Source organism: Actinacidiphila sp. bgisy144, from assembly GCF_057708105.1.
The window spans coordinates 55618-170960 of the sequence record NZ_JBYIRM010000004.1; the positions used below are offsets into that span (position 1 = coordinate 55618).

A 115343-nucleotide genomic window follows, 5' to 3' on the forward strand; every position below is an offset into this window, starting at 1 on the left:
CCATGACGTCGGCGCTGCCCTCGCGGATCAGCTCGACCGCGTGGCCGACGGAGTCGATGCCGGAGGTGCAGCCGGTGGAGACCACCGCCGACGGCCCCTCGGCGCCCGCGGCCCAGGCGACCTCCGCGGCGAACGAGCTGGGCACCAGGTAGTCGTACAGGTGCGGTACGGCGTAGCGGTGGTCGACCTCCGCCAGCCGCCCGCCGTCGCTGACCACGCGGTACTCCGTGTCGAGACCGGTGGTCGCGCCGACCGCGCTGCCGACGGTGACGCCGACCCGGTGCGGGTCGAGGGCGCCGAGGTCCAGCCCGCTGTCGTCCAGCGCCTCGCGGGTGGCGGCCACCGCCAGTTGGGCCGCGCGGTCCATCCGCCGGATCTCCTGCGGGCCCAGGCCGTGCGCCTCGGGGCAGAAGTCGATCTCGGCGGCGACCCGGGACCGGAACGGCGCCGGGTCGAAGAAGGTGATGCCGCGGGTCGCGGTGCGGCCCTCGGCGAGCAGGCCCCAGAAGTCCTTGACGCCCACCCCGCCCGGGGCCAGGACGCCGATGCCGGTGATGACCACGCGCCGCCCGCTCATGCCGAGCCGTCCCAGGAGTAGAAGCGGGTGGCCATCGCGTCGGCCGGGGAGCGCCAGGTGGCCGGGTCGTAGGCGCCGATGAAGGGCTTGAGGTCGGCGCTGATCCGCACGAAGCGCGGGTCGGTCTTCGCGTCCTCGATCCGGCTGCCGCCGTCGTTCTCGTCGAAGTCCTGGAGGTGGAAGTACAGGCCGCGGTAGAAGAACAGCTGGCGGCGCCGGGTGCCCATCCGGTGCGGCAGGTCGGTGCGGTCGAAGTCGGCGAAGAGCGCGCCGACGTCGGCGGCGTGGCCGGGTTCCATCCGCGCCACGATCAGGGTGCTGTGCATCGGTCCTTCTCTCGGTCGTTCCGGGGGGTGGTGACAAGAGAGCGGGGCACGCCGTCGGGCCCTGGGGTACAGCAGTGCGGGGATGTGAGCAGGTGCGGGGTGTACGGGGGTGCTCCGGGGGAGCTCGGCGGTCAGGCCGCGGCGGCCGGCGCGGGGCGGCGGGCCGGGCCGAACCAGCGGGCCAGGCTCTCCTCGACGCCCAGGCCGCTGCCCGGAGAGGTCCACGCGACGTGGCCGTCCGGGCGGACCAGGACGGCTCCGGTGCCGGCCGGCACCCCGCCCCCGCCGGTACGGTGCGCGCCGCCGCTGCCGGCCGCGTCGTCCGCCGGTTGCGGGGCGCCGGTGACGACGGTCAGCCGGTCGCTCCAGGCCGCGGCCCGGCGGCGCAGCCCGGCGTCGTCGGCGAGGTCCAGCAGCAGGCCCCGGCCGGTGCGCAGCAGCGCGGTGGTGTCCACGGGCCCGGCGGCGGTCGCCAGCCGCGCTTGAGGAAGCCGCCGCCCGAGCAGCGGGTGGGTGCCGGGCCCGACGTCGTAGCGGATGTCGAGGCCGCTGACCATCCCCGCCAGGTGGCGGCCCACCGCGTCGTGGACCACCAGCCCGGCGAGCACGTCCCGCAGCGGCTGCACCTCGGCGCCGCTGAGGTAGAGCAGGCCCTGCGCCCGGGTGTTGACCAGCAACCGCCGCCCGACCGCGTGCCGTTCGTCGTGATAGGTGTCCAGCAGGCTTTCCGGCGCGTCGCCGCGCACCACCGCGCCCAGCTTCCAGCCGAGGTTGACGGCGTCCTGCACGCCGGTGTTCATGCCCTGGCCGCCCGCGGGCAGGTGGATGTGCGCCGCGTCGCCCGCCAGCAGCACCCGCCCGCGCCGGTACTGCGTCGCCTGCCGCGCCGCGTCGCCGAACGCGCTGATCCACAGCGGGGTGGCCGCGCTGATGTCCTGGCCGGTCAACCGCTGCCAGGCGGCGGCCACTTCGCCGTACGCCAGGCCCTGCGGCCGGCGGCGCGGCCGGGCGCCGCGCTCGCAGACGATGATGCGGTGCGCGCCCGCGCCGATCGGCACCGACATCGCCATGCCGCCCGGCAGCGCCTCGCCGATCGGGCGCGGCGCGATCGCGCAGTCCGCGATGTCGGCGAGGAACATCTCCATGGTGGACTCGGTGCCCTCGAAGGCGAATCCGCCGAGCTTGCGCACGGTGCTGCGGCCGCCGTCGCACCCGACCAGCCACGACGCGCGCAGCGTACGGCGGCCGGCGGGCCCGTCCACGGTGACGGTGACCTCCTCGCCGTCGGCGGCGAGCCCCACCACCTCGGTGCCGCGCAGCACGCGGACGCCCAACTCCTCGATCCAGCCGCCGAGTACGGCCTCGGTGCGGTGCTGCGGCACGCCCCGCACGCTGAAGTGCGCGCCGTCGAGCACGCCGAAGTCCACCGGTACGCCGCCGAAGTGGCCCAGCGGGCTGGTGTCCAGCGGTCCGTACCGCGGCAGCAGGCCGCGCTGGTCCAGGACCTCCATGGTGCGCGGGGTGAAGCCGAGCCCGCGGGACTCGCCGCTGGGCTCGGCGAGCCGGTCCAGCAGCAGGACGTCGGCGCCGGCCAGCCGCAGTTCGCCCGCGGTCATCAGCCCGGTGGGGCCGGCGCCGACCACGATCACGGCAGCGTCCATGAGGGTGCCTCCTCTCATTGGTTCCACACGGTGGGACGGGGGAGCGGCGATGCCACGGATGGCGCCGGTGCCGCGGATGCCACAGCTGCCATGGGCGTCATGGGCGTCATGGGCCGCGGCAGGGGCGGAGAAGGGGAGGGAGAGGGAACGACGGGGCGCCTGGAACACCATCGGTCAGGGCCCGGGTCCCGGGAGGGGGAACGGCATGTCGGTGCGGGACCGCCAGGGGTCTCCCGCACGTGCCGGTAACGCGGCGCGAAGTGGGCACAGCTGCGCCGTGAAATGAGTGTGACAGCCCGCTTCGGACGCTGTCAATAGCAGATCTGAATCGCGATCAGGGGCCTCGGGAAACCTGCTGCGGCGTGATCGCGGCGCGCTTCCGCCGCCCCGCCGCCGGGCGTCCTCACATGTGCTTCACGCCCACGTAATTGGGCGCAACATTTGCGCCCGGAGATCGCCCGGCACCGGGCTCTGCTTTCCTTGACGCCGTGCCTCGGCGCTGCTTACTGTGCTGCCGACCCAGCTGCGAACGGCCATTCGATCCCATCTCTGCGACCGGACAGAATTCGGATGGACCGGCCGCCGACGGAAAGGGTGTCACCATGCGCCGGCCCCTACGCGTCCCCGAGGCCCACGCACCGCTTCTTCGAACCGTCCAGGCCGGCGACCGAGGCGCCGCCGGCCGTGCCACCGCCGAGTGCGCGCGCTGCCGTCGCGGGGTCGGCAGCGCCGGACACGGCTCGCCGTCCCGGCCCGCGCTGTGCGGGCCGTGCGTGGAGCGGCTGCGCGCCGACCTGTGCCATGTGCTCACCCTGCACGAGGAGACCGAGCGCGCCCTCGTCCGCACCCCGGCGTCACTGCGCCAACGCGTCAGCGGCAGCCGGTCGTTCGGGATCGTCCTGGACGACGACGCGGTGGCGGTGCGCTCGGCGATCCGCGCCCTGCTGCTGTCCTGGACCCGCCTGGTCGCCGACGAACGAGGGGTGCCCGCCGTCACGGACACCGAGGTCAGAGGGCTGCTGCGGTACCTGGTGGTCCATCTGGAGTGGCTGGCGGGCCATCCGGCCGGGCCCGACTTCGCCGACGAGGTGGCCGAGTTGCTGGCCTCGGCCGGGCGGGGTGCGGCCGCGGAGCAGGCGGCGCCGCTCGGCCCCTGCCCGCAGCCCGGCTGCGGTGGGACGCTGCGGGCGCCCGCCGCGGCCACCGCGCCCGCCGCGGGCCAGGCGCCCGTCGCCCGGCAGGTGCGCTGCGAGTATGGCCACGGGGTGCCGCCCCGCCAGTGGTTCCTGCTCGCCGAGCGCAGCCGGCGCGGCGCGGACGGACGGCGCCCCGCGCCGGCCGGCGCCGGCCGGCCGGGGTCCGCGGGGGCGGGGGTGCCGGCCGGTGAGCGGTGACCGGCGCCCGGCGCGCACCGTGCCCACCGAACTCGCCGCACTCGCCATGGGCGTGTCCCCGGCGACCATCAGGAAATGGGCGAGCCGCGGGAAGATCACCCGCTACGGAAGCCCGCAGCGCGCCGAATACGACCTCGACGAACTCTTCGAAATGGCCGCGTCGGGAAATCAGGAGATCCCGCAGGAATGTCCGGGAGAAGCCTCCTGCGGGGCGTCGGGATGAGCATGCGAAAGGAGGTCCGAACATGACGGAATTCGACGGCGGGCAGGAATTCCGGGCGCGCCGGAAGATCCGGCGGCCCGCGGCGGAATACGCGGCCGCGCCCGCCCGCGCGGCACCCCGCAAACCGCCGGGGCCGACCCCCCGGAAACCGCCGGAGCCGGCGGTCTCGAAAAGGCCCGGGAGGCGATTGCGTTCCGCCCGGCGGCTATGGCGCGGCCACCCCGGGCGGGCCCGCGGGCGGCGGCATTTCCAGCACCACCTTCCCCAGCGTGTGGCCGCCCTCCACCGCGCGCACCGCCTCCGCCGCCCGCGCGAACGGCACCACCCGCGTCACCATCGGGTCGAGCACGCCGGTGCGCACCAACTCCACGACGGCGCCCAGCAGTCGGGGGTCGCGCACCGGGCCCACCGGCGCGCCGCCCAGGGCGCCGACCGCCGCCCGGTCCGCGCCGCTGACCAGCCGCTCCCGGTCCGCGAGCAGCCCGGCCGCCTCATGGAGCACCTGACCGCCGACCAGGTCCAGCACCCCGTCGATCCCCGCGGGCGCCGCCGCCCGCACCCGCGCGGCGAGCCCCGGGCCGGAGGCGACGTGCACCACTCCCAGCGCCTCGACCGCCGCCCGCTTGCCTTCGGCGGCCGAGCCCACCACCGACAGCCCGAGGTGCCGCGCGACCTGCGCGGCGGCCACCCCGACCCCGCCCCCGACCCCGGTGATCAGCAGCGTCGCCCCCCGCGGCAGCGCCAGCCGGCGCACCGCGCCGTAGCCGGTCGCCGCCGCGATCGGCAGCACCGCGGCGTCGGTCCAGGACACCTCCGCGGGCTTGCGCACCGCCGCGTCGGCCGCCAGCAGGGTGTACTGGGCGTACCCGCCGGTCGACGGCCCGCCCAGGACCGCGTCGCCGACCGCGAAACCGGTCACGCCCGGCCCGAGGGCGGCGACCTCGCCCGCCGCCTCCCCGCCCATCACGGCCGGCAGCAGCACCTCGGGCGCACCGGCCGGCCGGCGGCCCGAACGGCGCTTCCAGTCCACCGGGTTGACCCCGGCCGCGCGCACCGCGAGCAGCAACTGCCCCGGCCCCGGCGCCGGTATCGGCAGATCGGCGAAGTGCTCGGCCTCCGGGCCGCCGAAGTAGCTGTGGACATAAGCCTTCTGCACGTGTTTCCCCGGTGTTCTCAAGCGGTTCCGCTCGGGCGGAATCCGGTGGGCGGACTTCGGGAGCAGGGCGTTTCGGCGGGCGGATCGGCGCGGGCTTGCGCACCGGTCCGGCCCACTCCGCGAAAATGCCATGCAGATTGCACTTTACCTAAGGCGCTGGCTAGGCTCGACCCGAGTCCGACGGATCGTCTGTTTTCCGTCGGTGGTTCGGCATTCGGCCCGCACCGCGCGCCTGCACCGCCCCTCGGGCGCACCGGCGCACCCCCTGGCGGAGCGCGGCACAGACAAGGAGCACATCGCATGGGAAACACGGTTGTCGTCGTCGGCGGCGGATACGGCGGGGCGGCATTGGCCAACCTGCTCGACGCGGACTTCGACGTGGTGCTGGTCGACCCCAAGGACGCCTTCGTCCACACCGTGGCCGCGTTGCGCGGCCTGGTGGACGAGGACTGGTCGCAGCGCATCTACTTCGGCTTCGACGGGCTGCTGCGCCGCGGCCGGCACGTACGCGACCGCGCCGTCGAGGTCGACGAGCGCGGCGTCACCACCGCCGGCGGCCTGCGCCTGGACGCGGACTACGTGGTGCTCGCCACCGGCTCCGCCTACCCCTACCCCGCCAAGCAGGAGGCCGACGACGCCGCGGCCGCCCGCGAGCGGCACGCCGCGACCCGGGCCGCGCTGGCCGCCGCCGAGCGGGTCCTGCTGCTGGGCGCCGGCCCGGTCGGGCTGGAGCTCGCCGGGGAGATCACCGACCGCTGGCCGCGGCTGCGCGTGGTGCTCGTCGACCCCGCCGACGACGTGCTCGGCGGCCGCTACCTGCCCGAGCTGCGCGCCACCCTGCGCGAGCAACTGGCCGCGCGCGGCGTGGAGTTCGTCCTCGGCAGCGCGCTGGCCGCCGAACCCGAGGTGCCGTCCGGCGTCCGCGAGCCGTTCACCGTCCACACCGCCGCGGGCGTCGCCGTCGAGGCCGACCTGTGGTTCCGCTGCTACGGCGTCTCCCCGCTCAGCGACATGCTCGGCGGGAGCCTGGCCGCCGCGCGCCGCGACGACGGCTTCGTGGAGGTCGACGCGCACCTGCGGGTGGCCGGCGCCGCGAACGTCTTCGCGATCGGCGACGTCACCGCGGTGCCGGAGCCCAAGCGGTCCAAGGCCGCCTCCGAGCACGCGGCCGTCGTCGCCGCCAACATCACCGCGCTGGCGGCCGGGCGGCCGCCGCAGCGCGCGTACGAGCCGGGCGGCGACGCCGTGCTGGTGCCGCTGGGCGCCACCGGCGGCGCCTCCCAGGTACCCGGCCCCGACGGCCCCTTGGTGCTCGGCCCGGAGGAGACCGTCCGCTACAAGGGCGGCGACCTGCTCGTCGGCCGCTACGCGGAGCTGTTCGGGGTGTCGGCGCCCGTCGCCGGCTGAGCCGTACGGGCGCCGGCTGAGCCGGACCGCGGGACCGAGCAGCCCCACCGTCAGAAGCACGCACCTACCGAGGCGTTGAGATTCCGACCGGGGGCCGCCGGCCGCCCGGGCTCGCACGCGACATGAGAGGTGGTCCACCCATGGGCAACGAAGCGCGGTCCCTGGCCGGGAAGGTCGCCGTGGTCACCGGCGGCGCGGGCGGCATCGGCGCCGCCACCGTGGAGGCGCTGGCCGCGGCGGGCGCCGACGTGGTGCTCGCCGACGTCGAGGAGGAGGCCGTGGCGAAGGCCGCCGCGGAACTGGCCGCCAAGGGCCTGTCCGTGGTCGGCCGCGCCGTGGACGTCGCCGCCGAGGACAGCGTCCGCGACCTGGTGGACTTCACCGTGGACACCTTCGGCGGCATCGACGTGCTGGACAACAACGCCGCCCTGACCTCGGCGATCCGCGCCGACCGCGACGTGGTGACGATGCCGGTCGAGCTGTGGGACCAGGTGATGGCGGTCAACCTGCGCGGGCCGATGCTGCTGTGCAAGCACACGGTCCCGGTGATGATCCGGCGCGGCGGCGGCTCGATCGTCAACATCACCAGCGGGCAGGGGCTGTCGGGCGACCGGGTGATGGTCGCCTACGGCAGCTCCAAGGGCGGGCTGGTCGCCCTGACCCGGTTCGTGGCCGCCGCGTACGGCGCGCACGGCGTGCGGTGCAACGCCGTCGCGCCCGGGCTGATCCGCACCCCGGCGCTGGAGGCCGACATGCCGCTGCCGGTCCAGGAGATGTTCCAGAGCGCCAACCTCATCCCGCGGCTGGGCACCCCGCAGGACGTCGCCGAGCTGGTGGCCTACCTCGCCTCCCCGGCGGCGTCCTTCATCACCGGCCAGGTGCTGCCCGTCGACGGCGGCTTCCTCGCGCACCTGCCGACGCTCTCCCCGCTGCCGCACTGAGGCCGCACGAAGGCCCGGGCCCGCCCTCCAGCGGCGGACCCGGGCCTTCGCCTTGCTGCCGCACGTCCCCCGCGCGGCCCGGGACCCTCACCCCACCCAGGGTGAGATCCCCGCCTCGATCGCGCCCGGGCCGGCCGGCCCCGCCCACGCGAAGTAGCCGTCCGGCCGCACCAGGGCTGCCTCGCCCGGCGCGAGGTCGCCGCCGGCCGACCGCGCCACCACCAGCCGGTCCTTGCGGCGGGCGGCCCCCGGCAGTTCCCCGCCGTCGGAACCGGCCGCGTCCGCCGCCGGGAGCACCAGCACGAACCGCCCCCCGCGCAGGACTTCGTACAGCCGTCCCCGCTCCAGCGCCAGGTCCGGGGCGCGCCGGCCCACCAGGCGGTGCGCGCCGCGCGGCGCCGGGTAGGCGTAGCCGACCCCGGTGATCTCGCCGACCGCCTGCCGCGTCACCGGCCGCACATGGGTGACGACCAGCTTCCGCACGGTGCGCAGCGCCACCTCGAACGGGTTGTGCGCCATCGCCAGCCGCAGGTTCAGCCCGCTGGTGCGCAGCACCGCCCGGCCGACCGGGTGCCGCTCGTCGTGGTAGCTGTCCAGCAGCGCGTCGCCGGCCCAGCCGCCGAGCACCGCCGCCAGCTTCCAGCCGAGGTTGGCGGCGTCCTGGAGACCGGTGTTCATGCCCTGCCCGCCGGCCGGCGAGTGCTGGTGCGCGGCGTCCCCGGCGAGCAGCACCCGGCCGACCCGGTAGCGCGGCACCTGCCGCTCGTCGCTGTGGAACCGGGACAGCCAGCGCGGGTCGTGCATGCCGAAGTCGCTGCCGAAGGCCCGCTCGATGATCGACCGCAGCTCCTCGAACTCCAGCGGCGCGTCCTCCGGCGCCCCGCGGCCGGACCGCTCCCAGCCGCCCACCCGCCACCAGCCGTCGCCGAAGGGCGCGATGAAGCCGAACGCGTCCCCCGTGCCGTGCACGCGCACCACCAGCTCGGGCCGCTCGGTGAACTTCACGTCCGCCAGCGCCACCGAGCGGATCACGACCTTCCCCGGGAACGGCAGCCCCAGCGCCTCGCGCACCGCGCTGCGCACCCCGTCCGCCCCCACCAGGTACGACGCCCGCACGGTGCGCACCTCGCCCGCCCCGCCGGCGGCCTCGCGGACCGAGACGGTCACCCCGTCGGCGTCCTGCGCCAGGCCGGTGACCTCGGCGCCGTAGCGGATCACCGCGCCGTGCTCCAGCGCCCGGCGCAGCAGCAGCTTCTCCACCTCGTACTGCGGGGTGACCAGCAGGAAGGGGTAGCGGGAGGCCAGCGTGCCGAGGTCGAAGGGGATCGCGCCGAACAGCCGCAGCTCCCGGATGACCTGTCCGGTGGGCACCAGCTCGTCGGTCAGGCCGCGCGCGTCGAGGAGTTCGAGGGTGCGGGCGTGCACCCCGAAGGCGCGGGTGAGGTTGCTGACGCCCTCCGGGCGCCGTTCGAGGACCTCCACCGGCACCCCCGCCGCCGCGAGGTCGCCGGCCAGCAGCAGCCCGGTCGGCCCGGCGCCGGCCACCACCACCGGGAAGGGCGCCGGGTGCGGGGACTTCGGGGCGGTGGGCACGCCGTCGCCGGAGCGCGGCGGATCTTCCTGGGACATGCGCGTCTCGCTTCCTGGGGAATCCCGGAGCAGGGCTCGACGGGGGACGGCGGGAGCCGGGAACCATCCTGCTCCGCGTCTGTGAACCCTGTGCTGCGGCGGCATGTCGGCACCCGCGCGCCCGCCGTGCCCGCCCGCGCGCGTGCCCGCCGCGCCCGGGAACGCGTACGCCGCCACGACGGTGCCGTGGCGGCGTACCCGGACGAGCGGCGGTGCGCCCGCTGCGGAAAGGTCCCTACGGCGCTACGCGGTGGTCTCCGGTTCGAAGGCGCTCAGGGTCGGGTCGTAGTCGGACGTACCGATGTCGTACATCGGGGTCATCCAGTGGTAGAAGTTGTCGCCGCGCTCGCGCAGCAGACCGTACAGCCGGCGCATCAGGCGGCGCCGGACATCGGCGAGTTCGGGGTGCGGGTAGCGGTTGGCCAGCTCGTGCGGGTCGGCCGCCAGGTCGTACAGCTCGTTGACCGACTCGGGGTTGACCACGAGCTTGTAGCGGTCGTCGCGGATCATCCGCTGCGGGTAGGGGAAGTGGTGGCCGTGGAACTCCGCCAGCAACTCCTGCCGCCACGGCGGCGCTTCGCCCCGCACCAGCGGCAGCAGGCTGCGACTGTCCACCGCGGGCGACGGATCGCAGCCCGCCAGCTCCAGGATGGTCGCGGTGCAGTCGGTGAGCGTCGCGAACTCCTGCCGCACCTGCGGAGGCCCGCCCGGCACCCGGACGATCCCCGGGATGCGGTAGATGTCCTCGTACATCGCCGGGCCCTTGTCGTGCAGCCGGTGCGCGCCGGTGAACTCGCCGTGGTCCGCGGTGAACAGCACCGAGGTGTCGTCGGCCAGGCCCAACTCCTCGATCCGGGTGAGGATACGGCCGATCTGCTCGTCGATGAGCGTCACATAGCCCCAGTACACCGCGATGAGCTTGCGGGTCACCTCGATGGGCATCGTGTCGAACGTCCAGTGCGCGCTGTAGTTGCGCTGCACCGGCGGCTTGCCCTCGAACGTCTCGGCGATCGAGGGCGGCAGCTCCACCAGCTCCGGGTCGTACCGGTCGAAGTAGGCGTCCGGCAGCAGATAGGGCAGGTGCGGGCCGAAGAAGTGCGTGGCCTGGAAGAACGGCCGCCCGGTGGCCGCGTAGCGCTCCAACTGCTCGATGGTCCGGGTGGCGAGGTAGTACTCGAAGGTGGCCTCCACCGGCTGGTGCAGCCGCGCCGCCAGCAGGTTGCCGGGGTTGCCGTTGGGCATGGTGCCGCGCACCAGGTCCGAGATCCGGTACGGCGGCAGGTCGCGCTCGGCGAGGTAGGCCAGGTAGTCCGGGTGGTCGACCGGGTTGTGCCAGCCGGCCAGGTCCGGGCCCTCGAAGCCGTACGACGCGGCGTTGCGCTCGGTGCCGCCGTGCCACTTGCCGACCAGGCCCAGCTGGTAGCCGCGCTCGGCCAGCGCCGCGGGGAAGGTGAAGACGTCCTCGCGCAGGTCCTCCAGGTAGCCGACGTTGCGCTCGTGGTTGGCGAGCAGCCGGTGCCGGAAGGGCGCCTGGCCGGTGAGCAGGCTCGCCCGGGCCGGGGTGCAGATCGCGGTGGGGGTGTAGAAGCGGTCGAAGCGGGTGCCGCCGGCCGCCAGCCGGTCCAGGTGCGGGGTGGCCACGTGCGGGTTGCCGTACGCGCCCAGGGTGTCCACCCGGTGCTGGTCGGTCATCAGGAACAGGATGTTCACTTGCCGGACGCCTTCGTGAACGCGGCACCGTCGTAGTACGACGACGGGTCCGGGGCCTTCTTCAGCTGGCCGGTGCTCACGAAGAAGTCGGCCAGGCCGTTCAGCCACTTGTCCACGGTGCCGTCCTTCGTCTTCGCCACCAGCTGCGCGGTGGTGAGCAGTTCGACGTTGGCCGCGTCCGCGCGGGTCTGCGCCTCGGTGACCTGGAGCATCTTCGCGGACAGCTTGATCGCCTCGTCCTTGTGGGCGGACCGCCAGTCGTTCGCCTCCTGGAGCACCTTGACCACCTTCGCGGTACGGGCGGCGTCCGCCTTCGGGCCGGAGACGAAGGCGGTGGGGAAGGCGTGGTCGGGGAAGTCCCGGTCGGCGGCCAGCTCCACCAGCTTCGGCTTGCGCTTCTTGATCGTGTCGATCAGCGGGTAGTAGAAGCCCGCGCCGTCGATCTGCCCGGAGGAGAACGCCGACACGATGGTGGCCGGGTCCATCGCCACCTTCTTGACGTCGGAGATCTTCATCCCGGCCTTCGCCAGCGCCAGATCGAGGATCATCTCGCCCGAGGTGCCCTCGGTCACCGCGACCTTCTTGCCCCTCAGCTGCTCGATCGAGGTGATGCCGGGCTGCGCGATGACCCGGTCGGCGTAGGTGAGCGTGTCGATGGCGATCAGCTTCGCCTTGCCGCTGGCGGGCAGCCACAGCGCGCCCGGGCCGATGTAGCCGTAGTCGAGGTCGCCGGAGCCCAGCGCCTGGATCTGGATCGGGCCGTTGGTGAAGACCTTCACGTCGGCGCTGAGGCCGTGCTTCTTCCACAGGCCCTGGTCGTCGGCTATCGCCAGCAGGCTGGAGCCGTTGAAGTCGCCGATGTAGCCGAAGCGGACCTTGGAGCCGCCACCGGAACCGCCCGAACTGCTGGAAGAGCAGGCGGCAGCGGTGAGTGACAGAGCGGATGCGGACAGTGCGGTGACGAAGCCGCGCCGGCTCAACGGGGCCATGGCGGGGGTCCTTTCGGGAAAGTGGTACGGGAAACGGGGTACGGGGTTACGGGTACGGCGTGCGGTGCGCGGTGTGCGGAAAAGGAAGCGGGGGTCCGGCTCAGGCGGCCGGGGCGTCCGGTGCGGGATGCGCCGCCGGGGGCGGGTCGGCCGGACCCTGGTGGTACACCGACTGCCAGACCTGGTTGCGCAGCGCGGCGAACTCGGGGGAGAGCCGGATCTCCTCCGTGCGGGGATAGGGCAGGTCCACCTCGACCACCGTGTGCACCCGTCCGGGCTTCGCCGCCATCACCACCACCCGCTGGGCGAGGTAGACGGCCTCCTCCACGTCATGGGTGACGAACATGACGGTGCGCCGCTCCTTGCTCCAGGTCTCCAGCAGCTGGTCCTGGAGCTGCACCCGGGTCAGCGCGTCCAGCGCCCCGAACGGCTCGTCCATCAGCAGCACCTCGGGGTCCACCGCGTACGCCCGGGCGATCGCGCAGCGCTGCTTCATGCCGCCCGACAGCGTCTTCGGCAGCGCGTCCGCGAAGTCCGTCAGCCCGACCAGCTCGATCGCGTGGTCCGCCCGCGCCCGGCGCTCCCGGGCCGGCATCGAGGACAGCTTCAGCCCGAACTCCACGTTGCGGCGCACCGTCAGCCACGGGAAGAGCGCGTACTGCTGGAAGATCACCCCGCGGTCGGGGCCCGGCCCGGTGACCGGCCGGCCGTCCACGGACACCTCGCCCGACGTCGGCTCGACCAGCCCGGCGGCCATCCCCAGCAACGTGCTCTTGCCGCAGCCGGACGGCCCCACCACCGTGACGAACTCCCGCTCGCCGATGTCCAGCGACACCCCGCCCAGCGCGGTGAAGGTGCCGCCCTTGACCGGGTACGTCCTGACGGCGTCCCGGAAGGAGATCTTGGGTGTCATCGTCGCTCCTGCCAACCGGTGAGACGGCGCTCGGCGAGCAGCAGCAGCCGGTCCATGACCAGGCCCAGCACGCCGATGGTGATCAGTCCCACGAAGATCGTGTCGAGGTCGTAGTAGGTCTCGGCGTGCTGCATCCGGAAGCCCAGGCCCTCCTGCGCGGCGATCAGCTCCGCGGCCACCAGGGTCGACCAGGCCGCGCCCAGCCCGATCCGCATGCCGACCAGGATGAACGGCGCCGACGCCGGGATGACCACCTTCAGGAAGATGGTCCGGTCGCGCGCGCCCAGCACCCGGGCGGCGTCGATGAGGGTGCGGTCCACGTCCAGCACGCCCTGGAAGGTCGCCACCACGCTGGACAGGAACGCCGCCAGGAAGATCACGAAGATCTTCGGGGTCTCGCCGATGCCCATGAGCACCACGGCCAGCGGGATCAGCGCCAGCGGCGGCACCGTGCGGAAGAACTGCACATAGGGCTCGAACAGCCCGCGCGCCACCGGGTACCAGCCCATCAGGAAGCCGATGACGACCGCCAGCACGGTGCCGAGCAGGAAGCCGGTCAGCACCCGCCGCAGACTCGCGGCGATGTCGCCCTCCAAGGTGCCGTCGCCCAGCAGCTGCCCGGCCCTGCGGGCGACCGCCACCGGGCCGGGCACGTCGTGCACGCCCCGCGCGGCCAGCAGCGCCCACACGCCCACCCCGACCGCCACCGCGACCACGTTGAGCAGCAGCCGCGGCGCGCCGCGCCGCCAGTCCACCGCCCGGCGCGGCCCGGCCGCGTCCTTCCCCGCCGTCGGCGCCCCCGTGGACAGCGCACTGTCCTGCTCGGTCGTCGCCAGGTCCATCGTCGCCTCGCTCCGTTCGTTGCCGCTCATCGGGCTCATCGGGTACCTCCGTGCGCGCCCGCCGCCCGGGCGACCGGGTGGCCGTGCAGTTGCGGCGAGTCCCGCAGCACCAGCGCGATGCCGCCGAGCGCCGCGCCCACCTCGCCGAGCGCCGCCGGGCGCAGGTCGATCCGGTCCCGGGCCACCGGCAGCAGCCCGGCGGCCAGCGCGTCCTCCACCGGGCCGGTCAACGCCTTTCCGGCGGCGGCGAGTTCACCGCCGACCACGATCACACCCGGGCCGATCGCGTTGCACACCGCGGCCAGCACCGTGCCGATCCGCCGCCCCACCTCGGCGAGCACGCCCACCGCGACTGCCTCGCCGTCACGCGCGGCCGCCGTCACCTCGGCGATGTCCCCGGCCCGGCCGCCCGCCGCCCGGTACGCCTCCAGCACCGCGCCCACCGACGCCACCGTCTCCAGGCAGCCGGTGCCGCCGCACTCGCACGCCGCCCCGTCCGGCACGACCGTGATGTGGCCGAACTCCCCGGACATCCCGTACGCGCCCCGGTGCGGCGCCCCGCCCACGATCAGCCCGCCCCCGACACCGTGCGACAGCCGCAGGTACAGCACGTCGCCCGCGCCCGCCGCCGCGCCCCACGTCGACTCCGCGAGCGCGGCCAGCCGGGTGTTGTTGTCCACGAAGACCGGTACGTCGAAGCGTCCGCCCACCAGGCGCGCGACGGCGTCCCACCCGTCCCCGGTGGTGCCGGCTCCGGCGGGGACGGCTGGTGCGGCGGGACCGGCGCCGGACAGGGCGTCGTCCGCCGCCGTGACCGGCGGGCCCACCACCGGGCCGACCACGCCCACGCCGATCGCGCTGAGCGCGTCCAGCCGCAGGGAGTCCCCGGCGAGGCCGCGGATGAGGTGCTCGGCGAGGTCGGCGCGCTCGGCCCAGCCCAGGTCCGGGCCGTGCGGGCGGGTGGCCGAACCGACCACCTCGTGGGCGACGTTGACGGCCGCGACGTGGACGGCGCGGCGGGCGAAGTCGATGCCGATGGCGAGCCCGGCGTCGGGGTTGAGGGCGAGCCGCTCGACCGGCCGGCCGCGCTTGCGGGGGCCGGCCTCGGGCGCGGCGGCCACCACGGCGCCGTTGCCGACCAGCGCGCCGACGATGTCGTACAGCGTGGTGCGGGACAGCCCGCAGCGCGCTCCCAGCTCGCCGCGGCTGAGCGGGCCGTGCGTGCGCAGCAGGTCCAGCACCAGTTGCTCGTGGCCCCGCCGCAACCGGGACAGGAGGCCGTCTTGTTGCTGCATGCCGACAGGATGCGGACCCGGGATTTTTTCGTCAATGCTCCGGAAAAAAGAACCGGACATTGCACAGGTGCGTCGGCGCCATGCAACGGCCCAGCTCAGCGCCGTATATGACGTGACATCAGGGCTCCTGCGACCGGCCGATCCTTATCGCGCGGGTTACACGGGCTTCACGGGGGTTCACAATCGGGAGCCCGGTCCACCCGTCCGGGAGCCCGGTTCACACGTCGCGGACGCAGCGGAAGCCGAGGTTGCCGGTGGTGCTGTCGGGCGTGTTGGAGGTGCGGGCGGCGACCCGGTAGCGGTTGCAGTACGAGTGGTGGCACAGGTACGAACCCCCGCGCATCACCCGGGCGGTGCCGCGCGGCGGGCCGGCGGGGTTGCTGCGCGCACCGGCCGGGTGGTCGGTGGTCCACCAGTCGGCGCACCACTCCCACACGTTGCCCGCCATGTTGTACAGGCCGTACCCGTTGGGCGCGAAGGCGTCCGCGGGCGCGGTGCCGGCGTAGCCGTCCTCGGCGGTGTTCTTCGTGGGGAAGCGGCCCTGCCAGATGTTGCAGCGGTGCGTGCCGCCGGGCGTCAGCTCGTCGCCCCACGGGTAGCGGCGCTGCTCCAGCCCGCCGCGCGCGGCGTACTCCCACTCCGCCTCGGTCGGCAGCCGCCCCCCGGCCCACCGGCAGTACGCGGCCGCGTCCGCCCACGACACGTGGACCACGGGGTGCCCGCCGATGCCGGCAAGGCCGCTGCCCGGCCCGAGCGGCGCCCGCCACCAGGCGCCCGGCACCCCGCACCACCACGGCGTGTGCTGCGGGCGGGCGGCGCCCCGGCGCAGGTGCGCGGGCAGGAAGCCGGCGAAGACGTACGACCAGCCGAACCGTTCCGCCTCGGTGACGTGGCCGGTGGCGGCGACGAACGCCGCGAACTGCTCGTTCGTCACCGCGCAGGCGTCGATCCGGAACGGGCGCAGCGTGACCGGCCGCACCGGGCCCTCCCCGTCGGCGGCGAACCCCTCGGCGTCCTCGGTGCCCATCAGGAAGCGGCCGCCCGGCAGCAGGACGGAGCCGCCGGGGCCGTCGCCGAGTGCGGCGGGTGCGGCGGGCGGCGCGGACACCGTCGGGCCGAGCGACAGGAGCCCGTCGGGTGCGCCCGCGCGGTGGCTACCCGGCCCGGCGGTCGGCCCCTCGCCGCGTCCGGGCGCACAGCAGGACGGCGGATGCTGCACGGCTTCACTCATGGCGCGCTTCCCCACTTCGATCGCTCGACCGCACATGATAGGCGGAAAAACCCGAGGTCCGGGGCCTGCCGCAGCCGCACGGGCGCGGGAACCAGGCCCGTCGGCCCCCGCCCTCGGGGCGGGACGACGCTCGTGATCGGTACGCCTACGCGAGGACCCGGTCGATCTCGGCGAGCTCGTCCGCGGTGAAGGCCGGGCCGGACGCCGCCCGCACGTTGGCCTCCAACTGCGCCACGGTGCTCGCGCCGACCAGCGCCGAGGTGACCTCCTCGTGCCGCAGCACCCACGCCAGGGCCATCTGCGCCAGCGACTGGCCGCGCCCGGCGGCCAGTTCGTTGAGCGCGCGGACCCGCGCCAGCATCTCCGGCGAGATCCCGTCGGCGGTCAGGAAGGGGCTGCTGCCGGCCGCGCGCGAGTCCTGCGGCACCCCCTTGAGGTAGCGGTCGCTGAGCAGCCCCTGGGCGAGCGGCGAGAAGACGACGCTGCCGGTGCCGGTCTCCCGCAGCACGTCCAGCAGTCCGTCCTCGACCCAGCGGTCGACCATGGAGTAGCGCGGCTGGTGGACCAGCAGCGGGGTGCCCAGCCGGGCGAGGATCTCCGCGGCCTGCCGGGTCAGCGCGGCCGGGTAGTTGGAGACCCCGACGTAGCGGGCCTTGCCCTGCCGCACCGCGCTGTGCAGGGCCCCCATCGTCTCCTCCAGCGGGGTCTGCGGGTCCGGGCGGTGGTGGTAGAAGACATCCACGTGCTCCAGGCCCATCCGCCCCAGGCTCTGGTCGAGGCTGGCCAGCAGGTACTTGCGGGAGCCCCAGTCGCCGTACGGGCCCGGCCACATGTCGAAGCCCGCCTTGGTGGACACCACCAGTTCGTCGCGGTGCGCGCGGAAGTCCCGGGCCAGCACCCAGCCGAAGGTCGACTCGGCGGCGCCGGGCTCGGGCCCGTAGTTGTTGGCCAGGTCGAAGTGGGTGATGCCCAGGTCGAACGCGCCGCGCAGCAGCGCCCGGGAGGTGGCCCGCGGGGTGCTGGTGCCGAAGTTGTGCCACAGGCCGAGGGACACGGCCGGCAGCCGCAGCCCGCTGCGCCCCAGCCGCCGGTAGGGCATGGCGGAGTAGCGGGTGCCGGAGAAGACGTCGTTCACGGGTGTCCTTGGGCGGTTCGGGGCGGCCGGCGACGGGGCGCGGCCTGCCAGGGCGTTGGAACATGTTTTCTTTGACGCGGGTCGTGACGCCCAATTCAACACGACTCCACACGGTCGCGCAGCCAGGTTGTCGCCAGCCCCGCCGGCAGCCCCGCTCAAGAATATTGACAAGGTCATTACGTAACTCTAGATTCGCTCCACGCCGACAGCGACATGCTTGCCCCGGTTCCTGCCGGGACCGGCGCGATCCGCCCCCCGCACGCAAGGAGCGAACGACATGTCCGTCAGACGGCAACGACGCCGCTGGCTCACGGCGGGCACCGCCGCGGCGGCCGCCCTGCTGGTCGCGGCCCCCGCCGCCCAGGCCCGCACCGCCACCGCCCGCCCCGGCCCCGCCGCACCCGCCGACCTCGGCCCCCAGGTCGTCCACACCGGCCAGGGCCCGACCGGATACTCCGTCACCTTCCGCGTCTACGACCCCACGGCCACCAGCGAGCGCATCAAGGGGGAGTGGTCCTTCGCCTCCGCCGCGCAGATCGCCGCCGACCCCGCCAACTCCAGCCCCCGCTACGGCGCCGACTGGCAGCCCGGCGACTTCCCGCTGGCCTCACCCAACGCGGGATCGGCCGCCAACTGGCCGGTCGCCCAGATGACCAAGGACGACCGCACCGGCGTCTGGTCGTACACCACCCCGCTGCCCTCCGGCGTCTTCAACTACGCCTTCTACCGCGACTGCACGGCCGCCGCGCCCGCTCTGACCGGCTGCACCCCGGCCGCCGACCCCGCGGCCGCGCCGTGGAGCACCGCCGGTTCGGCCGAGCCGAGCAGCCAGGTCTACGTGCCCTTCGACCGCCGCTTCCAGCAGGCGGACTACTCCTGGCAGGGCCCGGCCGCCCGCGCCGACCAGGGCACGCTCACCCACCTGACCTACCCCGCGCCCGGGCACACCGCCCCCGACGGCGAGAACTACCTGTCGGTCTACACCCCGCCCGGCTACGACGCCCGCCGCCGGCAGGCGTACCCCACCCTGTACCTGGTGCACGGCGGTGGCGGCAACGAGATGGACTGGTCCACCCAGGGCGACCTGAAGAACATCATGGACCAGCTGATCGCCGGCGGCGAGATCCAGCCCATGGTCGTCGTCATGCCGAACAACCCCACCGACGACGAGATGACCGACGACGTCATCCCCTACGTCCAGCAGCACCTCCATGTGCAGACCACCGCCGCCGGGCGGGCGTTCGCCGGGCTGTCGGGCGGCGCCACCGTCGTCGAGGACCTGCTCTACGGCCGGACCCCGACCTTCGGCTCCTACAGCGTCTGGTCCGCGCCGCGCGGCCTGCCCACCGCGCAGCAGGCCGCCGACCCGCAGCTGAAGCAGCTGCTCGGCCTGCACATCGGCGTCGCCCGGCAGGACCTCGGCGGGCTCGCCCAGGGCAACACCACCGCCGAGCAGCAGCTGCTGGCGGCCAACGGCGTGCCCTTCACCTCCTACAACACCGACGGCGGCCACAACTGGGCCTACTGGCGCCAGGCGCTGCGCGACTCCCTCACCCGGGTCGACTTCCGCGCCACCACCGTCGCGGTCCGCACCCACGGCCGCAGCGCCACCGCCACCGTGACCCCGGCGACCGACGAGCCCGCGATCCCGACCGGCACGGTGCGCTTCCTGCTGGACGGCAAGCCGCTCGGCGCGGCGGTGCCCCTGCACGGCGGCACCGCCACCGCGGTCCTCCCGCACGGCGCCACCGGCACCCTCACCGCGGTCTACGGCGGCGACCGCCGCTACAACGGCAGCTCCTCGTAACACCCGCCACCGACCGCCCTCTTCGGGCCGGTGGGCGCCGTACGACCGGCGCCCGCCGCGCCCGCCCCTCGCGTCACCCCAGGAAAGGAACGATGCCGCATGCGCGGAAACGGACGGCGGACGGCGGCGCTGCTCGCCTGCCTGGGCGCCCTGGGCGCCTGGTCGGCCACCGGCGCCACCCCGGACGCCTCGGCGACCGGCCCGGCCGCACCGCACGGCGGGCAGACCGCCACGGCCGCCGGCAGCCCGCTGGCGCCGAAGGTGGTGCACACCGGGACCGGCCCGACCGGCTACCAGGTCACCTTCCACTTCAAGGCGCCCACCGCACACAGCGTGCAGATCAAGGGGGAGTGGTACTTCGCCGACCCCTACCGGCTCTCCGCGCTCGCGGGCACCTCGACCAGCGTCGTGCAGACCCCCGGCACGACCCCCGCGCAGTGGCGGCCCGGTGACATCCCGATCGGCTCGCCCAACTCCTCCGCGGCCAACTGGCCGGTCACCACCATGACCGAGGACCGGCACACCGGCATCTGGTCGTACACCACCCCGCTGCCCTCCGGCGTCTTCAGCTACGGCTTCTACGTGGACTGCGCGAGCAGCACCCAGACCGGCTGCACCGAGGTCCCCGACCCGGCCAACCCGGCGTGGAACGTGCAGGGCGGGCGCACCACCGGCTCACCGGAGTCCGTCAGCCAGGTCTACGTCCCCGCCGACCCGAAGTCCGCCGCCACCGACCTGTCGTGGCAGGGCCCCGCCCGCGTGCACGGCACCCTGCGCGACGTCAGCTACCCCGCGCCCGCCTCCACCGCCCCGGCCGGCCGCAGCTACCTCGCCGTCTACACCCCGCCCGGCTACGACCCGAAGCGCGCGAAGCCCTACCCGACCGTCTACCTCAACAGCGGCGGCAGCAACGAGATGGACTGGAGCACCCAGGGCGCCCTCGGCAACATCCTGGACCACCTGATCAGCACCGGCGAGATCCAGCCGATGGTCGTCGTCATGCCCGACACCCAGGGCTTCGCCGCCGACTCCTACGCCTCCTTCGACGCCGACCTGCTCACCGCCGCGATCCCCTACGTCGAGGCGCACTACCGCGTGTCCACCTCGAGCGCGCAGCGGGCCATCGGCGGCCTGGGCTACGGCGCCTCGATCACCAACTCCTTCCTCTTCGACCACCCGGGCCACTTCGGCTCCTACGGCGTCATGAGCCCCGGCATCAACGGCGACTTCACCCTGCCGGACGCGGGGTCGCTCAGCGCGGCGCAGGTCGCGGCGATGAAGGACGCCAACATCATGGTCGGCGGCGGCTGGCAGGACCCCAGCCACTACTACCACGCGAGCGAGGTGGCCACCCTGGCCGCGGTGGGCGTGCCGGTCACCCCCGACTACGTCAACGGCGGCCACTCCTGGTACGCGTGGCGCCTGCTGGTGCGGGACTTCCTGACCAAGGTCGCCTTCTTCCCGCCCGCCGCCGGGTGACCGCTGCCGGCCGGCGCCGGCCCCGGCCCGGGTCCCGGTCCGGGGCCCGGGCCGGGGTCAGCACACGACGCGCAGCGCCGGCCTGAGGAAGGACGGCAGCAGCTCCGAGGCGACCTGGATCGCGCCCCGCACGGTCGCCTCGGAGGACAGCGGGCGCACCGCGAGCCCGGCGGCGTTGGGCCGGTAGGCCAGCGCGCGCAGCTCCTCGGCGAATCGCTCGAAGAAGCGCGTACCGCCGTCGGTGAAGACGTTCCCGCCGAAGTAGACCACGGCCGGGTTGACGACGTTCACCTGCCAGGACGCCGCCAGCGCCAGCCGGTGCGCGGCCAGGTCGAGCATGCCGAGCACCGCCGCGTCGCCGCACGCCTCCATCCCGGCCAGCGTCGGGGGCGCGGGCCGCCCGGTGATCCGCTCGAACTCGGCCCGCAGGTGCGGCGCGGAGGCCACGCTCTCCACGCAGCCGCGCCGCCCGCACCGGCACAGCGCGTCGACGCCGGGCAGCACGCAGTGCCCGAGTTCCCCGGCGCTGCCGGTCGCGCCGTCGATCAGCCGCCCGCCCACCGTCGCCGCGCTCCCGACGCCGTGGCCGACGTAGACCAGCGCCGCGGAGTCCGCGGCGGCCGGCTCCTGCGCGAGCCGGCCGATGAGCGTGGCGGCCACCACGTTCACCACGGCGACCGGCACACCGAGCATCCCGGCGAGCTCGTCGGCGGCCGGCAGGTCCGACCAGCCCTCCGACCGGACCACCGTCCACCGGCCCCGGGCCCGGTCGATCGAGCCGGGCAGGGTGAGCGCCACCGCGGCCAGCGGCCCCAGGTCCGGGTGCGTGTCGCGCAGCGCGGTGACGCGCTCGGCGAACGATGCGACCAGCTCCCGCCAGTCACCGGGCTCGGGCGCCGCCGGCGCGAGGCTGTGCGCCAGGACATTGCCCGCCATGTCCGCGAGGGTGACCTCCACACGGGCGCTGCGCAGCCGGACGGCCGACACCACCCGCGCCCGGGGCCGGAAGTGCAGCAGGGTGCCCGGCCGCCCGCCGCCGGCGGCGGCCTTGAGCTGCCCCTCCTCCACGACCAGCCCCTCGGCGGCCAGCTGCCGCACCACCGCCATCACCGTCGGCCGGGTCAGGCCGGTCAGCCGCCCCAGCTGCGCGCGGGTGAGCCCGCCGTGGTCGCGCAGCGCCCCGCACACGGCGGCCACGTTGGCCTCCCGGATGTCGGCGGTCGACATGCGCTCGGCGGGTCGCGGCGCCGCGGCGGGAACGTCCATGCCCGAAAGCTTAGGGCGGTCCGGCGCCTGTCCTGCGCCGGTGCGGTGACATCCCGGCGCCAGACCCGCGCAGCGCTCCGCGCCGCCCGGCCGCGCCGCCCGGCCGCGCCGCCCGGGTCCCGGGGACGCCGCCTGCCCCCGGGGTGCCCGGCGTGCCGAGCGGCACGCGGACCGCGCCGGGCGCATAGTCGTATCAGCGCAGCAGCCGTACGACCGAAAGGGAACGCAGCACCGTGCCCGCACCACCGCGGATCGACTACCGGGCGGTCTTCGCCGCCCTGGTGAGCCCCAGCCTGCTGCTCGCCCCCGACTTCGTCGTGGCCGACGCCAACGACGCCTACCTGCGGGCCACCGGCCGCACCCGGCAGGAACTCGTCGGCCGCAACATCTTCCAGGTCCACCCCGACAACCCCGACGACCCGCTGGCCGACGGCGTCAGCAACCTGCGCGCCTCACTCGAGCGGGTGCTGCGCTCCAAGCGGTCCGACACCATGGCCGTCCAGCAGTACGACATCCCCGCGCCCGGCCGGCCGGACATCTTCCGCGCCCGCTGGTGGTCCCCGATCAACACCCCCGTGCTCGGGCCCGACGGCGAGGTGGCGTGGATCATCCACCGCGTGGAGGACCTCACCGACTTCGTGCTCCGCCACGCGCAGACCGTGGACCCCGTGGCCGGCCGCGCGGCCACCGAGTCCGCGACGCAGTCCGAGCTGTTCGACCGGGCCCAGGAGCTCCAGCGGTTCAACGACGAACTGCGCGTGGCCCACGACCGCGAGCGCCGCACCGCGCTGACCCTCCAGCGGGCCATGCTGCACTCCCCGGACCTCGCCGGGCACCGCGAGATCGCGCTGCGCTACATGCCGGCCGTCCGCTCGCTGAACGTCTGCGGCGACTGGTACGACGTGGTGGACCTGACCGAGGACACCTTCACCGTGGCCGTCGGCGACGTCGTCGGCCACGGCCTGGAGGCCGCCGCCGTGATGGGCATGCTGCGCAGCGCGCTGTCCGCGGCGGTGCGGGCCATCCCCGAGCCGGGCCGGGCGATGGACGTCCTCGGGGTGTACGCGCGCACCTTCGAAGGCGCCCTGGCCACGACCGCCGCCAAGGCCGTCATCGACACCCGGGCCCGGCGCATCACGTACACCAGCGCGGGCCACCCGCCCCCGGTGCTGTGCCGCCGCGACGGCACCTCGGAGCTGCTGGACCAGGCCACCGACCCGCCGCTGGGCCTGAGCGTCGACGGCATGCCGCGCCCGCAGGCCAGCGTGGGCTACGCCCCCGGCGACACCCTCGTGCTGTACACCGACGGCCTGATCGAGCGCCGCGGCGAGGACATCGACGTCGGCCTGGGGCGCCTGACCGACATCCTCGCCCGCAGCACCGGCCTGGGCCCCGACGACCTGGCGGACGAGCTGCTGGCGGGCCTGGGCGTCGCGGACGGCGGCCCGGACGACATCGCGCTGATCGTGGTGCGGCTGTGACGCGGGCGCGGCCGTCGCACGCCGCAGCGTTCAACCGCCGTACAGACTGACGCAACGTCGACGCGTCACCATTGCTCCCCGTGTCTACTTCACGCTCGCGGGCCGGCGTCGCTTCGGTGTGCGCCACGGCTCTGACGCTTTCAGGACTGCTCGTCACCGGGGTGCTCGCCGCGCAGTCGGCGGCGGCCGCGGACCCGGCCGGCTACCAGAACGTACGGATCAACGAAGTCACCTCGGCGGGCAGCGACACGGTGGAGCTGTACAACGCCGGCGCGGCCGCGGTGAGCATCAGCGGCTGGCAGGTGGCCGACAACACCTTCTCCGCGCAGAAGTTCACCCCGTCGGCGAGCACGATCCCGGCCGGCGGCTTCGTCACCTTCGACTCGCCCAAGGGCCTCGGCGACGCCGACAGCGTGGTGGTCACCACCTCCGGCGGCACCGTCGTCGACCGCGTCGACTGGGCCACCGGCGGGGCGAAGCCCGCGATGGCGCGGTGCGGCGGCGACGGCAGCGGGACCTGGGTGCCCGAGACCTCCGCGGCCACCTTCGGCAGCGCGAACGCGGCGGGCTGCCCGCCGGCGCTGCCGGCGGCGAGCCAGGTGCGCATCAATGAGGTCACCTCCAGCGGCTCGGACACCGTGGAGCTGTACAACGGCGGGACCAGCGCGGTCGCCGTCGGGTCGTGGACCTACGTCGACAGCGACACCGGCCACACCGCCGCGAAGATCTCCGCCTCCTCGCCGAGCGCCACCAGCATTCCCGCCGGGGGCTACGCCACCTTCGACTCCACCCTGGGTCTGGGCGACAACGACTCGGTCTTCCTGCGCGACGCCGGCGGCACCACCGTGGACTCGGTCACCTGGGCGACGGACGGCGCCAAGCCGTCGGACCAGCGCTGCGCCGATGGCACCGGCCTCTTCCAGACGTCCGCCACCGCCACGCCCGGCGCCGCCAACTCCTGCGCGGGCGGCGGCAGCGGGGGCGGCACCGGCGGCGGCCAACTGCTGGGCGGCGGCGGCTCGCTGACCAGCGGCTGCACCCCCGAGGCGCCCTCCGGCACCGGCTCGACCCCGGCGGGCACCCTGGCGTGGCCCGGCGGCCAGGACGTCACGATCGCCGACAACGTGTGCGCGTTCACCACGTCCACCGGGCCCGAGGGGCGGGACGTGAGCGGGCTGGCGTTCGACCCGTCGAACCCCTCCGTGCTGTGGGCGGCGAAGAACAAGAACTGGCTGTACAAGCTGGTCAAGAGCGGCGGCAAGTGGGTTCCCGACCCGTCGTGGAGCGCGACCGGCAAGGAGATCCGCTTCGCCGGCGGCACCGGCGAGCCGGACTCCGAGGGGCTGACCGTCGGCGCGAACGGCCATGTGTATGTCACCTCCGAGCGGGACAACGCGGACAACAGCGTCCCGAAGGACACCGTCATGGAGTTCGACCCCACCGCGACCGGCTCCACCCTCACCCCCGTCCACCAGTGGGACATGACCGCGCAGTTCCCGCAGCTGGACACCGGCAGCAAGGACGACGCCAACCTCGGCTTCGAGGGCGTCGGCTACGTCCCGGACAGCTGGCTGACCGCGAGCGGCTGGGTCGACCCGCGCACCGGCGCCGCCTACGACCCGGCCGACTACCCGCTGCACGGCTCCGGCCTGTTCTTCGCCGGCCTGGAGTGGGACGGCACCCTGCACGTCTACGGCCTGAACTCCGACGGCACCTTCACCACCTTCGGCACGATCGCCACCGGCGAGCCGTCCGTGATGGACGTGACCTACGACGCGGGCACCCAGCGGATCGTCGCGACCTGCGACAACACCTGCGGGGAGACCCACACCTTCCTGAAGGTCGACGCGTCCGGCGCGATCGTCCCCGACGTGGCCTACACCAACCCGACCGTCATGCCCGTCGACAACCTGGAGGGCTTCGCGCTGGCCCCCACCTCCACCTGCACCGCCGGCTCGCGCGAGGCGGTCTGGAGCGACGACGGCATCTACGGCTTCGGCGCCGGCACCTCCTCCTCCGGCCACGCCCTCTACAGCGGCACCTTCCCCTGCTGAACCCGTGAGGCGGCGGGCACCGGCGTCGGCGCACACCGCGCCGAGGCGGGTGCCCGCGCTCAGGCTCCGTCGCCGAGGTGCGACCGCCCGGACCACGCGGCGGCCTGCGGGCCGGACGGCGCGATCGACGGGGGCAGGCCGACCCGCTCCTGGAGAGCCGAGGGGTGGTACGGCGTCGGGCCGTGCCATTCGAGCAGCATGACGGTGGCGTCGTCGCGCAGCAGGCCGTCGTGGTAGTCGAGGTGGTGCCGGACGAGCCGCCGCAGCGTCTCAGGCACCGGCAGGTCGTCGGCGTGGTGGCGGATGAGGAAGTCGGTCAGCCGGTCGAGGCCGAACTCCTGCCCGTCGCGGTTGCGCGCCTCGGTGACGCCGTCGGTGAAGAACAGCAGCCGGTCGCCCGGTTCGAGCTGGTCCTCGCAGATGGTGGTGGGCAGGCCGAGGCCGGTACCCATCGGCCCGGCCGGCGGGCAGGCGAGGGACACGATGGTGCGGCGGCCGCGGATGACCACCGGCGGGTGGTGGCCGCGGCTGGTCCACGCCAGCCGGCCGGTGTCCATGTCCAGGTCGGCCAGGATGCCGGTGGTGAAGCGGTTGCAGTCGAACTGCTCGCTGAGCGTCTGCTCGATCCGGTCCGCGATCTGCCCCAGGTCGGCGCCCTGGCGGCGGTACTTGCGGCACGTGGCGACCGCGAGGTTCGCGGTCAGGCCGGCGGCGGTGTCGTGGCCCATCGCGTCGAAGACCGACAGGTGCACGGTGTCGCCGGACACGGCGTAGTCGAAGGCGTCCCCGCTGATCTCGTAGGCCGGCTCCATGATCGCGCTGATCAGCACCCGGTCGGCGGCGAAGGTCCGCGGCGGCATGAGGCGCCACTCCATCTCCGCGGCGACCTCCATCCGCCGCCGCCGTACCAGCCGTCCGTACCAGTCGCTGGTGCCGCGCTTGCTGACCAGCAGCAGCGAGATCAGGACGGCGAGCCGGCCGACGTCCGTGCCGATCTCCACCGCCGCCCCGGGCCGGCCGACCCTCAGCACGCCCAGGCGTTCGCTGCCGTCCAGCAGCGGCACCCACCACTGGCCCCGCGACGACGCCGAGGCGGGCAGCACCTGGCCGAGCTGGAAGGCGCGGCCGGCCACCGTGCCCTCGATCTGGACGTCCGCCGGTGCGCTTCCGGCCGCCCCGGCGCCGCTGCCGCTGTCCGCGCCGCCGCCGTCCGCGTCACGGCCCGTGAGCAGGTGCAGCTGCTCCTGCTCCAGGTCGCTCACGTAGATCAGCACGTCGGGCCAGCCGGCCCGCGCCGCGTACGCCGCGACCGCGCCGGGAACCTGCTCCAGCGTCATCAGCTGACTGGCCGCGAGCAGCTCACCCAGCGCCCCCGCGCGCGTCCCGGTGCCCATGAGCCGCACCTCTTCCTCCGTGGCGAACCGCCCGGATGGCCCGAATTGCGCATTCTCCCCTCCACGATATCGGTGCCGGAGCAACGGCGCCGGGAAGGCGAAGCGTAAAATGGCTCTATCCGAACTTATCCGAACATATCCGGTGAAAGGTCACCGCCATGGCTGGTCACGCGTGGGATCTGGCCCTGAGCAGCTCCGTCCAGGACGACATCATCTGGTACGCGATCATCGCCGCCGTCTTCCTCGTGGGCGTCGTCTTCGCGATCCGCAGCAACTGAGCCCCCCGCAGCCCCGTCCGGTGACCGCCCGCGCGGTCACCGGACGCCGTGCGTGTGCAGCCGGTGCCGGAACAGGGCGGCCGCCGCGCCCAGCGCCGGCACCGACACCGCGGAGACCGGCAGCGCGTGCCGGGACAGCCACATCTGCGGGCTCCGGCCGTGCGCGCGGTCGCCGAAGGTGCCGTGCGCGCCGTGGTCCTCGCCCGGACCGGCGTCCAGCGGCTGCCACAGGTTGTCCGGCCGGCCCGGCGCCTCCCTGCGGCCGGTCTGCTGGGAGTCGTAGCCGGTGCGGGCGAGATAGCGGTCCAGCAGCGGCGCGGCGAACTTCTGCGCCAGCAGCGTGGCCGCGGTGCTGGCCCCCGCCCAGTACTGCTTGCGGCGCGGATGCTCGGCGGCGAACGCGACGGCGCGGGCGGCCAGTTCGGGCTGGTAGATCGGCGGCACCGGCTGCGGGTGGCGCGGCAGGCGGGAGCGCACCCAGGAGAACTGCGGCGTGTTGACCGCGGGCATCTGCACCACGGTGATCCGCACGTTGCTGCGCTCGTGCAGCAGCTCGCACCGCACCGACTCGGTGAAGCCGTTCACGGCGTGCTTGGCACCGCAGTACGCCGACTGGAGCGGGATGCTGCGGCCGCCCAGCGCCGAGCCGACCTGCACGACGGTGCCGCGGTCGCGCGGCTTCATCCGCTCCAGCGCCACCATCGTGCCGTGCACGAAGCCCAGGTACGCCACCTCGGTCACGCGCCGGTACTCCTCCGGGCCGATCTCGGTGAACGGCGCGAACACCGACGCGAAGGCGACGTTGACCCACACGTCGATGGGCCCGAAGCGCTGCTCCGCCTGCTCGGCGGCGGCCCGCACCGCCGCGTGGTCGGCCACGTCGACCGGGACGGCCAGCGCCCGCCCCCCGGCCTCCTCGACGTCCCGCGCCGCGCCGCGCAGCCCCTCCTGCCCGCGGGCGAGCAGCACGACGTTCGCACCGCGGCGGCCGAACTCCCGCGCGGTGGCGCGGCCGATGCCGGCACTGGCTCCGGTGATCACTACGTTCTGTGCCATGGTTCGACGGTTCCCTTCTCGGCTTGCGGTCCTTGCGCTTGCGGGCGTCACCGCGCTGCCGGGGAGTCCCCGGCCAGCCGCCCCGCGCACTCCAGCAGCAGCGCGTGGACGAACGCCTGCGGCAGGTTGCCGCGCAGCTGCCGCTGCGCGACGTCGTACTCCTCGGCGAACAGGCCCGGCGACCCGCAGGCGGCCCGGTTGCGTTCGAAGAAGTGCCGGGCGCTGACGGTGCGCCCCTGCTGGTGCTCGGCCAGCGCCATCACGAACCCGCACAGCAGGAACGCGCCCTCCGCCTCGCCGAGCGGCCGGCTGTCGTGCCGGAAGCGGTACACGTAGCCGTCGTCGACCAGGCGCCGGTGCACCTCGGCCAGCGTGGCGCGCGTACGCGGGTCGGCGGCGGGCAGGGCGCCGCGCACGGCCGGCAGCAGCAGCGCGGCGTCGACGGTGCCGTCCTTGGGGCTGCGCTGCCAGAAGCCGTCCGCGTGCAGGTGGGTGGCGGTGGTGTCGGAAAGGATCGCGTCGGCCAGCGCCGAGCAGCGGGCGCCGTCCGGGCCCAGGCCCGCCCCGGCCCCCGCCCCGGCCCCGTCGCCGGGCAGCGCTGCCACCGCCCGCAGGCCCGCGACACACGCCAGCCGGGAGTGCGTCCAGTGCCGGTCCTCCAGCTCCCAGATCCCCGCGTCCGGGGACGACCAGCGCTGCTCGACCGCGTCGACGGCGACGCCCAGCGCCCGCCGCCCGTCGCGGTCCAGCCGGTCGTGGCGGGCGGCGGCGGCCAGCAGGCTCAGCGCCTCGCCGAACGCGTCGAGCTGGAACTGCCCGTTCACCCAGTTGCCGACCTTGTCGGTGCCGCCGGGGTAGCCGGGCAGGCCGAGCCGGTGCTCGGCGGGCACCGCGCCGCCGGTGACGGTGTAGGCGGGTGCCAGCCGCGGCCCGTCGGCCAGCAGCCGGTGCGTGACGAAGGCGGTGGCGCGGTCCAGCAGGTCCGTGGCGCCGACCGCGGCCGCGGCGATCCCGGCGTAGCTCTGGTCGCGAATCCACGCGTACCGGTAGTCGTAGCTGCGCCCGGAGTCGGCACGCTCGGGCAGGCTCATCGTGGCGGCGGCCACCATGCCCCCGCTGCCGCTGGTCAGGCCGCGCAGCACCGAGTGGGCGTGGCGGGCGTCGCGGGCCGCGAGCACCCGGGGCAGTGCCGGCCGGGCGCGGGCCCAGCCCTCCTCGGTGGCGTGCCAGGCCCGCTCGGGGTCGACCGGGGGCCCGGTCAGGGGCTGCTCGGACAGTTCCAGGACGAGGTCGTGGCGGCCGCCGGCGGGGACCGTCAGATCCACCGCCAGCAGCTGCCCGCCGCCGTCCGCACCCGGAACGCGACCCTGGTCCTGACTCTGGTCCTGGTCCTGGTCCTGGTCTTGGTGCTGGTCCTGATCCGGTGCCGCGAGCAGGGACCGCTCCGGCCCCGCCGGCCGCACCCGCGCCTGGCCCGCGCCGCTCCACCGCCAGTGCAGCGGCCCGCTGCGGCCGCTCCACACGCCGTCCCGCAGCCGCACGTCCTCGTCGCGGTGGCTGCCGAAGCCCGCCCGCGGCGCGAGCAGCACCCGCACCCGCGCCGGGCCGCCGACGGCCAGCACCCGGCGCAGCAGCACCACGCGGTCCGGCGCGCCCGGGAACGCCAGGGCCTCCCGGCACTCCAGCGGCCCGTCGCAGGTCAGCCACCGGCTGCGCCAGATCAGGCTGTCGCGTTCGTAGGAGCCGCCCCACACGTGCCGGGGGTCGCGCGGGGTCACCGTGTAGGTCCCTCCGCCGCCGATCAGGCCCGAGAACACCGCGTCGGAGTCCCAGCGCGGTGCGCACATCCAGGCGATGTCCCCGTGCGGGCCGACCAGCGCGCCGCGCTCCCCGTCCGCGAGCAGCGCGTAGTCGCGCAGGACATGCGGGGCGAACGCCGGGCCGGGAGCGCCCGCGACGCCCGGTGTGCGGTCCGTGTCCGCCATGTGCGGCCCCTTCTCTCCTTCGCGGGTGCGCCTGCCGCCCACCCGCTGACCGGCCACTTCTCGGGTACCCGCGGTGCGCAAGGGAATTCCGGTCCGCCGGGCGAGGAATGCGCGGCGCCCGGCCGGGCACCCGACAACGTGTCGCGGGTCGGCAGTCGGGGGGTGGGGCGCCCGCGCCGGATCGGAACACCGAGACGTGACGGAAGGTGAGAGCGATGCCCCGAGGTTCCAACGCCAAGCGGGAACGCCAGTACGAGCACATCAAGGACAGCGCCCGCGACCGCGGGGAGTCGCCCCGGCGCGCGGAGGAGATCGCCGCCCGCACGGTGAACAAGGAGCGGGCGCGGTCCGGGGAGTCCCGGACCGCCAGCCGCACCTCCACCCGGGACATGTCCTCCTCCCGGCGCGGCGGCCAGCGCTCGCACTCCGGCGCGCAGGGCCCGACCAGGGACCAGCTCTACAACGAGGCGAAGCAGCGGAACATCAAGGGCCGCTCGCACATGAACAAGGCCGAGCTGAGCCGGGCGCTGGGCCGCTGAGTACCCCCTGTCGACGCACCACCGGTCGACCGGACCGGTGACCGGCGCCGCACCGGCCGCCCCCGTAGGTCCCCTGGCCCCCGTATCCCCGTATCCGGAGGGAAACGCACGTATGAGCGCGATCGAGGACGGCGAAGCCCGCGAACTGGACGTCGAGGCCCTGGAAGCCGCACTGCGGGAGGCCGTGGACGGCGAGGTCCGGTTCGACGCGGGCAGTCGCGGCGCCTACGTGACCGACGGGTCGAACTACCGCCAGGTGCCGATCGGCGTGGTGGTGCCCCGCACGGTGGACGCCGGCGCCGCCGCGGTGGCGGTGTGCGCGCGCTTCGGGGCCCCGCTGCTGTCCCGCGGCGGCGGCACGAGCCTGGGCGGGCAGTGCACCAACACCGCGGTGGTCGTGGACTGGACGAAGTACTGCCACCAGCTCGTCTCCGTCGATCCCGAGGCGCGTACCTGTGTGGTCGAACCCGGCATCGTCCTGGACGAGCTCAACCGCCAACTGGCCCCGCACCACCTGATGTTCGGGCCGAAACCGTCCACCCACAGCCACTGCGCGCTCGGCGGCATGATCGGCAACAACTCCTGCGGGGCCTCCGCGCAGGCGTACGGCAAGACCGCCGACAGCGTCCGCCGGCTGGAGATCCTCACCTACGACGGCACCCGCACCTGGGTCGGCGCCACCTCCACCGAGCAGTACGACGAGATCACCGCCGCCGGGGGCCGCCGCGCCGAGCTGTACCGGGGCCTGCGGGACCTCAGCGACCGGCACCTGGCCGACATCCGGCGCGGCTACCCCGAACTGCCCCGCCGGGTGTCCGGCTACAACCTCCCCGACCTGCTGCCGGAGAACGGCTTCCACGTCGCCCGCGCCCTGGTCGGCAGCGAGGGCACCCTGGTCACGGTGCTGCACGCCGAGCTCGACCTGGTGCCGGTGCCGGCCGCGCAGGCGATGCTGGTGCTCGGCTACCCCGACATCTGCGCGGCCGCCGACGACGTACCGCGCCTGCTGGAGCACTGCCGGCCCACCCAGATCGAGGCCCTCGACGACCGCATGGCGCAGCTCATGCACGAGGAGGGCGCCTACCTGGAGTCGCTCTCCTCCTTCCCCGAAGGCAGCAGCTGGCTGCTGGTGCAGTTCTCCGGCGACACGCAGGAGGAGGTGGACCGCCAGTCCCACGACCTGCTGCGGGCCCTGGGCCGCGACGAGCGGGACGGCACCGTCGCGTTCTCCGACGACCCCGACCGCGAGGAGCAGATGCTCAAGGCCCGCGAGGCCGGCCTCGGCGTCACCGCCCGCCCGCCGGACGGCCGCGAGACCTGGGAGGGCTGGGAGGACTCCGCCGTCCCGCCGCAGCAGCTCGGCGCCTACCTGCGCGACCTGAAGAAGCTCTTCACGGACTTCGGCTACGACCACCCCTCGCTCTACGGCCACTTCGGGCAGGGCTGCGTGCACACCCGCATCCCCTTCCAGCTGCGCACCGCCGAGGGCGTCGCCACCTTCCGGTCGTTCCTGGAGCACGCCGCCGACCTCGTCGTCTCCTACGGCGGATCGCTCTCCGGCGAGCACGGCGACGGGCAGGCCCGCGGCGAGCTGCTGACTCGGATGTTCGGCGAGCGGCTGGTGGGCGCCTTCGGCGAGCTCAAGGCGCTCTTCGACCCCGGCGACCGGATGAACCCCGGCAAGGTCGTCGCACCCAACCGGCTCGACTCCCACCTGCGGCTCGGCGCGGACTGGCGCCCCCGCGACGAGGCCGACACGCGCTTCGGCTTCCCCGACGACGAGCACTCCTTCCGGCGCGCGGTCATGCGCTGCGTCGGCATCGGCAACTGCCGCAGCCACGAAGGCGGCGTGATGTGCCCCAGCTACCGGGCCACGGGGGAGGAGGAGCACTCCACCCGGGGCCGGGCGCGGCTGCTGTTCGAGATGATGGGCGGCCACGCCGACTCGCCCGTCACCGACGGCTGGCGCTCCACCGAGGTCCGCGACGCGCTCGACCTCTGCCTGGCCTGCAAGGGCTGCAAGTCCGACTGCCCCACCGGCGTCGACATGGCCACGTACAAGGCCGAGTTCCTCTCCCACCACTACCAGGGGCGGCTGCGGCCGGCGGCGCACTACGCGCTGGGCTGGCTGCCGCTGTGGGCGCGGCTGTCCCGGGTCGCGCCCGGCGCGGTCAACACGCTGCTGCGGGCCCCGGGCATCTCCACGCTCGGCAAGAAGCTCGCCGGCGTGGCACCGCAGCGCGACGCGCCGGTCTTCGCCGAGGAGTCCTTCGTCCAGTGGTGGCGCCGGCGCGGCGCGCCCGAACCCGACCCCGCGGACCCCCGGACGGTGGTGCTGTGGCCCGACACCTTCAGCACCTACTTCCACCCGTCGGTCGCCCGCTCCGCCGTCAAGGTCCTCACGGACGCCGGGTTCCAGGTCGCGGTCCCCACCGACGCGGTCTGCTGCGGGCTGACCTGGATCTCCACCGGTCAGCTCGACACCGCCGCGAAGGTGCTGCGCCGTACGCTCACCACCCTGCGGCCGTGGCTGGAGGCCGGCACCCCGATCGTCGGCCTCGAACCGTCCTGCACCGCCGTCTTCCGCTCCGACCTGCCCGAGCTGATGCCAAAGGACGAGGACGTCAAACGCCTCGCCGGGCAGTTCCACACCTTCGCCGAACTGCTGCTCCAGCGCGCCCCGGACGGCTGGCGGCCGCCGGTGCTGAACCGGGCCGCCACCGTGCAGACCCACTGCCACCAGCACGCCGTCACCAAGTTCGACGCGGACCGCGAGCTGATGCGCCGCGCCGGCATCCACGCCGACGTCCTCGACGAGGGCTGCTGCGGACTGGCCGGGAACTTCGGCTTCGAAGCCGGCCACCACCAGCTGTCCATGGACATCGCCGAGTCGGGCGTGCTGCCCGCGGTCCGCGAGGCGGCCCCCAGCGCCCTGGTGCTCGCCGACGGCTTCAGCTGCCGCACCCAGATCGAGCAGGGCGGCACCGGCCGCGGCGCGCTGCACCTCGCCGAGGTGCTCGCCCTCGCCCTCGACGGGCCCGCGCCCGCCGACCACCCGGAGAAGGCCGCCGCGCGCCCCACGCCGCCCCCTTCCGCCGTCTCCCGGCTGGTGGCCGCCGGCGCGGCGGTCTCCGCGGGCGCCGCCTGCTACGCGCTCACCCGCCGACTGCGGCACTAGCCGCCGCACCCCCCCGAACCTCCCCTGCACAGAAAGGACGTACCCCGTGTCGATCAAGGTGTCCGACTACGTACTCCAGCGCCTGCGCGAATGGGACGTGGAGCAGGTCTTCGCCTACGCCGGCGACGGCATCAACGGCCTGCTCGCCGCCTGGGGCCGGGCCGAGGACAAACCGGAGTTCGTCCAGGCCCGGCACGAGGAGATGGCCGCCTTCGAAGCCGTCGGCTACGCGAAGTTCTCCGGCAAGGTCGGGGTCTGCGCGGCCACCTCGGGACCCGGCGCGATCCACCTGCTCAACGGCCTGTACGACGCGAAGCTCGACCACGTGCCCGTCGTCGCGATCGTCGGGCAGACCAACCGCAGCGCCATGGGCGGCTCCTACCAGCAGGAGGTGGACCTGCTCAGCCTCTACAAGGACGTCGCGTCCGAGTTCTGCGAGATGGTCACCGTCCCCGAGCAGCTGCCGAACGTCATCGACCGCGCGATGCGCACCGCGTACGCCCGCCGCACCGTCACCGCGGTCGTCATCCCCGCCGACGTCCAGGAACTCGACTACTCCCCGCCGACGCACGCGTTCAAGATGGTGCCCTCGAGCCTGGGCGTCTCCTCCTACGCGCCCACCCCGGCGCCCGCCGACCTCCACCACGCCGCCGACGTGCTCAACGCCGGCGAGAAGGTCGCCCTCCTGATCGGCCAGGGCGCGCGCGGCGCACGCGCCGAGGTCGAGCAGATCGCCGACCTGCTCGGCGCCGGCGTCGCCAAGGCCCTGCTCGGCAAGGACGCCCTGTCCGACGAACTGCCCTACGTCACCGGCTCGATCGGCCTGCTGGGCACCCGCCCCTCCTACGAGATGATGCAGGGCTGCGACACCCTGCTGGTGATCGGCTCCAGCTTCCCCTACACCCAGTTCCTGCCCGACCTCGACCAGGCCCGCGCGGTGCAGATCGACATCGACCCGTTCATGGTCGGGCTGCGCTACCCCTTCGAGGTCAACCTCGTCGGCGACTCCGCGCAGACCCTCAAGGCGCTGATCCCGCTGCTGGAGGCGAAGAAGCACGGCGCGTGGCGGAAGAAGATCGAGAAGGACACCGCCCGCTGGTGGGAGGTGATGCAGCGCCGCGCCGCGGTCGACGCCGACCCGATCAACCCCGAGTACGTCGTGCACGCCCTCGACGAGCTGCTGCCCGAGGACATCATGCTCGCCGCGGACTCCGGGTCGGCCGCCAACTGGTACGCCCGGCACCTGCGGATGCGCGGCGCCATGCGCGGCTCGCTGTCCGGCACCCTGGCGACGATGGGCCCGGGCGTGCCGTACGTGATCGGCGCGAAGTTCGCCCACCCCGACCGGCCCGCGCTGGCCGTCGTCGGCGACGGCGCCATGCAGATGAACGGCATGGCCGAGCTGATCACCGCCGCTAAGTACCACCACCAGTGGCGCGACCCGCGGCTGGTCGTCGCGGTCCTCAACAACCAGGACCTCAACCAGGTCACCTGGGAGATGCGCGCCATGGAGGGCGCGCCGCAGTTCGTGCCCTCGCAGGCGCTGCCCGACGTCCCCTACGCCGACTTCGCCCGGTCGATCGGCCTCGGCGGCGAGCGCGTCGAGGAACCCGGCGGGGTGCGCGGGGCCTGGCAGCGGGCCCTGGCCGCCGACCGGCCGTACGTCATCGACTTCCGCACCGACCCCGCGGTGCCGCCGATCCCGCCGCACGCCTCCCTCGACCAGATCGAGGCCGCCGCGTCCGCCGTGCTCCAGGGCGACCCCGACCGCGCCGACGTGGTCAAGCAGGGCTTCAAGGCGAAGGTGCAGGAGATGCTGCCCGGCCACCGCCACCGTGAGGACCGCCCCGGGGCCGGGGCGTGAGCATCCCGCCGGTCCCGCCGGTCCCGCCGGACCCCGGAGCGGCCGGCGGGCCCGCGCCCGGCGACCCGCCGGCCGTGGACGCGGTGGACAGCGCGGTCTACACCGTCCCCACCGAGCTGCCGGAGGCCGACGGGACCCTCGCCTGGGACGCGACCACCGTCGTGACCGCGACCGTGCGGGCCGGCGGCGCCCAGGGCCTCGGCTGGACCTACGGCTCGCCCGCCGCGGCCGCGGTGATCCGCGACCACCTCGCCGGCGTCGTCACCGGCCGCTCCGCCTGGGACGTGCCCGCGGCCAACGAGGCGATGACCCGGGCGGTGCGCAACGCCGCCCGCCCCGGCATCGCCGGCCACGCGGTCTCCGCGGTGGACCTCGCCCTGTGGGACCTCAAGGCCCGCCTGCTCGGCCTGCCGCTGGTCCACCTGCTCGGCGCGGCCCGCACCGAGGTCCCGGTCTACGGCAGCGGCGGCTTCACCACCTACACCGACCGCGACCAGGACCGCCAACTGCGCGGCTGGACCGGCGACCTGGGCTTCACCCGCGTGAAGATCAAGATCGGGGAGTCCTGGGGGAGCGAGCCCGAGCGCGACCGCGCCCGCGTCAGCCGCGCCCGGTACGCCGTCGGCGACCGCACCGAGCTCTACGTCGACGCCAACGGCGCCTACGGCCGCAAGCAGGCGGTCCGGCTGGCCCGGCACCTCGACGCGGAGGGCGTCACCTGGTTCGAGGAACCCGTCTCCTCCGACGACCTGGCCGGCCTCGCGCAGGTCCGCGCCGCCGTCCTGCCCGACGTCACCGCCGGCGAGTACGGCTACACGCTGCCGTACTTCCGGCAGATGCTCGCCGCCGACGCGGTGGACTGCCTCCAGGCGGACGTCACGCGCTGCGGCGGCATCACCGTATGGCTGCGCGTCGCGGCCCTCGCCGAGGCGCACGGCCTCCAGATCTCCGGCCACTGCGCGCCCCACCTGCACGCCCACGCGGCCGCGGCCGTCCCGAACCTGCGGCACCTGGAGTGGTTCCACGACCACGTCAGGATCGAGAACACGCTTTTTTCCGGAGGCTGCGACCCCACCGGGGGCGTGGTCGCCCCGGGTGCCTCCGGCGCCCCCGGCCACGGGATGTCCCTGCACACCGCCCGCGCCGAGGAGTACCGGTCCGGCTGACACTGTCCCGCGCCGCGGTCATGGCCGCGCGCACGGCGGGTAGGCGAAGGGCCATGGACACGACCGGCGTCACCCTGGGCGTCGAGGAGGAGTACCTCCTCCTGGACACCCGCTCCCACCTGCCCTGCCCCTGCGCCCAGCGCGTGCACGACGCCGCGCGGATCGGCTCCGGGCTGGGGCGCGACGAGGTCGACCGCGAACTGCTCCAGGCGCAGGTGGAGATCGCCACTCCGGTGTGCGGCAGCCTGGAAGAGGTCGGCGAGCACCTCACCCGGCTGCGGCGGGCGGTCGCGTCCGCCGCAGCGACCGAGGGGTGCCGGCCGGCCGCCACCGGGGGACTGCCGGTGCCCAGCCGGCAGGACGTCCCGGTGACCCGCGAACGGCGCTACCAGAAGATGCACGCCGAGGCCCGCCGGCTGGTGGACGAGCAGCTCATCTGCGGGATGCACATCCATGTCGCCGTGCCGAGCCGATCGGTGGGCGCGTCCGCACTCGGGCGGGTCCGGCCCTGGCTGCCCGTCCTGCTCGCCCTGGGCGCCAACTCCCCGTTCTGGCAGGGCCAGGACACCGGCTTCGGCAGCTGGCGCACCGTCGTCTTCGGCCGCTGGCCGGTGAGCGGGTCGCCGCCCTTCGTCACCGATGCCGACGACTACGAGGAGCGCGTCGAGGCGCTGATGGCCACCGGGGTCGCCCCCGACCGCAAGCAGCTGTACTGGCTCGCCCGGCTGTCGGAGCGGTATCCCACGCTCGAGGTGCGCGCCCCCGACGTGCAGGTGGACGTGGCCGACGCCGTGACCCTCGCGGGCCTGGCCCGCGCCCTGGTGGTCACCGCGATCCGCGAGGCGCAGCACGCCGAGCGGGCGCTCGACCCGCCCGCCAGCATCATGCACGCCGCCGAGTGGCACGCCGCGCGGCACGGCCTGTCCGGCACGCTGGTGGACCCCCGCTCCGGCACCCAGGCCGACGCCGCCGACGTGGTGCGCGCCCTGCTCGACCACACCGGCGCCGCGCTCGCGGAGTCCGGGGACACCGAGCGCGTCACCGCGGGCGTCGAGCGGTTCCTCGCCGAGGGGACCGGCGCCGACCGGCAGCGCGCCGCCGAGCGCGACGGCGGCATGCCCGCGCTGCTCGCCCTGGTCACCCGGCACGGCTTCGAGGACGCCCGCCCGGCTCAGGAGGCCGGGACGTGACCGGCGGCCCGGCCTCCCGGCGGCCCCGGGCCGCGCCGCGGTCGCGGACGCCGGCGCGGCGGGCGACCATGCCAGGGTGAGCACCGAACGGCAGTCCGCACTCGTGGTCATCGACATGATCAACACCTACGACCACCCCGACGCGGAACTGCTGGTCCGCTCCGTGCGCGAGGCCCTGCCGGGCGTGCGGCGCGCCCTGGCCTCGGCCCGGGAGGCCGGCGTGGACGTCGTCTACGTCAACGACAACTTCGGCCGCTGGCGTTCGCACCACGACGAACTCGTGGCGACCGCGCTCGGCGGAGCCCACCCCGACCTGGTCGAACCGGTGCTGCCCGACGCCGACTCGCTGTTCGTGGTCAAGGCCCGCCACTCGATCTTCTACCAGACCCCGCTGGAGTACCTGCTCCAGCAGACCGGTGTCGGGCACGTGGTGCTGTGCGGCCAGGTGACCGAGCAGTGCGTGCTCTACTCCGCCCTCGACGCGCACATCCGCCACTTCGACGTGACGGTGGTGCGCGACGCGGTGGCGCACATCCAGCACGACCTGGCGCGGCCCGCGCTGCGGATGATGGAGCGCAACATGGGCGCGCGGCTGGTCCGGGCGGCCGACCTCGCGTGGTGAGACCCGGCCGGCGGCGCCTCGTCGAAGCCGGTGCCGTACGTCACGCCACGTCACCGCGGTCGTGCGCTGGGCGACCGGCGGGCGGCGCCCGGGCGATCGATCGGCCCCGGGCACGTGTCATTTCCGTCAGCGGGGTATCCGACCGGACATGGACGACGCAGCTTTGACGGCATTGGCCCTGGTATGCACCCTCAACCCGTCCCCGGCCCCCTCCAGCTCCCAGCTGCTGGCCGAGCAGACCCTGGAGGCGCTGCGCGAGCACGGCGTCGCCGGCGAGGCGGTCCGGATCGCGGACCACGACGTACGGCCCGGTGTCGCGGTGGACATGGGGGAGGGCGACGCGTGGCCCGCGATCCGGGAGAAGATGCTCGCCGCCGACGTCCTGGTGCTGTCCACGCCGATCTGGCTGGGGCACCCGTGCAGCGTCGCGCAGCGCGTACTGGAGCGGCTGGACGGCGAGCTGTCGGAGACCGACGACGAGGGCCGGCAGCTGACCTACGGCAAGGCCGCCGCGGTGTGCGTGGTCGGCAACGAGGACGGCGCGCACAAGGTGACCGCGGACCTCTTCCAGGGCCTGAACGACGTCGGGTTCTCCCTGGCCGCGGGCGCGGCGACCTACTGGGTCGGCGAGGCCATGCACGGCACCGACTACCAGGACCTGGACAAGCCGCCCGACGCGGTCGCCGCCACCACGAAGACGCTCGCGGCCAACACCGCGCACCTGGCCCGCGCGCTGCGCGTGCGGCCCTACCCCCCGAGCTGAGCCGGACCCCCGGCCCCGCATCCCCCTACCCCGCACCCGCTTCGACCCGCACCCAGGCGGACCCGGAAACCGGAGGACACCCGATGAGCGGCACCGAGAGCACCGACCAGCGCGGCGGCGAGGCCGCGGCCGTGCTCTTCGACGTGGACGGCACCTTGATGGACACCGTGCACCTGCACACCGTCTGCTGGTGGGAGGCGCTGCGCCAGGGCGGCCACACCGTCCGCGGCGCCCGTATCCAGCGCTGCGTCGGCATGGGCAGCGACCACCTGCTGGACGCGCTCCTCGGCGAGGACCGCGACCACGACGAGGACAGCGCGCTGAGCGCCGCCCACGACGCGCTGTACGCGCAGTACTGGTCGCGCCTCGCCCCGCTGGACGGCGCCGCCGACCTGGTGCGCGCCTGCGCCGCGCGCGGCTGGCGGGCGGTGCTGGCCTCCTCCGCCAAGAGCGGCGAGGCGAAGGTGATGACCGACGCGCTCGGCGTGGACGACGTGCTCTTCGCCGCCACCACCGCCGACGACGTGCAGGCCAGCAAACCCGCCCCCGACCTGGTCCGGGAGGCGCTGGACAAGGCGGGGGTGCCCGCCGAGCGGGCCGTGTTCGTCGGGGACGCGGTGTGGGACGCGCAGGCCGCGCGCGCGGCCGGCGTGCGGTGCCTCGCGGTGCTCACCGGCGGCGGCTTCTCCCGCGCCGAACTGACCGACGCGGGCGCGGAAGCGGTCTACGACAGCCCCAGGGACCTGCTGTCCGCTCTCGACGGCAGCCTGCTCGCGGCCCCGCCGGGCCGGCGACCACCGGGCAGCGCCTGACCGCAAGCGCCCACGCCCGCATCGCACCCGACCCCCGGAGGTCCCCCGTGGCTGCCCAGACCGCTTCCCTCGCCTTCCGCCGCCCCCGCGGGCCGTGGACCCTGCCGGGCGTGTACGCCCCCCAGGAGGACACCCGGCTGCTGGGCCGGGCGCTGCGGGCCGAAAGACCGCTGGACGGCGCGGACCTGCTCGACATCGGCACCGGCAGCGGCGCACTTGCGGTGCTGGCCGCGCGGATGGGCGCCCGGGTCTCGGCCACCGACATCTCGTGGCGGGCGGTGCTGGCCGCGCGGGCCAACGCGGCGCGGCAGCGGCAGCGCGTCCGGGTGCGCCGCGGCGACCTCGCCGGGAAGCAGCACGGCCGCACCTACGACGTGGTCGTCACCAACCCGCCCTACGTGCCCGCACCCGAGGACCTGCCGCCCTCCGGCGGGGCCGCGCGCGCCTGGGACGCCGGGCGCGACGGGCGGCACGTGGTGGACCGGGTCTGCGCCCGCGCCCCCGAACTGCTGCGGCCTGCGGGCGTGCTGCTGATGGTTCACTCCGGGCTGTGCGGCGTGGAGGCCAGCCTGCACCGGCTGCGGGCCGGCGGCCTCGCCGCGGAGGTCGTGGCCCGCGACCACGTCCGGGTCGGCCCCGTGCTCAGCCGCCGCCTGCCGTGGCTGCGGGCCCAGGGCCTGGTCGGACCGGCCGACGAGTACGAGGAGCTGGTGGTCGTCCGTGCCGAGCGAACCTGACCCGCGGGAGCCCGGGCACGACGCCCCCCGCCCGGCCGGTGCGGCCGGCGGCGACCGGCGTCCGGTCCGGGTCCGGGTGGACCCGGACGGGCCGATCCTCGTGGAGGGCCCGGTCGAAGTGGTGCGGGACGACGGGACCGTGGCCGTCAGCGACCGCTTCGTGGTCGCGATCTGCACCTGCCGCCGCACCCGCACCCCGCCCTGGTGCGACACCAGCCACCGGCGCCGCAGGCGCCCGCCCGCGCCGCCGCGGCCCGAGCCGGACGCCCGCCGCCCCGCCGACCCGCCCGAAGGAGGCCCGTCCCGTGCGGACACCTGAACCCGCCGGCACCCTGACCGCCCCCCGGCTGCCGCAGGCCCGCGGCCCGCTGTCCGACGCCGTCGCCACGGCGCTGACCACCGCCCGGCCACCGCAGCAGCGGGACGTGCTGCGCGCCCACACCACCGGGGACCCGTACGGCGACGACCTCCAACTGGCCCTGTACGTCCTGTACGAGCTGCACTACCGCGGCTTCGACGAGGTCCCCGACGACATGGAGTGGTCGCCGCTGCTCGCCCCGCTGCGGGCCGCCCTGGAGCAGACCTTCCTGCGGGCCCTGCACACCGACGTGCCCGCCCGCACCCCGGACGAGGCGTTCGCGGACCTGCTGGTCGAGCCCGCCGACCCCGCCGGCAGCGTCACCCACCACCTCGAACACGACGGCGACCTGGGCCAGCTGCGCGAGTACGCGGCGCTGCGCTCGCTCTACCACCTCAAGGAGGCCGACCCGCACGCCTGGGTCATCCCTCGGCTGCACGGGCGGGCGAAGGCCGGCATGGTCGCCATCGAGTACGACGAGTTCGGCGCCGGCCGGGCCGAGGACGTGCACGCCCAGCTCTTCGCCGACCTGATGGCCGACCTCGGCCTCGACACCGCCTACGGGCGCTACACCGAGGCCGCGCCCGCGGTCGCCCTCGCCACCGTGAACCTGATGACCCTGTTCGGCCTGCGGCGGGACCTGCGCGGCGCGCTCGTCGGCCACTTCGGCTGCGTCGAGGTCACCTCCTCGCCCGGCTCCCGCCGGCTGGCCGCCGCCATGCGCCGCACCGGCGCCGGGCCCGCCGCGGAGCGCTTCTACACCGAGCACGTGGCGGCCGACGCCGTCCACGAGCAGGTCGTCCGGCACGAGGTCGTCGGCGGGCTGCTGGCCGAGGAACCCCACCTCGGCGCCGACGTCGCGTTCGGCGCCGACGCCACCGTCCTGCTGGAGGACCGGCTCGCCGCCCACCTGCTGGACGCCTGGCGGTCGGGCCGCTCGGCCCTGCGCCGTCCCCTGTGACCTCCGGCCGGCCCGGCCGTCAGGTCTGCGCGGCGATCAGCACGCACAGCGCGGCCACCCCGAAGGTCAACCAGGCGACATAGTCGCCCAGATGCCCCGAGTGCAGCCGCCGCAGCCCGGTCACCGCGTGGCGCACCGCCCGGTGGAAGGGCAGCCGCACCGGCCGCCGCACCGCCAGCCACGCCAGGAGGGCCGCCCCCGCGGCCGACACGAATCCCAGCAGCAGCCCCTCACCCGTCCACGCCGACGCGACGTGCGCGACCGCCGGGGCGGCCCCGCCCAGCACCGCGGCCCGGTAGGCGGCCGGGTCGGTGTAGACCCCGGCGCCGCCGGCGATCGCGCGCCCCACCGCGGGCACGCACCCCACGGCCGCGCACAGGGCGAGCAGCACCGCGGGCACGGCCGTCATCATCGGCGGCAGCGACCGCCCCGGCGTCCGGACCTCCGGCTCCTCGCCCTCGCCGCTGGTCTCCTCCTCGCCGGGCCGCTGCGCCGGCACCGCGCCCGCGCCCCAGAAGATCCGCACCGCCGCCCGCAGCACCGCCCCGCCGGTGAGCGCGGACGTGAGCACGTACACCGCCGGCAGCCACGCCTGCGTACGGCCCGCGGCGGCCTCGCCGAGGGCCTTGCCGAGCCCGGTGCCGAACGGCGGCAGCCCCGCCAGCGCCAGCGCGCCGAGCACGAACAGCACGCCCGGCAGCCGCAGCGCGCGCCCCCGGCCGTGCAGCCCGTGCTCGTCGACGGAGCCGTAGCGGTCCAGCAGCACACCGGTCAGGCCGAACAGCGCCGCCTTCACGCAGCCGTGCGCGGCCACGTACACCGCGGTGCCGGCCGCCCCGTCGGGCCCGAGCAGCGCGATCCCCACCACGAACAGCCCGACATGACCCACCGTCGAGTACGCGAGCATCCGTTTGAGGTGCCGCTGCTGCCAGCACATCACCGCGCCGACAAGCGCGGTGAGCACCCCCAGCGCGGTGAAGGTGTGGCGGAACACCTCGTGCGGGACGCCGCCCGGGCCGGAGAAGACCGTCCAGTACACCCGGCCGACGCCGTACACGCCCAGCTCGACCATCACGCCCGACAGCAGCATGCACACCGGGGTGGGCGCGACGGCGTGCGCGTCGGGCAGCCAGAAGTGGAACGGCACCACCGCCCCCTTGACCAGCATGGCGGTGACGACCAGCACGAAGCCCGTCACGGTGAGCAGGTCGGCGCGGTGGCCGGCCAGCGCGGGCCCCAGCGCCGCGAGGTCCAGCTCGCCGGTGCGCGCGTAGAGCAGCCCGATGCCCAGCAGCGAGCAGTACGCGGCCAGGGAGTTGACGATCCCGAAGGTGAGGGCGCCCTGGAGCGGGCGCGGGTCCTCGATGCGGTAGCCGGTCAGGGCGTACCCGGCCGCGCCCATCAGCTCGAACCACACGAAGGCGTTGAACAGGTCCCCGGTCAGCGCGAAGCCGACCATGCCGGCCTGGAAGGTCAGCACCATCGCCGGGAACAGGCCCGCGCGCTCGCCGCTCGGCTCGTCGAAGTACCGCCAGGAGTAGGCGAGCACCGCCAGCACCAGGCACGCGGCGAGCAGCGCCAGGCCCGCGCCGACCCGGTCCGCGGCGAGCACCACGCCGATGCGCACCGGCCACCCGGCCAGGCGCGCCACCGCGACGCCGTGCAGGTGCGACCACAGCAGCGCCAGGCAGACCACGTCGGCCGCGGCCGCGGCGGTGGCCAGCACGTCGCAGCCCTTCCGCGGCAGCACCCGGCCGGCCACCGCCAGCAGCGGCGCGCTGAGCAGCGGGATCGCCACCGCCGCCGGCAGCAGGACCGCGTCCGTCACCGGGTCAGCCCTTCAAGGCGGTCAGCGCCTGCGGGTCGACGGTGCCGTGCCGCTTGCGCAACTGGATCGTCAGCGCGAGCAGCAGGGCGGTGACGGTCGCGCCCACGACGATGTCGGTCAGCGCGAGCGCCTGCACCACCGGGTCCACCACCGGCCGCGAGCCGGGCCGCAGGTCGGAGAAGACCGGCGCGGTGCCGTGGTCGCGGTAGCCGACGGTGAGCAGCAGGACGTACGTCGAGGACTGCGCGACCGCCAGGCAGCCGATCGCGTGGATCAGGTTCCTGCTGGTCACCAGCCCGTAGAGGGCCACCAGCAGAATCCATCCCGCGGCCAGGTACGCCCACACGCCCATCAGGCGTCCTCCTTCTGCTCGGTGCTGCCGGTGACCTCGACGGCCTGGTCGAGGAAGTGCGCGACGAGCACGATCAGCCCCGACGCGACCTCCACGCCGACGGCCGCGTTGAACAGCGGCACCATGCCCCCCGAGGTGATCTGGTTGAACGTGCCCAGCGGGAGGACGTTCTCCAGGAACGCGCCGCCCGCCGCGAGGCCCGCGACGCCCATCGCGGTGAACGACGCCGCCGCCAGACAGTCGGCCATGTCCAGGACGACCAGCGGCCGCAGTCGCCGCAGCACCCGGTAGTCGGCCGCGACATAGCCCAGATGGAGCGCGGTGGCCAGCACGACCCCGCCCTGGAAGCCGCCGCCGGGGCTGAGCTGGCCGTGCGCCACGACGTACACCCCGACCAGCACGGTCACCGGCAGCAGCACCGCGCCCAGCAGCCGGGTGGTGGGCAGGACGTGCTCCGAGGCGGCGGGGTGCTGGCGCTCGTCGCGGGCCAGGCGCAGCAGCAGCGTCGCGCCGAGCACCGTGCCGAAGAGGATCGACTCCTCGCCGAGGGTGTCGAAGCCGCGCAGGTCGAAGTTGACCGACGAGACGACGTTCGCGGTGCGGTGGCGCAGGGCCGCGGCCACGGCGCGGGTGCCGTAGGGGTGCGCGGCGCCGCCGAACCGCGGCAGTTCGCGGCAGGAGACGGCGAAGCAGACTCCGAGCACCGCCGCGGACAGCGCGAACAGCAGCAGCCGCGCACGGGCGTTCACGACCCGCCCCCGCCGCCGGGTCCCTCCGGATCGCCGCCCCCGGCGGGATGCTCCGGCCCGGACAGCGAGCGCCGTCGCACCTTGCGCACCGTCAGCAGGATGAGCAGCGGCGTCAGTACGGTGCCCACCGCCACCTGCGACAGCGCCACGTCCGGTGCCTGGAGCACCGTGAAGAGCAGCGCCAGCGCCAGCCCGAGGACACCGAGCAGCACCGCCTGCCGCACCGGTTCGCGGCACAGCACCGCCAGCGTGGCGGCCACCACCACGAAGCCGAGCGCCACACCGATCAGGGCCGTGTCCACCGTTGCTCCTCCTCTTCCCCGCTGCCGTCCCCGCTCCCGTGCCCCTCGCCTGCCCCGACCTCGCCGGACTCCCACGCGGCCTTGCCGACCGCGATCGTGGCGGCCGTGCCGCCCGCGGCGAAGACCAGGCCGATGAAGAGCGTCTTGACCGCCGCGCGGCCTGGGCCCTGCTCCACCGCGACCGCCAGCGCGATCAGCGGCACCCCCAGGCACGACGCGACGGCCAGCGCGTGCAGGCGCGCGGGCGTCCCGTCCAGCCGCACCAGGGCCGCCGCCGACAGCAGCACGCAGCCCACGCCCGCCCACAGCAGCACCAGGGCCGCCACATGACCGGCCGTCATCCGCGCCCCCGGGCAGGCCCCGTGAGCGCCGCGCACTCAGTCGCCGGCACGCTGCTGCTCCTCAACGGCCCCCTCGCTCCCGCCGGCCACCACGAAGCGGGTGAACACCAGCGTCCCGGCCGGCGACAGCACCGCCAGCACCAGCGCCAGGTCCTGGTACGAGGACCGGCCGTACCCCTGCGGCAGCAGCAGGAACACCGCGCCCACCACGGTGGACAGCAGCGACAGCGCCACCAGCCGCCGTACCGCGGAGCCCGCGGCGGCCACCCACAGGCACGCGGGCACCGCGCCGGCGAGCAGCACCAGGGCCGCGGCCGTCCACGCGTTCACCGCGGGCCGTCCGGACCGGTGAGGGCACGCTCCACCGCGCCGGGCGCGCGGCGCAGGGCGTGCACGCGGACCGCGGCGCCCTGCCGAGCGCCCCCGGCCGCCGACGTGCCGTCCGTGCCGTCTGCGCCGTCTGCGCCGTCTTCGTCGATCGTGAGCACGCAGGTGTCCGCGGAGGCGGCCAGCAGCAGCCCCGCGCCGCCCGCGCCGGTACCCGGGCGCAGCACGACCCGGCGGACACCGCCCGGACGCCGCCCGCCCCGCACGACCGCCCCGGCCAGCGCCGCGCTCCCGCGCAGCAGCGACCAGGGCAGCGCCGCCAGCGCGCGCAGGGCGCCGCGGCCGTGCGGCCGCCCGATGCCCACCGCCCGCCGCAGCCGGTGCGCCGCCAGCGCGCCGGCCAGCGCGGCACCGGCGGCCACCAGCAGTTCGACCGGATTGACCGAGCTGATCAGCACCACGTCCAGCGCGGCGAGCAGCACCCACCACGCGGCGACCTCGGCCACCGCCGTCCGCCCCATGCCCGCCGCCTCCCGCCTTCGATGCCCGCCTCGTGCATTCTCGAAGCACCCCGGAGCCGTACTCCCGCGCCGTCCCGCGCCGCGCCGTACGTCACCCGAACGGGGGCGGTGCGGGCGGGCGGAAAGCGTCCGGCTCCGTTGCGGGGCCGCGTACCCCGGCAGCCCGCGCGCACACCGGCACCCGCGCGGGCGGCGGGTGCGCGCGGGCGCCGGCACGCGCGCGGGCAGGTCCGCCCGCCGCCGGGCGGGACCGCGGCCCGGCCCCCAGACTCGGGGGCATGACACGCTGGAGCGCGACGACGGTCATGGCACAGCCGCTGCTGCGATGGGCACCGGACCGGGCCAGACCCGGCCGGATCGCCGACGCCGTCAGCAGGCTGGAACGCACCACGGCGCTGGACGGCGCGATCGGGGCGCTGCGGGGCGGCGTGCACGCCGTTGCGCTGGGCGACGTCCGAGACCTGCTGCACGGGCGTTTCCTCGGCCACCCGGTCCACCCCCTGCTCGTCCAGGTGCCGGTGGGCGCCTGGCTGTCGTCCGCGGTGCTGGACTGGACCCCCGGCGGCCGGCGGCAGGCCGGGCTGCTGATCGCGGTCGGCCTGGCCGGCGCGGTCCCCGCGGCGGCCGCCGGGCTGGCCGACTGGGCCGAACTGGAGGACGAGCAGGCCCGGGTGGGACTCGGCCACGCGCTGCTGAACGTGGTGGCGACCTCCTGCTACACCATGTCGCTGGCCTCCCGCCTGATCGGCCACCGCGGGCGGAAGACGGCCCTGTTCGGCCTGGCCGCGGTGGCGGCCAGCGGCGCCCTGGGCGGCCACCTGGCCTACCACCAGGCGGCCGGCGCCAACCACAGCGAGGCCACGCCCCGGATCACCCCGCCCGGCTGGCACGACGTCGGCCCGGTCGCGGACTTCCCCGACGGCCGCCCGGTGCGCTGCCTCGTCGGCGAGGTCGCGGTGCTGGTGCTGCGCGACGCCGACGGCACGCTGTCCGCGCTCGCCGACCGGTGCAGCCACCTCGGCGGGCCGCTGTCGGAGGGCGAGATCACCGACGGCTGCGTACGGTGCCCGTGGCACGGCAGCACCTTCCGGCTGTCGGACGGGTGGAACGTCACCGGCCCGGCCACCGCCCCGCAGCCCTGCTTCGACACGCGGGTCACGGACGGCCGCGTGTGGGTGCGGCTGCGGACCGCCGCCCCCGGCGACGGCCCGGCGCCCGCCGGCTCCTGACCCCCGGCTCCTGACCCCCCGGCCCGCCCCGCTTCCGCGGGGCGCCCACCCGGGCGCGCGGAAGCGGCGGCGGGCCCTGCCCGGGTCAGGCCGGCGAGCCGCCCAGCAGCGGCGGGAAGCGGTCCCAGACGCGGTGTTCGGCGAGCAGGCCCGCGAGCTGCCCGAGGGCGTCGGTCCCGGTGTCCCGTGCGACCACCCCCGCGCCGCCGGCCGCGAGCCCCACGGCCGCCAGCACGTCGCTGCCCTCGCCGAAGGCGCCGAGCGGCTTGCCGTGCCGGTACGCCTCGGTGACCAGCAGCAGGACCCGCGGGTCGATGTCGGTGACGGCCGCCGCCTCCGGGTCGGCCTTCGCGTCGCGGGCCGGCGCCGCGTCGGCGGCCGGCCCCGGAGCCGCGGCCAGCAGCAGCGCGTCGAACTCGATGGACCGGGCCGTCGCGAAGGTGCGCTGCACGCCCGGCCCGCCCGTCGGCGCGACCACCAGCGGCACCATGTCCGCCGCCAGCACGGCCTGTCGCACGTCGGCCACGTCCTGCCCCGCGTCGGCCACGACGATCCCGATCACCCGCCCGTCGGTCGGCCAGCGCCCGCCCAGCTGGGACAGCGCCGGGCTCGGCTCGGGGTCGGCCAGCGGCACCGTGGGCTCCGGCACGGGCAGCCCGAGACCGGCGGCGACCGTCCGGCACAGCTCGCCGTCGATGTTCGCCAGCACCCGCAGCCCGCGCTCCTTGACCGCGTTCTCGTAGCACTTGCCGAGCTCGAAGGTGTAGGCGGCGGCGATGTGCTCCCGCTCCGGGGGCGTCATGCTGCGCCAGAACAGCCGCGCCTGGCTGAAGTGGTCGTCGAAGGAGGCCGCCGCGTCGCGGACCTTGCGCGAGGCGGGGACCTCGACGGGCGCCTCGATGTAGGCGCCGGTGTCCGCGCCGGCCGTGAACGGGCAGCCGCCGTCGAGGGAGTTGGGCCGGTAGGGGGCGACGCCGCGGTGCACCGCGGTCTGGTGCATGCCGTCGCGGAGCATGTCGTTGACCGGCGCGTGCGTGCGATTGATCGGCAGCTGCGGGAAGTTGGGGCCGCCCAGCCGGGTGATCTGCGTGTCGACGTAGGAGAAGAGCCGGCCCTGCATCAGGGCGTCGTTGGTGACGTCCACCCCGGGCACGAGGTTGCCGACGTGGAAGGCGACCTGCTCGGTCTCCGCGAAGTAGTTGGACGGGTTCGCGTCCAGCGTCATCAGGCCCACCGGCTGGACCGGCGCGATCTCCTCCGGCACGATCTTCGTCGGGTCCAGCAGGTCGATGCCCTCGAACATCTGGTCCTCGGTGTCGGGGAAGGTCTGCACGCCCAGCTCCCACTGCGGGTGCGCGCCGGCCTCGATCGCGTCGGCCAGGTCCCGCCGGTGGAAGTCGGGGTCGACGCCGGCGGCGATCTGCGCCTCCTCCCACACCAGCGAGTGGACGCCCAGCTTCGGCTTCCAGTGGAACTTCACCAGCGTGGTGCCGCCCTCGGCGTCCACCAGCCGGAAGGTGTGGACACCGAAGCCCTCCATCATCCGGAAGGACCGCGGGATGCCGCGGTCGGACATGTTCCAGAGGGTGTGGAAGGTCGCCTCGGTGTGCAGGGTGACGAAGTCCCAGAACGTGTCATGGGCGCTCTGCGCCTGCGGGATCTCCCGGTCCGGGTGCGGCTTGCCGGCGTGGATCACGTCCGGGAACTTGATCGCGTCCTGGATGAAGAACACCGGGATGTTGTTGCCGACCAGGTCGAAGACGCCCTCGGAGGTGTAGAACTTCGTGGCGAAGCCGCGGGTGTCGCGCACCGTGTCGGCCGAGCCGCGCGAGCCGAGGACCGTCGAGAACCGCACGAACACCGGTGTGCGGACGCCCTCGGCGAGGAAGGCGGCGCGGGAGATGCGGGCGGCGGTGCCGTACGACTCGAAGACGCCGTGGGCCGCGGCACCGCGGGCGTGCACGACGCGCTCGGGGATGCGCTCGTGGTCGAAGTGGGTGATCTTCTCCCGCAGATGGTGGTCCTGGAGCAGGACCGGCCCGCGCGGACCGGCCTTCAGCGAGTGGTCGGTGTCGTACAGCCGCGCGCCCTGGGCCGTGGTGAGGTAGGCGCCGGCCTGCGCGGCCGTCGCCGGGTCGGCGCCCGTCGGCTGCCCGGTGGGGCTGCCGGTCGCCGGGCCGCGCTGGTCCGCCTTGGGCGGCAGCGGGTCCCGCGGCCGCGTCGGTTCGTCCACCGGCGGCGGCTCCACGCCCGGTGCGCCGGGGATGTTGTCGCGCGGGGTGTCCTTGCTGCTCACTGCGGCTCCTTGCGGTCGGGTCAGGGGAGTGGCGCCGACGGCGCCGACCTGTCCGGGTGCCCCACCCGCGGCGGGCGAACCGCCGGCCGGCCCGGATTCCTCCTGATGGCGGCCCGGGCCGGGGGCCGGCTCGCGGGGGGCGGGTCCGCCCCGGCGCGGTCAGCGGTCGCGGTGCTCGTCGTGCTGGTGGCGCTCGCGGCGCTCGCCGGGCTCGTGGCGCTCGTTGCGGCGCCTGGCCCACAGCGGCAGCACGATCCAGCACAGCACGAACCATGCGACCAGGGCGCCGACGAGCCAGGCCGCCGTCGGGTCGTGCACGGCGACGCGCAGCACCAGCAGCAGCGACGACGCCATGGTGCACAGCAGCAGGCACAGCCCCAGCAGGGTCAGCCGCGACGCGAGGACGACGGTCTCCGGTTTGAGCCGGCGGCCGGTGAGCAGCCGGTGCATGGCGACCGGTCCGACGAGCGCCCCGGTGGTGGCGGCGCCGAGCACGACGGTCGCCACGTAGATGTGCCGGTCGGTGGCGGACAGGGTGGTGAATCGCTGCTGGAAGACCACCGTGAGCAGGAAGCCGAAGAGGATCTGCACCCCGGTCTGGGCGACGCGCAGCTCCTGGAGGAGATCGCCCCACCTGCGGTCGGCGCGCTCCTCCTCGCTCTCATGGCGCCCCGCCGCCGGTGACGGCTGCCGGTCGTCGGACGGCTTCATCGCGGCTGGCCCTCCTTCGCCGTACGCCCCCGCGTCCGCGGCCCCGTGCGGGGCGCGCGGAGCCTGCCGGTCGGGTGCCCCCGGCACCGCGGATCATGCGCGGCGCCGGGCGGGGCGGCTGTGGCGGCTGAGACGGTCAGGCGGGCCGGGCCGGGCGGACCACCCGGGCCTCGCAGGTCCTGGTGGGGGAGGCGAACAGCTCGCGGGTGCCGGACAGGTCGAGCACCCGCGCGACGCTCGGCGAGAGCGCGGAGATCGCCAGTTCGACCCCGAGGTCCAGCGCCCGCGCCCGCAGCCGCAGCAGCATGTTCAGGCCCGCGCAGTCGAAGAACGCGACGTCGCCCAGATCGACGTCCAGCCCGGCGGGGGAGAGGACGAGGCAGTCCGTCAGGATGTCGCCCGCGGTCGGGGCGGTGGCCAGGTCGAGTTCGCCGGCGACCGCGGCCCGGGTGTGGCCGGCGCTCTCGACGGTACGGACGGCCAGGCCCGAGTCGAAGTCCTGGTACGAGGATGTCCTCGGTGACGTCCCGCCCCTGTGCGCCCGCGCGCTGCCGCCGAGGGTCGGCGTGGGCTCGATGACGGTCAACGACCTACCTCCTAATGCTTCGCAGGCTTGTACCCAGAGCTTGCCCGTCCGCTTCGAGCACGTCAAGAAATACACGAAATCGAGTTCGTGACTTGAGCGACATGAATCAGCCGCCGTAAGGTGAGACCGTGCCCGAACCAACCGACTCCCGTCCCACCTGGACCTTCCTGACCAACCACGCCCGGGTGCTCGCCACCATCGCCCGCGACCCCGGAGTGCGGGTGCGGGACATCGCGGCCCGCTGCCTGCTGACCGAGCGCGCGGTGCAGAAGATCATCGCGGACCTGGAGGGCGACGGATACCTCCAGCACACCCGTATAGGGCGCTCCAACCACTACGAGATCCCGCAGGGCACCCTGCTGCGCCACCCGGCCGACTCCGGCCCCACCGTGGACGACCTGCTCGCCGTGTTCGCCCTGGACACGCACCCCGCCACAGGCGGCGCACCCGACCCCGACCCCGGCGCCCACTCCGGCGGCGACGCGACCTGACCCCTGCCGCCCGGCCCGGCCGCGCACTTTCCGGGCGCGCCCCGCGGTAGAGGGCCGCCCCTGCGGGTACCCGGGGACCCTGCGCCGGGTCGGGAACCTGTCCGCCCGCACCGGCACCCGCTGCCGTAGGAGGTAGGGACATGGCCGATACCCGCACCCGCGCGGACTCCGCCCTCGCCGGCCGGTCCGCGGTGGTCACCGGAGGCTCCCGCGGCCTCGGCCTGCTCATGGCCCGGCGGCTGGTCGACCTCGGCTGCGACGTGACGGTCGCCGCCCGCGACGCCGCCGAACTCGACGCGGCCGCCGCCCACCTGGACGCCGGCGCCGCGAGACACGCCCGCGTACGGACCCAGGTGTGCGACGTCACCGACCGCGACGCGGTGCGCGCGCTGATGCGGGAGGCGGCCGGCGCCCACGGAGGGATCGACGTGGTCCTCGCCAACGCCGGCATCATCCAGGTCGCCCCGATCGACGCGATCGGCGCCGACGAGTTCCGCTCGGCGCTGGAGACGATGTTCATGGGCGCCGTGCACACCGCCCTGGAGTCCCTGCCCTACCTGCGCCGCAGCCCCGGCGGCGGCCGGCTCGCGCTGATCGGCTCGGTCGGCGGCCTCGTCACCCCGCCGCACCTGGTGCCGTACGCCTGCGCGAAGTCCGCGGTGGCCGCGCTCGCGGAGGGGCTGCGGGCCGAGGAGCGGCAGGTGAGCGTGACGGCGGTGCACCCGGGGCTGATGCGCACCGGCTCCCACCTGGCCGCGGAGTTCGGCGGCGACCGGGCCGCGGAGTTCGGGTGGTTCTCGGCGCTGGCCGGCACCCCGCTGCTGTCGATGGACGCCGAGCGCGCCGCGCACCGCATCGTCCGGGCCGTCGAGGCGCGCCGGACCCGGCTGGTGCTGACGCCCGCGGCCAAGGCGGCGGGCCTCGCCCACGGCGTGGCCCCGGCGCTCACCGTCCGTCTGACGGCGCTCGCCGCCCGCGCCCTCCCCTCGGGCGGGACGGACGGCGCGTCCGGAGCCGGCCTGGCGGAGGGCCGCGACGTGGATGCGGCGCCGGCCGACCCGGTGCTGCGCCGGCTGCGCGCCTGGGGCAGCGCCCTCAACGACCGCGCCGCCGACGCGTTCAACGAGCGCCGCCCCCGGCATCAGTAGCAGCGCAGCTCGATGACGTTGCCGTCCGGGTCGCGGACGTAGAGCGAGGTGGCGGTGCCGCGGGCGCCGAAGCGCGGGCCGGGGCCGTCGACCACGTCCCACGCGCCGGATGCGACCACCTCGTCCCAGTCGAGCGGTTCGACGACCAGGCAGAAGTGGTCGACATTGCGGCCGTCCCGCTCCCCGGCGACCAGGTCGACGATGGTGTCCGCGCTCACCCGGACGGACGGGAACGGCGCGCGGCCGGCGCGCCACTCCTCGACGCGGACCGGCGCGAGGCCGAGGGCGCCGCAGTAGAACCGCAACGAGCGTTCCACGTCGGCGACGTTGAGGACCAGGTGGTCGAATCCGGTGACACGCATGGCGTTCCCTCTTTCCGTTCACCGGCGGGGTCCGGGGCCCGGACCGCCTGCCTGGCACCACCCTCGCGGGGCCGGCCGGCGGGACCAAGCACCAAGAGGCATAGGATCGTTGCCCCAGGAACAACGGTCGGCGATCAGCGGGAGGCGGCTCGTGTGGGAGCGCCACGAGACGGCGGCCTTCCTGGTGCTGGCCGAGGAGCTCCACTTCGGCCGGACCGCCGAACGGCTCGGGCTGACCACCGGCCGGATCAGCCGGACCATCAAGGCGGTCGAACGGCGGGTCGGCGCACCGCTGTTCGAGCGCACCAGCCGCACGGTCCGGCTCACCCCGATCGGCGAGCAGCTCGCCGCGGACCTGCGGCCGATCGTCCGCGGCCTGGACGCCGCCCTGGAGCGGGCGGTGGCGGCGGCCCGCGGGGTGACCGGCGTGCTGCACGTCGCCTTCCTCGGCGCGACCACCGCGCCGGTGCTGCTGCGCGGGGTCGAGCTCTTCCAGCGGCGCCACCCCGACTGCGAGGTGCGGGTGCACGAGGAACGCTTGGCCACCACCCGAGCCCACCTGTCGGACGGGACCGTCGACGTGCTGCTGGCCGCGTTCCCCTTCGACGGCATGGCCACCGGCCCCGCGCTGATCCGGGAGCGCCAGGTGCTCGCGGTGGCGGCCGGGCACCGGCTGGCCCGCGAGCCGGCCGTATCGCTGGAGGTCCTCGCCGACCACCCCGTCATCCAGTACCCGCAGGCCACCTCGCGGTCGTTCAAGGAGCACCGCACCCCGAGCCGCACCCCGGGCGGGCGGCCGGTGCCGCGGGGCCCGCAGGGGGAGAGCTTCTCCGAGATGCTCTCCCTGGTGGCCCTCGGGCGCGGGGTCCTGCCGGTCGGCGAGCACACCCCCGGCTCCTTCCCGCACCCCGGCATCGCCTATGTGCCGATCACCGACGCCCCGCCGATCCTGCGGGGGCCGGTCTGGGCGGAGTCCCGCACCACCGCCCGCGTACGGGCCTTCGTCCGCGCCGCCGTGGACGCGGCCCCGCACTCGTCGGTCCCGCCCGCCGCAGGCCGCTGACGCCCGGTCACGGGGTGAAGAGCACCTTGACCGCGCCGTCCCGCTTCTTCTGGAACATCGCGTACGCCTCGGGCGCCTTCGCCAGCGGCACCCGGTGGGTGGCGAAGTCGTCGACACCGAGCGGGTCCGCGTCGGTCAGCAGCGGGAGGAGGTCGTCCACCCACCGCCGGACGTTGGCCTGGCCCATGCGCAACTGGACCTGCTTGTCGAACAGGGTGAGCAGCGGGAGCGGGTCGGCCATGCCGCCGTAGACCCCGGACAGCGAGATGGTGCCCCCGCGCCGCACCAGCTCGACGGCCAGGTACAGCGCGGAGAGGCGGTCGACGCCGACGCGCTGCATCAGCCACGCGGCCAGCGGGTCCGGCAGCAGCGCGGTCATCTGCTGCATGCCCTGGGCCAGCGGCGCGCCGTGCGCCTCCATGCCGACGGCGTCGATGACGCAGTCGGGCCCGCGGCCGTCGGTGGCGTCGTACACGGCGTCGGTGAGCTTGTCGCCGTACGCGGACAGGTCGAAGGTGTGGACCCCGCGGGCCCGGGCGCGGGCCAGCCGCTCCGGCACGAGGTCGATGCCGATGACCTGGCCGGCGCCGCGGTGGGCGGCGATCCGCGCGGCCATGTCGCCGATCGGGCCGAGGCCGAGCACGGCCACGCTGCCGCCCTCGGGCACGGCGGCGTACTCCACCGCCTGCCAGGCGGTGGGCAGGACGTCCGAGAGGTAGACGAACCGGTCGTCCGGCGGGCCGGGCGGAACCGCGATGGGCAGGGTGTTGCCGAAGGGCACCCGCAGGTATTCCGCCTGGCCGCCCGGCACCTGGCCGTAGAGCTTGGTGTAGCCGAAGAGCGAGCCGCCCTTGCCGTGTTCGCGGACCTGGGTGGTCTCGCACTGGGAGTGCAGGCCGCGCCCGCACATGAAGCAGGTCCCGCAGGAGACGTTGAAGGGGACGACGACCCGGTCGCCGGGCCGCACCGCGGTGACCTCGGGGCCGACCTCCTCCACCACGCCCATCGGCTCGTGGCCGAGGATGTCGCCGGGGTCGATGAACGGTCCGAACACCTCGTACAGGTGGAGGTCCGAGCCGCACAGGCCGGTGGTCGTCACCTTCACCACGATGTCCGTCGGGTCCTGGATCACCGGGTCGGGAACGGTGTCCACGCGCACATCGCGCTTGCCGTGCCAGGTCAGTGCCTTCACTGGTGCTTCCTCTCCTCAAGGCGGCGGCCCGCTCGGACCGGTGCGGCGGCCGCGTGGGCAGACGGCGGCGCGCACCCGGCCATCCGTTCCCCGCACCGGGCCGGGCCGAGCGTCCCGCCGCCCGAGGTCCCCCGAGCGGTCCCGCCCGGCGCGCCGCGGCCCACGGAGGCGCGGGTACGGGTGGGGCAGCGGGGACGCGCCGGGGCCGAAGGGGTTTGGCGGGGCCGTGAGGGGTGAGGCGCCCCTGCGTACGAAGATCGACGTCCGACCCGAGAGGGAGCCGAGCATGAGTTCCGCCACCATCGAACGGACCGCGGCGGCCCGCCTTCCCGACGGCGACGTGGTCGCGGTGCTGCTCACCCAGCACGCCCGTATCCGCGACCTGTTCGCCACCGTCCGCGGCACCCGCGGCGACGCGCGCCGGCAGGCGTTCGACGAGCTGCGCGCGCTGCTGGCGGTCCACGAAGTCGCCGAGGAGCTGATCGTCCGGCCGGTCGCGAAGCGCACCGCGGGCGAGCAGGAGGCCGAGCACCGCAACACCGAGGAGGCCGAGGCCACCGAGGTGCTCAAGCGGCTGGAGCAGATGGACCCCGACAGCGCCGGGTTCGACGCGGCGATCGAGGAGTTCGAACGGGCGGTGGGCGAGCACGCCGACCACGAGGAGAGCGAGGAGTTCCCCTCGATCCTGCGCGAGTGCACCGCCGAGCACCGGCACACCATGGGGGAGCGGCTGGCGCGGGCGGAGCGGCTCGCACCGACGCACCCGCACCCGTCCGCGGCCGGCCGCCCCGCGATGGTCGCCCTGACCGGGCCGTTCGCCGCGATGACGGACAAGGTCCGGGACGCGCTGAGCGGCTGAAGGAACCGGGCCGCCGGACGCGCACCACGCGCACGGGCGGGGCGGACGGACGAAGCGCCGTCCGCCCCGCCCGCGCGCGTGGTCAGGGCTCAGCGCGCGCGAGCGCCCGCCGTTGCCGGCGTCATCGATTCTGCGCCCGGCCGGGTGCCCGGTGCGGCGGCCCGTCGAGGTCCAGGGCATTGAGCACCCCTTGCAGGTAGCCGATCGCGTGGGCCCGGCCGCGGCTGCAGTACGCCGCCGAGGAGATGTCGCCCCAGGTGTCGAGGTCGCCGATCATCGCCGGGACGTGGTCGTCGATGAGGAAGCCGTCGAACCCGGCGGCCGCCAGGCGGCGGATCACCCGCGCAGGGTCGAGGTTGCCCTCGCCGAGGAAGCACTCGGTGAAGCTCGGCACGGTGCCGCGCACGTCCCGGAAGTGCACGTAGAAGATGGCCGGGCCGAGCAGGTCGATGACGGCGTCGACGCTCTCCTCCCCGGCCATCTCCGAGACCGTGCCCAGGCACAGGTTCAGCCCCCAGGACGGGCTGCCGCCCGCTTGGGCGAGGGCCCGCGCGATGGCGGCGGGCGAGGTGAAGATCCGGGCGACCCCGCCCAGCGGCTCGTCCACCGGCGGGTCGTCCGGGTGCAGCGCGAGCCGCACCCCGACCTCCTCGGCCACCGGCAGCACCGCGTCCAGGAAGTACTGGTGGTGGGCCCACATGTCCTCGGCGGTGATCGGCTCCGCCACCGGCTCGTCGGGGGTGAGCCGGTAGCCGGCCAGCGCGTTGCCCTGCGGGGCCCGCGCCAGGTCGAAGGCGCTCACCTTGGCGCCGCCGCGCCCGGCCGCGGCCATGTCGGTGCGCCACACGTAGGTGGCGAGGAAGTTGTAGCCGAGCAGGTCGATGCCGACCGCGGCCATGTTGCGCAGGGTCGCGCGGAAGTTCTCGATCTGCTCGTCCCGGCCCGGCAGGCCCCGCTGGATCTTCCAGAAGTGCGCCAGGGGCACGTTCTCCAGCCCGTCGATCGCCAGGCCGTCCGCGTCGCAGCGCTCGCGCAGTGCCCGCAGCTCTGCCAGGCTCCAGCAGCCCTCGCGTCCGGGCAGCAGGTCCGGTGTGTGCAACTGGACGCCGGTCAGGCCGAGTTGGTGCGCGAAGGTGGCGACCCGGTCGTCGTAGGTGTCGATGTGGCCGAGGGAGAGTCGAATGGTCATGCCCGGCCGACCCGCAGGTGCTTCACGGTGATCCGTTCGGTTGGAGGGGAGACGAGGGGGACGCAAGGAGAGGATGCAGGGGACACGAAGAGGGACACGGGGGCGGACGCCGACTGGAGCGTCCCGGTCAGTCGGCGAAGTAGTCCGGGTACTGCGCGCACAGCTTCGGCACCCGCTCCAGCGCGCGTCTGGCGTGGCGGCTGATGAGCTGGCGCCCGCCCTCGACGTCGCGGGCCGACAGCGCGTCGACGATCAGCCGGTGCTCGTCGATCAGGTCGCGCATGCTGGCGGTGTCGGGCTGGGCCAGCCGCCGCAGCCGGTCCAGTTGCAGCTTCATCCGCTGCACGGCCTGCCAGGCGCGCAGGTAGCCGCTGAGGGCGAACACCTCAGCGTGCAGGGCCTCGTCGGCCTGGAAGAACGCGTCGTGGTCGCCGGCGCGGCAGCTGTCCTCCTGCCGGTCCAGCAGGTCGCGCAGGGTGCCGGTCTCGAGCGCGGGACTGCGGCAGGCGGCCTCGAAGGCGGAGACCTCCAGGCTCTCGCGGACGAAGCGCGCCTCCGCCACGTCCCACAGCCGGATCAGCCCGACCCGCGTGCCGACCTGCGGCACCACGTGGACGAGGCCGGCGTCGGCGAGCCGGGCGATGGCCTCGCGCACGGGGGTGCGGCTGACGTGCAGGCGCTCGGCGATCTCCGTCTCCGACAGGGAGGAGCCGGGGGCCAGGCGCAGGGTGCGGATCGCGGCCACCAGCTCGTCGTGGACGAGGTCGGAGGTGCGGGTGCGCCGGCCGTCCCGGCTGATCGGCGTCAGCACTCCGGTGGTTGCGTACGGCGCCTGTTCCGGCATGCGCGCTGGTGGGGGAGCGGTCATGTCCGAATCCTTGCATGCCAGTGTACTTGTATGCAAGTATGCCTCGCCATCGGCCGGGCGGCACCCGTGCACCGCGCCGTACGAGCAGACCAAGGGGACGACGTCATGACCAAGCACAGGGCCGGGCTCACCGCCGCAGCGATCCTCGCTGCCACCACCGTCATGCTCACCGGCTGCGGCGGCGGCAGCGGATCGTCCGCCGCCGGCAAGGGCCCCGCCGAGATCACCTTCTGGGGCTGGGCCGCCGGCTACGACAAGTCGGTGGCGCTGTGGAACAAGGCGCACCCGGACGTCCACGTGAAGTACCAGGCCATCACCAACGGCGGCGCCGGCGGCTACGACAAGATGCTCACCGCCGCCAAGGCGGGCAACGCGCCCTGCCTGGCGCAGATCGGCTACGAGACCTTCGCCAGCTTCCTGGCCGCCGGCGCCCTGAAGGACGTCAGCGCTTACGTCAAGCAGGACCGCGCCCAGTTCCCCGACTGGGTCTGGAACAACGTGGGTGTCGACGGCAAGGCCTACGGCGTCCCCGTCGACACCGCGCCGATGGCGATGTTCTACCGCGCCGACCTCTTCGCCAAGGCGCACATCGCGGTCCCGAAGACCTGGGACGACTTCGCCACCGCCGCGGCGAAGGTCAAGGCCGCCGACCCCGCCGCGCGCATCATGAACGCGCCCAGCGACCCTTACTTGTACGCCGGGTTCGCCTGGCAGGCCGGCGCGCCCTGGTTCGGCGCCGAGCACGACGCCTGGTCGGTGTCGTTCGACAGCCCCGCCAACAGCAAGGTCGCCGCCTACTGGCAGGGCCTGACCGACAAGGGCCTGCTCACCTCCTACCCCGCCTTCGACGCCACCTTGTACTCCGCGTGGAACAAGGGCTCGGTCTGGGCGGAGGTCGGACCCGTCTGGTCCGCCTCCCTCATCCGCGACAACGCCGCCGCCTCCGCCGGCAAGTGGGCCGTCGCGCCCATGCCCCGCTGGGCCGGCTCCGACGCGGTCGGCAACTCCGGCGGCTCGGCCACCGCCGTGACGAAGGACTGCGCCCACCCCAAGGAGGCCACCGACTTCGCGCTGTGGATGTCGACCGACAGCGGCTCGGTGTCCAACCTGATCTCCGCCGCGGCGATCCTGCCCGCCTCCAAGTCCGGACTGGCCAGCCCCGCGCTCGACGCGCCCCAGAGCTACTACGGCGGCCGGCGCATCTACCAGCTCTTCCGCACCGAGGCGGCCAAGGTCGACGACAACTGGACGTGGGGCCCGATCATGGCCACCTCCGCCACCAGCCTCGGCGACGGCCTCGGCAAGGTCCACACCAGGAAGGGCACCTACCAGGACGCCCTCGACGGCGCCCAGCGAAGCACCGTCAGCGCCCTGAAGTCGCAGGGCTTCTCCGTCAGCAAGTGACCCGCAGCAGAGCCCCAGAGAAGGTGACCGTGTCCACCGTGACGTCCGCCGCCACCGACCGCCGGCGCCGACTTCGCGAACTCCGCCGAGCCGCGCCCTTCGTCCTGCCCTTCCTCGCGCTCTTCGCCGTCATCTACCTCATCCCCACCGGATACGCCCTGGAGCAGAGCCTGTTCACCGAGAAGCGCTCCGGCCTCGGGCTCACCGGCGCCAGGACGGTCTTCGCCGGCGCCGACAACTACACCCGCGTCCTGCACGACACGGACTTCCTGCACTCCCTCGCGCGCGTCGCCTTCATCGGCGTCATCCAGGTGCCCGCGATGCTGGCCCTGGCCCTGGTGCTCGCGCTGCTGCTCGACTCCGCGGTGGTCAGGACCGGGCGCCTGTTCCGCGTCGCGTACTTCGTGCCCTACGGCCTGCCCGGCGTCATCGCCGGCCTGGTCTGGTCCTTCCTGTACGCGCCCTCGCTCAGCCCGGTCGTACGGCTGCTGGACTCCGCCGGCATCCACGTCGGCTTCGTCACCGACACCGCGCTGCCCTTCGCCATCGCCAACATCCTCACCTGGGCCTGGACCGGCTACAACACCATCCTGATCTACGCCGCCCTCCAGGCCATCCCGCCGGAGACGATGGAAGCCGCCGCGGTGGACGGCTGCACCGGCTGGAAGGCCGCACTGCTGATCAAGGTGCCCCAGATCCGCCCCGCCCTGCTGATGACGCTGGTCTTCTCGATCATCGGCACGTTCCAGCTCTACAACGAGCCGGCCACCATGAAGTCGGTGGCGCCCAACCTGTCCTCCACCTACACGCCCATCATGGCCACCCTGCGCTCGGTGTCCTCGAACAACTTCACCTACGCGGCAACGCAGTCGGTGGTGCTCGGCGCACTGATCTGCGTGCTGTCGGTCGCCGTCTTCCGTGCCTCGGCCCGAAGGACGGACTCATGACCAGCACCCTGCGCCCGCCCGTCGACCCCGCCGGCACCGCCGAGGCCGCCGCCCCCGCCGCACCCCCGCGCCGGCGCCGCACCGGCAGCCCGCTGACGACGATCAACCCCACCACGCGGCTGGTCACCCTCGGCGTCATGACGCTCTTCGCCCTCTACTTCCTGCTGCCGGTGTGGTGGCTGGTCGTCTCCGCCACCAAGGACAGCGGCGAACTCTTCGCCGGCGACGGCTTCTGGTTCGGCCACCACTTCGCGCTGTGGGACAACGTCCAGACGCTCTTCCGCGCGCAGGGCGGCATCTACTCCCGCTGGCTGCTCAACTCGCTGCTGTACGCCGTCGGCGGCGGCATCGTCGCCACCCTGCTGGCCGCCATGTGCGGCTACGCGCTGGCGAAGTTCCCCTTCCCCGGCCGCGAGGCGGTCTTCGGCACCGTGCTGGCCGCGGTGCTGCTGCCCGCCCCCGTCCTGGCCGTCCCGCTCTACCTGCTGTTCAGCCACACCGGGATCGTCAACACCTTCTGGTCGGTGTTCATCCCCAGCATCGTCAGCCCGTTCGGCGTCTACCTCAGCCGCATCTACGCCGCCTCGTCCGTCCCGGACGCGCTCATCGAGGCCGGCCGGATCGACGGCGCGGGGGAACTGCGCATCTTCACCATGGGGATGAGGATCATGGCACCCGCCATGGTCACCGTCTTCCTCTTCCAGTTCGTCGCCATCTGGACGAACTTCCTGCTGCCCTCGCTGATGCTCGCCGACAGCTCGCTGCAACCGGTCACCGTCGGCCTGGTCGGCTGGCGCCAGATGCAGGGCTACCCCATCGGCTACACCACCGTCGTCACCGGAGCCATGCTCTCGGTCATCCCCGTCATCGCGATGTTCGTCTCCCTACAGGCCTTCTGGAGCAAGGGCCTGACCGCGGGAGCCGTCAAATAGCCGGCCGGCCGACCGGCCGGCGTCATGGAAGGACGATCCATGAAGGTCCTGTACGCAACCGCGGCGTCCGTGTGCGTCACGGTGCTTCTCGCGGCACCCTGCCAGGGCGTCGCCGCAGCCGCCGCCGACCCGCCCGCCAACCTCCTCGCGGCGGACATGGACACCACGATGGACAGCGGCACCAGCCCCCTGACCCAGGGCAGCACCACCACCGGCGGCAGCCAGCAGATCGTCAGCGTGGGCGGCGACAACGCCCTCCAGCTGAGCGACGCGTCCGACGGCACCAACCTCGCCAGCTACTTCTACCACCGCTTCTCCACCGGCTCGCTCAAGGACCGGATCAACGCCGTCTACAGCGAACCGGCCGGCAGCCCCGCCGAGCAGTTCGTGCTGACCTTCGACCTCGCCCGCACCCAGGCCAGCGACAAGCCCGTCGCCAAGGACATCTACGCCCGCGTCTCCTTCGGCAACTTCGACAACGCCACGGTGCCGCAGTTCCCCGTGCCGCCGGTCAGCCTCACCACCACCGCCGCCTACCAGAACACCTCCGGCGCCCTCCAGCCGGTCTCGGACACCGACATACCGCAGTACCGCTTCACCATCGTGCCCAACGGCGGCACCCGGCTGGTCTCCACCGTCGAACTCGGCTTCCAGGTCCGCGTCGACACCGGCGGCACCGACGAGGCCGTCGCCGTGGACAACCTCGACGTGTACGACGCCGGCTCCGTCACCGACACCGCGCCGCCGACCGCCCCCACGTCCCTGATCGCCGGCACCCCCGGGCAGAACAGCGTCCCGCTGGGGTGGAGCCCGTCCACCGACGACACCGGCGTCACCGGCTACGACGTCTTCCGCGACGGCTACCAGGTCGCCTCCGTCAGCGGCTCGACCACCACCGCGGTCGTCGGCGGCCTGATGCCGGGCACCGGCTACGACTTCACCGTCCGGGCGAAGGACGCCTTCGGCCACGTCAGCGCCATGAGCGCCCCGCTGCACGCCACGACCTCCGCGTACGTGCCCGACGACCCCGCGCCCTACCCGGGCACCCAGCAGACCCGCTCCCAGTGGCTGTGGGACAAGACGAAGGCCATGAAGGAGGAGGACGGGCCGATCAACGTCGCGCAGTACACCGCGCAACTCGTCGACCACGAGAACACGACCGCCGCCCTCACCAAGCTCGACACCCTCTACAAGGGCTACGACTACGAAGAGTACAAGTGGCTGTCGCGGATGTACGCCTACCTCATGGCGGGCGACCAGTACAGCGCCGCGATGCTCCAGGACGTGGCCACCTACTTCGGCCAGTACAGCTACAAGAAGCTGCCGCAGACCGAGAACCTGCGGATGAGCACCTATGTCACCGGCTACCTCGTCGGCCAGTACCTGCCCGGCGTCGCCGACACCGACGGCACCTCCGGTGCCGCGCTGATGGCCGAGAGCAAGGCCAACATCGAGGAGATGGTCCAGCAGGCGGTCAAGGACGGCTGGGCGGAGTACGAGAGCCCCGAGTACACAATCATGACGTACTTCGGCCTCAACGCGATCTACCAGTGGTCCACCGACCAGGAGCTGCGCACCGAGGTCAAGATGGCCATGGACGTCATGTGGTTCGAGTGGGCCAACGACTGGGACGACGGCTACCTGGTCTCCTCCGAGAGCCGGGCCAAGGGCGACCTGGCGTCCGTGGGCGACCCGACCTGGCGCCCGGCCGACCACACCGCGCTGGCCTGGACGTACTTCGGGGAGCACCGCGCGCAGGAGGGCGTGGGGGAGTCGGACAACCCGGCGCCCGACGCCTACCGCCCCGACCTGGAGTACGTCGGCCTGCTCGCCTGGTCCGGCACCGCGTACCAGCCGCCCGCCCTCGCGGTGCGGATCGGCCGGATGACCGACAAGTCCTACACCGCCTACAAGACCAACCTCCAGAACTCCAGCGGCGACCCGACGGACATCTACCGCACCAGCTACGTCCGGCCGACCTGGGGCCTGGCCACCGAGGTGCAGTACCGCAGGACCGATAACTGGCTGGAGGACCAGCCGCTGGACCTGCGCTGGCAGTCCGACGCGGCGGACCCGCTCTTCCGGGTCTCGATCGACCAGGGCAACGCGCCGGTCGGCAACTACGACGACCCGGCCGAGCAGCGCGTCATGCAGGACGGCCCGACCGCGCTCGGCGTCTACAAGTCCTCCGGTGACAGCACCGAGAACTACCTCAACGCGCTCTTCCCCGACACCGGGGCCATCAAGGAGCGCCGCCAGGTCGACGGCTGGACCGTCGTCGACACCGGCACCATGTACTTCGCGTTCCGGACGGCCCAGCCGGCGACCTGGTACCACCAGACGCCCAACGACCCGTCGAACAAGGTGAAGACCACCACCCAGATCCACCCGACGACGACCCTCAGCTACAGCTACGACATCCTGCGCAGCCAGGCCGACACCAACGGCTGGGTGCTGGAGACCGGCGACACCTCCACCTACGCCAGCCTCGACGCCTTCGCGACGGCACTGACCACCCGGACCCGGCTGGACACCAGCCACATCGGCGACGCCGAACCGCGGCTGGTCTACCACAGCCTGAGCGGCCACGACCTCGACCTCACCTTCGACGACCCCGCCCAGGCCCCCGGCGCGACCCACCTGGTGGACGGCAAGCCGATCCGGTACGACGCGTTCAAGCTCTTCGACACCCCCTGGCTCCAGCAGGACCGGCAGGGCACGAAGTTCACCGCCAGGGTCGGCAGCCAGTCCGTCGTGTACGACTTCTCCGACTGGACCGTCACCACCCGCGGCCCGGGCGGCAACGGCCGCCGCTCCGGCGGCGGCGCCAAGCCCTGACCGCGCACCGACCGCCCCGGCGGGACGCGGGCCGGACCCGGCCCGCGTCCCGCCTATCCTGGGCCCTGCCGGACTTCCGGCAGGCGCCTACCCAGAAGGATCGATCGGTGAGCAGTTCCTCCGCGGACACCCGGCCGGGTGCCGGCCCCCTTCGGCCCATCGCCCGCGGCCGGGTCCGCGCGTCCGACCGGGTCTACGAGGAGCTGCTGTCGGCGATCCGCAACCTGCGCATCCCGCCGGGGGCCTCGCTCTCCGAGACCGACCTGTCCGCCAGCCTCCAGGTCAGCCGCACGCCGCTGCGCGAGGCCCTGGCCCGGCTGGCGGACGGCGGGCTGGTCTCGGTCGTCCCGCAGGTCGGCACGACGGTCGGGCGGATCAGCCTGCGCGAGGTCGAGGAGGCCCGGTTCGTCCGGGAGAGCCTGGAACTGGCCGCCTTCGCGGTGGCCTGCGGCCGGCCCGACCGCGACGTGGCCGCCTGCCGGGAACTGCTGGCCGCGCAGGTCCGCTGCCACGCGAACGGCGACCTGACCGGCTTCTTCGACGCCGACGAGGCCCTGCACGAGCAGATCTTCGTGATCAGCGGCTACCGCGGCGCCTGGAGCGTGATGCAGCCGATGAAGGTCCAGCTCGACCGGCTGCGCCGGCTCGCCCAGCCGGAGACGTCGAACGTGCGCGAGCTGATCGGGGAGCACACGGCCGTGATCGACGCGCTCGAAGCGGGGGACGCCGCCGGCGGGCAGGAGGTGCTGCGGGCGCACATCGGCCGCGGACACCGCTACGCGCCCGCGCTGCGCGAGCAGTACCCGGACTACTTCACGGACTGAAGCGCTGCCCGTGGGGCGGCTGGTGCGGACTCGACGGCCTGTGCCGGGCCGGGCTGCGCGACGCCCCTCATAGCTGAGACAACGTTGGCCCGCGTTGGTCACGCACGGCCGCCGGGTGGCCGGATTCCCGTGGGCTGTCGCGGCCGAATGCGCCGTCAACAGGCGTGATGTACAGGCGTGATGGGGTCGTGCACGCCGTGATGCGGCCTTCGTCCCCGGGGGCGTCGAAGTAATTCCCGGCTACTGGCGCGAAACCTATAGGCAACGTTGTCTCGGCGGGCTATGGTTCAGCACGACCGCGGAAGAGCGGCCGCCTCTTGGTTCCCGTACCCGGCCTTTTGCCCCTGACGTGCGGTCATGTGCCCCTCGTCGGCGTTGGACCTGGCCACTTCGTACCGCCCCGCACGCTCACCGAGCGGCTCGGCGCGGGACAAGGTTATCCCGCCTGTTCGCCGCATGTTTCCCGCAGCACCCGCACACCGCAGCACCCGCATACCGCACCCCCCGACCCGCCACCCGACCTGAGAAGGAGCAGTGATGGCCGAGACGGCCGTACCCGGCTTCGCCGAACCCGCCCGCCTGTGGGCCGACGCCCGCCACGCGGCGGCGGTGCTGGGCGCGCAGGCCGGCCTGCTGACCGAGGGCGCGCGCCTGGCCGTCGAGCCCGGCCCGGCCGGCGCGCGGCAGCTGCGGCTGTCCGCTGCCGCGGACACCACGGCCGTACTCCGGCTGGACGTCCCGCTCGGCGACGCCGCCGGCTACTGGCACCCGTCGGCCGGCTGGGACCGCCATCTGACCGCGGACTGGGCGAGCCGCTGGCGCACCGTCGGGCCCGCCGAGTCCGCGCCGCTGGGCTGCCTGTACGACACGGCCGGGCGGGCGCTGCTGGCCTTCGGCGCCGACCGGCCCGCCGCCACCACGCGGGTCCGATTCGGCCTCGCCGAGGACACCGCCCGGTTCGGGGCCTGGCTGGCGGTGGAGCTGCGGGCCGGTGAGAGCTGCCGGGTGGTGCTCCAGCCGGCCGGGTCGCCGGTCGCCGCCGCGGTCCGCGCGCTGGGCGCGGCCCTCGCGGTGCCGGACGCCCTGCCCGTACCGCCCGCGGGCCGGGAGCCGGCGTACTCCACCTGGTACGCGATGCACCGGGACGTGGGCGCCGCGGACGTGGAGGCCGAGGCGAAGCTCGCCGCCGCGGCGGGCTGCGGGGTGCTGCTGCTGGACGACGGATGGCAGCTGCACGCGAAGGGCACCGGCTACTCCGGCAGCGGCGACTGGACGCCGGACCCGGCGAAGTTCCCGGACTTCGCGGCCCATGTGCGGACCGTGCAGGGCCTGGGGCTGCGGTACATGGCGTGGATCGCGCCGCTCATCGTCGGCGAACGCACCGCCGCCCACCGGAAGTTCGCGCACCTGGCGCCGCACGCCATCCCGCGGCTGGGCTGCCGGGTGCTGGACCCGCGGCTCGCGGCGGCCCGCGAGGTCGCCGCGGACGCCTGCGTCGAGCTGGTCCGCCGCCACCGCCTGGACGGGCTGAAGATCGACTTCCTCGACCTCGCGGCGGCCTACGCGGACCTGGACCCGGTCGGCGGGACCGGCGCCGCCGGGCGCGATGACGGCACCGGTGCCGGAGGTGGTGCCTCCGCCGAGTGCGGCACCGGTGCCGCCACCGCGCCCGGGAGCACCCCGTCCGGCGGCGGTGACGGCGGCGATGCCGGCAGTGCCGGCGGTGCCGGTGACGTCGCCGATGTCGGCGAGGGACTGCGGCTGCTGCTGGCCGACGTCCGCGACCGGCTGCGCGCGCTGCGCGGCGACGACCTGCTGGTGGAGCTGCGCCAGCCGTACACCGGGCCCGGCATGCTCGCCTTCGGCAACCTGCTGCGGGCCGCCGACTGCCCGGGCGACGCCACCGCCAACCGGGTCCGCACCCTCGACCTGGGCCTGCTCGCCACCTCGGGCGCCGTCCACTCGGACATGCTGATGTGGGACCGCTCCGCCACCCCGCAGACCGCCGCACGCCAGCTGCACTCCGCGCTGTTCGCCACCCCGCAGCTGTCCGTCGCGCTGGCCGGCCTGCCCGCCGACCAGCACGCGGCGACCGTGTTCTGGCTGGACTTCTGGCGCAGTCACCGCGATGTCCTCACCGGCGGCCTGATCGACGCCGGGCGCCCGGACCATCTCCACCCGACCGTCACCGCGCAGCTGGGGCAGCGGGCCGTGGCGGCCTTCTTCGCCGAACACACCCACGCCCGCCTGCCGCTGGCCGGACGCACCGAGACCGCCCTGGTCAACTCCACCGCCGCCGACCGCGTGGTGCTGGACGTCGAAGGAGCGGCCACCGCCGTACGGCTCGACACCTTCGACGCCTGCGGCCGCCCGGCGGGCTCGCGCCTGCGCACCCTGGGCCCGGGGCCCGCCGCCATCGCCGTTCCGCCCGCCGGCCTGTGCGTCGTCAGGCCGGCGTGACCCGACACCCGCTCCCGTTCCGAAGAGCCGAAGAGCCGAAGAGCCGAAGAGCCGAAGAGCCGAAGAGCCGAAGACTGGAGAGAACCCACGTGACCGACAACCACGACAGATCCGACCGCACCGAGCCGGCCGCGCACGCCCCCGGGCAGGTCAGCCGCCGCACGGTCGTCGGCTTCGGCGCCGCGGCCGCGGTGGGCGCCGCGACCGCCGGGGCCCTGGACCTCGCCGCCGCCCCGGCCACGAGCGCCGCCACCCCCGAGGGCACCGCGGCGCAGGCCGCCGCGGCCCCCGCGGTGGCCCTGGCCTTCTCCGACCCGACCGGGCTCTACCCGCTTTCCGGCGGCGCCGCAGAGGCGGCGCCCGCCCTGCTCGTCGTGTTCAACCCGGCGACCGCGCTGAGCGGTTCGATCGCCTGGTCGGTGGCCCCGCGCGGCGGCGACCCGGTGGCCACCGGCACCGCCGGCTTCACCGCCGCCGCCGGCACGCAGAGCACCACCACCATCCCGCTGGGCTCCTTCGGCCCGGACTACTACGCGGTCACCGCCACCGTCACCGCCGCCTCCGGCACCCAACTCCTCGGCCAGACCGTCGGGTTCGGCGTCATCCGTCCCCCCGTCGAGGGCCGCCGCCCCGGCTCGGCGTTCGGCCTGGGCATCCGGGCGGAGTCCGACACCGCCCTGACCCGGCAGATCGCCCAGCGCATCGGGGTGAAGTGGACCCGCGGCGTCATCGCCGTCCAGCCCGACACCGTCTGCCCGGCGCCGGGCGTGTTCTGGCAGCAGGACCAGATCGACGCCGCCCGCGCGGAGATCGCCGACTGGCACGACCACGGCATCGAGCCGCTCGGCTTCATCAACTACAACATGTCCTGGAACGTGCAGCCCGACGCCAACGGCAAGCCGCTGCTGGTCTACCAGAACCGCCCCAAGGACCTGGCCGCGCACGCCGAGATGGTCTACCACGCCATCGCCCCGCTCCAGGACCTGGTCCCCAACTGGGAGATCTGGAACGAGCCGTGGGTGCACGGCTGGGCGTGGAAGACCGGCGACGCCCAGGACTACCGCGACATGTGCAAGCTGATCTGGGACCGCGTCAAGCCGGACTTCCCGGACGTCAACCTCATCGGCGGCGGCTCGGTCACCTACAACCGCGACATCGTCTACGCGCAGGGCTCGAAGGACACCGGCTACATCGACGGCTCGGTCAACCACGCCTACGGCTACCCCGACCCGACGCAGTACGCGATGACCAAGACCCAGATCCGGATGGACCGCAAGGGGTCGCGCACCAAGGGCCGCGCCGGGCAGTGGCAGACCGAGCTGGGCACCGCCGAGAGCACCAGCTTCACCGACGTCCCCGCCGCCCAGGCCCCCTACGGCGTGGCCCGCACCGTGGCGCCGACCTACCTGCTGCACATGCTGGCCGGCGCCGAGGAGGACTCGCCGATCCGGATCTTCTGGTTCTCGCTGTCCTACGACAAGACCTACTCCGGCGTCGAGTTCAACATCTACGACTACGCCACCAAGACCCCGCGGCCCGCGGTCGTGGCCTACTCCGCGATGACCTCCCTGCTGGAGGACGCGAAGCTGGAGAGCGAGCTGTACCCGGACGCGAAGTCCACCTGGGGCTTCCTGTTCCGCGGCGCCGACGGCAAGGGCCGCGCGGCGCTCTACGCCGACCAGCTCTACGACGGCACCGAGGAGCACCAGAGCGCCGGCCACACCGGCACGCTCACCCTGGACGGCGCGCGCGGCGTCCGCGTGTACGACTACCTCGGCCGGCAGCTCGCCGACGGCAGCTCCGCCGAGGTCACCCTGCCGCTCCGCCCCTGGGAGGTGCTGTACTTCGACAGCGACCTGACCCCCGCCGCGCTGAAGACCCTGCTGACCCGCGGCGCGTGCTTCGCCTACGACACGCCGCTGAGGATCAGCCCGCTGTCCTTCGTCAAGCCGCTCGACGCGACCAGCGCCATCGAGGTGCGGGTGGAGAACACCACCCCGCACCCCCTCGACGCGCAACTGCGCGTCACCCCGCCGTCCGGCTGGCAGCTGTCTCCCGCGGTGTCGCCGTCGGTCCGGCTCGCCCCCGGACAGGCCCGCACCCTGTCCTTCCCGGTCAAGGCGTTCGCCGTCAGCGACAGCAACCGCTACCCCGTCGGCTACGAGGCCACGGTGGCCGGCCGCCCGGAGGCGCACCAGACCGGCACCCAGGACGTCCAGGTCGCCTACCTGCCCTTCCGCTCCATCACCGTCGGCGGCAGCGCCAGCCAGTGGAACGGCGTCATCCCGGTGACCCTGACCAGCACCACCGCGGCCGGCGACACCAAGTCGTACGCCTTCCAGGCCGCCTGGGACCAGTCGTTCCTGTACGTCAGGGCCATCGTGGAGGACGACGTCCAGCTCTCCCACGTGCCGTTCGGCGACAACGCGTACCTCTTCCCGTTCCAGGCCGACAGCATCCAGCTCGCCTTCGACGCCGTCGCCGACAAGACCGAGGACCTGCTCGCCGGCGACCCGCACTACGAGAAGTGCCTGCGCTCGATCTCCCACCTGTACGTCGCGACGCTGGCCACCGGCAACGTCTCCGAGCTGCACCGCCAGCTCGCCCCCGGCACCAACTACCAGACCTACTACCCGACCAACGCCGACCTGCCGACCCCGCTCGGCCCGCTCGACGCGGCACCCGGCAGCGGCACCGAGGGCCGCGTCCTGGTCTCCCGCGACGACACCGGCCAGCAGACCCGGTACGAGATCGCCCTCGCCTGGAGCCAGCTGCCCGAACTCCAGGCCGCGGTGCAGGCCGCGGGCCCCGGCACCGTCACCCCGGCGACCTTCGCCGTCCAGGTGACCGACGCCGGCACCGGCGGCCACGGCGCCACCTACTCGACCACTGCCACCGAGCCGCCCACCTCCGGCTGCTACAACTTCGCGCCGTTCTGGGGCACCGGCGCGCAGTTCACCGGCGGCCGCGTCGACACCCGCTGGGGCATCGGCCACTAGATCCCCGGCAGATCCCCCGCCCGCCCGCCTCCCCGCCGCACCGAACCTGGAGTCCCTTCCGTGAGCGACCAAGCCGCCACCCCCGAGACGCCCGCCCCGGCCCCCGAGCCGGTCGAGCCGCCCTGGGCGCAGCCGTCCGGCGTCCGCATCACCGGCGTCCGGACGATCCTGACCGCGCCGGCCGGCACCACGCTCGTCGTGGTCCGGGTCGACACCAGCGAACCCGGCCTGTACGGGCTCGGCTGCGCCACCTTCACGCAGCGCGCCGCGGCGGTCGCCACCGCGGTCGATGAGTACCTGGCCCCGCAGCTGATCGGCCGCGACCCGGCCGACATCACCGACATCGCCGCGACCCTGCACGTCAGCGGCTACTGGCGGTCGGGCCCGGTGCTCAACAACGCGCTGTCCGGGGTGGACATGGCGCTGTGGGACATCAAGGGCAAGCAGGCCGGGATGCCGGTGTGGCAGCTGCTCGGCGGGCGCTGCCGCACCGCGGTGCCGGTGTACGCGCACGCCGCCGGGCGGGACGCGGAGGAGGTCACCGACGAGGTGCTGGCGCTGATGGCCGGCGGCTACCGGCACGTGCGCTGCCAGGTCGCCGTGCCGGGCGCCGGCACCTACGGGGCGCCGGCCGCCGCTGCCGCGGCCGGCGCCCACCGCCCGCTCACCCCGAACGCCTGGGACCCGGCCGCCTACCGGCGCACCGTCCTGGGGCTCTTCGACCACCTGCGCGAGCACGCCGGCCCCGAGGTCGAGCTGATCCACGACGTGCACGAGCGGGTGCACCCCACCGACGCGGTGCGGATCGCCGCGGACCTGGAACCGTACGACCTGTTCTATCTGGAGGACCCGGTCGCGCCGGAGGACCTCGAGTGGCTGCGGGTGCTGCGCGCCCGCAGCGCCACCCCGATCGCGATCGGCGAGCTGTTCACCAACCCCGCGGAGTACCGCCCGGTCGTCCAGGAGCGGCTGTGCGACTTCATCCGCGTGCACGTCTCCGCGATCGGCGGCATCACCCCGGCGTGGCGGCTGGCGAACACCTGCGAGCTGTTCGGGGTGCGCACCGCCTGGCACGGGCCCGGCGACGTCTCGCCGATCGGGCACGCCGCCAACCTCGCGCTGGACCTGGCCGCACCCAACTTCGGCATCCAGGAGCAGCACCTGTTCGGGCCCGAGGCCCGCGAGGTGTTCCCCGGCTGCCCCGAGATCCGCGACGGCCACCTGTGGCCCAGCGACCGGCCGGGCCTGGGCGTCGACCTCGACGAGAAGCGCGCCGCCGCCTACCCGCCGCGCCTACCCGCCGCACCCGGCCGGGCGTGGAAGCCGCCGCGGCGCGCCGACGGCGCCCTCCAGCGCCCCTGACCGGCCCCGCACCGCAACCGGCCCCGCACCGCAACCGACCCGACCGTCCGCACCACCCCTACCGTCCGACCCGCTGTCCGTTCCAAGGAGCGACCCTCATGAGACCCCGTATCACCGTGACCCTGACGGCCGCCACCGTATGCCTGGCCGGTGTGCTGACCGGCTGCTCCAGCTCCTCCGGCAGCGGCGGCGCGACGACCACGCTGAACGTCGCCGAGTGGACCAACCCCGGCGCCATCCAGTTCACCCAGTGGCTCGACGCGAAGTTCGAGAAGGCCCACCCGGGCGTGAAGGTCAAGCTCCAGCAGGCGCCGACCTCCAACGGCGCCTGGGGGACGCTCTGGAACAGCCTGCTCCAGTCCAAGTCCGTGGACGTGCTGGCGCTCCAGGCGCCCACGCAGGCCGGCTTCGCCCCGAGCTACACCAGCCTGAAGGCCCAGGGCGCGGCCGCGCTCATCCAGGCCGGGCAGCTGGTGGACCTGAAGAACCAGCCGTTCATGAAGCACTACGACCAGGCCGCCCAGGCCGCGGCGGCCGGCCGCAACGGCGGCATCTACGGCGTGATGGCCGCGGAGTACTCCGCCGCAGGCGCCATGTGGTACAAGAAGGACCTGCTCGCCAAGTACCACATGAGCGTGCCCACCACCTTCCAGGAGTTCCTGGACGACTGCGCCACGCTGAAGAAGGCCGGCGTCACCCCGATCTTCGTGTCCGGCAAGGACGGCATGCAGGGCGGCGTGTGGCAGGGCGTGGAGAACCAGGTCCTCATGCAGGGCAAGAAGCCCGCCGAGTCGGTGCGGGTCGGCAGCGACCGGGCCGACGCCTTCTGGAAGGGCACCCAGTCCTGGAACGACCCGGTCTACCACCAGACCTCCGACCGCTACGAGCAGGTCATGAAGTACATCGAGCCCAACGCGGCCGGTGTGGCCCAGCTGACCGCGCCCGGCGTGTGGGCGGCGAAGACCGACGACTACCCGTTCCTGCTCGACGGCTCGTGGGACGGCGCGGTCATCCAGCAGGCCAACCCCAAGCTCGACACCGGCTTCTTCACGATGCCCGGCACCGATGACGCGTCGGCCAACCGCCTCACCCTCAAGCCCGACCTGACCTGGGTGGTGCCCACCAGCGCCAAGCACCGGACGCTGGCCATGCAGTGGCTGTCGATGTTCTCCGAGCCGGAGAACTACCAGCAGTGGCTGAAGCAGACCGGTTCGGTCTCCACCCAGCCCGCGCTCACCAACAGCCTGCCGTGGATGGACTGGCAGAACTCCCACATGGCCGACGCGTTCGCGCAGTTGAGCACCCCGTGGGTGCCGGCCGGCGCCGCCCTGGACGCGGCGGGCCCGGACTTCTACAAGATGACGCCCATCGGCAAGGACAGCGTCGACACCATCCTCAACCGCTCCGCGTCCGTGTACCGCAAGTCGGTCAAGGGCTGACCGCCGCCTAGGCACCCAAGACCAGGAAGCAAAGAGAGACCAGGCAGCAAAGAAAGAGAGGAGGCGCGGCGTGGCACGCTGTCCCTTCGGAACGCAACGCACGCGGCGGTTCATCCCCTGGGCCAGCATCGCGATACCGGGAGCCGGCTGGCTGCTGTTCGGGCTGTACCCGTCCCTGGCCACCATCGGCTACTCGTTCACCCGCTACTCCGGACTCCCGGGCACGCCGTTCAACTTCTGCGGCATGTGCAACTACCACGCCGCCTTCACCTCGCTGTCCGGCCAGGTCCTCGGGGCGGTGAAGGTCACGCTGATCTACGTGGTCGGCGTGACCGTCCTGCAGAACGCCATCGGCCTGGGCCTGGCGCTGCTGCTCAACCGCGGCGGCCGCTCGTACACCTTCTACCGCGCGCTGATCTTCATGCCGCAGATCTTCTCCGTCACCGTGGTCGGCGCGATCTTCGCGCTCATGCTCGACCCGTACTCCGGCCCGACGGAGAAGCTGGTGCACGGCCTGTTCGGCACCGACTCGGCGTTCCTGGGCTCCAGTTCGCTGGCCCTGCCGCTGGTGATGATGGTGAACGTCTGGATGTTCTCCGGCTACTCGATGCTCATCTACATCGCCGGGCTGCGGAACATCCCCGCGTCGGTGTACGAGGCCGCCGCGATGGACGGCGCCGGGCGGCTGCGCACCTTCCGGCACGTCACCTGGCCGCTGCTGGCCCCGGCCACCACGGTCAACGTCTTCCTCACCGCCATGGGCACGCTCGGCGAGTACGCCCTGATCATGGTGCTGACCGGCGGCAACTTCGGCACCAAGACCCTGGGCCTGTACATGTTCCAGTCCGCGTTCGGCGCGGACAGCCAGCTCGGCTACGGCTCGATGCTGGCCATGCTCCAGTTCCTGCTGACCGTCGTCATCGGCGGCGGCCTGCTCTACACCCTGCGCAAGCGGGAGGTGGCCCTGTGACCGCCCCGGGCGCGCTGCGGCGCCTGCTGACCACCCGCCGGACGAAGGCGGCGGGCGTCAACCTGCTGTGCTTCGCCATCGCCGCCGGCCTGTTCGCCCTGCCGCTGGTATACGTCCTGCTCCAGGCGTTCAAGACGTACACCGGCTTCCTCCAGAACCCGACCGGGGCGCCGCACCCGTGGTCCACCGAGAGCTTCTCGTCGGCCTGGCACCAGGGGCACTTCGGTCGGGAGATGGTCAACAGCCTCGTCTACGCGGTGGTCCCGGACGTGGTCACCCTCGTCCTCGGGGTGTTCCTCGCCTTCCCCATCTCCCGCGGCTACTTCAAGTACTCGGGCGGCCTGTACACGTTCTTCGTCTTCTCCGGCTTCCTGCCCGGCGGCCTGATCCCGCTGTTCATCGAGGCCCGCACGCTCCACCTGTACAACAGCATGATCGGGTACCTGATCCTCACCAGCCTGTCGGGCGCGGGGTTCTTCTTCTTCGTCGGCTACATCCGCGGCATCCCGCGGGAGATCGACGAGGCGGCGGCGCTGGACGGCTGCGGCTACATCCGGTTCATCTTCACCATCATCATCCCGCAGATGAAACCGGCGCTGGCGACGTTCGGCATCTTCGGCTTCGTCACCGCCTGGAACAACCTCATCCTGCCGCTGGTGATGCTCTCGGACTCGGCCCTGTGGCCGGTCACCCGCGGGCTGTACTCCTTCTTCGGCGAGTACGCGCAGAACTGGCCGCTGATCGCGGCCGGCACCTTCATCGTGGCCGCGCCGATCATGCTGCTGTTCGTCCTGCTCCAGCGCTACCTCGTCGAGGGCGTCGCGGGCGGCGCCACGCTCGGCACCCAGAACGTCGCGCCCGGCGCCGGCGGCGCCGAGCTCGGAGGGGGGTCGTGACCGGCACCCCCACCACCGACTGGCCCGAGGGCGCCGCCGAGATCGCCTTCCGGCTGCACGACCGGCTCGACCGGCCCGAGTTCGCCTGGCCCCGCACCCTGCTCCACTACCGGGTGCGGTGGCCCGCGCCCGCCGTGCGGGCCGCGGACCTGCGGCTGCTCGACGACGGCGGGGCGGCCGTGCCCTTCCAGCTCACCGACACCGCCCACGCCGACGGGCCCGGCGACAGGGGTGCGCTGGCCGCCGCGACGGTGTGCTTCTTCGCCGACCTCCCCACCGGCGGGCGCCGCACCTTCACGCTGCGGGCCGACGCCTCGCTGCCGCCGGCCCGCCCCGAACGGACGGTGCACGTCCGCGCGGACAGCGACGGCACCGTGGTGGACGGCGGGGCGCTGCGGGTCCGCCTGCCCGCCCCGGGCCGCTTCGGTGCCGCCGACGAGGTGCCCGGCCCCATCCTGCGGCTCGATCGCGGAGGCGGGTGGGTCGGCGGGTCGGTGCTGCGCCGCCCCGCCGGGCCCGCCGAGCACTTGGAGGTGCGGCTGCTGCGGGCCGGGCCGCTCTTCGCCGACCACGCGCTGGCGTACCGCTTCCGCGACGGCGCCCGCTACACCGCGGTCGTCCGGGTCCTGCTCGACTGCGACTTCCTCGAACTCGCCGAGGACATGGCCGGACTCGACACCGACGGTGCCTGCTGGCAACTGGACTGGGAGGGGTGCGCGCCCACCCACCGTTTCTCCTCCGCCTGGCCCCACGCGCAGGACGCCGCGGCCCACGCCGCGCCGGGCACACCCGGGCGGTACCACTGGCTGGGCATCGACGAGCCGGTGGTGGTCGGCGACAGCGGGGAGGACCCGCCCTTCTCCGGGCCGGGCGGCCGGGAGCGCCCGGAGGCCGCGATGGCCTTCACCGTCGGCCCGTACGCGCCCAGTTACGCCTGGGGCATCCGCCCGCACGCGACGTTCTGGGACGCGGCAGGCGGTGACGGGACAGGCGGTGAGGGGAGCGCCGGGCGCGGGACGGGCGGTGACGCGATGGGCGTGTTCATCCGCGACCACGCCCGCTGGGACGACCGCGGCTACGCCCACTGGGCCTCCGCCGGCACCCTCCAGATCCGCTTCCGCCACGACGGGGTCCTGCACTGGACCTGGCCGCTGCGCACCGGCACCCGGCACACCGGCATCGCCTTCTACGACCACCGCCGCGACCTGGACGCGCTGCGCCGCCAGGAGCAGGCCGGCCGCCGCCCCGCCCACCAGACCACCCACGTCCGCGACCTGCACCACTGGCAGGGCACGCTCAGCCTGGACCGGGTCAAGGACTGGACCCTCACCTACACCGGCCGGCGCCCCCGGCCGCTGTGCACCACCGGCGAGTTCGCCACCCCGCGGGAGTTCACCGACGCGCTCTTCGACGGCCCCGACGGCCCCCGCCTGCTCGCCAACGGCGTCAACGAGGTCGCCGGCTACCTCAACATCGGCCAGCGCCCGCTCTACGACCGGCTGCTGGACGGCTACGACCGGTTCGCCGACCGCCTCGACCCCGCACAGCGCACCCGGGTCGACGCCCTGCTCCTGCTCACCGCGTACGTCTCCGCGGGCGAGGAGATCGGCCCCACCCTGCGCATGCTCGGCGGGCACCCCAACTTCCTCGCCGACGGCAAGGCCGCGCTGGCCTGTCTGGCCTGGCTGTTCCCCGAGCACGAGGCGGCCGGGCGGTGGCTGGACGCCTTCGAGAAGTTCGCCGAACTGTCCGGCACCTTCCACACCCGCCCCGCGCTGCCCTCCCGCGGCGCCCGCCCCGGCCGCTGGACCGAGAGCCCCGCCACCTACGTCTGGGCGTTCCTGCGCCCGCTCACCCAGGGCAACGCCCTCGCCCAGCACGCCGACGGCCGCAACCGCATCGCCACCGAGCACTTCGCCGCCCTCGGCGACTGGCTGGTCGACGCGCTGACCGCACCCGTCGACGTCTCCGGCACCGGCGACCTGCGCCGCCTGCACCCCGCCCAGGGCGCGCACGCGTTCTGGCCGCGCCGCCCGCCGATCGAGATGCGGCTGCTCGCCGAGGCGCTGCGCCGCTACCGCCCCCTGACCGCCGAACACCTGCTGTGGGGCAGCGACCCCGGCGCCCGGCGGTTGGACAGCGGGCCCGGCGACCCCGACACCTGGCGGGTGCTGCTGCGCTCCGGCGGCGATACCGCGACCGGCCGCGCCGCCGACACCGGCACCAACCCCCGGCTGCGCAGCACCAAGTACACCGGCTACGGCGTCACCCTGCGCGCCGCCGTCGACCGGCCGGACGAGGTCGCGGTCTTCCTCCAGCAGGTCGACCGCGGCCCGAACTACCGCTGGGGCATCGCCGACGACAACGGCTGCGGCCAGCTCTACTACTACGCCGCCGGCCGCTCCTACAGCGGCCACGGCCCCGAGGACGCCGGGGACCGCCGCGTCCCCGACGCGACCTTCACCACCTCCTGCGCGCTGTGGCAGGACGGCCGCTTCCGCGGCATCGGCCCGCACACCCTGGACCGCCCGCTGTACGACCTGGACCCGGCGCAGTTCGCCGAGATCACCCCCGACCCGGACAGCCCCGTCGCCGGGCTCTACCTCAGCCGCAGCGTGCTGCTCGTCGGCAGCGACTACCTCGTCACCTACGACGCGTTCGCCGCAGGCCAGCGCATGGTGTGGACCTGGTCGGTGCTGACCGAGGCCACCGGGCACGACGCCAACAGCTACCGCCACCTGCCCGAGCAGCTGCCCTTCCTGCACGTGGTGCGCGGGGTGCGGGAGGACGGGCGGCCCGCCGACGGCACCGCCGGCGGGGCCTTCGCCACCGACGTGACCCGCGGCGTACGGCTGGAGGGCCGCGCCGACGGCGGCAGCGGCAACACCCTCGCCGTGGTCAGCCACCGCTTCGACCTCACCGTCGCCGCCGCGCGGACCACCCCGTGGGGCACCACCGTCCGCACCCCGCACAGCGTCGACCACGTCTTCCGGTACGAGGCCGCCACCCACTACGAGCCCGGCCAGGCGCGGTTCGCGCGGGACGGGCTGCGCTTCGAGGGCACCGCGGGCGTCATCCGGCTGTTCGACGACGGCCGGCGCGAACTGGCCCTCTTCCACGGCACCGCCGTGGGCACCGCCGACGTCCTGCTCACCACCGCCGACCGCGACCTGGGCATCAGCCTCGCCTACCGCGACCCGGCGGAACTGACCGGCAGCTACGTCGCCCCCGCGGACACCGCGATCACCCTCGACCTGCCCGGCGGGCTCGCCACGGGCACCGCCCTGTACGTCGACGGCGCCCCGGTGCGGCCACTGGAGCGGCACCCCGGCGCGCTGCGCGTGGCGCTGCCCGCCGGCCGCCACCGCTGGGAGCTGACGGCCCGCCACCCGGAGCCGCTGCCCCCGCGGGTGGTGCGCACCGAGACCCTGCCCGGCGGCGCGCTGGTGCACTTCACACCGGTCGCCGCCGCCGACGGCTACCTGCTGGAGCTGAGCACCGACGGCGGCACCACCTGGACGCGGGCCGCCCGCACGGCGACCGGGCCCTTCCGGCTCACCGGCCTGGACGACGGCCGCACCTACCACGTGCGCGTCGCCGCCTACAACGCCGACCGGCGCGGCCGGCCCGGCACCGACTACCCGGTGCACGCCACCTCCGCCGCGCCCGAACCCCCGGACGGGCTGCGGCTGCGGCTCGGCCCCGGCACGGTCACCGCCACCTGGGGCGAGGTCCTGGGCGCCGCCCGCTACCGGCTCTACCGGCGGGCGCGCGGCGCGGACGACTACCGCGAGGTGTACGCCGGGCCCGGCTTCACCTGCACCGACCGCGTACCGCGGCCGCCCTCCGGTGCCGGCGACCGGGCCGGTGCGGCGCCCGTCGTGCAGTACGCGGTCGCCGCGGAGAACGGCAACGGCCGCGGACCGCTGTCGGCCGCCGTGGACACCGACCCGGCGAGCCCACGGCACTGGTACCCGCCGGGGGGCCTGGCCTTCCGCCGCGACCACACCTACCACCGGCCGCCGTTCGCACCCCCCGGCACGGCCCCCCTGCCGTACGACGAGCAGCTGCCGCCGGCCGCGGTGCCGCAGACTGCGGGCATGGACACGGGCACGGACACGGACACGCGGATGGACACGGACGCGGGGGAGCAGGCATGGTGACGCAGCGGCAGCGGGTCCTGGTGACCGGCGCCGCCGGGCGGATCGGGCGGGCGCTGCGGACGCGGCTGGCCCGGCCCGGCAGGACCCTGCGGTTGCTGGACGTCGCCGAGACCGCGCCCGCCGGGCCGGGCGAGGACGTCGAGGTGGTCCGGGCGTCCTTCACCGACCCGGACGCGATCCGGGCGGCCTGCCGCGGCGCCGACGCCGTGCTGCACCTGGGCGGCGAGGCGGGCGAGGCGCCCTGGGAGCGGGTGCGCGAGGCCAACATCGACGGCACCGCGCACCTGCTGGAAGCCGCGCGGGCGCAGGGAGTTCCGCGGGTCGTGCTGGCCTCCAGCCTCCATGCCGCCGGGTTCCGCAGCCGCGACGAGGCGGCAGCGGCCCCGGGCGGGCTACTCGCCGCCGCAAGCGCGCCGCGCCCCGACACGTACTACGGCGCCTCGAAGGCCGCGCTGGAGGCGCTCGGCGCGCTGTACCACCACCGGTTCGGCATGGACGTCAGCTGCCTGCGGATCGGGGCGTTCCGGCCGGCGCCGCTGGCCCCGGAGGACCTGGCCGGCTGGCTGTCCCCGGACGACGCGGCCCGGCTGGTGGAGGCGTGCCTGCGGGCCCGGCCGGCGGGCTTCCGGGTGCTGTGGGGGATCTCCCGCAACACCCGGCGGTGGTGGTCGCTCGCCGAGGGGGAGGCCATCGGCTACCACCCGCGCGACGACGCCGAGGACCACCTGCCCGCGCTGCTGGCCTCGGGCGCCTTCACCCCGGACGACCTCGATCCGGCGGCGCCGCGCAACTCCCGGGTCGGGGGCGCCTTCTGCACCCGGCCGCTCGGCGGCGCCGGCCGCGGCTGACCGCGCCCCCGCCGCACACGCACCCCCGCGCATCAGGCACACGCACACCGCACGCACACGCACACCGCACGCACACCCGCATCACGCACCTGCGCACGCTCGGTCCGACCTCCGGGCAGCGGCAATCCATCGGGGCGAGAAGCCCGCACAGCGGCTGGGAGAGGTAACACATGGCTGAGGAACACGCCGGGCGCGTCGCGCTGGTGACCGGCGCTTCGAGCGGCATCGGCCGCGCCACCGCCGAACTGCTGGCCGCCCGCGGCGCCGCGGTCGCCGTCAGCGCGCTGGACGCCGCCGGCACCCGCGAGACGGTGGCGGCGATCACCGCCGCGGGCGGCCGCGCCCTGCCGGTCGTCGCCGACGTCGCCGACGGCGCGGCCGTCGCCGAGGCGGTGCGCCGCACCGTCGAGACCTACGGCGGGCTGGACGTCCTGGTGACCTCCGCGGGCGTCCAGCGCTACGGCACGGTCGCCGACACCGACGACAAGACGTGGGACGAGGTGTTCACGATCAACGTCAAGGGCGTCTTCCTGGCCGCCCGGGCCGCCCTGCCGCACCTGCGGCGCAGCACCTCCGGCGGCGCCGTCGTCGTGGTCTCCTCGGTGCAGGCGCGCGCCACGCAGGCCAACGTCGCCGCGTACGCCGCCGCCAAGGGCGCGCTGAACGCGCTGGTGCGCTCGATGGCCGTCGACGAGGGGCCCTTCGGGGTGCGCGTCAACGCGGTGTGCCCCGGCTCCGTCGACACCCCGATGCTGCGCCGCTCCGCGGAGCTGTTCAGCGACGGCTCCGACGCCTCCGTGCGGCGCCTGCTGGCGGAGTGGGGGCGGTCGCATCCGCTGGGCCGGGTCGCCGAGCCGCGGGAGGTCGCCGAGACCATCGCGTTCCTGGCCGGGACCCGCGCGGGCTTCGTCACCGGCGCCGACGTCCCGGTCGACGGCGGGTTGCTGTCGGCGCTCCCGGTGGCGCTGCCGCCGGCCGCCCCCGAAGCCCCCGCGGGCGCCTGAACCCCGCCCCCCGCCGCCACCCCGCACCCCGGACATGCCCCCTGGAGAGGACCCGGATGAACCCCCGTATCGAGGTCGCCGTCCCCGGCGCCGCCGCCGTCGGCGAGGGCCCGCACTGGGACGCGGCCACCGCGACCCTGTCCTGGGTGGACATCCCCGCGGGTGCCATCCACCGCGCCGCCGGGGCCGCCGGGGAGGTGCGCACGACGGTCCTGCCGGTCTCGGTGGGCGCCGCCGTGCCGAAGGCCTCCGGCGGCATGGTCGCCGCCACGGGGGAGGGCTTCGCCGACGTGGGGCCGGACGGCCGGTACGCGCCGCGGCCGCGCGTCCTGCCGCCGGGGCAGCGCATGAACGACGCCAAGTGCGACCCCGCCGGGCGGTTCTGGGCGGGGAGCACCGACCTGGACTTCGCCCCCGGGCAGGGCGCGCTCCACGTCCTGACCCCGGACGGGGCCGGCCACGTGGTGCTCACCGGGCTGACCCTGCCCAACGGCATGGCCTGGTCCCCGGACGGGCGCACGATGTACCTCGTCGACACCATGGCCGGCGAGCTCAACGCCTTCGACACCGACCCGGTAAGGCCCCGCCTCGCCCGCCGCCGCCTGCTGGCGGCGTTCACCGGCCGGGGCATCCCCGACGGCATGGCCCTGGACGCGGCCGGCTGCCTGTGGATCGCGATGTGGGGCGGCTTCCGCCTGCTGCGCGTGTCGCCCGACGGCGACGTCCTCGCCGAGGTCCCGCTGCCCGTCGAGCAGCCCGCCTCCTGCGCCTTCGGCGGCCCCGGCCTGGACGTCCTCTACGTCACCACCGCCCGCGAGGGCCTCGACCTGCCCCCCGGCGACATCGCCGGCTCCGTCCTGGCCGTGCGCGGCCTGGGCGTCACCGGCCTGCCCGCCGCGCGGTTCGCCGGCTGACGGGCGGACCACCGAGCCGGCAGACGGACCGGCAGATCACGCGGGCGGGTGGCGGGCGGGGGAGAGGCGGTCCTGGCGGGTCTCGCCGACGGAGAGGCGGTCGAGCACCTCGGCCAGCTCCTCGCAGGCGTGCTCCACCGACTGCCGGGTGCGGTACTGCTCGGTGATCACCGCGGACAGCAGCAGCGCGGTCAGCGCGGTCGTCCCGTTGAACGCCTGGAGCTTGACCATCACCTCGACGTGCGACAGGTGCCTGAACGGCCCGGCGCCCTCGGTGGCGGCCACCGTCGTCATGACCGACGCGAACAGCGCGCACAGCAGGCTTCCGGCGAACCGGAAGCGCAGCGCCGCCCAGATCAGCATCGGGTAGACCACGAAGAGCACGCTCAGGTCCGACCGGGTCGCCACCAGCACCGCCGCGCAGCCGATCACCGCCAGCGCCAGCGCCTCCTTCCAGCGGCGCAGGTCCGGGCGGGCGCGCGCCCCGACGACGAGCAGCAGCGCCGGCGTCACGATCAGCACCCCCATCGCGTCGCCGACCCACCAGGCCAGCCACACCGCCCAGAAGCCGCCCGCCTCCAGCTTGCCGGTGAGCACCAGCAGGCCCGTCCCGGCGGTCGAGCTGATCAGCATGGCGCCCAGCGCGCCCAGGAACACCAGCGCCAGGCCGTCCCGCAGCCGGCCGAGGTCGGTGCGGAAGCCGACCGCCCGCAGCAGCAGGCACGCGCAGACCGGGGCCGCGGTGTTGCCCGCCACCGTGCCGATCACGTCGGGCTGCGGCGGGTCGATCGAGCAGACCACCACCAGCGCGCCGATGGCGATGCCCGGCCACATCCGCAGCCCGTGGAGGAGGAGGGCGGCGACCGCGACACCGGTGGGCGGCCAGATGGGGGTCACCACGGCCCCGTCGACCTCCAGCCGCCGCAGCAGCCCGAGCCGGCCCGCCAGGAAGTAGCAGGCGACGACGGCCAGCGTCCGCACGGCGAACAGCCCGGCCCGCCGCAGCCGCGCGTCTGCCTCCACACCCTCCACCCCGCCATGAGACACCGGCCGCCCGCGGTCGGCCACGCGAGCGACCTCTCGACACCGCCGTCAGGTGGCCGCGGCGGGAGCGTCGTGGCCGACCACCAGCACCGCCGCGTCGTCCTCGTGGCCGACCGCCTCGGCCATGGCCACCACGCGCGAGGCCAGCGCGTCCACCGCGAGGCCGGTCAGCGCGGCCGTACGGGCCAGCTCCGCCACCCGCGCCAGGCCCTCGTCGAGGCTGAGCGACGGGCCCTCCACCACCCCGTCGGTGAGCAGCACGAAGACGCCGCCCTCCCGCAGCCGGTGCCGGGTCACCGGGAACGCGGCCCCCTCGACGATGCCCAGCGGCGGCCCGCCCTCGCCGGTGTCGATCCCCGAGCGGCCGTCCCCGGTCGCCCAGATGTGCGGCACATGGCCGGCCCGGGCGCTCTCCATGACGCCGGTGGCCGGGTCGAGCCGGATGAAGGTGCAGGTGGCGAAGAGGTCGCCGCCCAGCGCCTGGAGCAGGTCGTTGGTCCGCGCCAGCAGCTCACCGGGGTCCCCGCCAACCGAACCCAGGGCACGCAGGCCCACCCGGACCTGGCCCATGAAGGCGGCCGCCTCGATGTTGTGGCCCTGGACGTCGCCGATGGACAGCCCGATCCGGCCGTCGGCCATGGGGAAGGCGTCGTACCAGTCCCCGCCCACGTACAGGCCGTGGTTGGCGGGCGCGTACCGGACCGCGAGGCGCACGCCCGGGAAGGCGGGCAGTCGCCTCGGGAGCATGCCGCGCTGGAGGGCGACGGCCAGCTCGACCCGGGAGCGCTGCTGCTCGGCGAGCTCGTATGCGCGGGCGGTGAGCGAGCCGAGCCGCGCCAGCAGCTCGTCGCCGTCGTCCGCGGGGCCCCGGCGGGACACCGGTCACCCGCTTCTGACGCCGGTTCCCGCCGCCGATGCGACCTGGGAGCTGCTCGTACCGGTCATACCGGCCTCCTGGTTCGGCTCGGGCGCAGGGCGCGGACCCGACGCCATGGCCCGCTCCACGGTAGCGGGCGCGGCTGCCGGCCGCCTCCGAGCAGGCCCCGAGCAACGCCCGCGCGGCTCGCCCGAGCGGGCCCCCGCCGGCCCGGGCCCGGCGGTGCATGCCGCGGGCCACCGGATACGATCCCGGGATGTTGAAAGTGGGACTGATCGGTCTGGGGCGGATGGGCCGCCCGCTCTGCACGCGCCTGGCCCGCGCCGGCCACCCGGTGACCGCCTTCGACGCCCGGCCCGAGCGGAAGGCGGACGCCGAGCGGAGCGGAGCGCGCTGGCAGGACTCGGCGAAGGCGGCCGCCGCGGGCGCCGACGTCCTGGTCACGGTGCTGCCCGGCCCCGCCGACGTCGCCGCGGCGGTGGACGACGCGGTGCTGCGCGCCCTGGGCGCGGGCGGTATCTGGCTCGACATGTCCAGCAGCACCCCCGAGGCCGCCGCCGCGCTCCGCGACCTCGCCCGGCGGCACGGCGTCGACACCCTGGAGGCCCCGATCGGCGGCAGCCCGCAGGACGCCGCCGCCGGCCGGGCCCGGCTCTTCGTCGGCGCCGAGGAGGCGACCCTGACCCGGGTGCGCCCGCTGCTGGAGGCACTCACCGCACCCGACCTGCTCACCCGCGTCGGCGGCCCCGGCACCGGCTACGTCGCCAAACTCCTCGTCAACTCCCTGTGGTTCGGGCAGGCGGTGGCCACCGCCGAGGCACTGCTGCTCGGCAGCCGGGCCGGCATCGACCCGGCCCTGATGCGGGAGGTGCTGCTGGCGGGCCCGGCGGCCGGCGCCTTCACCCGCGACCACCTGCCGGCGCTCTTCGCCGGCGACTACCTCCCCTCGTACGAACTCGACCGCATCCACGACCAGTTGGCGGAGGTCACCGCCCTCGCCGGAGAGCTGGGCACCCCGCACACCGTGGCGGAGGCGGTGCGCGCGGTGCACCAGCGGGCCCTGGCGCGCTACGGCCCGGTGAACGGCGAACTCCTCGGCGTGGCGCTCCTGGAGGAGCAGGCCGGCCTCACCCTGCGCCCGGGCCGCCCGGACCATCCGGACCATCCGGGCAGCACGGACGGCCCGAGCGGCCCGGACGGCCGTCAGGAGCGGCGGTAGGACGGGGACGCGACGGTCTCCACCGGTGTGCCGCCGCGCGCGGCGGCGAGCAGCGTCAGGGCGGGCAGCGCGGGACCGGCCGGGCCGGTGCCGTCGGTGAGGACGGCCAGGGCGAGGGTGTTGGCACCGCGGGTGCGCAGGATGCCGTTGGGCAGGACGAAGGTGTGCTGCGGGCCGACGTCGTTGGCGTACTGGCCGATGTTCCAGCCGTTGAGGAAGATCTGCACCCGGTAGGCGCGGGCCGGGTCGTCGGTGAAGGCCAGGCCGATCGAGGCGTCGGTGGCGCCGTCGACGGCGAGGGTGAAGGCGGTGCGGTACCAGGCGACGCCCTGCCGGGTGTCGGTGTGCGGCAGGGTCACAGGCGACCACGCCCGGTCGGGGAAGCCGGGCAGGTGCCAGCCGTTGCGCTCCCCGTACAGCCCGCCGGTGTTGAGCGGGCCGCGTACGGCGTCGTAGCCGTCCGCGCCCTGGATGCGCCAGGTCAGGGGCGCGCCGTCCAGGGTGGCGGCGGTCAGGCCGCGGGCGGACTTGAAGGCGTCGTTGGCGCCGCCGTCCTCCTCGTGGCCCATCCGCCGGACCAGGACGGCGAGGGTGTGCGGGCCGCTGCCGCGCAGGTCGGCGGGGACGGTGAAGGCGGCCGTGTCCGACCAGGTGCCGGTGGTGACCTCCGCCTTGGCGGGCACCGGCATGCGGTGGGTGCCGAGCGGGCGGCCGTCCCACCAGGCCATCAGCAGGCCGAGGGTGCCGGTCTGGTAGGACAGCGCGATGTCCTGCGCGGTGCTCGCGTCCGCGACCTCCGCGCGGTACCAGACGTCGCCGTAGTGGAAGCCGTAGTCGTCGGCGAAGAGCACGGCGGGCTGCCCGGCCGGGACCGCGGTGGTGCTGTGACTGGCCGTCAGGTCGGCCACCCGCCAGGCGCTGTCGTCGAACGCGGCGGCGGACTCCGGGTTCTCCGCGGCGTACCGCCAGCCGGTGAGGGCCGGCAGGGACACCGCTGCCGGGCCCGGGAGCTGCCCGGTGGCGCTGAGGTCGCCGGAACCGGTGGTGGCGACCGGGATGTCCAGGCCGTTCCACGTCACGGCCTTGAGGACCCCGGGCGACCACACCTTCAGGCCGGTGGCCGCGGTGGTGTCGCCCGTCAGGTGCACGCTGCGGCCGGTGATCGCCGCGGTGCGCACCAGGGCCGGGCCGCTGACGAGGACCGAACCGGTGCCGGTGGTGCGCGGCCACAGGGTCGCCGCGGCGTCGTCGTCGGCCAGCAGCAGGACGAGCGGGGTGTCGTAGCCGCCGCCGTCGAGCCGGACGACGGTGAGCCCGGCGAGCGTCGCGTTGATCCGCAGCGTGCCGGACGCCGTGTCGTACGTGCTGGCGGCGGCCCCGTCGGTGACGGTGACGGTCGGGGCGTCCTTGCTCAGGACGACCACCTCGACGGGGTCGCCGGGGCGCCCGGTGAACACCGCGAGGTCGCGTGCGTCGCCGGAGGCGCGCCACATCGGCTGGGCGGTGGTGTAGAGCAGCGCGCGGCGGCCGAGCGAGACGTTCGCGGCCAGCAGCTTGCCGTCCTTCGCGCCGACCTTCAGCCCGCCGGAGGCGGCCGGCACCGTCACGGTGCCCGCGGCCGTCTCCACCGGCACCGTGCACGTCACGTCGGCACCGGTGTCGTTGCGCAGCAGGTACAGGTGCGAGCCGCGCTCGGGGTCGGTCAGGTGGTAGACGCGCACCGAGGAACTGCTCGCGGCGGTGTCCGCGGCGCGGTCGAGTACGGCGAGGTCGGGGAAGGCCGCGAGCAGCGCGCCCATCTGCTTCATCGGGGTGACCTTGGCCGTCAGCTGGCGGGCTTCGCTGATCGCCGCGCCGAAGTCGTACGAGGTGTAGACGACCGGGGCGGGCAGCCAGCCCCAGGAGGTGCCGCCGAACGTCATGTAGACGTTGTGGATCTTGATGCCGTTGGCGAGGTTCGTCAGGTAGAACCGCCGCTCGTAGGCCGGGTCGCGGGCCTTCCACGCCCCGGCGTACCCCTGGCCGGCGAACCCGGCGCCGCCCCACGCGTCGAACCAGCCGCCGCCGAACTCCGCGAGGAAGCCGGGCGTGTCGGGGCTCGCGGTCGCGCCGCCGGTGGCGCCGCCGGTGCCGAAGTAGCCCCAGTCCGGCGGGTTGCCGCTGGCGTAGCCGTCGAAGGCGTACAGGTAGCGGCCGGTCTCCCCGCCGGTGTCGAAGCTCCCGGGCACCCAGTCGCCGTTGCGGCCCTTGTCGTTGTGGAACAGCGGGATGTCGATGCCGTCGGCGCGCACCTTCGCGTACAGGTGCGCCATGTAGTCCTTGCCGGTGGCGGAGCCGACGTACGAGGCGTACTCGTTCTCCAGCTGGTAGAGCACCACGGTGCCGCCGCCGCGGGTGTACTGGCGCGGCGCGATGACCGCGTTCACCGCGGTCAGCCACTCGTCGGCGTACCGCAGGTAGACGGGGTCGTCGGTGCGCGCCTTGGCGGCGGTCGCGGTCAGCCAGCCGGGGTAGCCGCCCGCGTCCGTCTCGCCGTTGATGTACGGGCCGGGCCGCACGATGACGTACAGCCCGGTCTCTGCGGCCGTGTCCAGGAACTGCCCGAGGTCGCGCACGCCGGTGAAGTCGTAGTGGCCGGGGGCGGGGGAGTGGTAGCTCCAGTTCGCGTAGACCGACACCGCGTTGTAGCCGCTCGCGGCGAGCTTTTCGAGGATGTCGCGCCACAGCGACGGGCTGGGCAGCCGGAAGGGGTGCATCTCGCCGGACCAGACCGGTACGCGCTGCCCGTCGACCAGCAGCGAGTAGCGGTCGAAGGCGACCGTGTGGGCCGTGCCCTTGGCCGCGGCGGCCGGGGTGATGCCGCCGGCCGCGGAGCCGGAGCCGGAGCCGGAGCCGGAGGCGGCCTCGGCGGCGTGCGGGAGCGCCAGCGCGGCGGTCGCCGCCCCGGTGAGGGTGGTGAACGTACGTCGGGAAAGGGACACAGGTCCTCCTTGCGGACGGTCGGTCGAGCTCGGTCCGGGGTGCCGCCCGGGCGCGGCGGCGGGATCAGCGGGTCTCGAAGGCGCCCAGGTCCGGTGCCTCGCCCTTGTAGGGCAGCCCGACGTCGGTGCCCTGGTCGATCAGGTCGCTCGTCGCGGCCGGGCGCAGGTAGGGCAGCGTCGGCAGGCTGCCGTCCGAGTGGCGGGGCGCGTCCCAGCCGGTGGTCGAGACGCTCTGGAACTGCGCGTCCGACAGGGCCAGGCCGAGGTCCCAGGAGTTGTCGGCGGAGTCGGTGCCGGTCATGTTGGAGGTGAGGGTGCCGGTGTAGGCGACGTCGTTGCGCAGGGTGCCGAGGCCGGTGGCGGTGCCGTCGGGGGCCACACCGAGCATGTTGAAGTCGGGGTGGTTGCCGTAGCCGGTGTCGTTGAAGAAGTCGTCGGCGACGGTGTGGTGGTTGGCGTAGAAGCCGGCGGCCTTGTTGTCGAAGGCGACGGACTGGCGCACGGTGTGCTTGACGCCGCCGGTGACGTACTTCCCGCCGTAGCCGCCGGCCTTGAAGCCGTTGCCGTCGCCGGCGCTGGTGGCCGTGCCGGGGACGTACCCGTTGGACCAGGCCCAGGACTGCTCGATGGTCACCGACGACAGGGCGTTGATGAGGTCGAAGCCGTCGTCGGAGTTGTTCCAGGAGCGGTCGCCGCGGAAGACGTTGCCGGGGTTGCCGGCGGGGATGTGGGCGCCGAAGCCGTCGGCGTTGGTGCCCGGGCCGCTGGAGCTGTCCGCGTCGTAGTTGTCGTGGGAGTCGGTGTTCAGCACCAGGTTGCCGCCGCCGTCCTGGAGGAAGACGCCCGGGCCCATGATGTCGTGGACGTCGAGTTGCTCGTAGGTGTTGTCGCTGCCGGAGTTCCACACGCCCCACGACTCGTGGTTGAGGGTGTTGTTCTGCGGGACACCGGTGATCTCCAGGCCCTTGAGGTACAGCCAGCTGCCGGTGACGTCCAGGCCCTTGATCCGGCAGTCGTCGGTCATCTTCGAGAAGTCGAGGACCGGCCGCTCCCCCGGGTAGGCCCAGTAGCGGATCGGGCTGCCGGAGGTGCCGCTCTTGCTCAACGTGACCGCGTCGACCCGGGCGGTCTGGCTGGAGCAGGAGGTGGTGGCGTGGGTGTAGGCGTAGGTGCCGCCGCGGACGTACACGGTGTCGCCGGGCTGGGCGACGTCCTGCGCGTGCGCGAGGGACTGCCACGGCGCGCCTTTGGTGCCCGCGGCGCTGTCGTCGCCCGTGGGCGACACGTAGTAGACGGCGCCGGTCATCGGACGCGCGTGGCCCGGGGCGGGGCTGGCGGCGGCCGAGTCGGCGACGACGGCGATGACGCCGGCGATGACCGCGGAGGTCAGCAGGGCGCGGGCCGCGGTGCTGTTCGTCTTCATTCGCTCACTCCGGAATCGTGAAGTCCTACGAACGGGATACGGGCGCAAGCGCCCAGGGGGCGCCGGACTCGGCGAAGGTCGACAGGTGCTCGGCGGACGCCGCCACCGCCGCCTCGACGCCGACGACAAGGACGCGTGCCTCGTCGCCGCTGCCCGAACGCCGCAGCCAGGCGGGCGCGATGGGGCGCGGGTCGGGGGCGGTGCGCACCGCGTCGAGCACGCGCATGAAGCCGCCGCAGTCCGCCAGCGCCGATTGCAGCGGGACCCGGTCGTCGTCGAGGTGGTCCAACAGGTTGCGCAGCGGGGTGGCAGTGCCGTGCTCCTCCCGGACCCCGTCCAGGAAGAGCACGTCCTTCGTGTAGTGCAGTGCGGCCCGGCCCCGGGTGCCGTGGACCAGCAGCACCGGGTCGGAGGTGACCTCCGCGCAGAGCGTGACGGCGGCGCTGACGACAGTGCCGCGGCCGGTGCGCAGCCGGACGCATGACGTGTCGTCGGCCTGGATGTCGCGGGCCCGCAGCAGCTCCAGTTCGACCCCGGACACGTCGTCCCAGCCGGTGCTGTTGTCCAGGAACAGGGCGGTCGCGACCATGTGCGCGAAGGGGTTGGTCAGCGCGCCGTCCACCACCGGCACCCCGTCGACCTCCCGGCGGCCGGCCCACGCGGCGCGCCGGTAGTAGCCGTCCGGGCGGGACCAGGCGCCGTGGCCGCCGATGCCCCTGATCCGGCCGAGCGTGCCGTCGGCCATCAGCGCGCGCAGCCGGGCGGCCGCCCGCGACCCCAGGCTCTGGAAACCGGTCTGGCAGGCGCGGCCCGCCGACCGGCCCAGGGCGACCAGTTCCCGCCAGTCGTCCGCGGTGGGCAGCGGCGGCTTCTCCACCAGCAGGTGCGCGCCCGCGCCGAGCACCTGCCGGGCCAGCGGCAGATGGGTGTGGATGGGGGTGGCCACGATCCCGATGTCCGGCCGGACCCGGTCGAGCAGCCGGCCGAGGTCGGTGTCGAACGGCCGGTCCCCGGCGAGCCGCCGCCCCTCGCCGTCCAGCGGCCGTACATCGCAGACGCCGGCCAGCCGGACCGCGCCCGACGCCTCCAGCGCGGCGATCTCCGCGAGGTAGGTGCGTCCGTAGCCCGAGGCGCCGACGAGCACCACGTCCCTGGTCATCGTGTCCTCTTTCCTGTGGCCGGGCGCGGTGTGCGCCCGGCGGAGCGTGCCTGGCGGGTGCCGGGGCCGGCGGGCGTCCGGTCAGTTGTCGAGGAAGGCGGCGTCCGGCAGGTGGGCGGCGCGGATCTCGCCGGCCACCAGCCCGGCGATGGTGGCCGCGCCGCCGGCGTTGAAGTGGGTCTGGCTGCGGCCGGCGGGCAGGTCGGCGTAGAGCAGCCAGGAGGCGTCGGGGCCCAGTTGCTCCATCAGGGCCTGGCTGTCTGCGGTCAGGTCCAGCAGGGGGATGTCCTGCTGCTGGGCGATGTCGCGCATGACGGCGGGAAGGTCGACGCCGAGGCTGTTGACGATCCGCCCGGTGGGGGTGATCTTCCCGTCGGCGTCGAAGAGGTGCCGCACGGGCGGGGTGACCAGGACCGGCCGCGCGCCGCGGGAGCGTACGCCGTCGATGAGGGTCAGGAGGTTGGCGCGGTAGGTGTCCTCGGGGGTGGTCTTGTCGTTGTGGGCGAGCTGGATCAGCACCTCGTCGCCGGGCTGGATCTGCGGCTGGAGTGTGGCGAAGAGCGCCGGGCTCGACAGCCAGGAGACCGTACTGGAGCCGGAGACGGCCCAGTTGGCGACGTCGAGGCTGCCGTGGACGTACTGGGGCAGCTCCTGGGCCCAGCCGCGCTGGACGGTGGTGAGCCAGTCCGCGGCGGTGGAGTCGCTGATCACGTAGAGCCGCGGGGCGTGCGGGCGGGCGGTCACGCTCAGCGCGCTGACCGCGGGTGCGGTGCCGGTGAAGGTGAGTTGCAGGCCGGGGGTGCCGTCGCCCTCCTGGCCGTCGGGCATGCTCTCCGGGGTGCGGACGTCGACGGTCACGGTGCGGTGCGCGAGGTGGCCGGCGGTGGTGGCGACGGGGGCGAGGACGGTCCGGTTCGCCTCCACGTCCAGCCCGGTGTCGGCGGCCGCGGTACGGCTGCCGAGGGTGAGCTGTATCTCGTAGGCGCCGGGTGCCACGTCGAAGGAGCAGGTCAGGCCGGTGCCGTCGGTGCCCGGGGCGCAGTTCTGGGCGAGCTGGTCGGCAGGCCGCGGGGTGCCGGGGGCGGCGACGGCCGTGCCCGGGAGGGTGAGGACGGCGGAGGTGACCGCAACAGCGGCCAGCAGTCGGGTTCTACCGCGCATGGGATGTCCCTTTCGTACGGTCGGATGACTGGATACGGAGGACCGGACGGCCCGTCAGGGCGCCTGGTCCGGGGCGACGGCCAGCAGGGCGATGATCGCCAGGTTGCGCTGCGCGAGGTCGTTGGTGCTGAAGTCGGTCGACGGGATCTCGTCCACCCCGGCGAACACCGCCGGGCCGCCGACGTGCACCGGCGCGCCCCAGGGCTTGCCGCCGGCGTCGGCCGAGAACACGTCCCAGCCGCGCTGCTGCACCGCCGGCTCGCCGGTCTGCTCCCCGGCCCACGCGGTCATCCGCGAGTAGAAGACCGCGGGCGCGGAGGTGGTGAACTTGAAGCCGAAGTGTGCGGTGATCTCCGCCGCCGGCGCCTGGACGTAGCGGCAGAACTCCACGAGCTTCGCGCGGAACTCCGGCACGTCGACCAGGCCGGTGGTCTCCCACATGATCTGCTCGCCGCAGAAGACCATCGTCAGGTTGACCTTGCCCCAGTCGCCGCCGAGCCCCAGGTCGCTGATGTGGCCGGTGGCGGGGTCGAAGCCGACAGCGCCGCCCTGCTCGCCGGTGAACAGCCCGGCGGGCAGCTTCGCGATGTCCTCCATGCCGGTGGCGATGCGGTCGCGCCACCGGGTGTCGCCGGTGCGCTCCCACTCCGTGAGCCAGTTGCTGACCAGCGCGTACCAGTCCGGGCCGATCCGGATCACTGTCGGGACGCCCGCGGGGGTGTCCAGGTAGTCGCGCAGCGGCGGGTACGTCAGCAGCGTGGTGTCCAACTGGAGCGGCACCCGCATCGCGTCGCCGACGAACTCGTCCGCGGTGACGTAGTACATGAAGCGCTTGGTGTACGCCTCGGAGACCCGCGGCTCCTTGCCGCCGTCGGCGTAGTGCTGCACGTCATGGCGCGAACCGAGGCCGGCGAAGGGCCCGCTGCGGATCATGTCGGTCTCGGTGACGTGCCGGGTCATGGCCCGCGCGAGGTGGAAGGTCTGCGCGTCGCCGGTGCGCAGGAACTGGTACCACAGCGCCGCGTCCGAGCCGAGTTCGGCGTTGTCCCAGGCGAAGCCGCCGACGTCGTAGCGCCAGGTGTGCCGGTCGCTGTCGTAGGTGTGCATGATGTCGCCGTAGTTCCAGAAGCCGTACCACTGGCGCTGCTCGACCTGGCCGGCGTAGAACGCGACGCTGTCGGCGATCGAGTCCTCCAGCTTGGTGCGGCCCGGGGTGCTGCGGTCGGGCAGGCTCCAGCGGCCGAAGACGCCCGCGCCGTGGTAGGTCTCCGGGGCCGCCACCAGTTGCGGGCGGGCGGCCAGCGCGGTGGCGAGCACGGGGATGTCGTCGCGGGAGGGGGTGTGCTCCAGCGCCCACAGCTGCATGTCGGTGGACCGGGCCATGCCGGTGGACAGGCCGTAGCCGTAGCGGTCGTCCTCGTAGGCCAGGTCCAGGCCGTGGCTCGCGGTGTCGTAGGCGCGCAGGTCCATCGCCTCGCCGTGCGGCGACCACGACCACAGGGTGACGGTGGCGGCGTCGCCGGTCGCGCCGCGGATGTCGAGCGCGCGCGGGAACTGCTGCCAGAAGTCCCGCAGTCCGAAGCCGAGGCCGCCGCTGACCCCGCCGGCGAAGCCGAAGCCGGGCGCGCGGTCGGCGAAGCCGGCGTGCTTGAGCCAAGCGGACTTCTCCGAGGTGCGCTTCCACACCGCCGCCTGCGTCGCCGACTGCTGCACCAGGCTGAAGTCCCCCCACGCCGGCAGGTCCTGCCACTCGGTCTGGACGGTGGTCTGCCAGGTGCTGGTCGCCGGGGTCGCGGTGCCGGCGATCTGGGCGGCGCGCACATCCGTGCCCGGGTCGCGGCGCAGGCCGGTCAGCCCGACCACGGCCTCGCCCCACACGCCCTGGTCCGGCCCGGCGAACCGGATGTGCCGGTCGTAGGGCTCGTCGCTCATCGGCACGGCCAGCTCCAGCCCGATACCGCGGACGAAGTCCTTGGCCGGGTTGCCGTCCCAGACGAACTCGTGCATGGCCCGCAGCGACTCGTCGCCCGCGCCCAGGTAGACGCGCATCGTCCAGGGCAGCAGCGCGCGGCGGCCGGTGCCGTACTTCTTCGCGCCGTCCTGCCGGTAGCGGCCGGTCAGCTTCACCACGGCGCGCACCGGGCCGGACTGCTCGATCTCCGCGGTCTCGACCACGCCGGTCCAGGCGGTGTGCTTCGGGGCGTCGGTGTCCTCGGGCTTGTCCTGGAGCAGCAGCACCAGGCGCCCGTTCTCGGCGGACGTGCGGCCCGAGCGGGTGATCGAGGTGATCGCCAGCGGGCCGGTCAGCGCCAGGCGGATGTCCACCACGCCGTTGGCGAGCTTGATCTCCTTGCTGCCGCGGGTGGCGGTGACCTGCTGCTTCGGGGCGGCGGGCGTGCCAGGGGCCAGGTGGTAGCCGTCGGCGAGCGCGGTGGAGTCCACCGCGTGCCCGGTCCACTTCACGGTGCCGTCCGGCCAGTAGGCCAGCGGCCAGGACTGCACGGGCACCTGGGCGCCGCCGCTGTCGGTCAGCGCGAACGCGGTGTGCGCGGCGACCTGCCCCTTCGGCCAGGGCACGCCCCAGGCCGCGCCGGTCGTGGCGGCGGGGCGGCCGTCCAGCCAGTGCAGGTCGACCCCGCCGGCCGCGTCCTTGGCGGAGGCGGGCGACGGCGCGGCCGGCGGCGTGCCGGCGGCCGCCCGGCCGCCGGAGCCGAGCGCGAGAGCCGCCGCGGTGATCGACGCACCGCCGAGGAACGTGCGTCGGTTGAGTGGGGACCCCTCGGGCATGGACAGCCTCCAGTCAGGTCGGAACTGCGGGTACGGGTACGGCGGGAACGGGCGGCGGGGGAGCCGGGCCGGGAAGGACGCAGGTCGACGGCGAGGCCTCCGGGGGAGCGGAGGACGGGGTTGGGCCATGCGTCAGCAGAGGTGCGATCGATGAATCGTTCTAGGTGCGCTCATGAAGGCGTGTCAAGACATTGCGCAGAGTCCACAGGCCGGCCCCACTGTCGGCCCCGGTCCGGTGCGGCCGTATACAACCGGCTCTGAACTGGCCTTCTCCGGGCTCTCCGGGCCTGCCGCGGCGGGATAATCCCGCTCGGCGGTCGCGGTGGGCCCGGCGGCCGGTGGGCGCCGGGCGTCCGACGGCGGTCGGAACCGGCTCCCGGCTCGATACGGCATGAACCGATTCAGTGCTGATAACGCGTCAACTCATGACAAACCGTGCGCGCGGCCGCCGAGGATATCGGCGATGTGTGTCAGAACCGTTGACGCCAGGTGTGGAAACGTTTTAACTACCGCTCACCCAGCACCCGATGGTGAGGAGGCGCCGTGGCGGCGCTGATACGGGAGCTCCCTGGAAAGACGGCGTCCGAGGACGGTCGTGGTCGTACGCCGGGGGCTCCGACGGAACGAAAAGGTTTTCGCAAGCGGCGCAGTTGGGCGCTGCTTGCCCTGATGGTGCCGGGGCTCGCCTACTTCCTGGTGTTCCAGTACGGGGCCCTGGTCGTCAACGTGGTCGCGTTCAAGGACTACGTGCCCTTCGCCGGCCTGTGGGGCAGTCCGTGGAACGGCGTCACCAACTTCCAGCAGCTCTTCCAGGACGACGCGTTCTGGCACGCGGTCTTCAACACCGCCTGGATCGCGCTGCTCCAGCTGGTCTTCTACTTCCCCGTCCCCCTGGCGCTCGCGCTGCTGCTGCACAGCCTGACGTGGAGCACGGTGCGGCGGTTCGTGCAGTCGGTGGTGTACCTGCCGCACTTCATCTCGTGGGTGATCGTGGTGGCGATGTTCCAGCAGGTGCTGGGCGGCACCGGGATGCTCAACGGCTACCTCGGCGACGCGGGCCTGCACACCGTCGACATCATCGGGAACCCCGACGCGTTCAAGCCGCTGCTGATCGCCCAGGTGATCTGGAAGGACACCGGCTGGGGCACCATCATCTTCCTCGCCGCGCTCTCCCAGGTCGACGAGCAGCTGTACGAGGCGTCCGCGATCGACGGGGCCGGCCCGTGGCGCCGCTTCTGGCACGTCACCCTGCCCGCGATCCGCCCGGTGGTGGTGCTGCTGCTCATCATGCGGCTGGGCGACATCCTCTCGGTCGGCTTCGAGCAGATGCTGCTCCAGCGCGACGCGGTCGGCCCGCAGGCCGCGGAGGTCATCGACACCTTCGTCTACTACAAGGGCATCGTGGGCGGCGACTACGGACTGGCCGTCGCCGCGGGCCTGTTCAAGGGCGTGGTCGGCGCCGTCCTGGTCTACGCGGCGAACAAGATCGCCCACCGGCTGGGCGAACAGGGGGTCTACAAGTGAGCGCGAACGTCCGGCCGGGCTGGATGGAGAAGCCGAAGCCCGTCACCCAGTCCGCGAAGGCCGTGGCCCTCGTGGTGGTCGTGGCCCTGGTCTGCGTGCCCTTCCTCGTGGTGGTGTCCACCTCGCTCGCCTCGCAGCGGGAGGTCGTCGCGAACGGCGGCTGGGTGCTGTGGCCCCAGCACCCGAACCTCAAGGCCTACCACGACATCCTCCAGGGCGGCATCGTCACCCACGCCCTGGCCGTCAGCATCGGCGTCACCGTCATCGGCACCGCGCTGAGCCTGCTGTGCACGGTGGGCCTGGCCTACGCGCTGGCCCGCCCCAAGGTCATCGGCGGGCGGCCGGTGCTGCTGCTGATCCTGTTCACCTTCCTCTTCCCGCCCGGCATGATCCCCAGCTTCCTGCTCGTGAAGAACCTGGGCCTGCTCAACAGCTACTCCTCGCTGATCCTTCCGCTGCTGGTCAACGTCTTCAACCTGATCGTGCTGCGCGGCTTCTTCCAGGGCATCCCCGAGGAACTGTACGAGGCCGCCCGGCTCGACGGGGCCGGCGACCTGCGGGTGCTGTGGACGATCGTGCTGCCGCTGTCCAAGGCCGCGCTCGCCGTCGTCGGGCTGTTCTACGCCGTGTCGTACTGGAACTCCTGGTTCTACGCCTCGCTGTACCTCAACAGCGACCACTGGCCGCTCCAGCAGGTGCTGCGCACCTATGTCGTGGCCGGCACCGGCCTGACCGACCAGACGCTGGGCGACGGCACGGTCAACGCGCCGCAGACGATCCAGATGGCAGTCGTGGTGCTCGCCACCGTGCCGATCCTGCTGGCCTACCCCTTCCTCCAGAAGTACTTCACCAAGGGCGTGCTCACCGGCGCCATCAAGAGCTGACCTCCTGCCCGGTACCTGCTCAGCACCGGCCCGGCACCCGCCCGGCAACCGCCCGCCACCCGCTCGGCCGCACCGACCCGAAAGGCCACCTCCCATGCCCAGAATGTCCCGGCGCACCCTGCTGCGCTCCATCGCCGCCGGCGGCGCCGCGGTGTCCGTCCCCGGACTGCTGTCGGCCTGCACCTCCTCCGACGCCGCCGGCGGCAACGTCTCCAACGTCGGCAAGAAGCTGGCGCCCTGGCCCACCTACCGCCCGGCGGCCGGCCCCACCCCGGACCTCGCTCCGACCTCCGCGGGCGTCCAGGCCGGCTTCACCGCCTACCCGTCGAACCTGACCAGCTCCGTGGCCCGCACCCCCGGCGACGGGTCGACCATCAAGGTCATGTCCGTCACCTTCGGCACCCCGCCCAAGTCCGAGGCGGGCAACCAGTACTGGAAGGCCGTGGAGAAGGCCCTCGGGGTGAAGATCGAGTACACGGTCATCCCGACGGACGACTACCAGGCCAAGATGGCCACGGTGATGGCCCAGGACAGCGGCTCGCTGCCGGACATCATCAACATGTTCTCCGGGTTCGTCCTGCCCCGGGAGGCGCAGTTCGTGCAGGCCCGCGCCGAGGACCTGACCCCGTACCTGTCCGGCGACGCCGTCAGAGCCTACCCCAACCTCGCCGGCATCCCCGCCCAGGCATGGCACGACATGGGCCGGATCAGCGGCCGGATCTACGGCATCCCGCTGGAGCGGCCCGTACCCGGCTCGACCCTGTGGATCAACCAGGGCGAGTTCACCGCCGCCGGGATGCAGGACGGCTGGACGTCGAACGACTTCACCGCCGTGGCGAAGAAGGCCACCAGCGGCAAGAAGTACGCCCTCGGTTCGGCGAAGGGCTCCGACTTCAACTACAACGTGCACTCCGCGGCCCACAACGTGCCGCAGGGCTGGGCGGTGGACGCCAAGGGCGCCTTCCACGCCGGCTACGCCGACGAGCGCTTCAAGGCCGCCGTCGCCTACCAGGCGCAGCTGCGCAAGAGCGGCTACTACCACCCCGACTCCACGTCCCTGTCCACCTCCGACGCCTACACCCTGATGCTGAACGGCACCATCGGCTCCCTCCAGAACGGCTTCGGCAACTACACGGCCGTGTACCCCGACTCCAAGGGCCTGCTCACCCCGGCACCCGCGCTGCCCTACAGCGTGGACGGCACCCCCGGCGGCATCGTCGCCGCCCGCCGCTCCTTCGGCTACACCATCCTGAAGAAGGCGGGCAAGGAGCGCATCCAGCTGCTGCTGCGCGTCCTGGACTACCTCGCCGCCCCGTTCGGCACCAAGGAGTACGAACTCACCCACTACGGCGTGGAGGGCGTCCACTTCACCCGCGGCAAGGACGGCTCCCCGCTGCCCACCAAGCTCGGCCAGGTCGAGAACATCACCAACCTGCCCTTCCGCTACCTCGCCGAGGGCCCCCAGGTGCTGTTCCTGCCCGGCTTCCCCGACGCGACCAAGGCCCTGCACGCCTGGCAGCAGAAGGTGGTGCCGGTCGCCATCCGCGACGCCTCCTACGGACTCCAGTCCGCCACCTTCAACTCCCAGGGCACCACGCTCAAAGCCGACATGGACGACACCATCACCTCCGTCATCGCCGGCCGCGAGCCGCTGTCCGCGCTGGACGGCGCGATCAGCAAGTGGCGCTCGGGAGGCGGCGACAGAATGGCGGACGAATACGCCAAGGAACACGCCTCGAACACGTGAGGCGGCAATGGCGTACACGGCAGCGCGGGGAAGAGGCAGGAGCAGCATGGCGGCGAATCGACGGGTCACCATCCGGGACGTGGCGCAGCGGGCGGGAGTGTCGGTCGCCACCGCCTCCCGGGTGCTCAGCGGCAACTACCCCGTGCCGCAGGCGACCCGGGCGAAGGTGATGCGAGCCGCCCAGGCCCTGGACTACGTCGCCAACGCCCACGCCCGCGCGCTGGTCGGCGGCGGCCGCAAGATGGTCGCCGTCCTCGTCCGCCAGGTCACCAGCCCCTTCTACGCGCACGTCGCCGAAGGCGTCGAGGCCGAGGCGGCCGCCCACGGCTGGCTGTGCCTGGTCGGCCAGACCGGCGGCGAGCCGCAGCGCGAACTCGCCTTCATGCAGCTGATGCGCGAGGAGGGCGCCCGGCTGGTGGTCCTGGTCGGCGGCGTCGTCGAGGACGACGACTACCGCGAGCGCGTCGCCCAGTACGCCCACGCCCTGGACGGCGCCGGCGCCCGGCTCGTGCTGTGCGGGCGCCCGGCCCCCAGCCCCGACATCCCCGCCCTGGTCGTCGACTTCGACAACGAGGCCGGCGCCCGTGCGATCACCAGCCACCTGCTGTCCGCCGGCCACCGCAGAATCGTCTTCCTCGGCGGCCTGCCCGGCAACACCGCGCTGGACGCCCGCGTCGCCGGCTACCGCGCCGCGCTGGCCGAGCACCGGCTGCCCGCGCAGGCCGCGCACGTGGTCGACTGCGGCCTCGGCCGCGCCAACGGACAGCGCGCCATGGCCGAACTCCTCAAGGCGGGACCGCACTTCACCGCCGTCTTCGCCGGGGACGACATGGTCGCCGCCGGCGCCCTGCGCGCCATCGCCGACGCCGGCCTGCGCGTCCCCGACGACATCTCCGTCGTCGGCTACAACGACATCCCGCTGGCCGCCGACTTCAACCCGCCGCTCACCACGGTCCGCACCCCCGCCGAGGAACTGGGCCGCGAGGCCGTGCGCATCGCCCTGCGCTCGCCCGAGGACTCCCCGAGCACCCACCACGTGCTCGGCACACACATCGTCGTACGCGAAAGCGTCGCCGCGCCCCCACCGGAGCGCACCCCATGAAAGGGCCCGAACCGGCATGACCGCGCCGCACCTCCTGGCCGACTCCCCCCAGCAACCGCCCCTGGACCCGGGCCTGTCGCCGTACACCGGCTACACCCGCGCCCACTGGGAGGCGGCCGCCGACCGCATGCTGGCCGCACTGCTCCCGTACGCCTCACCCCACCGGGCGCAGTACCGGCTCCCGGGCCGCGCCAGCCACTCCGGCGCCTGGTCGGACGGGCTCGAAGGCTACGCCCGGTCCTTCACCCTCGCCGCCTGCCGCATCGCCGGCGCCGCCGGGCAGGACCAGCCCGGTACCACCCACATCCAGGACCTCATCGCACGCTACGCCGCGGGCCTGGCCGCCGGCACCGACCCCGCCGACCCCGAGCACTGGCCCCCCGTCACCGACCGCGCCCAGTCCATGGTCGAGGCCGCCGCGATCGCCATCGCCCTGCACGAGACCCGCCCGTGGATCTGGGACGCCCTGCCCGAACCGGTCCGCCAGCGCACCGCCGCCTGGCTGGGCGGATTCGTCGGCGCCAAGCCCAACGACTCCAACTGGCGGCTCTTCCAGGTCGTCACCGAGGAGTTCCTCGCCTCCGTCGGCGCCCCGCACCGCCGCGCCGAGATCGACGCCGGCCTGTCCCGCCTCGACGACTGGTACCGCGGCGACGGCTGGTACACCGACGGCGACGGCCAGAAGTTCGACTACTACAACGCCTGGACCCTGCACCTGTACCCCGTGCTGTGGGCCCGCATCGCCGGGCCGCGCGCCGACGGCATGCTGGTCGCCGCCCACCGCGAACGGCTGCGCCGCTTCCTCGAAGACCATCAGTACTTCTTCGGCGCCGACGGCGCTCCCGTCCACCAGGGCCGCTCCCTGACCTACCGGTTCGCCGCGGCCGCCCCGCTGTGGGCCGGGGTACTGGCCGACGCCACCCCGCTGCCTCCCGGCCGTACCCGCCGGCTGGCCTCCGGGACGCTGAAGCACTTCGCCGACCACGGTGTGCCCGACGCGGAAGGGCTGCTGCGGCTGGGCTGGTACGGCCCCTACCTCCCTGTCACCCAGCCCTACTCCGGCCCCGCCTCGCCGTACTGGGCGAACAAGGCGTTCCTCGGCCTGCTGCTGCCCGCCGACCACCCGGTGTGGACCGCGCCGGAGGAGCCCGGCCCGGTCGAGACCGCGGACCGCCACCTCGCCCTGCCCGGCCCGGGCTGGCTGCTGCACTCCACCGCCGCCGACGGCATCGTCCGCCTGGTCAACCACGGCAGCGACCACCAGTCGCCGACCTCCGCGATCCAGGACGACCCGCACTACAACCGCTTCGCGTACTCCACGGCCACCGCGCCCGACACACCCCCCGACGACACGGCCGCCGGCCCCGACAACCAGATCACCCTGCTCGACGCGCCCGGCCGCTTCGCCCGCGGCCGTATCCACCGCCTCTTCACCGAGGGCCGGCGTGCCGGTTCCTGGCACACCCGCCCGTCCGCGGACAACGGCGAGCACGCCCGCATCACCACCGTCAGCGTCGCCCACGGCCCCTGGGAGGTACGGGTCCACCGGGTCGAGGCGCCCGCAGGCGCGCACCTGCGTGAAGGCGGCTGGGCCGTGGCCGACGACACCGCGCCGCCCGTCGCGCAGGCCGGCCCCGGCTGGGCGCTCGCCCGCCGCCGCGACGGCCTGACCAGCCTGCTCGTCGGCCTGCTCGGCTGGGACGGCGAACCGCCCGGCGGCCAGGGGTCTGTCGCCACCGCCGTGGGCCACAACGCCTACGGCCGCCACTCGGCGACGCCGCTGCTGACCGCGCGCCACCCCGGCGGCACCCGCCTGCTGGCCACGCTGGTGGTCCTCAGCGCCGACCCCGGCCTCCACGGCGGGCCGCAACCGCAGCACACCGGGGCGAGCGCCGTCCGCACCGCCGACGGCGCCGTCCGGGTCGTCTTCCCCGACGGCACGACCGAGGACGTGCCGACGGCCTGAGCATTGGCCCGGACGCCCCCGGGCCCGGACGCCGCCGGGCCCGGACGCGCCCGGCGGCGTCCGGACCTTCCCAAGACGCGAGGTCACGCCGAGGACAGCTGCTCGCCGATCTCCTTGATCCAGGCGGCGGTCTTCGCCGGGTCGTCGAGGGTCTGCGCCCACGCGTCCGGGTCCAGCTTCTGGTCGGCCGGGCCCGCCTTCAGGGCGACCAGCAAGGACCTCGCCGACGCCCGCATCTCCGGCGCGGTGTCGCCGCTGCCCCGGATCTGCGGGCCCGCCGCCAGGGCGTAGATCTTCCGCGCCATGGCCTGGCGCTCGCCGCCCGTCACCTTCTTCCAGAACTTCAGCGCCTCCTTCAGGGCGTCCTCGCGGGAGGCGGGCGCCGCCGTCCGAGCACCCTCCTCCGCCCAGCGCTCGGGGTGCCGCGCCCCGTCGTACCGCTTCTTGCCCGCCCGGCCCGCCTTGTAGGCGGTCACCCCGAGGATCAGCCCGGCCGCGCCCGCGGCCAGGCCCCAGCCGACCGGGTTGCTCGCCAGGCCCGCGCCGCCCGCGGTCGCCGCGACCGCGGTCACGATGCCGCCGGCGGCCTTGGTGGACTCGCCGACCGCGGTCAGCGCCTGCTTGCCGAACTTGTGGCGCTGCTTGCCCTTGGCGTAGGAGAGCACGTCGTCCATGGTGTTGACGTCCTGGGCCCGCTGGTAGTCCCGGGCGGCGTCGCGCGCGTCGCCCATCGCCCCCCAGGCGGTGTCGATGGCGTCGCCCAGCCGGTCCGCCAGGTCGTCGCCGCCCACGTCCCACTGGGCGTCCAGCGCGACGTACGCCTCGGCCGCGGCCCACTCGGCGTTCTGCTTCGCCTGGCTGAGCTGCGCCAGCGCCTCGTCGGGGGTCCGCGCGGGCTTCTCGATCTTCTTCAGGGCGCGGTACTTGCGGGCCGTCAGCCCGGTGCGGCGCGCCGCGCGCGCCCCCTTGACCGCGCCCATGACGCCGGAGCCGATGCCGCCGGCCTCGGCCACGCTCGCGGCGTGCAGCGCGTGCTCGGCCTTGGTCAGCTCCTTGGCGGAACTCAGCGCGTTGGCCGCGGAACTGGCCGCGTTGATGACCGCCTCCGACGCCTTCGACCGGAACTTCTTGGCCGCCCCGTGGTGGGCCGCCCCGGTCCGGTGCTTCTTCAGGTCCTGCCGTGCCTTGGACGCCTCCAGGCCGTTGAGCGCCGCGCCGATGCCCTCGGCGACCATGCTCTCCGCGCCGGCCGCGCCGCCCGAGGACGCCGCGTTGTGCTTCAGGCCGTCGTCGACGGTGGCGGCGGCGTGCTGGGAGAAGCCCGCGTTCGCCGGCACCTGCACGTTCTTGACGAAGGTGTCGAGGAACTCGAAGTTCTTCTTCAGCTTGTCGAGGATCTCGGTGATCCGCTCCCGGTACCGGTGCGGCCGGGCGGCCGCGGCGGGCGCGGCGCCGTCGGCCGGGGCCGGGCCGCCGGTGCGGGCGCGCTGCACCGCCGCCACCGCGGCGCGGTTGCCGGCGCGGGACTGGATCTCCAGCAGTGCGCGCTGCGCCGCGTTGCCCGGCAGGGCTGCCGGCCGGCCGCCGTCCTGCCGCCGCCGGTCCCAGGACACCGGCGCCCCGGGCTGACGTGCGGGTATGCGGTGGAGCGGGGTGCTCATCGATGGTGCGCCTCTCCTGTGCCGGACCGGGCCGCCTGGGACGGTAGCCGCGCAAAGCGAACGGAAAGGGTGCCGCGGGGAAACGCTGCCCCTCGGTTCACCTGCAACTACCGCCGCCAGTCGGGCAGTTGCGCGCCAGCCGGCCCGGCCGGGCTCAGCTGCCGGCGCGGCGGCGGGGCCGGCGCCGAGGGAGAAGACGTCGTCGTCGACGGCCACCGACGCCGGCTGCCGCGCGTCCTGCGGGAAGCCCTTCTCCAGGTAGGCGGGGACGAGGTCGGCGCCGTCGCCGCGGGTCGAGGCGACCGGCACGATGCCCCGCGTGAGCAGCGCGTCGGCCTGCCCGGTGAGCGCTCGGGGGCGTCCACCTGATGTGGCTGCTGTGGCGCCGGGAGTGACGCCCCCGAGGCGGAGAAAGCCGGGCCGGGGCCCTTACGCGGACAGCCACGCCTTGTCGCCCGCGCGGACGGTGCCGGGGGTGACGACCTTGGCGTAGACGCCCGCGTGCATGGCCGTCGCGCGGTAGAGGGCCTTGAGGATGCGGCCGTCGTAGGGCATGCCGTCCCGGTCGTGGTTGACCATCACGCACCGCTCGGTGGGTTCCACGACCGTGAACCGCGCCGTGCCGATGGAGAGCGACCGGCCGACCCACGCGTCCTCCACCGGCCCGGGCGGATCGTCCACGTCCAGCAGCAGGTTCGGCCGGAAGCGCCGCTCGTCGACGTCCGAACCGGCCAGCAGGCCGCGTACGTACGCCACCGTCGCCGTCGTCAGCAGGTGCACGATGCCCGGGCCCGCGTCCAGCAGGGAGACCCCCGCCTCCCGGGCGAGGGTCACCTCCCGGCCGAGCGCGTCGGACAGCGCCCGGTGGATGCCGTCCGCGTCGCCCCGCCGGCGGGTGCCGTCGGGGAAGACCACGCACGGCACCGCCGCGCCGGGCCCGGCCTGCCCGTCCGGCTCGCCGCCCTCCTCGTAGCAGGCGGAGAAGTACCGCAGGCCCTCCACCGTCCGGAACCGCGGGGTGTGCTTGCCCGCGCCGTGCTTGCCGTCGGCGAAGCGCACCGCCCACAGCCGGTCGCCGGCCACCCCCCGCTCGTCGAACACCAGGGACGGAAGGCGCTCGCCCAGCATCGACTTGACCGGGAAGCGGCGCAGCAGCGCGACCGAGCCGACCACCTCCGGCGCCACGCTCAGCGCCCCTTCCAGAAGTCGCGCAGCAGCGCGTGCACCACCGCCGGCTCCTCCACGTGCCCGAAGGCGCCGCTGCGCTCCAGCATCCGGAAGTCGATCCCGGGCGCGTGGCGGGCGAAGTCCCGCTGCAACCGCGGGTACAGCGCGCGGTCGTAGCGGCCGGCGAGCACCATCGCGGGCACGGTCAACTCGCGCAGCCGCGGCCGGAAGTCCGGGATGGCCGCCACCTGGCCGCCGACGGTGAAGTCCACGTCCGCGCCGCAGAACAGCGGGTACAGGGCGGTGTTGCGGGCCCCCGGCTCGGTGGCGAGCAGCCCCGCGTGGTCGGGGTCATAGAACCGCACCAGGGGCGTCGCCACCGCGAACTCCGCCTGGAGGCGCGGGTCGGTGGAGGGTACGCCCTGGTCGTGGAGGGCGGTGATCCGCTCCCACGTCTCGGGGTACTGCGCCGCGATCTCCCGGTTGATGTTGGCGTGGTTGAGCTGCCACATCTCCGGGCTGTGCAGGGTGTTGGCCAGGGTGAGGGTCCGCACCAGCGCCGGGTGGTCCAGCGCGAGCGCCTGGGCGACCAGGCCGCCGTAGGAGAAGCCGTACAGGTGCAGCGGGCCGGCGCGCAGTTCCCCGATCAGCGCGGCGACGTCGGCGACGTCCTCCGCGAACGTGATCTGCGCCAGGTCCTCGGGCGCGTCCGAGCGGCCCCGCCCGTACAGGTCGAGGTACAGCACGCGGTGGTCCGCGGCGAGGGCGGAGAAGAAGGGGTGGAAGACCACGTGGGAGCCGGCCGGGCCGAGCCCGGCCAGCAGCAGCACCGGGTCGCCGTCGCCTTCCGACTCCACCCACAGGCGGTGCCCGCGCACCTCGTGGTGGCGGCCGGCGGGGTGGTCGATCATGCTTCCTCCAGGGTCGGTTCGGACGCCAGGGCCGTTTCGGACGCCACGGCCGGTTCGGGCTCCACGGTCAGTTCGGCCTCCAGGGCCCGCACGGCGGCGTGGTCGGCGCGTATCCGGGCCGGGTCGGGGTGGGCGAGGACCACGAACCCCAGGGCGAGGGTGGAGAACAGGTCGTGCGTGGCCGTCACCCGGTCGCCGTCGCGCAGCGGCACCGACGTGTGGTGGTGGCTGGGCAGCGCGCCGATCCGGTCGACGACCTCCCGCACGTTGCGGACGACCCCGGTGGCCCGACTGATCAGGAACACCACCATCAGGTGCTGCCGCAGCTCGAAGGCGTCGGGAACCTCCTCGCCCGCGCAGTACCGCACGGTGCGGTCCACCTGGCTGTCGCCGGTCGCGACCCGGCAGAAGCGCGGCTGCCCGCCGCCGTGCAGCCGCACCCCGGTCTCGATCAGCCGCGGCCCGGCGGCGGTCATCATCACCTCGGAGTGCGCGGCGCCGAACCGCACCCCCAGGGCATCCAGCGCGTCGCGGGTGTAGCGGATCAGCTCCCCGTAGCGGTCGAGGTCGTACGGCAGCCACTCCAGGCTCTCGTAGACCACCCCGCGCTTGCCGTACGCGCACAGGTTGACCACCGTGTGCACCCCGTCGTGGCTGAAGGTGTCGACGACGTACTCGGTGCCGACCAGCCGCTCCTGGACCAGGACCTGGTCGTTGACGAGGTCCAGCTTGTTCCTGCGGTGCAGCAGCCCGTCGAAGACCGGCCGCCAGTCGGCGCCGGCCGGCACCAGGGTCACCCCGTCGGTCCCGGCGCTCGTCGGCGGCTTGACCACGAGGTCGGCGCCCTCCAGGTGCTGCGCGCGCAGCCAGCCGGCGACCGCGTCCGCGGAGTCGGTGCAGATCTGCCGGACCGCGGGCACCCCGGCCGCGACCAGCGCCTCGCGCATCGCGCCCTTGTGGCGGCGCACCCGCGCCGACGCCGCGTCGTTGGCCCGCCCGGGGGTGATCAGCGGCGCGAGCCGGTCGGCGAGGGCCACCCCGCTCTCGGTGCCGGCCACCACACACACCGGGTCGAGCGCGGCCACGGCCGCGCGGGTCGCCGCCAGGTCCCCGTCGTGGGTGACCACCGAGGCGAAGTCCCCGGGCCGGTAGGACGGCGCGTAGACCGCCGACGGCTTCGGCGCGGAGGTGACCGCCACCGGCGTGAACCCGGCGGCGCGGAAGGCGGGGGCGAACATGTTCCCGGAGGAGTACGGGTCGACGACCACCGCCACCTTCACGCCGCGCTCTCCCCGGCCAGGCGCGCCGCGTGGGCGCAGAACCGCCGCCAGGCGTCGGCCGCCTGCGGGCTCAGGCCGCGGGCCCGGATCGAGGAGTGCACCAGACCGGGCTCCACGACGAGGGTGACCGGCGTGCCGTGCTCGCGCAGCCGCTCGGCGTACTGCTCGGAGTCGACCAGCAGCGAGTCCAGTTCGGTGCCCATGACGTACGCCGGCGGCAGGCCGTGGAACTCGCCGTGCAGCAGCGGCGAGACGTAGGGGCCCTCCACCTCCTTGGGATCGGGGCAGTAGCAGGCGGTGTAGTACTCCATCTCGCCGCCGGTCAGCAGCGGCGCGTCCTCCCCGCCGGTGCGCCAGCGGGCGAAGTTGAGCACGGGGCTGATCAGGGCGTGGCCGCGCAGCGGCGGGCCCTGCCGGTCGCGCGTCATCATGCACAGCACGACGGCCATGTTCGCGCCGGAGCTCTCACCGGTGAGCACCACGCGGTCCGGGTCGAAGCCGAGGCGCCCGGCGTTCTCCACCAGACCGCACAGCGCCGCGTAGCAGTCCTCCAGCGGGGCCGGGTAGGGGTGTTCGGGCGCGAGCCGGAAGTCCAGCGACGCCGCGAGCAGCCCGGTCTTGTCGGCGATCTCCGCGCCGACGCTGTGGTGGGAGTCCAGCGACCCGACGACGAATCCGCCGGCCCGGATATAGCAGACCACCCCGCTGCCGCGGAGTTCCTTCGGACGGTACAGCCGAATACGGCAGCCGTTTATCACTTCCTCCGTGGCGGTCACGCCGGGCGGAATCTCGAACGGGAAGACGTCCTTCAGCCCGGTGTACATCGCGCGCTGCTCGTCGAGGGGCAGTTTGTAGAAGTCCAGCGGGATCGCGTCATTGCTGCGGTTGATGAACTCTTCGATTCCCGGCGCGTACGTCATGTGGAGTCCCTTCGGTAACTGTTCGCCTGGCGGGCGGCCGGCTCCGGCGAGGCGCTCGCGCACGAGACCTGCCAGACCGCCGGCTCCGGGTGGGTACTTCATGGCGCCTTTCCCTTCGGGGTGCGGTCGGGGTGTGTCGGCCCCGCGGGAGGGGCTCAGCCTTGCGGGAGGGGGCTCAGCTCACCCCGTACGGCGATGCCGCCGCGGATGCCGCGGCGGACCAGAACCGGAACGCACAGCACGGTGCCGACCGCGCCGATGGCCATCGCGGCCTGGAGGCTCCACAGCGAGATCGCCAGGGAGGCGAGCAGGCTGCCGAGCGGGATCATCCCCCACACGAGGAACCGCTGGACGGCGTTGACCCGCCCGAGCAGGGCGGGCGGGGTCTCGGTCTGGCGCAACGTCAGCGACAGCGGGCCGAAGGCCCCCTCGCCGACGCAGTGCACCACGCAGCCGGCCACCAGGCCGACCGTCGAGTGCAGGTGCCCCGCCACCGGCATGCAGATCAGCCCGGTCACCGACACGACGGTGCCGATCACGCAGGTGCGGGGGACGCCCTGCCACGCCGCCAGCCGCACCGACAGCGCGTTGCCGACCGGGAAGCCGGCGGCCGAGGCGCCCACCACGATGCCGGTGCCGACCGGGCCGAGCCCCAGCACGCTGTGGCAGTACAGCACCAGGATCGACTCGACCATGGTCAGGAAGACCGTGTACGTCATCCCGCAGGTCAGCACCGGCTCCAGCACGGGGTGGCGGAAGACGAACCGCAGCCCCTCCCAGATGTCCCGGCGCAGCCAGCCCCGGCTGCGCCGGGCCGGCTCGGGCGCGGGCTCCCGGTGCCGGATCGACAGCACCGCCAGCACCGAGACCAGGAAGCTCGCGGCATTGGCGGCCACCGCGCCGGCCACGCTCAGGAACGCGATCACCGGGCCGGCCACCACCGGCCCGGCCGCCTTGGACACCGAATCCGACAGGTACAGCTGCGAGTTGCGGCGGTGCAGCTCCGCCTCGTCGGTGAACAGCGCCGGCGGGTAGGAGGTGCAGGCGACCTGGAAGAAGACCGTCATCGTCCCGGCGACGAACACCAGCCCGGCCAAACCCCAGAAGGACAGCACATGCGCCTCCGCGCAGACGAAGACCGCCAGGAAGGTCGCGGCCTGGACGCTGTCGCACAGCAGCATCACCGAGCGGCGGCGCATCCGGTCCACGACCGCCCCGGCCGGCAGGCCGACCAGCAGGAACGGCGCGTACAGCGCGAACGGCAGCAGCGCGGCCCGGGCGAGGGAGGTGTGCAGGACCGTGACCGACAGCAGCGGCAGCGCCACGACCATGAACTGGTCGCCGACCAGGCTGGCCGACTGCCCGAACCACAGGCGGGCGAAGTCCTGTCCGGAGGTGCGCGCCTTCCCGCCGGGAGGGGCGGCCGGGCGCGTCCGGATGTCGTCCGTCATGTTCTGCGATCTCCTCGTCCCCGCCGTCACCGCCGGCCGTGCCGGCGGCCGGGCGGCCGGTGGGCGCTTTCGGGCACCATGGGTGTTCCGAAGGGAAACACCGGCGGGCCGCGTTCGGTTGCCGATCACCGGCACGGGCCGCCCGACCGGCGGACCACGGGCCGCGGGCCCGCGCCGGTCACCGGCAACCGAACGCGGCCGGGCGGTGTTCTACTGACGATGGACGCGACGGTGGAACTGACGGCGGGCACCGGGGACTTGCTGGCGGAGGATCTCGAGAGCGGCTTCGTGGAGCTGGTCCGACGCCACGCCACCCCGGTGCGCACCTTCCTGCTGCGCGTGTCGGGGTCGGCGGCGGTCGCCGACGACCTGGGGCAGGACACGTTCCTGAAGGCGTACACCGCGCTGCGCGGGTACTCCGCGGAGCGCCGCCGGGCCCTGCGGCCGCGCTCCTGGCTGCTGGCGATCGCCGCGAACACCTGGCGCAACCACGTCAGGACCGCCACGCGGCACCCGGTCGCGCCCTTCCCGGCGGAGGAGTCGTGCACCACCTGGCCCGACGGCGACCCCGGGCCGGAGGAGCGCGCGGCCAACGCCCTGGACCGCGGCGTGCTGACCGCCGCGCTGCTCCAACTGCCGGAGCAGCAGCGGACCGCGGTCGTGCTGCGGCACGTGATCGGCATGAGCTACCAGGAGGCGGCCGAGGTGGTCGGCTGCCCGGTCGGGACGGTGAAGGCCCAGGTCTCGCGCGGCCTGGCGAGACTACGGGGCATCGTGCCCCCGGACACGGCGCAGGCGCAGGAGGTGACGAGACCGTGAACGGCATGGGGGAGCGGCCCCCTGAGCAGGGCGCCGACCGCCTGGAGCGCGCGCTGGCGGGCCTGGCGGAGCCGGCCCCGGCGGGCTTCGCGGCCGGCGTGCTGCGCGCGGCCGGCATCGCTCCGGTGCGCTACGACGGCTACACCGCCGTCCCCACCGCGGCGGGCCCGCTGTACGTGGCGCACCGCGCGGGCGTGATCACCGGCGCCGCCCTGGCGGGGGCCCTCTGCGGGTACGGGGCGCAACGGCCGGGGGCTGACGGTGAGTTCGACGCGGTCGTGGAGGGCGTCCAAGTGCCCCGCCCGGCGGGTGGGTTCGGCTCGGCAGTGAAACGCCGTGCGGCGGACGTGCCCGGTCCTGGCGCGGGAGGTGCACAAGTGCCTGATCCTGCGGGCGGGTTCGGCTCGACAGCGGGACGACGCGCGGCGGACGTGCCTGGCCTGGACGCGGGGGGCGGCGAAGTGCCCGGCCGGGCGGGTGGGTTCGGTTCGGCAGTGGGACGTTGTGCGGCGGATGCGTCCGGTCCTGACGCGGGGGGCGGCGAAGTGCCCGATCCTGCGGGCGGGTTCGGTTCGGCAGTGGGACGTCGTGCGGCGGATGTCTCCGGCCTGGACGCGGGAAGTACCGAAGTGCCGGGAGCGGCCGGTGAGTTCAGCTTCGGGTCCGGTGCGGGCGGCCCGCTCGCCGCCATCGCGTTCGAGGAGGCGCACCGGGCGCGGACCGGACGCTCGGCGGTGCCGGTGGAGCAGGCGCCGCCCGGGCTGCGCACCGCGCTGCGCACCGGCCGGTTCGCCCGGCTGCCGCTGGCGTGGGGCCCGGTGCCGCCGCCCGTGGACGCGGTCCTCGCCGCCGTACGGACGGTGCCGCGCGGCCAGTTGCGGCCGGTGTCCTGGCTCGCCCGGGAGGCCGGCGGCCTCCCGCCGCACACCGTGCTCGCCGCCCTGGCCGCCAACCCCGTCAGCGTCCTGGTCCCCACCTACCGGATCACCGACGAGCGCGGGCTGCCGCACGACATCGGGTACGGTACGGCGGCCGGTGCCGCGCTGCGGGCGGCGGAGGCGATCGACGCCGACCGGGTCGCGGAACTGGCCCGGCGGGAAACGGTCTTCCTCGGCAGCGACACCACCCGTATCTACTGCCACCCGACCTGCGCCCACGCCCGGCGGATCACCGAGCGGCACCAGGTGCCCTTCCGGTCCGCGAGCCAGGCCCGGCACGCGGGCTACCGTCCGTGCAAGAGCTGCCGGCCGGCGGCATGACCACGTCCCGGGCCCTTCCCAGGTCCGCACCGCCCCCGCGTGCGGACCGTTCCCACCGCCCCCGGGCGACCACCAGGAGAACGATGACCAGCGACAACCCGGACCGGCTCGACAGCGTCGTGACGGCCTGCCACACCACCCCGATCGGCCGCCTCACGCTCGCCGCCTCCGAACAGGCCCTGCTCTACTGCGGTTTCGCCCCGTCCGAGCAGCTGCTCCGGCTGCTCGCCCCGGTCTGCCGCACCACCACCGACGAGGCGGCCGCCCCCGCCGGATCAGCCGCCGCGCTGGTGCTGGAACGCACCCGGGCGCAGCTCGACGCGTACCTCGACGGGCGGCGCCGCGGCTTCGAGCTGCCGGTGGACATGCGGCTGGCCACCCCCTTCCGCCGCGAGGTCGTCCTCGCGGTGGACGCCCTGGCCCCCTACGGCGCCACCACCACCTACGGCGCGCTCGCCGCGGGCATCGGCCGGCCGGGCGCGGCACGGGCGGTGGGCACCGCGCTCGGCGCCAACCCGCTGTGCGTGGTGCTGCCCTGCCACCGGGTGGTGGGCGCCGCCGGGAAGTTCACCGGCTATGCCGGCGGCGCCCACGCCAAGCAGTTCCTGATCGACCTGGAGAGCTGACCGCCCCACCCGGCGGCAGGCGTCAGCCCGCCCAGGCCAGGCGCACCGCGAAGCCGAGGAAGAGTACGCCGAGCACCCCCTCCGCGGCCTGCCGCCATCGGCCGCGGCGCCCGGCGTCGCGCTCCTGCCGCCGGGCGCCGCGGGTGCGCAGCAGGTCGGTGGAGACGATCAGCACCGTCAGCCAGGCGGCCGCCAGCGCCAGGTAGACCGCCGCGAGCAGCGCCACGGTGCGCTGCGCCGGGTCGTGCCGGCCGGCGAACTGCGGCAGGTAGGCGAGCAGGAACACGCCGACCTTGGGGTTGCTGCCGGTGGACAGCAGCCCCAGGCCGTAGCTGCGGCGCAGCGAGAACCGCCCGCCAGGGCCGCCAGGACCGTCAGGACCGGCCGGGCCGTCCTGGCCGCCGGCCGGCCGGCACGCGGCGGCCAGCGCCCGCACCCCCCACACCAGCAGCACCGCCGCGCCGGTCCACCGCATCGCCGTCCACACCGCCGGATTGCCGCGCATCACCACCGACACCCCGGTCAGCGCCAGCAGGGCGTGCCCCGCGCCGGCGGTGACCATGCCGGCGGCGCCCGCGAACGCCGGGGCGCGGCGGCCGCTGCGGAGCACCAGGTGCACCGCCAGCACGGCGTCCGGCCCCGGCGAGACGATCACCAGCAGCGAGGTGGCCAGGAAGTACGGCGATACGGTGGTCAGCACGCCGGCCCTCCGCCGCCCGCCGCGCACAGCGCCGCCGCCACCGGGACGTGGCGCACCCGGGTCGGCGTGCCGGGCGGCACGCTGAACACCGCGGTCACGCTGCCCCCGCGCCGCACCGACGCCACCTGGCGGCGCAGCCGGGCCACCGAGACGCGGCCGCCGTGCCAGGGGCACCGCACCTGCCTGCCGTCCGCCGAGACGTCGGCCAGGTGCAGCGGGCCGCCGCGGTGCGGGCAGGCGGCGCCCATCACGAAGCCGCCGGACGCGGTGCGGGCGTACACGTAGGGGGCGTCCGCGACCTCCACGCAGTTGCCGGCGCCCGTCGCGGCGAAGGTCACGACAAGCACGACGTGTGATCCCCCACCGAGTAGATCTGGTAGACGCACTCGTCGGACTCGATGATCGCGCCGTGCAGCCGGTTCTTCAGGATCACGACGCCTTCGCCGGCCTCCAGGATCACGTGCGAGTCGAAGCCGCTGACGAACTTCATCGTCCCGGAGACGATGTGGCACAGCTCGTCGCCGTCGTGGCAGTGGGTGTTGGACAGTTCGCCGAACGGCTCGACGATGTCGGCCAGCGGCGGGTTGATCCGGCCGCTGGTGATCGCCTCGTGGACCGGCGCGTGCAGCTTGCGGCACTCCGGCTGCCCGTCCATCCAGGCGATCTGCGCGGCGAAGTCCTGGTCGGAGACCTCCAGCAGGGCGCGGTACTCCTCGATGCCGCGGACCATCTCGGGGATCACGCTCTCGCCGTGCTCCTCCAGCACCGGCAGCAGCAGCTTCTCCAGCGCCATCCGCCCGTGGTGCTGGTCGATGTGCACGTGCTCGGTGAAGTACGTGGTGTCGACGCGGTCGCCGAAGACCTCGGTGAGTGTGCTGACCGCGTGCCGGCACCAGTCCACGAGGCTGGACTCGGTGTAGTAGAGCGCGCCGAGGTAGCGGAAGAACAGCTCGTGGTTCTTGCCCAGGTAGTGGAAGTAGTTGTTCATCAGCAGGCTGCTGTTGAGGTAGTACTGCCAGTACCGGTGCAGGTCGGAGCCGAGGCCGACCGACTCCAGGGTCTGCTCGTACAGCCGGCTGTGCTTGGTGGCGTGCACGCCGTACCCGTACTCGTCGATGATGATCTTGAACCACTCGGACTGGGCGGCGCCGTAGTTGCCCAGGACGTTGCGGATCATCGGCGACGCCTCGGACAGGAAGTCGGGCGCGAGCTGGATGAGCCACATGCGGGCCGCGCGCTCGCGGTCGGTGGACGACAGGATCGCCTGCTCGGTCCGCGACGGCCCGGCGGCCGCACCGGCGTCCAGCGACTCCACGTAGGCGAGGAAGGACTCCTTGGTCCACGGGCCGGAGACGTCGACCTCCTCGTCGAGGAAGCCGAAGGCGTAGCGCTCCAGCGCCGGGCGGATCGCCTCGCCCAGCGCCCGGTTGCCGGGGTCGTAGTAGCGGTGGAAGTCCTCGGCGCGGTCGCCGAGCCCGGACTTCGGCAGGAAGACCAGGTCGGCCTCGTAGATGCTGGTGAGCAGCCGCCCGGCGGCCAGGCTGGAGTAGTTGAGGATGTCGGCCCGGGCGGGCGGCTTGCTGAAGTCCAGGTGCCGCAGCACCTGCGGGCGCAGCTGGCGGCGGTAGGGGTTGTCGTGGTTCTGCCAGTCCTCGTTGTCCAGGTACAGCGGGTTGGTGGCGTACCGCAGGACGGCGTCGCGCAGTTCGTCGCCTTCCAGGGCGTACGGCCGGTAGGCGGGCAGGGAGTGGCTCATCGCGGGCTCCTCTCAAGGGGGCGGGCGGATGCGGGGTGTGCGGTGTGCGGGGTGCAGGTGCGGGGACAGCGGCTAGCGGGCCGTCA

95 protein-coding genes (2 of these 95 only partly in view) are annotated in these 115343 nt (G+C 74.3%); 48 read left to right on the top strand and 47 right to left on the bottom strand.

Annotated elements, in window-relative coordinates; genetic code table 11:
- From AC3EVP_RS05985 to AC3EVP_RS05995, 3 genes are all read right to left on the bottom strand, one after another.
- On the bottom strand, positions 1–577 hold the 5' portion of the coding sequence (locus AC3EVP_RS05985) for a beta-ketoacyl-[acyl-carrier-protein] synthase family protein (RefSeq protein WP_435126892.1). The gene continues 695 nt to the left of window position 1, outside the view; 577 of the gene's 1272 nt are visible here — the first part of the coding sequence; its start codon is at positions 575–577; its stop codon lies off the left edge, out of view.
- Positions 574–903: a TcmI family type II polyketide cyclase gene (locus tag AC3EVP_RS05990; RefSeq protein WP_335972517.1), complete on the bottom strand. Its 330-nt coding sequence runs from the start codon at positions 901–903 to the stop codon at positions 574–576. Before AC3EVP_RS05990 ends, AC3EVP_RS05985 begins: the two co-directional genes overlap by 4 nt.
- Positions 904–1034: 131 nt before the next feature.
- Positions 1035–2564, bottom strand: a complete 1530-nt coding sequence (locus AC3EVP_RS05995) for an FAD-dependent monooxygenase (RefSeq protein WP_435126895.1) — start codon at positions 2562–2564, stop codon at positions 1035–1037.
- Positions 2565–3166: 602 nt separating this feature from the next.
- On the opposite strand from AC3EVP_RS05995, the gene AC3EVP_RS06000 reads away from it, so the two are divergent.
- Complete coding sequence (locus AC3EVP_RS06000) at positions 3167–3958, top strand: OvmZ protein (protein WP_435126897.1); 792 nt, start codon at positions 3167–3169, stop codon at positions 3956–3958.
- A complete protein-coding gene (locus tag AC3EVP_RS06005) occupies positions 3948–4181 on the top strand; it encodes a MerR family transcriptional regulator (RefSeq protein ID WP_435126899.1) in 234 nt (77 codons plus the stop codon). Before AC3EVP_RS06000 ends, AC3EVP_RS06005 begins: the two co-directional genes overlap by 11 nt.
- A gap of 205 nt (positions 4182–4386) precedes the next feature.
- Here the strand turns inward: AC3EVP_RS06005 and AC3EVP_RS06010 are convergent, their stop codons facing one another.
- Positions 4387–5337: an NADP-dependent oxidoreductase gene (locus tag AC3EVP_RS06010; RefSeq protein ID WP_335972510.1), complete on the bottom strand. Its 951-nt coding sequence runs from the start codon at positions 5335–5337 to the stop codon at positions 4387–4389.
- A 300-nt stretch (positions 5338–5637) separates the two neighbouring features.
- Between AC3EVP_RS06010 and AC3EVP_RS06015 the strand changes: the two genes are divergently transcribed.
- Both AC3EVP_RS06015 and AC3EVP_RS06020 read left to right on the top strand, forming a co-directional pair.
- The gene (locus AC3EVP_RS06015) at positions 5638–6744 is read left to right on the top strand and encodes an FAD-dependent oxidoreductase (protein WP_335972508.1); all 1107 of its coding nucleotides are present in this window, start codon (positions 5638–5640) and stop codon (positions 6742–6744) included.
- A gap of 140 nt (positions 6745–6884) precedes the next feature.
- The gene (locus AC3EVP_RS06020; protein WP_335972506.1) at positions 6885–7685 is read left to right on the top strand and encodes an SDR family NAD(P)-dependent oxidoreductase; all 801 of its coding nucleotides are present in this window, start codon (positions 6885–6887) and stop codon (positions 7683–7685) included.
- An 87-nt stretch (positions 7686–7772) separates the two neighbouring features.
- Here the strand turns inward: AC3EVP_RS06020 and AC3EVP_RS06025 are convergent, their stop codons facing one another.
- The 8 genes from AC3EVP_RS06025 to AC3EVP_RS06060 form a co-directional block, all read right to left on the bottom strand.
- Positions 7773–9314: an FAD-dependent monooxygenase gene (locus tag AC3EVP_RS06025; RefSeq protein WP_435126902.1), complete on the bottom strand. Its 1542-nt coding sequence runs from the start codon at positions 9312–9314 to the stop codon at positions 7773–7775.
- A 243-nt stretch (positions 9315–9557) separates the two neighbouring features.
- The gene (locus AC3EVP_RS06030; RefSeq protein ID WP_435126904.1) at positions 9558–11024 is read right to left on the bottom strand and encodes a sulfatase family protein; all 1467 of its coding nucleotides are present in this window, start codon (positions 11022–11024) and stop codon (positions 9558–9560) included.
- On the bottom strand, positions 11021–12013 hold the full coding sequence (locus AC3EVP_RS06035; protein WP_435126907.1) for an aliphatic sulfonate ABC transporter substrate-binding protein: 993 nt from the start codon (positions 12011–12013) through the stop codon (positions 11021–11023). Before AC3EVP_RS06035 ends, AC3EVP_RS06030 begins: the two co-directional genes overlap by 4 nt.
- A 100-nt stretch (positions 12014–12113) precedes the next feature.
- Complete coding sequence (locus tag AC3EVP_RS06040; protein WP_435126909.1) at positions 12114–12926, bottom strand: ABC transporter ATP-binding protein; 813 nt, start codon at positions 12924–12926, stop codon at positions 12114–12116.
- Positions 12923–13768: an ABC transporter permease gene (locus tag AC3EVP_RS06045; protein WP_435127375.1), complete on the bottom strand. Its 846-nt coding sequence runs from the start codon at positions 13766–13768 to the stop codon at positions 12923–12925. The genes AC3EVP_RS06040 and AC3EVP_RS06045 overlap by 4 nt, the downstream gene beginning before the upstream one ends.
- A gap of 35 nt (positions 13769–13803) precedes the next feature.
- On the bottom strand, positions 13804–15063 hold the full coding sequence (locus tag AC3EVP_RS06050) for an ROK family protein (RefSeq protein ID WP_435126911.1): 1260 nt from the start codon (positions 15061–15063) through the stop codon (positions 13804–13806).
- Between the two features lie 217 nt (positions 15064–15280).
- Entirely contained in the window at positions 15281–16294 is a 1014-nt protein-coding gene (locus AC3EVP_RS06055; protein WP_435126913.1) for a formylglycine-generating enzyme family protein, read from the bottom strand.
- 145 nt (positions 16295–16439) lie between these two features.
- The gene (locus tag AC3EVP_RS06060; RefSeq protein WP_335973052.1) at positions 16440–17393 is read right to left on the bottom strand and encodes an aldo/keto reductase; all 954 of its coding nucleotides are present in this window, start codon (positions 17391–17393) and stop codon (positions 16440–16442) included.
- 313 nt (positions 17394–17706) lie between these two features.
- On the opposite strand from AC3EVP_RS06060, the gene AC3EVP_RS06065 reads away from it, so the two are divergent.
- Both AC3EVP_RS06065 and AC3EVP_RS06070 read left to right on the top strand, forming a co-directional pair.
- A complete protein-coding gene (locus AC3EVP_RS06065; protein ID WP_435126915.1) occupies positions 17707–19236 on the top strand; it encodes an Ig-like domain repeat protein in 1530 nt (509 codons plus the stop codon).
- A 99-nt stretch (positions 19237–19335) separates the two neighbouring features.
- Positions 19336–20715: an alpha/beta hydrolase-fold protein gene (locus AC3EVP_RS06070; protein ID WP_435126917.1), complete on the top strand. Its 1380-nt coding sequence runs from the start codon at positions 19336–19338 to the stop codon at positions 20713–20715.
- Positions 20716–20772: 57 nt separating this feature from the next.
- Here the strand turns inward: AC3EVP_RS06070 and AC3EVP_RS06075 are convergent, their stop codons facing one another.
- A complete protein-coding gene (locus AC3EVP_RS06075) occupies positions 20773–21981 on the bottom strand; it encodes an ROK family transcriptional regulator (protein WP_435126919.1) in 1209 nt (402 codons plus the stop codon).
- Between the two features lie 233 nt (positions 21982–22214).
- Between AC3EVP_RS06075 and AC3EVP_RS06080 the strand changes: the two genes are divergently transcribed.
- Positions 22215–23462 (top strand): PP2C family protein-serine/threonine phosphatase, encoded by a 1248-nt coding sequence (locus AC3EVP_RS06080; RefSeq protein ID WP_435126921.1) that lies wholly within the window; start codon positions 22215–22217, stop codon positions 23460–23462.
- Positions 23463–23542: 80 nt separating this feature from the next.
- Entirely contained in the window at positions 23543–25516 is a 1974-nt protein-coding gene (locus AC3EVP_RS06085; protein WP_435126923.1) for a lamin tail domain-containing protein, read from the top strand.
- Positions 25517–25575: 59 nt separating this feature from the next.
- Here the strand turns inward: AC3EVP_RS06085 and AC3EVP_RS06090 are convergent, their stop codons facing one another.
- From AC3EVP_RS06090 to AC3EVP_RS06100, 3 genes are all read right to left on the bottom strand, one after another.
- On the bottom strand, positions 25576–26910 hold the full coding sequence (locus tag AC3EVP_RS06090) for a PP2C family protein-serine/threonine phosphatase (RefSeq protein WP_435126925.1): 1335 nt from the start codon (positions 26908–26910) through the stop codon (positions 25576–25578).
- A 314-nt stretch (positions 26911–27224) separates the two neighbouring features.
- Entirely contained in the window at positions 27225–28244 is a 1020-nt protein-coding gene (locus tag AC3EVP_RS06095; RefSeq protein ID WP_435126927.1) for an SDR family oxidoreductase, read from the bottom strand.
- Positions 28245–28291: 47 nt separating this feature from the next.
- Positions 28292–30229 carry a glycoside hydrolase family 15 protein gene (locus AC3EVP_RS06100; protein ID WP_435126929.1) on the bottom strand — a complete coding sequence of 646 codons (1938 nt, stop codon included), beginning with the start codon at positions 30227–30229 and terminating at the stop codon, positions 28292–28294.
- Positions 30230–30444: 215 nt separating this feature from the next.
- On the opposite strand from AC3EVP_RS06100, the gene AC3EVP_RS06105 reads away from it, so the two are divergent.
- From AC3EVP_RS06105 to AC3EVP_RS06155, 11 genes are all read left to right on the top strand, one after another.
- Positions 30445–30768: a plasmid stabilization protein gene (locus AC3EVP_RS06105; protein WP_335972480.1), complete on the top strand. Its 324-nt coding sequence runs from the start codon at positions 30445–30447 to the stop codon at positions 30766–30768.
- 112 nt (positions 30769–30880) lie between these two features.
- Entirely contained in the window at positions 30881–33946 is a 3066-nt protein-coding gene (locus tag AC3EVP_RS06110) for an FAD-binding and (Fe-S)-binding domain-containing protein (RefSeq protein WP_435126932.1), read from the top strand.
- A 46-nt stretch (positions 33947–33992) separates the two neighbouring features.
- Complete coding sequence (locus AC3EVP_RS06115; RefSeq protein WP_335972478.1) at positions 33993–35810, top strand: thiamine pyrophosphate-requiring protein; 1818 nt, start codon at positions 33993–33995, stop codon at positions 35808–35810.
- A 74-nt stretch (positions 35811–35884) separates the two neighbouring features.
- Positions 35885–36976: an enolase C-terminal domain-like protein gene (locus AC3EVP_RS06120; RefSeq protein WP_435127378.1), complete on the top strand. Its 1092-nt coding sequence runs from the start codon at positions 35885–35887 to the stop codon at positions 36974–36976.
- A 53-nt stretch (positions 36977–37029) separates the two neighbouring features.
- Positions 37030–38166: a carboxylate-amine ligase gene (locus AC3EVP_RS06125; protein ID WP_435126934.1), complete on the top strand. Its 1137-nt coding sequence runs from the start codon at positions 37030–37032 to the stop codon at positions 38164–38166.
- Positions 38167–38242: 76 nt separating this feature from the next.
- Positions 38243–38788, top strand: a complete 546-nt coding sequence (locus AC3EVP_RS06130) for a cysteine hydrolase family protein (RefSeq protein ID WP_435126936.1) — start codon at positions 38243–38245, stop codon at positions 38786–38788.
- A gap of 148 nt (positions 38789–38936) precedes the next feature.
- Complete coding sequence (locus AC3EVP_RS06135) at positions 38937–39551, top strand: flavodoxin family protein (RefSeq protein WP_435126938.1); 615 nt, start codon at positions 38937–38939, stop codon at positions 39549–39551.
- Positions 39552–39634: 83 nt separating this feature from the next.
- A complete protein-coding gene (locus AC3EVP_RS06140; RefSeq protein WP_435126940.1) occupies positions 39635–40363 on the top strand; it encodes an HAD family hydrolase in 729 nt (242 codons plus the stop codon).
- A 47-nt stretch (positions 40364–40410) separates the two neighbouring features.
- On the top strand, positions 40411–41100 hold the full coding sequence (locus AC3EVP_RS06145; protein ID WP_435126942.1) for a HemK2/MTQ2 family protein methyltransferase: 690 nt from the start codon (positions 40411–40413) through the stop codon (positions 41098–41100).
- Positions 41084–41419 (top strand): CDGSH iron-sulfur domain-containing protein, encoded by a 336-nt coding sequence (locus AC3EVP_RS06150; RefSeq protein ID WP_435126944.1) that lies wholly within the window; start codon positions 41084–41086, stop codon positions 41417–41419. The genes AC3EVP_RS06145 and AC3EVP_RS06150 overlap by 17 nt, the downstream gene beginning before the upstream one ends.
- Entirely contained in the window at positions 41406–42419 is a 1014-nt protein-coding gene (locus AC3EVP_RS06155) for an iron-containing redox enzyme family protein (RefSeq protein WP_435126946.1), read from the top strand. The genes AC3EVP_RS06150 and AC3EVP_RS06155 overlap by 14 nt, the downstream gene beginning before the upstream one ends.
- Positions 42420–42438: 19 nt before the next feature.
- On the opposite strand, the gene AC3EVP_RS06160 is transcribed toward AC3EVP_RS06155, so the two are convergent.
- Genes AC3EVP_RS06160 through AC3EVP_RS06190 form a run of 7 tightly spaced genes read right to left on the bottom strand, consistent with a single transcriptional unit; the run spans position 42439 to position 46839 of the window.
- Positions 42439–44247 (bottom strand): complex I subunit 5 family protein, encoded by a 1809-nt coding sequence (locus AC3EVP_RS06160; RefSeq protein ID WP_435126948.1) that lies wholly within the window; start codon positions 44245–44247, stop codon positions 42439–42441.
- A 4-nt stretch (positions 44248–44251) separates the two neighbouring features.
- Entirely contained in the window at positions 44252–44599 is a 348-nt protein-coding gene (locus tag AC3EVP_RS06165; protein ID WP_335972470.1) for a sodium:proton antiporter, read from the bottom strand.
- The gene (locus tag AC3EVP_RS06170) at positions 44599–45348 is read right to left on the bottom strand and encodes an MnhB domain-containing protein (RefSeq protein ID WP_435126952.1); all 750 of its coding nucleotides are present in this window, start codon (positions 45346–45348) and stop codon (positions 44599–44601) included. The genes AC3EVP_RS06165 and AC3EVP_RS06170 overlap by 1 nt, the downstream gene beginning before the upstream one ends.
- The gene (locus AC3EVP_RS06175) at positions 45345–45650 is read right to left on the bottom strand and encodes a Na(+)/H(+) antiporter subunit B (RefSeq protein WP_435126954.1); all 306 of its coding nucleotides are present in this window, start codon (positions 45648–45650) and stop codon (positions 45345–45347) included. Before AC3EVP_RS06175 ends, AC3EVP_RS06170 begins: the two co-directional genes overlap by 4 nt.
- On the bottom strand, positions 45635–45991 hold the full coding sequence (locus AC3EVP_RS06180; RefSeq protein WP_435126956.1) for a cation:proton antiporter: 357 nt from the start codon (positions 45989–45991) through the stop codon (positions 45635–45637). The genes AC3EVP_RS06175 and AC3EVP_RS06180 overlap by 16 nt, the downstream gene beginning before the upstream one ends.
- Before the next feature lie 36 nt (positions 45992–46027).
- Entirely contained in the window at positions 46028–46321 is a 294-nt protein-coding gene (locus AC3EVP_RS06185; protein ID WP_435126958.1) for an MrpF/PhaF family protein, read from the bottom strand.
- Entirely contained in the window at positions 46318–46839 is a 522-nt protein-coding gene (locus AC3EVP_RS06190; RefSeq protein ID WP_435126960.1) for a hypothetical protein, read from the bottom strand. Before AC3EVP_RS06190 ends, AC3EVP_RS06185 begins: the two co-directional genes overlap by 4 nt.
- Before the next feature lie 278 nt (positions 46840–47117).
- Between AC3EVP_RS06190 and AC3EVP_RS06195 the strand changes: the two genes are divergently transcribed.
- Complete coding sequence (locus tag AC3EVP_RS06195; RefSeq protein WP_435126962.1) at positions 47118–48068, top strand: Rieske (2Fe-2S) protein; 951 nt, start codon at positions 47118–47120, stop codon at positions 48066–48068.
- Between the two features lie 85 nt (positions 48069–48153).
- Here the strand turns inward: AC3EVP_RS06195 and AC3EVP_RS06200 are convergent, their stop codons facing one another.
- From AC3EVP_RS06200 to AC3EVP_RS06210, 3 genes are all read right to left on the bottom strand, one after another.
- Positions 48154–50364: a catalase gene (locus tag AC3EVP_RS06200; RefSeq protein WP_435126964.1), complete on the bottom strand. Its 2211-nt coding sequence runs from the start codon at positions 50362–50364 to the stop codon at positions 48154–48156.
- A 159-nt stretch (positions 50365–50523) separates the two neighbouring features.
- Positions 50524–51075, bottom strand: coding sequence for a DUF6328 family protein (locus tag AC3EVP_RS06205; RefSeq protein WP_435126966.1), 552 nt, complete (start codon positions 51073–51075; stop codon positions 50524–50526).
- A 136-nt stretch (positions 51076–51211) separates the two neighbouring features.
- Complete coding sequence (locus AC3EVP_RS06210; protein ID WP_435126968.1) at positions 51212–51661, bottom strand: STAS domain-containing protein; 450 nt, start codon at positions 51659–51661, stop codon at positions 51212–51214.
- Positions 51662–51789: 128 nt separating this feature from the next.
- Between AC3EVP_RS06210 and AC3EVP_RS06215 the strand changes: the two genes are divergently transcribed.
- A complete protein-coding gene (locus tag AC3EVP_RS06215; RefSeq protein ID WP_435126970.1) occupies positions 51790–52152 on the top strand; it encodes a helix-turn-helix transcriptional regulator in 363 nt (120 codons plus the stop codon).
- A gap of 140 nt (positions 52153–52292) precedes the next feature.
- The gene (locus AC3EVP_RS06220; RefSeq protein WP_435126972.1) at positions 52293–53300 is read left to right on the top strand and encodes an SDR family NAD(P)-dependent oxidoreductase; all 1008 of its coding nucleotides are present in this window, start codon (positions 52293–52295) and stop codon (positions 53298–53300) included.
- On the opposite strand, the gene AC3EVP_RS06225 is transcribed toward AC3EVP_RS06220, so the two are convergent.
- On the bottom strand, positions 53294–53662 hold the full coding sequence (locus AC3EVP_RS06225) for a VOC family protein (protein WP_335972460.1): 369 nt from the start codon (positions 53660–53662) through the stop codon (positions 53294–53296). The two genes, AC3EVP_RS06220 and AC3EVP_RS06225, sit on opposite strands and share 7 nt — an antisense overlap.
- A gap of 151 nt (positions 53663–53813) precedes the next feature.
- Here AC3EVP_RS06225 and AC3EVP_RS06230 point away from each other — a divergent pair, with 151 nt between their 5' ends.
- Positions 53814–54725 carry a LysR family transcriptional regulator gene (locus AC3EVP_RS06230; protein WP_435126975.1) on the top strand — a complete coding sequence of 304 codons (912 nt, stop codon included), beginning with the start codon at positions 53814–53816 and terminating at the stop codon, positions 54723–54725.
- Between the two features lie 7 nt (positions 54726–54732).
- On the opposite strand, the gene AC3EVP_RS06235 is transcribed toward AC3EVP_RS06230, so the two are convergent.
- Positions 54733–55917 carry a zinc-dependent alcohol dehydrogenase gene (locus tag AC3EVP_RS06235; RefSeq protein ID WP_435126977.1) on the bottom strand — a complete coding sequence of 395 codons (1185 nt, stop codon included), beginning with the start codon at positions 55915–55917 and terminating at the stop codon, positions 54733–54735.
- A 286-nt stretch (positions 55918–56203) separates the two neighbouring features.
- Here AC3EVP_RS06235 and AC3EVP_RS06240 point away from each other — a divergent pair, with 286 nt between their 5' ends.
- Complete coding sequence (locus AC3EVP_RS06240) at positions 56204–56776, top strand: hemerythrin domain-containing protein (protein ID WP_435126979.1); 573 nt, start codon at positions 56204–56206, stop codon at positions 56774–56776.
- Positions 56777–56897: 121 nt separating this feature from the next.
- On the opposite strand, the gene AC3EVP_RS06245 is transcribed toward AC3EVP_RS06240, so the two are convergent.
- A complete protein-coding gene (locus AC3EVP_RS06245; RefSeq protein ID WP_435126981.1) occupies positions 56898–57965 on the bottom strand; it encodes a mannonate dehydratase in 1068 nt (355 codons plus the stop codon).
- A gap of 127 nt (positions 57966–58092) precedes the next feature.
- The gene (locus AC3EVP_RS06250; protein ID WP_435126983.1) at positions 58093–58833 is read right to left on the bottom strand and encodes a GntR family transcriptional regulator; all 741 of its coding nucleotides are present in this window, start codon (positions 58831–58833) and stop codon (positions 58093–58095) included.
- 105 nt (positions 58834–58938) lie between these two features.
- Between AC3EVP_RS06250 and AC3EVP_RS06255 the strand changes: the two genes are divergently transcribed.
- The 15 genes from AC3EVP_RS06255 to AC3EVP_RS06325 all read left to right on the top strand — a co-directional run bounded on the left by AC3EVP_RS06255 (position 58939) and on the right by AC3EVP_RS06325 (position 82833).
- The gene (locus AC3EVP_RS06255) at positions 58939–60237 is read left to right on the top strand and encodes an extracellular solute-binding protein (protein WP_435126986.1); all 1299 of its coding nucleotides are present in this window, start codon (positions 58939–58941) and stop codon (positions 60235–60237) included.
- Positions 60238–60266: 29 nt separating this feature from the next.
- Positions 60267–61184, top strand: coding sequence for a carbohydrate ABC transporter permease (locus AC3EVP_RS06260; protein WP_435126988.1), 918 nt, complete (start codon positions 60267–60269; stop codon positions 61182–61184).
- Positions 61181–62116, top strand: coding sequence for a carbohydrate ABC transporter permease (locus tag AC3EVP_RS06265; RefSeq protein WP_435126990.1), 936 nt, complete (start codon positions 61181–61183; stop codon positions 62114–62116). Before AC3EVP_RS06260 ends, AC3EVP_RS06265 begins: the two co-directional genes overlap by 4 nt.
- 39 nt (positions 62117–62155) lie before the next feature.
- Complete coding sequence (locus tag AC3EVP_RS06270) at positions 62156–64954, top strand: fibronectin type III domain-containing protein (RefSeq protein WP_435126992.1); 2799 nt, start codon at positions 62156–62158, stop codon at positions 64952–64954.
- 107 nt (positions 64955–65061) lie between these two features.
- The gene (locus AC3EVP_RS06275) at positions 65062–65778 is read left to right on the top strand and encodes a GntR family transcriptional regulator (RefSeq protein ID WP_435126994.1); all 717 of its coding nucleotides are present in this window, start codon (positions 65062–65064) and stop codon (positions 65776–65778) included.
- Positions 65779–66315: 537 nt separating this feature from the next.
- Entirely contained in the window at positions 66316–68238 is a 1923-nt protein-coding gene (locus tag AC3EVP_RS06280) for an alpha-amylase family protein (protein WP_435126996.1), read from the top strand.
- Between the two features lie 89 nt (positions 68239–68327).
- Positions 68328–71237, top strand: a complete 2910-nt coding sequence (locus tag AC3EVP_RS06285) for a DOMON domain-containing protein (protein ID WP_435126998.1) — start codon at positions 68328–68330, stop codon at positions 71235–71237.
- A gap of 60 nt (positions 71238–71297) precedes the next feature.
- Positions 71298–72599 carry an enolase C-terminal domain-like protein gene (locus AC3EVP_RS06290; protein WP_435127000.1) on the top strand — a complete coding sequence of 434 codons (1302 nt, stop codon included), beginning with the start codon at positions 71298–71300 and terminating at the stop codon, positions 72597–72599.
- 98 nt (positions 72600–72697) lie between these two features.
- A complete protein-coding gene (locus tag AC3EVP_RS06295; protein ID WP_335972446.1) occupies positions 72698–74038 on the top strand; it encodes an ABC transporter substrate-binding protein in 1341 nt (446 codons plus the stop codon).
- 70 nt (positions 74039–74108) lie between these two features.
- Positions 74109–75008 carry a carbohydrate ABC transporter permease gene (locus tag AC3EVP_RS06300; protein ID WP_435127003.1) on the top strand — a complete coding sequence of 300 codons (900 nt, stop codon included), beginning with the start codon at positions 74109–74111 and terminating at the stop codon, positions 75006–75008.
- Positions 75005–75904, top strand: coding sequence for a carbohydrate ABC transporter permease (locus tag AC3EVP_RS06305; protein WP_435127005.1), 900 nt, complete (start codon positions 75005–75007; stop codon positions 75902–75904). The genes AC3EVP_RS06300 and AC3EVP_RS06305 overlap by 4 nt, the downstream gene beginning before the upstream one ends.
- Positions 75901–80067 carry a hypothetical protein gene (locus AC3EVP_RS06310; protein WP_435127008.1) on the top strand — a complete coding sequence of 1389 codons (4167 nt, stop codon included), beginning with the start codon at positions 75901–75903 and terminating at the stop codon, positions 80065–80067. Before AC3EVP_RS06305 ends, AC3EVP_RS06310 begins: the two co-directional genes overlap by 4 nt.
- Positions 80061–80915, top strand: a complete 855-nt coding sequence (locus AC3EVP_RS06315) for an NAD-dependent epimerase/dehydratase family protein (protein WP_435127010.1) — start codon at positions 80061–80063, stop codon at positions 80913–80915. The genes AC3EVP_RS06310 and AC3EVP_RS06315 overlap by 7 nt, the downstream gene beginning before the upstream one ends.
- 170 nt (positions 80916–81085) lie before the next feature.
- Entirely contained in the window at positions 81086–81919 is an 834-nt protein-coding gene (locus AC3EVP_RS06320; RefSeq protein WP_435127012.1) for an SDR family NAD(P)-dependent oxidoreductase, read from the top strand.
- Between the two features lie 56 nt (positions 81920–81975).
- Positions 81976–82833, top strand: coding sequence for an SMP-30/gluconolactonase/LRE family protein (locus AC3EVP_RS06325; RefSeq protein ID WP_435127014.1), 858 nt, complete (start codon positions 81976–81978; stop codon positions 82831–82833).
- Positions 82834–82869: 36 nt separating this feature from the next.
- On the opposite strand, the gene AC3EVP_RS06330 is transcribed toward AC3EVP_RS06325, so the two are convergent.
- Both AC3EVP_RS06330 and AC3EVP_RS06335 read right to left on the bottom strand, forming a co-directional pair.
- On the bottom strand, positions 82870–83856 hold the full coding sequence (locus tag AC3EVP_RS06330) for an MASE1 domain-containing protein (protein WP_435127016.1): 987 nt from the start codon (positions 83854–83856) through the stop codon (positions 82870–82872).
- Between the two features lie 69 nt (positions 83857–83925).
- Entirely contained in the window at positions 83926–84756 is an 831-nt protein-coding gene (locus AC3EVP_RS06335; protein WP_435127018.1) for a PP2C family protein-serine/threonine phosphatase, read from the bottom strand.
- Positions 84757–84980: 224 nt separating this feature from the next.
- Between AC3EVP_RS06335 and AC3EVP_RS06340 the strand changes: the two genes are divergently transcribed.
- Positions 84981–85973 (top strand): NAD(P)-dependent oxidoreductase, encoded by a 993-nt coding sequence (locus AC3EVP_RS06340; RefSeq protein WP_435127020.1) that lies wholly within the window; start codon positions 84981–84983, stop codon positions 85971–85973.
- Here AC3EVP_RS06340 and AC3EVP_RS06345 read toward each other — a convergent pair.
- The 5 genes from AC3EVP_RS06345 to AC3EVP_RS06365 all read right to left on the bottom strand — a co-directional run bounded on the left by AC3EVP_RS06345 (position 85958) and on the right by AC3EVP_RS06365 (position 95484).
- A complete protein-coding gene (locus AC3EVP_RS06345) occupies positions 85958–88954 on the bottom strand; it encodes a glycoside hydrolase family 35 protein (protein WP_435127022.1) in 2997 nt (998 codons plus the stop codon). The two genes, AC3EVP_RS06340 and AC3EVP_RS06345, sit on opposite strands and share 16 nt — an antisense overlap.
- A 64-nt stretch (positions 88955–89018) precedes the next feature.
- Complete coding sequence (locus AC3EVP_RS06350; protein WP_335972435.1) at positions 89019–90377, bottom strand: right-handed parallel beta-helix repeat-containing protein; 1359 nt, start codon at positions 90375–90377, stop codon at positions 89019–89021.
- 25 nt (positions 90378–90402) lie between these two features.
- The gene (locus AC3EVP_RS06355) at positions 90403–91536 is read right to left on the bottom strand and encodes a Gfo/Idh/MocA family protein (protein WP_435127025.1); all 1134 of its coding nucleotides are present in this window, start codon (positions 91534–91536) and stop codon (positions 90403–90405) included.
- Between the two features lie 81 nt (positions 91537–91617).
- On the bottom strand, positions 91618–92697 hold the full coding sequence (locus tag AC3EVP_RS06360; protein ID WP_435127027.1) for an SGNH/GDSL hydrolase family protein: 1080 nt from the start codon (positions 92695–92697) through the stop codon (positions 91618–91620).
- A 54-nt stretch (positions 92698–92751) separates the two neighbouring features.
- The gene (locus AC3EVP_RS06365) at positions 92752–95484 is read right to left on the bottom strand and encodes an exo-rhamnogalacturonan lyase family protein (protein ID WP_435127029.1); all 2733 of its coding nucleotides are present in this window, start codon (positions 95482–95484) and stop codon (positions 92752–92754) included.
- A 669-nt stretch (positions 95485–96153) separates the two neighbouring features.
- Between AC3EVP_RS06365 and AC3EVP_RS06370 the strand changes: the two genes are divergently transcribed.
- The 5 genes from AC3EVP_RS06370 (at position 96154) to AC3EVP_RS06390 (ending at position 102707) form a co-directional block, all read left to right on the top strand.
- Positions 96154–97008 (top strand): ABC transporter permease, encoded by an 855-nt coding sequence (locus tag AC3EVP_RS06370; protein ID WP_435127031.1) that lies wholly within the window; start codon positions 96154–96156, stop codon positions 97006–97008.
- Positions 97005–97892 carry a carbohydrate ABC transporter permease gene (locus AC3EVP_RS06375; RefSeq protein ID WP_435127033.1) on the top strand — a complete coding sequence of 296 codons (888 nt, stop codon included), beginning with the start codon at positions 97005–97007 and terminating at the stop codon, positions 97890–97892. The genes AC3EVP_RS06370 and AC3EVP_RS06375 overlap by 4 nt, the downstream gene beginning before the upstream one ends.
- A 94-nt stretch (positions 97893–97986) precedes the next feature.
- The gene (locus AC3EVP_RS06380; protein ID WP_435127035.1) at positions 97987–99639 is read left to right on the top strand and encodes an extracellular solute-binding protein; all 1653 of its coding nucleotides are present in this window, start codon (positions 97987–97989) and stop codon (positions 99637–99639) included.
- A 46-nt stretch (positions 99640–99685) separates the two neighbouring features.
- Complete coding sequence (locus AC3EVP_RS06385; protein ID WP_435127037.1) at positions 99686–100741, top strand: LacI family DNA-binding transcriptional regulator; 1056 nt, start codon at positions 99686–99688, stop codon at positions 100739–100741.
- 16 nt (positions 100742–100757) lie between these two features.
- Positions 100758–102707, top strand: coding sequence for a DUF2264 domain-containing protein (locus tag AC3EVP_RS06390; protein ID WP_435127039.1), 1950 nt, complete (start codon positions 100758–100760; stop codon positions 102705–102707).
- An 83-nt stretch (positions 102708–102790) separates the two neighbouring features.
- On the opposite strand, the gene AC3EVP_RS06395 is transcribed toward AC3EVP_RS06390, so the two are convergent.
- From AC3EVP_RS06395 to AC3EVP_RS06420, 6 genes are all read right to left on the bottom strand, one after another.
- Entirely contained in the window at positions 102791–104368 is a 1578-nt protein-coding gene (locus AC3EVP_RS06395) for a hypothetical protein (protein WP_435127041.1), read from the bottom strand.
- A gap of 429 nt (positions 104369–104797) precedes the next feature.
- Positions 104798–105553, bottom strand: a complete 756-nt coding sequence (locus AC3EVP_RS06400; RefSeq protein ID WP_435127043.1) for an MOSC domain-containing protein — start codon at positions 105551–105553, stop codon at positions 104798–104800.
- Positions 105554–105555: 2 nt separating this feature from the next.
- Complete coding sequence (locus AC3EVP_RS06405) at positions 105556–106446, bottom strand: alpha/beta fold hydrolase (protein WP_435127045.1); 891 nt, start codon at positions 106444–106446, stop codon at positions 105556–105558.
- Complete coding sequence (locus AC3EVP_RS06410; protein ID WP_435127047.1) at positions 106443–107726, bottom strand: ATP-grasp domain-containing protein; 1284 nt, start codon at positions 107724–107726, stop codon at positions 106443–106445. Before AC3EVP_RS06410 ends, AC3EVP_RS06405 begins: the two co-directional genes overlap by 4 nt.
- Positions 107723–108646, bottom strand: coding sequence for an alpha/beta hydrolase (locus tag AC3EVP_RS06415; protein WP_335972422.1), 924 nt, complete (start codon positions 108644–108646; stop codon positions 107723–107725). The genes AC3EVP_RS06410 and AC3EVP_RS06415 overlap by 4 nt, the downstream gene beginning before the upstream one ends.
- 155 nt (positions 108647–108801) lie before the next feature.
- On the bottom strand, positions 108802–110097 hold the full coding sequence (locus tag AC3EVP_RS06420) for an MFS transporter (RefSeq protein ID WP_435127049.1): 1296 nt from the start codon (positions 110095–110097) through the stop codon (positions 108802–108804).
- A 219-nt stretch (positions 110098–110316) separates the two neighbouring features.
- On the opposite strand from AC3EVP_RS06420, the gene AC3EVP_RS06425 reads away from it, so the two are divergent.
- The 3 genes from AC3EVP_RS06425 to AC3EVP_RS06435 all read left to right on the top strand — a co-directional run bounded on the left by AC3EVP_RS06425 (position 110317) and on the right by AC3EVP_RS06435 (position 112801).
- Entirely contained in the window at positions 110317–110916 is a 600-nt protein-coding gene (locus AC3EVP_RS06425) for an RNA polymerase sigma factor (RefSeq protein WP_335972420.1), read from the top strand.
- A gap of 5 nt (positions 110917–110921) precedes the next feature.
- Positions 110922–112175, top strand: a complete 1254-nt coding sequence (locus AC3EVP_RS06430; RefSeq protein WP_435127380.1) for an Ada metal-binding domain-containing protein — start codon at positions 110922–110924, stop codon at positions 112173–112175.
- Between the two features lie 83 nt (positions 112176–112258).
- Positions 112259–112801, top strand: a complete 543-nt coding sequence (locus AC3EVP_RS06435) for a methylated-DNA--[protein]-cysteine S-methyltransferase (protein WP_435127052.1) — start codon at positions 112259–112261, stop codon at positions 112799–112801.
- 22 nt (positions 112802–112823) lie between these two features.
- Here the strand turns inward: AC3EVP_RS06435 and AC3EVP_RS06440 are convergent, their stop codons facing one another.
- The 4 genes from AC3EVP_RS06440 to AC3EVP_RS06455 form a co-directional block, all read right to left on the bottom strand.
- Positions 112824–113501, bottom strand: coding sequence for a LysE family translocator (locus tag AC3EVP_RS06440; RefSeq protein WP_435127054.1), 678 nt, complete (start codon positions 113499–113501; stop codon positions 112824–112826).
- Positions 113495–113848 carry a Rieske 2Fe-2S domain-containing protein gene (locus tag AC3EVP_RS06445; RefSeq protein ID WP_335972417.1) on the bottom strand — a complete coding sequence of 118 codons (354 nt, stop codon included), beginning with the start codon at positions 113846–113848 and terminating at the stop codon, positions 113495–113497. The genes AC3EVP_RS06440 and AC3EVP_RS06445 overlap by 7 nt, the downstream gene beginning before the upstream one ends.
- Positions 113836–115257 carry an iron-containing redox enzyme family protein gene (locus tag AC3EVP_RS06450; protein ID WP_435127057.1) on the bottom strand — a complete coding sequence of 474 codons (1422 nt, stop codon included), beginning with the start codon at positions 115255–115257 and terminating at the stop codon, positions 113836–113838. The genes AC3EVP_RS06445 and AC3EVP_RS06450 overlap by 13 nt, the downstream gene beginning before the upstream one ends.
- A gap of 72 nt (positions 115258–115329) precedes the next feature.
- Positions 115330–115343 carry the end of a class I SAM-dependent methyltransferase gene (locus AC3EVP_RS06455; RefSeq protein ID WP_335972415.1) on the bottom strand. It continues 1090 nt past the right edge of the window, so 14 of the gene's 1104 nt are visible here — the last part of the coding sequence; its start codon lies off the right edge, out of view; its stop codon occupies positions 115330–115332.

Bases quoted from the DNA above. Each gene is read 5' to 3' on its own strand.
- AC3EVP_RS05990 (WP_335972517.1), bottom strand. From the start codon at position 903: ATGCACAGCACCCTGATCGTGGCGCGGATGGAACCCGGCCACGCCGCC.
- AC3EVP_RS05995 (WP_435126895.1), bottom strand. From the start codon at position 2,564: ATGGACGCTGCCGTGATCGTGGTCGGCGCCGGCCCCACCGGGCTGATG.
- AC3EVP_RS06000 (WP_435126897.1), top strand. From the start codon at position 3,167: ATGCGCCGGCCCCTACGCGTCCCCGAGGCCCACGCACCGCTTCTTCGA.
- AC3EVP_RS06015 (WP_335972508.1), top strand. From the start codon at position 5,638: ATGGGAAACACGGTTGTCGTCGTCGGCGGCGGATACGGCGGGGCGGCA.
- AC3EVP_RS06020 (WP_335972506.1), top strand. From the start codon at position 6,885: ATGGGCAACGAAGCGCGGTCCCTGGCCGGGAAGGTCGCCGTGGTCACC.
- AC3EVP_RS06025 (WP_435126902.1), bottom strand. From the start codon at position 9,314: ATGTCCCAGGAAGATCCGCCGCGCTCCGGCGACGGCGTGCCCACCGCC.
- AC3EVP_RS06035 (WP_435126907.1), bottom strand. From the start codon at position 12,013: ATGGCCCCGTTGAGCCGGCGCGGCTTCGTCACCGCACTGTCCGCATCC.
- AC3EVP_RS06040 (WP_435126909.1), bottom strand. From the start codon at position 12,926: ATGACACCCAAGATCTCCTTCCGGGACGCCGTCAGGACGTACCCGGTC.
- AC3EVP_RS06045 (WP_435127375.1), bottom strand. From the start codon at position 13,768: ATGGACCTGGCGACGACCGAGCAGGACAGTGCGCTGTCCACGGGGGCG.
- AC3EVP_RS06050 (WP_435126911.1), bottom strand. From the start codon at position 15,063: ATGCAGCAACAAGACGGCCTCCTGTCCCGGTTGCGGCGGGGCCACGAG.
- AC3EVP_RS06055 (WP_435126913.1), bottom strand. From the start codon at position 16,294: ATGAGTGAAGCCGTGCAGCATCCGCCGTCCTGCTGTGCGCCCGGACGC.
- AC3EVP_RS06060 (WP_335973052.1), bottom strand. From the start codon at position 17,393: ATGCCCTACCGGCGGCTGGGGCGCAGCGGGCTGCGGCTGCCGGCCGTG.
- AC3EVP_RS06065 (WP_435126915.1), top strand. From the start codon at position 17,707: ATGTCCGTCAGACGGCAACGACGCCGCTGGCTCACGGCGGGCACCGCC.
- AC3EVP_RS06070 (WP_435126917.1), top strand. From the start codon at position 19,336: ATGCGCGGAAACGGACGGCGGACGGCGGCGCTGCTCGCCTGCCTGGGC.
- AC3EVP_RS06075 (WP_435126919.1), bottom strand. From the start codon at position 21,981: ATGGACGTTCCCGCCGCGGCGCCGCGACCCGCCGAGCGCATGTCGACC.
- AC3EVP_RS06090 (WP_435126925.1), bottom strand. From the start codon at position 26,910: ATGGGCACCGGGACGCGCGCGGGGGCGCTGGGTGAGCTGCTCGCGGCC.
- AC3EVP_RS06095 (WP_435126927.1), bottom strand. From the start codon at position 28,244: ATGGCACAGAACGTAGTGATCACCGGAGCCAGTGCCGGCATCGGCCGC.
- AC3EVP_RS06100 (WP_435126929.1), bottom strand. From the start codon at position 30,229: ATGGCGGACACGGACCGCACACCGGGCGTCGCGGGCGCTCCCGGCCCG.
- AC3EVP_RS06105 (WP_335972480.1), top strand. From the start codon at position 30,445: ATGCCCCGAGGTTCCAACGCCAAGCGGGAACGCCAGTACGAGCACATC.
- AC3EVP_RS06110 (WP_435126932.1), top strand. From the start codon at position 30,881: ATGAGCGCGATCGAGGACGGCGAAGCCCGCGAACTGGACGTCGAGGCC.
- AC3EVP_RS06125 (WP_435126934.1), top strand. From the start codon at position 37,030: ATGGACACGACCGGCGTCACCCTGGGCGTCGAGGAGGAGTACCTCCTC.
- AC3EVP_RS06135 (WP_435126938.1), top strand. From the start codon at position 38,937: ATGGACGACGCAGCTTTGACGGCATTGGCCCTGGTATGCACCCTCAAC.
- AC3EVP_RS06140 (WP_435126940.1), top strand. From the start codon at position 39,635: ATGAGCGGCACCGAGAGCACCGACCAGCGCGGCGGCGAGGCCGCGGCC.
- AC3EVP_RS06165 (WP_335972470.1), bottom strand. From the start codon at position 44,599: ATGGGCGTGTGGGCGTACCTGGCCGCGGGATGGATTCTGCTGGTGGCC.
- AC3EVP_RS06180 (WP_435126956.1), bottom strand. From the start codon at position 45,991: ATGACGGCCGGTCATGTGGCGGCCCTGGTGCTGCTGTGGGCGGGCGTG.
- AC3EVP_RS06190 (WP_435126960.1), bottom strand. From the start codon at position 46,839: ATGGGGCGGACGGCGGTGGCCGAGGTCGCCGCGTGGTGGGTGCTGCTC.
- AC3EVP_RS06195 (WP_435126962.1), top strand. From the start codon at position 47,118: ATGACACGCTGGAGCGCGACGACGGTCATGGCACAGCCGCTGCTGCGA.
- AC3EVP_RS06205 (WP_435126966.1), bottom strand. From the start codon at position 51,075: ATGAAGCCGTCCGACGACCGGCAGCCGTCACCGGCGGCGGGGCGCCAT.
- AC3EVP_RS06220 (WP_435126972.1), top strand. From the start codon at position 52,293: ATGGCCGATACCCGCACCCGCGCGGACTCCGCCCTCGCCGGCCGGTCC.
- AC3EVP_RS06225 (WP_335972460.1), bottom strand. From the start codon at position 53,662: ATGCGTGTCACCGGATTCGACCACCTGGTCCTCAACGTCGCCGACGTG.
- AC3EVP_RS06240 (WP_435126979.1), top strand. From the start codon at position 56,204: ATGAGTTCCGCCACCATCGAACGGACCGCGGCGGCCCGCCTTCCCGAC.
- AC3EVP_RS06245 (WP_435126981.1), bottom strand. From the start codon at position 57,965: ATGACCATTCGACTCTCCCTCGGCCACATCGACACCTACGACGACCGG.
- AC3EVP_RS06250 (WP_435126983.1), bottom strand. From the start codon at position 58,833: ATGACCGCTCCCCCACCAGCGCGCATGCCGGAACAGGCGCCGTACGCA.
- AC3EVP_RS06255 (WP_435126986.1), top strand. From the start codon at position 58,939: ATGACCAAGCACAGGGCCGGGCTCACCGCCGCAGCGATCCTCGCTGCC.
- AC3EVP_RS06265 (WP_435126990.1), top strand. From the start codon at position 61,181: ATGACCAGCACCCTGCGCCCGCCCGTCGACCCCGCCGGCACCGCCGAG.
- AC3EVP_RS06270 (WP_435126992.1), top strand. From the start codon at position 62,156: ATGAAGGTCCTGTACGCAACCGCGGCGTCCGTGTGCGTCACGGTGCTT.
- AC3EVP_RS06280 (WP_435126996.1), top strand. From the start codon at position 66,316: ATGGCCGAGACGGCCGTACCCGGCTTCGCCGAACCCGCCCGCCTGTGG.
- AC3EVP_RS06295 (WP_335972446.1), top strand. From the start codon at position 72,698: ATGAGACCCCGTATCACCGTGACCCTGACGGCCGCCACCGTATGCCTG.
- AC3EVP_RS06315 (WP_435127010.1), top strand. From the start codon at position 80,061: ATGGTGACGCAGCGGCAGCGGGTCCTGGTGACCGGCGCCGCCGGGCGG.
- AC3EVP_RS06320 (WP_435127012.1), top strand. From the start codon at position 81,086: ATGGCTGAGGAACACGCCGGGCGCGTCGCGCTGGTGACCGGCGCTTCG.
- AC3EVP_RS06325 (WP_435127014.1), top strand. From the start codon at position 81,976: ATGAACCCCCGTATCGAGGTCGCCGTCCCCGGCGCCGCCGCCGTCGGC.
- AC3EVP_RS06340 (WP_435127020.1), top strand. From the start codon at position 84,981: ATGCCGCGGGCCACCGGATACGATCCCGGGATGTTGAAAGTGGGACTG.
- AC3EVP_RS06350 (WP_335972435.1), bottom strand. From the start codon at position 90,377: ATGAAGACGAACAGCACCGCGGCCCGCGCCCTGCTGACCTCCGCGGTC.
- AC3EVP_RS06355 (WP_435127025.1), bottom strand. From the start codon at position 91,536: ATGACCAGGGACGTGGTGCTCGTCGGCGCCTCGGGCTACGGACGCACC.
- AC3EVP_RS06360 (WP_435127027.1), bottom strand. From the start codon at position 92,697: ATGCGCGGTAGAACCCGACTGCTGGCCGCTGTTGCGGTCACCTCCGCC.
- AC3EVP_RS06365 (WP_435127029.1), bottom strand. From the start codon at position 95,484: ATGCCCGAGGGGTCCCCACTCAACCGACGCACGTTCCTCGGCGGTGCG.
- AC3EVP_RS06370 (WP_435127031.1), top strand. From the start codon at position 96,154: ATGGTGCCGGGGCTCGCCTACTTCCTGGTGTTCCAGTACGGGGCCCTG.
- AC3EVP_RS06380 (WP_435127035.1), top strand. From the start codon at position 97,987: ATGCCCAGAATGTCCCGGCGCACCCTGCTGCGCTCCATCGCCGCCGGC.
- AC3EVP_RS06385 (WP_435127037.1), top strand. From the start codon at position 99,686: ATGGCGGCGAATCGACGGGTCACCATCCGGGACGTGGCGCAGCGGGCG.
- AC3EVP_RS06390 (WP_435127039.1), top strand. From the start codon at position 100,758: ATGACCGCGCCGCACCTCCTGGCCGACTCCCCCCAGCAACCGCCCCTG.
- AC3EVP_RS06395 (WP_435127041.1), bottom strand. From the start codon at position 104,368: ATGAGCACCCCGCTCCACCGCATACCCGCACGTCAGCCCGGGGCGCCG.
- AC3EVP_RS06405 (WP_435127045.1), bottom strand. From the start codon at position 106,446: ATGATCGACCACCCCGCCGGCCGCCACCACGAGGTGCGCGGGCACCGC.
- AC3EVP_RS06415 (WP_335972422.1), bottom strand. From the start codon at position 108,646: ATGACGTACGCGCCGGGAATCGAAGAGTTCATCAACCGCAGCAATGAC.
- AC3EVP_RS06420 (WP_435127049.1), bottom strand. From the start codon at position 110,097: ATGACGGACGACATCCGGACGCGCCCGGCCGCCCCTCCCGGCGGGAAG.
- AC3EVP_RS06425 (WP_335972420.1), top strand. From the start codon at position 110,317: ATGGACGCGACGGTGGAACTGACGGCGGGCACCGGGGACTTGCTGGCG.
- AC3EVP_RS06430 (WP_435127380.1), top strand. From the start codon at position 110,922: ATGGGGGAGCGGCCCCCTGAGCAGGGCGCCGACCGCCTGGAGCGCGCG.
- AC3EVP_RS06435 (WP_435127052.1), top strand. From the start codon at position 112,259: ATGACCAGCGACAACCCGGACCGGCTCGACAGCGTCGTGACGGCCTGC.
- AC3EVP_RS06450 (WP_435127057.1), bottom strand. From the start codon at position 115,257: ATGAGCCACTCCCTGCCCGCCTACCGGCCGTACGCCCTGGAAGGCGAC.